Source organism: Streptomyces sp. NPDC008086, assembly GCF_042957325.1.
GTDB lineage: Bacteria > Actinomycetota > Actinomycetes > Streptomycetales > Streptomycetaceae > Streptomyces.
Genome location: NZ_JBIBIA010000003.1, coordinates 744,473 through 857,103, shown reverse-complemented (window position 1 = coordinate 857,103; position 112,631 = coordinate 744,473). Strand labels below are relative to the sequence as shown.

Here is a 112,631-nt window from a genome sequence, read left to right as displayed (position 1 = left end):
GTCGCTCCCGATCAGGTACTCCCCACCCCACAAGGAGGCACCCGCTCGTGAACCCCACCAGACGCACCGTCCTCATCGCCGGCGCCACGGCCGCTCTTCTGCCGTCGCTGCCCGCGCAGGCCGCCCCCAAGGCCGCCGCCCTCCAGCCGTACGCCTCCTACTGGTACCCGGACTCCCTGCCCTCCGGCACCCCGGGCCCCGGCATCACCTGGCGCGGCCTGAAGTCCTGGCGCCCCGCCGACGACCCGGACCTCGCCTTCAACGCGTCGAGCGTGCCGCTGGCCCCGCGCTTCACCCCGCACCCGGCCAACACCACGGCCCGCGCGGGTCAGGCCCGTATCCAGTCCCTGGTGTCCTTCGGGCCCACCGCGAGCAACCCTTCCCAGGGCTCGGCCACCGCCGACTACTACGCCCTGACCCACTGGGCGTACATCGACGAGCTGGTCTTCTGGGGCGGCTCGTCGGGGGAGGGGCTGATTCTCGCGCCGAACGCGCCGATCGTCGACGCCGCCCACCGGCACGGGGTGCCCGTCCTCGGGAACGTCTTCCTGCCGCCCGTCGCCTACGGCGGGCAGTTGCGGTGGACGCGGGACCTGGTGCAGAAGGACGCCGCCGGTCGGTATCCGCTGGCCGAGCGGCTGGTGGCGGTCGCGGCGGCGTACGGGTTCGACGGGTGGTTCGTGAACGCCGAGACCGGGGGCGGGGACGCCGCTCTGGGTGCCGACATGCTCGGCTTCCTGCGGGAGCTGAAGTCGCTCGCCCAGGCCCAGGTGCAGCGGGTGACCTGGTACGACTCGATGACCGTGAACGGGACCGTGAGCTGGCAGGGGGCGCTCGACGCGCAGAACGAGGCGTTCTTCCAGGCCGCCGACGACATGTTCGTCGACTTCCGGTGGACGGCGAGCAGTCTGTCCTCGTCGGGGCGGCGGGCCGAGCAACTCGGCCGGAGCCGGTACGAGTTGTGGGCGGGCGTCGACGTCGAGGCGAACGGGTGGAACTCCTCCGTGCGGTGGGACGCGATCGTGCCGACGGACAAGGCGCATGTCACGTCGGTCGGTCTCTACCGGCCCGAGTGGACGCGCAACCACCTGCCGGCGGACGGTCGGGCGCCCGGTGACTTCCACGCCGCCGACGACCGGTTCTGGACCGGACGCTCACTCGATCCGTCCGCGCCGGACGGCACGGACAGCTGGCGGGCGCCGTCCGTGTCCGTCGCCGACCGCTCGACGGTGACGTCGGTGCCGTTCGCGAGCGTGTTCAACACCGGGCACGGGCTGCGCTGGTACGAGGCGGGGGAGGTGACCTCGGACGCGCCCTGGAACCACCTCGGGCTGCAGGACCGGCTGCCGTCCCGGCGATGGGTCGTGCACACCGAGGGGCGACATCCGGCGGTGAACTTCGACTTCGCCGACGCGTGGTGTGGCGGGAGCAGTGTGCTCGTCGACGGTGAACTCGACGAACCCGTGGTGGTGGATGTGTATGCGACACGGCTGCCGTTGGGTGTTGACACGGTTGTCGAGCTGACGCACCGCGTCGACGCGGGCCGTGTGAACGTCGAGCTGGGCGTCGCCACCGCCGAACCGAGCACGCCGGGCGCGACACCGCCGTACACCTTCTTCCCTGTGGACTCGGTCAACACCTGGCAGACGTCGACCGTACGGCTCACGGGCCTCGGCGCAACCGTGCGCGCGCTCGGGGTCCGGCTCACCGCGACCGACGGCCCGGTGAGCTGGCGGCTCGGCGGGATCGCCGTACGGAACGAACCCGTCACCCCCGCCGCCCCCTCCGGTCTGCGGATCACCGCCGCCACGGGCGGCGATCTGCGCCTGGCCTGGAACGCCTCCCCGGGCGCCGTACGGCACTACACCCTGCACCGCGTCCTGCCCGACGGCACCCGGCGCTTCCTCGGCGGAACCTGCCAGCGTGCCTACTTCGTCGCCGGGCTGCGGCCCGAACAGGGCGAGACGGCCGCGCGGTTGGAACTGCGTGCCGTAGGGGAGCTGTACACAGCGTCGGCCCCCGTCACCGTGACCCACCCCTGGTAACCGTCCCCCCAGCCTTGGAGCACCCCGTATGCATGACGACCGCAGCCTGGTCGAAGCCCGCCTCAAGCGCGTCCTCGACGAGCGCGTCCGCCCCGCCGTGTACCCCGAGACCGTGCCGCTGGACGTGGCGGTGTGGCACGCGCCGGGCGAACCGGTGCCGGTCGCCGAGGGAATCGCGGCCGAACCCGAGGCCATCGAGGTGGGGGCGCGTTGGGGTGCTCCCTGGGGCACCAGCTGGTTCCGGGTCACCGGGACCGTCCCCGAGGCGTGGGCCGGGAGGACGGTGGAGGCACTCCTCGACCTCGGGTTCGACGAGAACATGCCCGGCTTCCAGTGCGAGGGCCTCGTCCACCGGCCCGACGGCAGCCCCGTGAAGGGCCTCAACCCGCGCAACCAGTGGGTGCGGATCGGCTCGCCCGTCGCGGGCGGGGAGGAGGTGCGTCTGCACATCGAGGCCGCCTCCAACCCCGTCATCCTCGACTACCACCCCTTCCTGCCCACGCAGTTGGGCGACAGGGAGACCGCGGGCAGCGAACCGCAGTACACGCTCACCCGCATGGACCTCGCCGTCTTCGACGAGACGGTGTGGCAGCTCGTCATCGACCTGGAGGTGCTCAGCGAGCTGATGGCCGAGCTGCCGGTGGAGTCGGCGCGCCGCTGGGAGATCCTGCGGGCCGTGGAGAAGGCGCTCGACGCGATCGACCTCCAGGACGTCGGCGGCACGGCGGCCCGCGCCCGTTCCCGGCTCACCGACGTCCTCGCCGCCCCCGCCGTCCCCTCCGCCCACCGCATCAGCGCCGTCGGACACGCCCACATCGACTCGGCGTGGCTGTGGCCGCTGCGGGAGACGGTGCGCAAGGTGGCCCGTACGACGTCCAACATGACCGCGCTGATCGAGGACGAGCCCGACTTCGTCTTCGCCATGTCGCAGGCCCAGCAGTGGGCGTGGGTGAAGGAACACCGGCCCGAGGTGTGGGCGCGGGTGAAGAAGGCGGTCGCGGACGGGCGGTTCGTGCCGGCCGGCGGAATGTGGGTGGAGTCGGACACCAACATGCCGGGCTCGGAGGCGATGGCCCGGCAGTTCGTGCACGGCAAGCGGTTCTTCCTCGACGAGTTCGGCATCGAGAACGACGAGGCCTGGCTGCCCGACACCTTCGGCTTCGCCGCCGGACTGCCCCAGATCATCAAGGCCGCCGGCTCCAAGTGGCTGCTGACACAGAAGATCTCCTGGTCGCAGACGAACAAGTTCCCGCACCACACCTTCCAGTGGGAGGGCATCGACGGCACCCGGATCTTCACCCACTTCCCGCCCGTCGACACCTACAACTGCTCCATGAAGGGCAGCGAGATCGCCCACGCCGCCCGCAACTTCAAGGACAAGGGCCGCGCCCGGCACTCCCTCGCCCCCACCGGCTGGGGCGACGGAGGCGGCGGCACCACCCGCGAGATGATCGCCAAGGCGGCCCGGCTGCGTGACCTGGAGGGCTCCGCCACCGTCGTCTGGGAGACCCCGGACGCCTTCTTCCGCAAGGCCGAGGCCGAATACCCCGACCCGCCCGTCTGGGTCGGCGAGCTCTACCTCGAACTCCACCGAGCCACCCTCACCAGCCAGGCGAAGACCAAGCAGGGCAACCGCCGCAGCGAACACCTGCTGCGCGAGGCCGAACTGTGGGCGGCGACGGCGGCCGTACGGGCCGGATTCCCTTACCCGTACGAGGAGTTGGACCGCGTCTGGAAGACGGTGCTGCTGCACCAGTTCCACGACATCCTGCCCGGGTCGTCGATCGCCTGGGTGCACCGGGAGGCGCGCAGGACGTACGAGCAGGTCGCCGAGGAGCTGACGGGGATCATCCGCGCCGCACAGCGGGCGCTGGTGGGGGACGGGGAGCGGATCGTGCTGTTCAACTCCGCCCCGCACGCCCGCGCCGGTGTTGCGGCGGGCGGCGTCGGAACCCCCGAGGCCCAGGGGCGGACGCGGGTGACGCCACGGCCGGGGGGCGGTCACGTCCTGGACAACGGCCTGCTGCGGGTCGAGATCGACGGGCGGGGCCTGGTGGTGTCCGTGTACGACATCGACGCCGACCGCGAGACGATCGCGCCGGGCGGTGCCGCGAATCTCCTCCAACTCCACTGCGACTTCCCGAACATGTGGGACGCCTGGGACGTCGACGAGTTCTACCGCAACACGGTCACCGACCTGACCGACGTGAAGATCGTCGACGAGAGCGGGGACGGCGTCCGGGTCGTACGGGCCTTCGGCTCGTCCCGGGTCACGCAGCGGCTCAGCCTCGCGCCGGGCGACAAGCGCCTGCTCGTCGACACGGTGGTGGACTGGCACGAGACGGAGAAGTTCCTGAAGCTCGCCTTCCCGCTGGACGTCCACGCGGAGCGGTACGCCTCGGAGACCCAGTTCGGGCACTTCCACCGGCCCACGCACACCAACACCAGCTGGGAGGCGGCCAAGTTCGAGGCCTGCAACCACCGCTTCGTGCACCTGGAGGAGCCGGGCTGGGGCGTCGCCATCGTCAACGACTCCACGTACGGCCACGACGTGACCCGCACGGTCCGCACCGACGGCGACCGCGGTACGACCACCACCGTCCGCGTCTCCCTCCTGCGCGCCCCGCGCTTCCCCGACCCCGAGACCGACCAGGGCGTCCACCGCTTCCGGCACGCCCTGGTGCCGGGCGCGGGCATCGGGGACGCGGTGCGCGAGGGCTGGCGGATCAACCTGCCCGAGCGACGGGTGAGCGGCGGCGTCGACGAGGTCGCACCGCTGGTCACCGTCGACCAGGACGCGGTCGTCGTCACCGCCGTCAAGCTGGCCGACGACGGCAGCGGAGACGTGGTGGTACGCCTCCACGAGGCGCACGGCGGTCGCGTACGGGCCACCCTGACGGCGGGATTCGAGGTCACCGACGTTGTGGCCACGGATCTGCTGGAGCGTGCGCTGCCCGAGGCGCCGGCGTACGACGGGCGTCGCCGTGTGGCGCTGCGGTTGCGGCCCTTCGAGCTGGTCACGCTGCGCCTGCGCCGGGCGGCTTAGGCCGGACGGGGACGGCGGCGCGCCGCAGCAGCGCCGGTGCGGCTTCACCGGCGCGGACGCCGACGGCATCCCCGGTCAGGTGTCCCTGGACCGGCTCGGCGACGCCCACGACTTCGACGTACGGCCGTAGGACCCGGCGCCGGAAGAACCCCGCACCGGAAGGACGCGGGTCACTCGCCGAGCTGCGCCCGCAGCCACTGCTCGACCTCGCCCACATGAGCGGCCGCCGCCGCCCGGGCCGCCTCCGGGTCGTGGGCGACCAGGGCACGGTGGATCGCGGCGTGTTCGCGCCGGGTGCGGGCGAAGGCGCCCTCCTCCTGGTAGCCCCGCCAGACGCGGGCGCGGAACGTGCGGGAGGACAGGCCCTCCAGGATCGCGGCCATCGTCTCGTTGCCGGCGGCGGCCGCGATCTCGCGGTGGAAGGCCAGGTCGTGAGCGAGGATCTCCTCGGGGTCGTCGGTGGCGTTCATCGCCGTCAGGTGCTTCTCGACCTCCGCGAGCTGGTCCGGCGTGATGCGCGCCGCCGCGAGTGCCGTCGCCGTCGACTCAAGGATGCGGCGCACCTCCAGCAGCTCCACCAGCCGCGGTCCCCGGGACAGGTCGGCGACCACCCCGAACGTCTCCAGCAGGTCGCCGGCCTCCAGCTGGGTGACGTAGATGCCCGAACCGTGCCGCGCCTCCAGCACCCCCAGCACGGTCAGCGCGCGGATCGCCTCCCGCATCGAGCTGCGGGACATGCCGAGCTGCGCCGCCAGATCGCGCTCGGTCGGCAGCCGCTGGCCGGGCTCCAGCCGCCCCTCCGCGATCATCGCCTTGATCCGCTCGATGGCGCGCTGCGTCACGGTGCCCTTCTGCGGGGCCGTCTCGTCCACGTTCACGCCGTTCCTCCTGTCACCGGTCCGCCGCAGTCTAACCAGCGAGGTGGTCCGACCAATACGGTCGCGATGAAGGAAAATCTGCCGCCGGAGGGTGTTCTCGCCTGGAAGTGGTCTGATAAATATGCGGGCAACTGCTCGAACCAGGTGCTCGAACACGCTCAACGAGGAGCCGCCAGATGCACGGCACAACAACGCGGAAGCAGGACAGGACTCGCAGAGGTGCGGCGCTGGCCGCGGTCGTCGGCGCCTCGCTCGCACTCGCCGCCTGCGGCAGCACCAAGGACACCGGCGCCGCGAGCGCGCAGGGCGGCGGGAGCGGCAAGGTCGGGGTGATCCTGCCCCTGCTCACCTCGCCGTTCTGGCAGTCGTACAACGACTACGTGCCGAAGATGGCCGACTCCGAGGGCGTCGACACGCTCAAGACGGTCAACTCCAACAGCGACCCCTCCCAGCAGATCACCGACATCAACAACCAGCTCAACCAGGGGGTGAAGGGCCTCGTCGTCGCCCCCCTGGACAGCGCCGCCATCGAGGCCGGTCTCGACCAGGCGGAGCGCAAGGGCGTGCCGGTCGTCGCCGTCGACGTGGCGCCCGACAAGGGCAAGGTCGCGATGGTGGTGCGAGCGAACAACGTGGCGTACGGCGAGAAGGCCTGCCAGTACCTCGGCGAGCAGATCCCCTCCGGCAAGGTCGTGCAGATCATGGGCGACCTGGCCTCGGTCAACGGCCGTGACCGCTCCGAGGCGTTCCGCGCCTGCGTGAAGAAGAACTTCCCGAAGCTCAAGGTCCTGGAGATACCCGCCAAGTGGGAGTCCGACGCCGCGGCCTCCAAGCTGGACACCCTCCTCAACGCCAACCCCGACATCAAGGGCATCTACCTGCAGGCCGGCGGCGTCTACCTCGCGCCGACCCTCCAGACCCTGAAGTCCAAGGGCATGCTGAAGAAGGCCGGGCAGGACGGGCACATCACGATCGTCTCCAACGACGGCATCCCCCAGGAGTTCGACGCCATCCGCAAGGGCGAGATCGACGCGACCGTCTCCCAGCCCGCCGACCTGTACGCCAAGTACGGCATGTACTACATCAAGGCGGCGATGGAGGGGAAGACCTTCCAGCCGGGCCCGACGGACCACGACTCGACCATCGTGAAGCTGCCCAGCGGCATCCTGGAGGACCAGTTGCCCGCCCCGCTGGTGACCAAGGACAACGTCGACGACCCCAAGCTCTGGGGCAACACGGTCAAATGAGTACGGCTGTGATCACACCCCTCGCCGAGGCACGGGACATCGTCAAGCGGTACGGCCCCACCACCGCCCTCGCCGACGGCCGGCTCACCGTCCTGCCCGGCGAGTCCCACGCCCTCGTCGGCCGCAACGGCGCCGGCAAGTCGACCCTGGTCAGGATCCTCACCGGCCTCCAGGCGCCCGACGAGGGCGCCGTCCGCTTCGACGGCGAACCCGCGCCCCCACTGGCCGACCGCGACGCCTGGCGCCGCAAGGTCGCCTGCGTCTACCAACACCCCACCCTCGTCCCGGAAATGACGGTTGCCGAGAATCTCTTCATCTCTGAAATACACGCTGCTGGGTCAACTCGCCTGAAGCGCAAGGTCGGCCGGGGGTCCGGGGGTTGTCCCCCGGATGGACACAGCATCAACCGGCAGCCGCTCCAGCGCGGCTTCATCAGCTGGCGCCGACTGCGTACCGAGGCCGCCGACCTCCTCGCCACCTGGGACGTGCACGTCGACCCCGAGGCCCGCACCGCAGACCTCAAGGTCGAGGACCGCCAAATGGTGGAGATCGCCCGGGCGTTGAGCTTCGGCGCCCGCTTCATCATCCTCGACGAGCCCACCGCCCAGCTCGACAACCGCGAGATCGAGCGGCTGTTCACACGGATGCGGGCGCTCCAGGCCTCCGGCGTCACCTTCCTGTTCATCTCGCACCACCTCCAGGAGGTGTACGAGGTCTGCCAGACCGTCACGGTCCTGCGCGACGCCCGCTGGATCACCACCGCCCCCGTCGCCGAACTCCCGCGCCGGGCCCTGGTGGAGGCCATGGCGGGGGAGTCCCTGGAGGCCCTCGCCGAGCAGGCCGTCGACCCCGGGGACGTCGACCACGACGCCCCCGTCCTGCTCGAAGCCCGTGGGCTCACCTCACCGGCGTACGAGAACATCGACCTCACCGTCCGCCGCGGCGAGGTCGTCGGGCTCGCCGGGATCAGTGGCAGCGGCAAGGTCGAGCTCGCCGAGTCCTTCGCGGGACTGCACACCCCGACGGGCGGAACCGCTCGACTCGGCGGCGAGCGGCTGCCGTTCGGGGACGTGCGGGCCGCGCTGAAGGCCGGCGTCGCCTGTGTGCCCCGGGACCGGCACGACCAGGGGCTCGTCGCCGGCATGACCATCGGCGACAACGCCACGATGAGCGTCCTCGACCGGCTGGGCCGCTTCGGCTTCGTCGGCACCGACCGCAGGCGCGGCTTCGCGAACGCCCTCATCGAACGCCTCGACATCCACGCCGAGGGACCCGACCAGCCCGTCTCCGACCTGTCCGGCGGCAACGCGCAGAAGGTCGTCATGGCCCGCGCCCTCGCCTCCGACCCCCGGCTGCTCGTGCTGATCAACCCCACCGCGGGCGTCGACGTGAAGTCCAAGGAGTCCCTGCTCTCGCGCATGGACAGCGCCCGCGAGGACGGCACTGCCGTACTCGTCGTCTCCGACGAACTCGACGACCTGCGCCGCTGTGACCGCGTCCTCGTCCTGTTCCACGGCCGTGTCGTCGCCGAGCACCCGGCGGGCTGGCACGACCACGAGCTGATCGCCGCCATCGAAGGAGTGGACAACCATGGCTGACACCAAGGCTCCGCCGGTGAAGCCGGTGAGCGTGCCGGACGCCCGGTCGGCGAAAGCCGTGCTGTTGCGCCGCTCCCGCGAACTCGCCCTGGTTCCGGCTCTGTTGCTGTTGCTCGTCCTCGGTTCCGTCCTGAACGACTCCTTCTTCACCGAGGCCACGCTGATCTCCATTCTGGCCTCGTCGGCGTCGCTGGCGATGGTGGTGCTGGCCGAGTCGCTGGTGCTCATCACCGGCAAGTTCGACCTGTCGCTGGAGTCGGTGGTCGGGATCGCGCCGGCGGTGGCGGCGCTGCTGGTGCTGCCGGCCGCACAGGCCGGCTGGGGCACAGAGCTCTCCGCCGGGCTCGCGCTGCTGGCCATCCCGCTGGTGGGAGCGGCCATCGGTGCCTTCAACGGCATCCTTGTGGTGAAGGTGAAGCTCAACGCGTTCATCGTCACGCTCGCCATGCTGATCGTCCTGCGCGGGCTCCTCGTCGGTGCCACGAAGGGCAAGACGCTGTTCGGTATGCCCGACGCGTTCTTCTCGCTGGCCACCACCACGTTTCTGCGCATCCCGATCTCCGTATGGGTGGCCGCCGCGGCCTTCGCCGTCGCCGGGCTGGTGCTCAAGTACCACCGTGTGGGCCGATCGTTGTACGCGATCGGGGGCAACCTGGAGGCGGCCCGCGCCGCCGGCATCCGGGTCGACCGGGTCCGGCTCGGGGTCTACGTCGTCGCCGGTGTCCTCGCCTCGATCGGGGGTCTGATGTACACCGGTTACGTCGGCGCGATCGGCGCCAACCAGGGCCAGAACATGATCTTCACCGTGTTCGCCGCCGCGGTGATCGGCGGGATCAGCCTCGACGGCGGCCGGGGCACCATGTTCGGCGCCCTGACCGGCGTACTCCTGCTGGGTGTCGTCAAGACGATGCTCACCATGGCCCAGGTGCCGTCGTTCTGGATCGACGCCATCTACGGCGGAATCATCCTGCTCGCGCTGATCCTCGCCCGCCTCACCACCGGCCGCGCCCAGGACTGACCGTCCCCTGCTCCCCACCGAAAGGTACTCCGTGTCCCCGACCCCCGCCCGCGTCACCGCGGTCGACACCTATGACATCCGTTTCCCCACCTCGCGCGAGCTCGACGGCTCCGACGCGATGAACCCGGACCCGGACTACTCGGCCGCGTACGTCGTCCTGCGCACCGATGCCGGGGACGGGCTGGAGGGTCACGGGTTCACCTTCACCATCGGGCGGGGCAACGAGGTCCAGGTCGCCGCGATCGAGGCGCTGCGCTCACATGTCGTCGGCCGGTCCGTCGACGAGCTGTGCGGCGACCCGGGGACCCTGAACCGCGACCTGATCGGCGACAGCCAGCTGCGCTGGCTCGGCCCCGAGAAGGGCGTGATGCACATGGCGATCGGCGCCGTCATGAACGCCGTGTGGGACCTGGCCGCCAAACGCGCCGACAAGCCCCTGTGGCGCCTGCTCGCCGACGCCGACCCCGAGTGGATCGTCCGTCAGATCGACTTCCGCTACCTCACCGACGCACTCACACCCGAGGAGGCACTGACGATCCTGCGCCGGGGGCGCGAAGGCGCGCGGGAGCGCATCGCCCGGCTCCTTGAGCGCGGCTACCCGGCCTACACCACCTCCGCCGGCTGGCTCGGCTACGACGACGAGAAGCTCACCCGGCTCGCCGCCGAGGCCGTCGCCGACGGCTTCCGGCAGATCAAGCTGAAGGTCGGCGCCGACCTGGAGGACGACCTACGGCGCTGCCGTGTCGCCCGCTCGGTCGTCGGCCCGGACATCCGCATGGCCATCGACGCCAACCAGCGCTGGGACGTGGCCGAGGCGATCCGCTGGACCAAGGCGCTCGCCGAGTTCGACCCGTACTGGATCGAGGAGCCCACCAGCCCCGACGACGTCCTCGGCCACGCCGCGATCCGGGAGGCCGTCGCCCCGGTGAAGGTGGCCACCGGCGAACACGTGCAGAACCGGGTCGTCTTCAAGCAGCTCCTCCAGGCCGGTGCCCTCGACGTCCTCCAGATCGACGCGGCACGCGTCGGCGGCGTCAACGAGAACCTCGCCATCCTGCTGCTCGCCGCCAAGTTCGGCGTCCCGGTCTGTCCGCACGCGGGCGGCGTCGGCCTGTGCGAACTCGTCCAGCACCTGTCGATGTACGACTACGTCGCCGTCACCGGCACCACCGACGACCGGGTCATCGAGTACGTCGACCATCTGCACGACCACTTCCTCGACCCGGTCGTGATCAGGGAAGGTCACTACACGGCACCCACCGCGCCCGGCTTCTCGGCCGCCATGCGACCCCAGTCGATCGCGCGGTACACGTTCCCGGACGGCGCCTTCTGGGCCGCCGACCTCAAGGTCACCGACGAGAAGGGGCACGCGGCATGAGCGACTTCGACGGTCTCAAGGCGCTGGTGACAGGAGGCGCCTCCGGCATCGGCCGGGCCACGGCCGAACTCCTCGCCCAGCGCGGCGCCCAGGTCGCCGTACTCGACCTGGACCCGTCGTCGGTGGAGAAGCCGCTGCTCGCCTACAGCGCCGACGTGAGCGACGACGCCTCAGTGCGCACGGCCGTGGCCGCCGCCGTCGCCGACCTCGGCGGACTCGACGTGCTGGTCAACAACGCCGGCGTCGGCGCGCAGGGCACCGTCGAGGACAACGACGACGCCGAGTGGCACCGGGTCATGGACGTCAACGTCGTCGGCATGGTCCGCGTAGCCCGCGCCGCCCTCCCGCACCTGCGGCGGTCGGCCCGCGCGGCGATCGTCAACACCTGCTCCATCGCGGCCACGGCGGGGCTCCCGCAGCGGGCGCTGTACAGCGCGACCAAGGGCGCCGTGTACTCGCTCACCCTCGCCATGGCCGCCGACCACGTCCGCGAGGGCATCCGCGTCAACTGCGTCAACCCCGGCACGGTGGACACCCCCTGGGTCGGACGACTGCTGTCCAAGGCTCCCGACCCGGCCGCCGAACGCGCCGCCCTGGAGGCCCGCCAGCCCACCGGCCGCCTCGTCCGCGCCGCCGAGGTCGCGGGCGCCGTCGCCTACCTCGCGAGCCCGCTCTCCGGCGCCACGACCGGCACCGCCCTCGCCGTCGACGGCGGCATGCAGGGACTGCGCCTGAGGCCGGTGGGCTCGTGAACCGGCTCGGCCGCACCGACGTCGAGGTCAGCCCGCTGTCCTTCGGCGGCGCCGCCCTCGGCAACCTCTACACCGAGGTCGGCGAGCAGCAGGCGTACGAGGCGGTGGACGCCGCCTGGGACGCGGGCGTCCGCTACTTCGACACGGCCCCGCACTACGGCCTCGGCCTGTCCGAACGCCGCCTGGGCGCGGCCCTGCGCGCACGCCCCCGCGACCAGTACGTGATCTCCACGAAGGTCGGCCGCCGCCTGGAGCCGGTGCCGGACCCGGCGGGCGACGACCTGGCCAACGGGTTCGCCGTCCCCGCCGACCACCGCCGCGTCTGGGACTTCAGCGCGGACGGCGTACGACGCTGCCTGGAGGGGAGTCTGGAGCGGCTCGGCCTCGACCGCGTCGACGTCGTCTATCTGCACGACCCCGACGACCACGCCGAACAAGCCTTCCGCGAGGGCTATCCGGCGCTGGAGAAGCTGCGCTCCGAGGGCCTGGTCGGCGCGATCGGCGCCGGGATGAACCAGGCCGAGATGCTCACCCGCTTCGTCACCGACACCGACGTCGACGTGGTGCTCTGCGCCGGCCGCTACACGCTGCTCGACCAGAGCGCGCTCGACGACCTGCTGCCCGTGGCCGTCGAGTGCCACACCTCCGTCGTCGTCGGCGGCGCCTTCAACTCCGGCCTCCTCGCGGACCCCAGGCCGGACGCGACGTACGACTACAGCCGTGCGCCGCGCGAGTTGCTGGACCGCGCCCTGCGCATGAAGTCCCTCGCCGAACGCCACGGCATCACCCTGCGGGCCGCCGCCCTCGCCTTCTGCGCCGCGCACCCGGCCGTCGCGAGCGTCCTCGTGGGCGCCCGCTCGGCCGACGAGGTCCGGGACTGCGCCGAGCAGTTCGCCACGGAGGTGCCGATGGCGTTCTGGCAGGAGCTGCTGGAGTCCGGCCTGCTGTCCGACAAGGAACCGTCATGAGAGTCGCCCTGCACACCAAGGTCCGCGCGGACCGCGTCACCGAGTACGAGGGCGCCCACCAGGAGGTGCCGGTCGAACTCACGGACGCCATCCGGGCCGCCGGTGCCACCTCCTGGACGATCTGGCGCAGCGGCACCGACCTCTTCCACGTCCTGGAGTGCGCGGACTACGGCCGCCTCCTCGCCGAGCTGGAGAAGCTGCCGGTCAACGTGGCCTGGCAGGCCCGCATGGCCGAACTGCTGGACGTGGTGCACGACTACTCCGGCGAGGGCGCGGACGCCGGCCTGCCCGTCGTATGGGAGCTGCCGTGACGGTCGTCGACGCCCACCACCACGTCTGGGACCTCTCGGTCCGGGACCAGGACTGGATCACCGGCCCCGAACTGGCCCCACTGCGCCGGAACTTCACGGTCGCCGACCTCGCCCACGAGGCGCGGGCCGCCGGAGTCGACCGCACGGTCCTCGTCCAGACGGTCACGGTCGCCGAGGAGACCCCGGAGTTCCTGGCCCTCGCCGCCGAGCACGACCTCGTCGCGGGCGTCGTCGGCTGGACCGACCTCACCCGCCCCGACGTCGCCGACGAACTGGCCCGGCTGCGGGAGCTGCCCGGAGGCCGGTATCTGAAGGGCATCCGCCACCAGGTCCAGGGCGAGCCCGACCCGCGGTGGCTGCTGCGGGCGGACGTACGGCGCGGGCTGGCCGCCGTGGCGGAGGCGGGGCTGGTCTACGACCTGGTCGTCCTCCCGCACCAGCTGCCGGCCTGCGTCGAGGCCGCCGCGGACCACCCCGGTCTCACCTTCGTCCTGGACCACCTGGGCAAACCTCCCATCGCCTCCGGCGAGCGGGAACCCTGGGAGACGGCGGTCCGCTCCCTGGCCGCCCTGTCCAACACCGTCTGCAAGGTCTCCGGCATGGTCACCGAGGCCGACCTCGCCTCCTGGACGGTCGCCGACCTGCGCCCGTACGCCGACGTCGTCCTGGACGCCTTCGGCCCGGAGCGGCTGATGTTCGGTTCCGACTGGCCGGTGTGCACGCTGGCGGCGTCGTACGGCCAAGTGATCGACACGGCACGTGAGCTGACGGAGAAGTCCGACCTCCGGCAGATCTTCGAGACCACCGCCGCCCGGGTCTACGACCTCTGAGCCACCCCGGCCAGCCTGGTCGGCGGCAGGTACTCCCGCACATAGGTCCGCTCCCAGCACGCCCCCGTCTCCCGCAGCTCACGCCATGTCGTGTAGCGGTACCGGAAGAGACGGGCGCGGATGTAGCGCGGCGGTGCGTCGGGCGGGAACGGGGAGCGGCGCAGCAGCTTCAGCGTGGCGCGGTCGTTCTCCAGGAGCCGCTCCACCAGCGTGCCGAACCACGACCCGGCGTACGCGGGCGACAGTGCGGCGAACCACATCAGCCAGTCCAGCCGCAGATGGTAGGGCGCGAACTGCCGCGGCCAGCGCCGGGGATCACCCGGCTTGCCCTTGAACTCGTACTCCCGCCAGTCCGAGTCCTCCCGCGGCACGTCGTCGTCGGTGCCCTCGATCACCACCTCGTACCGGATCCGGCTGACGCTGCCGAAGGCGCCGTAGGTGTTGACCAGATGGAGCGGGTCGAAGGAGCGGTTCATGATCTGGCGGCGGGAGACCATGTTGGCGACCGGATGGTAGCTCAGGAGGACGAGGAGCGCGGCGACCGCGAGGACCACGACCTCGTACCACCGTGGTGCGCCCGGTGCGGACGGCGGATCGCCCGGGAACTCGATCGCCGACAGGGCCAGCACGATGGTGATCCAGTTCAGCCAGGAGAAGTTGCCCGACAGGACCAGCCACAGCTGGGTGACGACCATCAGGGCGGCGGCGGCCGTCGCGATCGGCTGGGGAGTGAAGAGGAGGACGGGGACGACGAGTTGCGTGACGTGGTTCGCGGCCACCTCGACCCGGTGCAGCGGCCTCGGCAGATGGTGGAAGAACCAGCTCAGCGGGCCCGGCATCGGCTGGGTCTCGTGGTGGTGGTCCAGGCAGGTGAGCCTGCGCCAGCACTCGTCTCCCCGCATCTTGATCAGACCCGCGCCGAACTCGACGCGGAACAGGATCCAGCGGAGCAGGAACAGCACCACGATCGGCGGCGCCACCTCGTCGTTGCCGAGGAAGACCGCGAGGAAGCCGACCTCCAGCAGCAGCGACTCCCAGCCGAACGAGTACCAGGTCTGGCCGACGTTCACGATCGACAGGTACAGCGCCCACGGGACCAGCCACAGCAGCATGGCGGCCCACAGCGGCACGGCGTTGTCCAGCCCGGCCAGCAGCGCCCCCGACACCGCGGCGCCCGACCAGGCGCACCCGGCGAAGAAGCGGTCCGAGTAGTGGAGTTGGAACAGGCTCGGCGCGGCCCTGAAGCGCACCTGTGCGACGAAGCGCGGCACGGGCAGCATGCCGCGCTCACCCATCAGCGCCCGGAACTGGAGGGCCGCCGTCAGGAACGCGACGAGATACACGCCGGCCAGAGCCCGCTGGAAGACCAGCCGGCTCGTCCAGTAGTCCGGTGCGATGAACCACTCCACGGCCCGTCCCCTCCTCTCCTCATTGTCGCGCCACCCGACTCAGGTGACTCTCCGTATGCCACTTCTCCGCTTGCGTAACCCGAGTGAGTGAAGCAGACAATAGGGGCGAAATGCCCGAGAACCGGCGGGAGGACGTGGTGCGGACACCCACCCGAACCCTCGTCACGGCCTGCGCGCTCTCGGCGGCGCTCGTCGTCGCCGGATGCGGTGACAGCGACGAGAGGGACGTACGAGCGGACGGCGACGTCCTCCTCCAGCCCGCCGCCGACCAGGGCCCGGACCCCTTCACCGAGTCCACGGCGACCACGGCCGTCGCCCCGCCCCCGGTCACCCGGACGCCCGGGCCTGCGCGGTCGGGCCGAACCGGGCTCCGGTCCCTGTCCGGCGAGACCCCAGGCCTGTACGGCGGCACCCGGGGCACCGGCAGCTGCGACGTCCGGCGGCAGATCGACCGGCTCACCGCGGACCGGGCCAAGGGGCGCGCCTTCGCCCGGGCCGCGGGCATCTCCCGGGCGTCGATCCCCGGCTATCTGCGCGGACTCACCTCGGTGGTCCTGCGCGCCGACACCCGGGTCACCGACCACGGGTTCCGCGACGGCACGGTGACCGGCTACCAGTCCGTCCTCCAGGCCGGCACCGCCGTCCTCGTCGACCGTCACGGCGTGCCGCGCGTCCGCTGCGCCTGCGGCAACCCGCTCGCCCCGCCCGCCGACCGGCACGGCAGGGGCGGCACCAGCGGGCGGGCCTGGTCCGGATACCGGCCGGACCAGGTGATCGTGGTGGCCCCGACCGTCCAGGTGATCACCGACATCACGATCATCGACATCGCCCACCACTCCTGGATCGAACGCCCCGTAGGCCATCGCGGCCACGACCACGACCATCTCGTACGGCCCCCGAAGCCGGCACCCCCGACCCGGACCCCGGTCCCGCATCCGCACGACCCCGGCTCCGGCACCCCCAGCGCCTCGCCCGGCGAGCCGACCTCCCCGCCCGAGCCACCGACCGACTGCGCGACCTCGACGGCCGCTGCCAACCCCGCCGCCCCGGTCGACTCACCGGCCAAGACCCCGGTGAATGCGCCCGGCGACTGCCCCACCCCTACCCCCACGGCCACCGCCTCGGCGTCGTCGCTGAAGCCACCCGACGAGCCCGGCCCCGCCACCTCCCGCCCGGAACCGGAGGCCTCGCCGGTCACCCCCGACTCCCCGAACGGCTCGGACACCCGGGAGGAGACCGGCCCCGAGACCGTCCCGGACACCCCTGACACGCTCGACGGCGGCGGGCTCGTCCCCGACGCCCCGGACGACCCCGACACCCCCTCCGCCACCGACAGCATCTTCGGCAGCCCCACCGACGTCTTCGACGGCTGACCGGAGCCCGTGGAGCGGTCGTGGAACCGAGCGAAGGCAGTTCCGTCACCCCGGTCGAAGAATCCGGCAAACCCTGGCAAGGTGGCCCCATGGTTGATCGGGGAGCGAGCGCCCTGTCACTCCCGGACGACTGGCCCGCCCACCCGGATCCGATCCTGGCGCTCAACCGCATGGGCAGCTTCGACTGGGACCTGGACTCCGGCCAGTTCCACATGGACGCCCAGGCCCACGAGGTCTTCGACCTGCGCCCCGACGAATACGACGGCAACCCCGCGACCCTGGCGATCCGGGTCCCGCCGCCGGAGGCCTACCGGCTGGACGGCCTGGTCTCCAAGGCGATGAAGGACGGCAGCGAGAACTACGGCGTCTACTTCCGCATCCGCTGCCGCGACGGCACCCTGCGCTGGACCCACACGCAGGGCTACATCCGCCGCGACGAGACCGGCCGCCCGCGCCGCATCATCGGCATCGTCCGGGACGCCACCGACGAACTCGCCGAGAGCGAGGAGCGGCGCGAGCAGGCGGCCGAGGACGAGGCACGCCGCCAGCAGACCAGCGTCGTCCAGCTCACCACCGCCGCCCTCGCTCACGCCCGCACCGTCCAGGACGTCATCGACGTCCTCAAGGACACCCACGGCATCACCCACCTCGGCGCCACCAGCCTGGTCATGGGCCTGGTCGAGGCCGGCCGCATCCGGCTGGTCGCCGAGGGCCCCGCGGGCAGCTTCGTGCCCGGGACCATGGTCACCCGGATCGACGAGCAGTACCCGATGAGCGAGGTCGTACGGACTCTCGGCCCGCGCTTCATCGAGTCGCCGGAGGAGTTCGCCGAGCGCTACCCGGTCCTCTGGCCGCACATCACCGACCTGCACATCACGTCCGCCGCCTACATGCCGCTGATCGCCCAGGCCAGGCCGATCGGCGCCATCGGCCTGCTCTACAGCGACCGGCGCGGCTTCTCCGCCGAGGACCGCAATGTGCTCGTCGCCCTCGGCAGCAGCATCGCGCAGAGCCTGCAGCGGGCCATGTTCTACGAGCAGGAGAAGGACCTCGCCACCGGCCTCCAGCAGGCCATGCTGCCGCGCACCATCCCCAGCGTGCCCGGCGCCGACGTCGCCGTCCGCTACCGTTCCGGCTCCCTCGGCCGGGACATCGGCGGCGACTGGTACGACCTGATCCCGCTGCCGGGCGGCCGGGTCGGCGCGGTCATCGGCGACGTCCAGGGCCACGACACGCACGCCGCCGCCGTCATGGGCCAGCTGCGCATCGTCCTGCGCGCCTACGCCGCCGAGGGGCACACCCCGGCCACCGTGATGGCCCGCGCCTCCGTGTTCCTGCACGAGCTGGACACCGACCGCTTCGCGACCTGCCTCTACGCGGAGGCCGACCTGTCCACCGGAGTCGTCCAGGTGGTCCGGGCCGGCCACATCGACCCGCTGCTGCGGGAACCCGGCGGCGCCTGCCGACGCGTGCCCGTCGAGGGCGGGCTGCCGCTCGGCCTGTCCGCCGAGTTCGGGCGGCTCGAATACCCGGTCGGCACCATCGAACTGGACTCCGACCACACCCTGCTGCTGTGCACCGACGGCCTGGTCGAACAGCCCGGCGCCGACCTGGACGACGGCATGCAGACCCTCACCGCGCTCATCGCCACCGGCCCGAACGACGTACGGGACCTCGCGGACCGACTCATCGACGTCGCCGAGGAACGCGGCGGTGACGACGACGTGGCCCTGCTCCTGCTGCGCCGCCGCGTCCTGGACGCCCCGCAGGCCGGCGGCCGCCTCCAGCAGCACGTCGCCCCCGGCGACCCCGAAGCCCTGACCGGCGCCCGGCACATGATCCGCGCCGCCGTGCGCGCCTGGAGCGCCGGCGACCGGGCCGACGAGATCGAACTGGTCGCCGACGAGCTGATCACCAACGCCCTCATGCACACCGAGGGCTCCGCCGTGGTGACCCTGCGGGTCCTCACCGGCTCCGACCGCCGGCTGCGCGTCGAGGTCGAGGACTCCTCCAGCGCCCTGCCCCGGCGCCGTGAGGCGGGCGAGTCGGGTGTCTCCGGCCGCGGCCTGCTCCTGGTCGACCTGCTCACCGACGTGTGGGGCGTGGAGGCCCGGGGCGGCGGCAAGGCGGTGTGGTGCGAGTTCGTCGTGCCGGAGCGGAGCTGAGGCTGTCGGTGCCGGGTGGCACTCTGGACGTATGCCGGAACTCCCCGAGGTCGAAGCGCTCAAGGACTTCCTGACCGAGAACCTGGTCGGCCACGAGATCGTGCGGGTGCTGCCCGTCGCCATCAGCGTCCTCAAGACGTACGACCCGCCCGTCAGCGCCCTGGAGGGCCACGAGGTCACCGCGGTGCACCGCTACGGCAAGTTCCTCGACCTGGAGACGGCCGACGGCCCCCGTCTGGTGACCCACCTGGCGCGCGCGGGCTGGCTGCACTGGAAGGACGAACTCCCGAGCGGCATGCCCCGCCCCGGCAAGGGCCCGCTCGCGCTGCGCGTGGCTCTGGAGACCGGCGCCGGCTTCGACCTGACCGAGGCGGGCACCCAGAAGCGCCTCGCGGTGTACGTCGTCCAGGACCCGCTGCAGGTCCCCGGCATCGCCCGCCTCGGCCCGGACCCCCTCGCCGACGACTTCGACGAGGCGCGTCTGGCGGCCCTGTTGAAGGACGAGCGCCGCCAGATCAAGGGCGCCCTGCGCGACCAGAGCCTCATCGCCGGGGTCGGGAACGCCTACAGCGACGAGATCCTGCACGCGGCGAAGATGTCCCCGTTCAAGCTGGCGGCGTCCCTGACACCCGAGGAGACGGCCAGGCTGTACGAGGCCCTGCGCACGACCCTCACCGAGGCGGTCGGGCGCTCGCGCGGGGTGGCGGCCGGACGCCTCAAGGCCGAGAAGAAGAGCGGCCTGCGTGTCCACGGCCGCACCGGCGAACCCTGCCCGGTCTGCGGAGACACCGTCCGCGAGGTCTCCTTCAGCGACTCCTCGCTCCAGTACTGCCCGACCTGCCAGACGGGCGGGAAGCCGCTGGCGGACCGGAGGCTGTCGCGGTTGCTGAAGTAGCCGCACCGAGGCGTGAGCGGCCGCACCGGGGGCTCGAGCGGCCTACCGGGGCGTGAGCGTCACCAGGTGCTCCCCGCCCGCCGTGCGGACCTCGTAGCGGACGATGTCGTCGGTGTGCATCGCCGAGGCGCCCGTCATGGTGTTCTCGCCGGAGCCGTGGTCGGAGGCGTGCCAACTGGTCACGGTCTCCTCCGAGCCGTCCCGGCCGATGGCGATCAGATGACAGGGACGCTGACCCGCACCGTCCTTCACCTTCAGCTCCACCTGGCTGCCGTAGGCCTCGTTCTCGGTGGTGACCTGAGCCCACACCCCCGAGCGCGCGTCGGTCGCCTGGAGCACCTGGGCGCTCCCGTCGTCGCCGCTCGCCATCATCGCGACCCCGGGCCCGGCGAGGGCGATCACCAGCGAGGCGGCCACGGCGTACAGCGTGCGCCGGCGCCGGGCGCGATGGCGGGCCGCCACCGCGTCGAGCAGCCGGTTCAGCAGCTGCGGGCCCGGCCTGGTCATGGGGTGCACGAACTGGGGCGTCGACCGCCGGTACAGCATCAACTGGCGGGTGATGGGCCCGAACTCGGTCACGTGTGCCGCGCAGCGGGGGCACTCCATGAGGTGGTCCTCGAAGCGGAACGCCTCCGCCTCGTTCAGCACGCCGAGCGCGTACGCGGCGACGTCGCGATGCCTCTCCAGGGACCTCATGCCGAATCCTCGTGCCGTTGGGTGTGGGGTGTGTTACTCCTTGCGCCCACTGGTACGCACCAGGCAGTCGAATCACTCAAGGCCGACACCGAATCGCAACCAAGGGATTCGGAGCCGTCGGCGGCGAGGATTGGTCCGTGGCGAAAAGAACTCAGAAAAGGTGGATGGCGAGGTGCCCGAGCGGCAGCCCCAGCTGCCACGCCGGTGTCCACACCTTGGGTCCCTCGTCCTCCCCGACCAGCGCCCCGCCGCCCGGCACCGCGTTCAGGTCGGGCGCGAGCAGCTCGGTCTCCTGGAGCCAGCGCCAGGCCGCCTCGGCCAGTTCCAGGTCGGGCGCGGGCCCGCCGGACCGGACCGCCTCGGCGGCCAGACCCGCCATGCGCTCGCGCACCCAGTCCTGCCACGGCTGGTCGTAGGCCGTCAGCGACAGCCACGTCTCCAGCTGGGTGACGACGCGGATGCCGGACAGCTCGCCGTCGGTGTCGGACAGGAAGATGGTCAGCGCCAGGGCGTCGCGCCCGGCGCGGAACTCGAAGGACGTCGGCGGCATGAGATCGCCGGTCCGCAGCAGCTCGTCGGCGATGTACTCGGCGTACAACCACGCCATGGGGACGGTGAGTTCACCGCCGCCGGTGCCGTCCGTGCTCTCTTGACCTCTGTGCAGCATCCCTTCCTGCCTTCCTCCGGTGAGTGCGTCGCCCTACCCCGGGGCCTTGGGCCCTGGCCCAATCCGGAACACGGATGAGGACAGCCGATTACTCAACCGGGGTGTTCAGCAAGGCGCTTTACGGAGGTTTGACTCTCCCATTGGTTTCACCGCAGGTCGGCCGCGTATCCCGGAAGCACCCGGCGCAGGGCCCGCAGCGCGTAGTACGCGCGGGACTTCACCGTACCGGGCGGAATACCCAGGGTTTGAGCGGCTTCCGCAACACTCGCCCCTTGGAAGTACACGAGCACCAGGACTTCACGGTGCTCCGGAGTGAGTGTCTTCACAGCCTCGCGCACATCGAGCATCTCCGCGGCCCGCTCGGCGTGATCGGAGATCACCCGCGCGTTCTCCAGGACCGCGTCCCCGACCTCCGGCGGCCGCGCCTGCCGGGCCCGCCGCGCGTCGATGGCGAGCCGCCGCCCGACGGTCATCAGCCAGGGCCGTACGGAGTCGAAGTCGTCGGCGCGCAGGGCCTCGGGATGCTGCCAGGCGCGCACCAGCGTCTCCTGGACGAGGTCCTCGGCGCGCTGCCGGTCCCCGTCGCAGAGCCGGAGCAGCAGCGCGAAGAGGGGCCGGCCGTGCTCCCGCTGCAGTGCGGCGAGCTCGTGCTCGGCGGTCGTCGTCCCGTTGGTGAGGGTGGTTCCGGCCGTCATGGCCGTATGGCATCGCAGGCCGCGGTTCCGGGACAGGGCGCGCACACGGATCTGCGGCGGACGGTCGATCGCGTCGGCGAACGGTTCGACGAACGGTCCCTTCCGCATGGGCCGGTCCCAAGGGGTGCGCGCCGGACGGGCTAACGAAAGTGGCCGGATTGTTTGCGGGCGGGTAGGGCTTCGTACCTATTGATCCGTATATACGACCACAAGGGGTGAGCCGATGATCCCACGCAGTCGACTTGTGGCCCTCGCCGCGACGGCCGTTCTCGCGGCAGGCGCCGCATGCCAGGCCCACAGCCGGGAGGTTCCGGGGCAAGCGGGTCCGTCCGGCAAGGGGGCTGGTGGCTTCACGCTCGTCGCCTCCGGCGACGTCCTGCCGCACGCCTCGATCATCGAACGGGCGCGCTTCGACGCGGGCGGCACCGGATACGACTTCCGCCCCATGCTCGCCGGAGCCAGGCAGGTGGTGTCCCGCGCGGATCTGGCGCTGTGTCATATGGAGACCGTCTACGGCGAGAAGGGCCACTACACCGGCTACCCGCTCTTCAAGTCCCCGCCGGAGGTGGCCCGAGGGCTCGCCGCCACCGGCTACGACGGCTGCTCCACCGCTTCCGACCACAGCCTCGACGACGGGGCCGCCGGCATCCTGCGCACGCTGAACGCCCTCGACCGGGCGAAGGTGCGGCACGCGGGGACGGCGCGCACGGCCGACGAGGCGCGCACGGTCACCGTGCTGCGCGCCGGCCAGGCCAAGGTCGCGCACCTGGCGTACACGTACGGGGTCAGCGGCTTCCCGCTTCCGCCGGGGCAGCCCTGGGCGGTCAACATGATCGACGAGAGCAGGATCCTGGCGGACGCCCGGGCCGCCCGGAAGTCGGGCGCCGACGTGGTCGTCGTCTCGCTGCACTGGGGCACCGAATGGCAGGACAGGCCCGACGACGAACAGGTGACCCTGGCCCGCGACCTCACGGCCGCCCGCACCGACGGCCGCCCCGACATCGACCTGATCCTCGGCACCCACGCCCATGTCCCGCAGGCGTACGAGAAGGTCAACGGCACCTGGGTGGTCTACGGCATGGGCGACCAGATCGCCGGGGCGATGTACAACGACCGGGGCGTGCAGGACCCGCGCGGCAACCAGTCCACGCTGGCCCGCTTCACCTTCGCCGCGCCGGACCGCAAGGGCGGCCGCTGGGAGGTGGCGAAGGCCGAGTTCGTCCCGCAGCTGTTCGACATCGACGCCGGCCGGGTGGTCGACCTCAACCGGGCGCTCGCCAAGGGGGCCGACGTGCGCGGTGTCCGGGACCGGATCCGGGACGTCGTGCTGAGCCGGGGGGCCGGGAAGGACGGGCTCACCATGGGGGAGTAGGTCAGTCCGGGTCGACGTCGTCGAAGGTCTTCATCATCTGCTTCAGCACCCGCACGCACGCCCGGAGTTCGGCCTCGGTCAGATCGCCGCCGACCTGCCGGTTCAGGGCGTGCTCGCGGGCGAGGATCGCGGTGATGACGGCCTCGCCGTCGGCCGTGATCCGGATCAGCGAGGACCGCTGGTGCGCGGGGTTGGGGGTGGCCTCGGCCCAGCCCCTGGCCGTCGCGTCGTTGACCATGCGCTGCACGAACTGCCGGGTCAGCGTCATGACGCGGGCCATCTGGGGCACCGTCATCGGCCCGTACCGGTGGAGCAGGGTCAGGACGGAGCGCACACCGACGGACACCCCCTCGATCTCCTGGCCCTGTTCGAGCTTGCGCAGGCCGCGCCGGTAGAGCGCGCCGATCAGGTCGAACACCTCGCTCACGCGGTGGCCGAGATCGTCGGGTGGCAGCGGTGCGTCGATGTCGTTCACCCGGCCATCATGACACCTTGGTTGCCAAACTCGGCAGTAGATGACACCTTGGTTGTCATGACAGTTGCTTCGGAACTGACCCGCTTCACGTCCGCCGACGGCGATCTCGCCTACCTCGACACCGGCACCGGCGACCCCGTGGTCCTGCTCCACTCCGGGTACGTCGACCACCGGGTCTGGCGCGAACAGATACCGGTCCTCGCGGCCGACCACCGTGTGATCGCCCTGGACGTCCGCGGTCACGGGGCCTCAGCCAACGCCTCCATGCCCTTCCGCTGGGCCGACGACGTGGCCGCCCTCCTGCGCCATCTCGACGCCGGACCCGCGGTCCTCGTCGGCCTGTCCATGGGCGGGCTGATCGCCACCAACACGGTCCTGGAGTATCCGGAGCTGGTCCGCGCGGTCGTCACCTGCGGCGCCGCGACCGGGGAGTTCCAGTACACCGATCCCTGGACCCAGGTGCTCCAGGCCGAGATGGCGCGCACCCTCGCCGCGGGGGACATCGAAGGCTGGCTCGCCGCCTTCGTGCAGGTCGTACCAGGCGAACACCGGTCCCTCGACGACGTCGACCAGGACATCCTGCGCCTGGTACAGGACATGGCCCGTGGCACGCTCGCCAAGCACACACCCGGCGAGAAGGACTGGTTCGTACCCGTGACCGACACCTTCGCCCGGGCGGCGGAGATCACCGTCCCCCTGCTCACCCTCAACGGCGGCCTGGAACCCGCCGACATGCTCGCCGCCGCCGAGCGCCTCGCCACCACCGCCCGGAACGGCCGCTCCGAGATCATCAGCGGCGTCGGCCACTACCCGAACCTGGAGAAGCCGGAGATCTACAACCGGATCCTGGCCGAGTTCCTGCACACCCTCTGACGCGGGCCGGCGCGGTTCAGCCGGGTCGTCCCGGACACGGTGCAAGGGCCGGGTCCATGGCCCGGTCAGGAGCCAGAGACGTCCACGCCGAAGGCGGTCACAGCGTCATCCTCGCTAGGGAACCACCGTCACCGGCCACCGCCCCGCCTTCACCAACCGCACCGCGACCGAGCCCACGATCCGGTGGCCGGCCTGTTCCGACGCGCCCACCACCACCGCGTCGGCCTTCAGGTCGTCCGCCGCCTTCACCAGGCCGTTGTAGGGGTCGCCCTGGAAGGTGTGGAACTCCCAGCGGACGTCGAATATCCCCTTGAGCCGCTCGGTGGCGTCCCGGATCTGGGCGATCAGGCTCTCGGCGATCTCGTTGGTCGTCTCCGCGACCGGCGCCCCGAGCGCCGCGCCCGCCGTCATCACCGGCTGCACGTACACGACGGCGAGCAGCGCGCGCTGCCGTCGCGCGAGACCACCGGCGTACGCCGCCGCGCGGAGCGAGGAGTCGGAGCCGTCCACGCCGACCACGATGACCTTGGGCCCGTCCGTGCCCCGCTCGAACTGGTGCGAGTGCTGTTCCGTCACGGCACGGAGGCTATCGGAAGCCCCAGGTCCGCCTGGCGGGCAGGACGCTCGACGGGCGAGGAGGCCGCGCTCTTCCTAGAGTCGGAACATGAGTGCCACCGTGGAGGCCACCCGGGAGAAGAGCACCAAGGGCCCGATACGGTCGCCCCGGCACGGCGCCCTGAGGAGGGTGCCGGAGGGTTTCGCGACCTTCTTCGGCGCCCTCGGACTGCTCTGCGTCCTGCTGGCCCTCATCCCACCGCTGCGCACCGCGCTCCGCCCCGTCGTGCGCTTCCTCGACCAGCTCATCGTCCCGGTCAGCGCCAACCTCGCCTACGCCGTCTTCCTCTTCCTGCTCGCCGCCGCGACGGCCGCCCGCAAGAAGATCGCCTGGTGGTTGGTCGTCGTCTACCTCGGGCTGCTGATCCTGAGCGACCTGCTCGGCACGGTGTTCGGCGACTACGCGGACTCCGTCCCGTCCCTGATCGTGTGCGCCCTCGCCCTGGCCCTCCTCATCCTCGCCCGCGGGGAGTTCTACGCCGTCTCCCGTCGCGCCGCCGTCCGCCGGGCCCTCGGCGTCCTCGTCGTCGGGCTCGTCATCGGCATCCTGGTCGGCTGGGGACTCGTCGAGCTGTTCCCCGGCACCCTGCCACGGGGCCAGCGGCTGGCCTGGGCCGCCGACCGGGTCTGCGGCGGCCTCGTCTCCGGCACCACCTACGACGGACGCCCGCCCCGCCCCCTCTACTTCCTGCTCGGCCTGTTCGGCGCGCTCGCGCTCCTCAACGCCGCCACGACGCTCTTCCGCTCCCAGCGCATGGAGGCCGCCCTGCACGACGACGAGGAGGCCCGCATCCGCGCCCTCCTCAGGGCCTACGGCGGCCAGGACTCCCTCGGCTACTTCGCCACCCGCCGCGACAAGGCCGTCGTCTTCTCGCCCAGCGCAAAGGCCGCCGTCACCTACCGCGTCGAGGCCGGCGTCTGCCTCGCCAGCGGAGACCCCGTCGGCGACCGCGAGGCCTGGCCGCACGCCATCGCCGTCTGGCTGGACGCCGCCCGCCGGCACGCCTGGGTGCCCGCCGCGATGGGCGCCTCCGAGGACGGCGCCACCGCCTACGCCCGCGCCGGCCTCGGCGCCCTCCAACTCGGCGACGAGGCCATCCTCAACGTGCCGGACTTCGACCTCGACGGCCGCGACATGCGCGTGACCCGGCAGGCCGTCCACCGCGTCCGCCGCACCGGCGCCCACTGCCGTATCCGCCGCCACTCCACCCTCACCGAGACCGAGATGGAGGAAGTGATCGGCAAGGCCGACCACTGGCGCGACACCGAGACCGAACGCGGTTTCTCCATGGCCCTTGACCGCCTCGGCGACCCCGCCGACGGCGACTGCCTCCTCGTGGAGGCCCTCGGCGAGGACGGTGAACTGCTCGCCCTGCTCTCCTTCGTGCCCTGGGGCAAGGACGGCGTCTCCCTGGACCTGATGCGCCGTGACCGCTCCGCCCCCAACGGCGTCATGGAGTTCATGGTCGCCGAGCTGTGCGCGGTGGCCCCGAAGCTGGGCATCCGCCGGATCTCGCTGAACTTCGCCGTCTTCCGCTCGGTCTTCGAGGAGGGCGCCCGCATCGGCGCCGGACCCGTACTGCGGCTGTGGCGGCGGCTGCTGCTGTTCTTCTCCAAGTGGTGGCAGCTGGAGGCCCTCTACCGCTCCAACGCCAAGTACAACCCGCAGTGGTTCCCGCGCTTCATCTGCTACGGCGAGGCCGCCTCCCTCGCCCGGATCAGCCTCGCGTCGGGCATCGCCGAGGGGTTCGTCGCCGTTCCGTCGCTGCACAAGCTCCGCAGAAAGGGGCACCCGCGAGGCGGGCCACGTCCTGCCACCACCGAAGGACTGCCCTCGCTGGCGGCGCTCGGCCTCGACGGAGGGGACGAGGCCGGGGCCGCCGGGCCGGATGCGGGCCTGCCCGAGCAGGTCCGCATCCGGCACCACACCCTCGACCGGCTGCGCGCCGACGGCGTCGACCCCTACCCGGTCGGCATCCCCGCCCGCACCCACGCCCTCGCCGACGTCCGCGCGGGTGAGCGGGTCACCGTCGCCGGCCGGATCATGCTGGTCCGCGACTTCGGCGGCATCGTCTTCGCCGTCCTGCGCGACTGGTCCGGCGACCACCAGCTCGCCCTCACCCGGGCGGAGTCCGGCGCCGCCCTCGACCGCTTCACCGCCGACACCGACATCGGTGACCTCATCAGCGCCACCGGCCTGGCCGGCGTCAGCGACAAGGGCGAACCCACCGTCTTCGTCACCTCCTGGCAGCTCATCGGCAAGTGCCTGCGCCCCCTGCCCGACAAACGCCGCGGCCTCGCCGACCCCGAGGCCAAGGTCCGCATGCGCTATCTCGACCTGGTCTCCAGCCCCGCCGCCCGCGACGTGGTCCGCGCCCGCTCCACCGCCGTCCAGGCCGTACGCCAGGGCCTGCTCCAGCGCGGCTTCCTCGAGGTCGAGACACCGGTGCTCCAGCAGATCCACGGCGGCGCCAACGCCCGCCCCTTCACCACCCACATCAACGCCTACGACCTCGACCTCTATCTGCGCATCGCCCCCGAGCTGTACCTCAAGCGGCTCTGCGTCGGCGGTGTCGAGAAGGTCTTCGAGATGGGCCGCACCTTCCGCAACGAGGGCGTCGACTACAAGCACAACCCCGAGTTCACCATCCTGGAGGCCTACCAGGCGTACGCCGACTACGACGTGATGCTCCACCTCGTCCGCGAACTGATCCAGGGCGCCGCCACCGCCGCCTACGGCGCACCCGTCGCCCACCAGGACGGCAAGGAGTACGACATCTCCGGGCAGTGGCAGGTCAAGACGGTGTACGGCGCCATCTCCGAGGTCCTCGGGGAGGAGATCGACCCCGACACCGAACTGCTCCGCCTGCACCGGCACTGCGACCGCCTGGGCGTGCCGTACGTCGCCGACGACGGCCACGGCGACGTGGTCCTGGAGATGTACGAGCGCCTGGTCGAGGAGAAGACCCTCCTGCCCACCTTCTACAAGGACTTCCCCACCGACGTCTCCCCGCTCACCCGCCAGCACCGCACCGACCCCCGCCTCGCCGAACGCTGGGACCTCGTCGCCTTCGGCACCGAACTCGGCACCGCCTACTCCGAACTCACCGACCCCGTCGAACAGCGCCGCCGTCTCACCGCTCAGTCCCTGCTCGCCGCCGGCGGCGACCCCGAGGCCATGGAACTCGACGAGGACTTCCTCGACGCCCTCGAATACGCCATGCCCCCCACCGGAGGCCTCGGCATCGGCGTCGACCGCCTGGTCATGTTCCTCACCGGCCTGACCATCCGCGAGACCCTGCCGTTCCCCTTGGTACGCCGCCGCTGAAGGGGTGTCAGGGGCCTCACGGCTCGGCCGCGCGGGTGTATTCGTACCTCCGTACCGGTGTCGTACTGGTGCGTCGGTCGCTCGCCGGGCGACTGATGAGTCATGACGAAGGATCAGCTGCCCACCAGTCCGCTCACGCGACGCCGTGCGCTGCTCGCCGGCGTCGCCGCCGTCGGAGCGGCCGGCAGCGCCGGGCTGCTGGCGACGGTCACGGGCAACGGTGACGAGCCGGTCCGGGCCGCCCCTGCCGCGGGCCCGCAGGCACGTCCCGCGCTCAAGCCCTCCTCATACCGCCTCCAGCCCCTGACGGGCTACGCCCCGCCCCGGGCCGCGCCCCGCCCCACCCTCGTACGGCGCGAACCCCTGCTGCGGGTGCCCGGCCGCGGCCGCACCATGGTGCTCACCTTCGACGACGGACCCGACCCGCGCTACACGCCGTACATCCTGGACACCCTGCGCGAGTACGACGTCCGCGCGATGTTCTTCGTGTGCGGCGAGATGGTCGTCGACAACAAGGACCTGCTGGCCCGGATGGCCGAGGAGGGCCACGTCGTCGGTAACCACACCTGGTCCCATCCGCTGCTCACCCGTCTCGGCCACGCCCGGATCCGCAAGGAGATGGAACGCACCAGCGACGTCATCGAGGCAAGCTACGGCGAACGCCCCGTCTGGTTCCGCGCCCCCTACGGCGCCTGGAACCGAGCCACCTTCCGGATCGGCGCCGAACTCGGCATGGAGCCGCTCGCCTGGACCGTCGACACCCTCGACTGGACCGCCCCCGGCACCCGCACCATCGTCGACCGGGTGGAGAACGGCGCCGCCCCCGGCGTCGTGATCCTCTCGCACGACGCCGGGGGCGACCGCTCGCAGAGCGTCCGGGCCCTGCGCACCTATCTGCCGCAACTGCTGGACGCCGGATATCACGTCACGGTCCCCGCACGGCGTTACCGGTGACGGCTCCCGCCCGCCCGGCCGAGCACCCTCAGCGGACCTCGACCAGGCTGGCGAAAGCGACGACGTTCCCGTCATAACCACCCTGTTTGGTGAAACCGCCCCCGCAGGTGATGACCCGCAGTTCCGCGCTTCCCTTCGAGGCGTACACCCGGTCACCGGGGAAGTTGTTCTTCTCGAACACCTCGATGCCGTAGATCTCGAAAACGGCCGTCTTTCCGTCCTTGCGGGCGATCTCGACGCGATTTCCCTTCTGCAGGCCGCCGAGCCCGTAGAACACGGCGGGGCCCTGGGTGTTGTCGACATGGCCGACCACCACCGCCGTGCCCTTCTCGCCCGGAGAGACGGAACCCGTGAACCAGCCCGCCAGATTGGGGTCCTCCGGCGGCGGCGCCCCGACCCAGCCGTCCACGTCCAGGCCGACCGGGATGACCGGGGCGTCCACCTGGATCCCGGGAATCCTGACCCGCTCCGGCAGCGCGTACGACAGCGGCTGCACGGCACCGGCGAAGAGCCCGCCGGACACCCTGCGGTCCGGGGCGGCCGCCGAGGCGGGCTGCGGCGGCCCCTCGTCGAATTCGCCCGAGCCATTGCGGACGAGCGCGAGACCGGTCAGCAGGACCAGCGCTATCACACCCCAAGGCGCACGCTTCTTCCGGCGCTCCTCCTCTTCGGCCAGCTCGGCCAGCTCAGCCTCGGACGCAGACATATCGCGCATACGTGAACGCTAAGTCCCACGCGCGCAACCGGCGACGGCACAGATACGAACGGGTGGCCCGCCCCCTTTCGGTGCGCCATCCGAGTTGCCACCGGCAGGAAAATTCTGACGGTCCGTGACCTGCGGCAATTCCGATTGTGGGGTGATCGGTCGGCGTGTCCTCTCACCAGGACGGACCATTGCCGAAATGCGACCTCGGGCAGGGCATCTGAGGGTCTTTCTGGGAGGCGCTTTCTCGCCGATCGACCGGGGACGGTTCCCGGGGCGTCTTCCGCGGAGGATCACATGCGTACTACACGTGCCATGGCGGCCGCTGCCACCGCGGTAGCCGCTCTCAGCCTCGCCGCCCCCGCGGCCGTCGCCCGCGACGGCATGCCCGTCGGCCCGAGCAACATCGTCGCCATGCCCAGCGCCATCGCCCGCGGCGGCCAGCTCACCATCACCGTCGACAACTGCCCGCGGGGCGGCACCGCCACCTCGGACGCCTTCCGGCCCACCCGCCTGAACCCCGTCCACGGCAGCAACACCGCGCGGGGCACCGCGACGGTCAACAGGAACGCGCGGCCGGGCCCGCACAGCATCACGGTCGTCTGCGACTCCAGGAGCCTGACCAACCCGGCCGCCTTCAGCGTCATCGGCGGCGTCCAGGGCGGTCTCGGCGGCAGCAGCTCCACCGGGGCGACGCCGACCGACATGGCCATCGGAGGCGGGCTCATCGCCGTCGCCATCGTCGGTGGCGGCGTGTTCTGGATGCGCCGCCGCGCGGAGAAGCGGGCCTGACGCGGCGCCCGTCGCCGGCGGATCCGCCGCGGACAGCCCCCCCGCACAGCCCTCTCGCACGAACTCGGGCCTTCGCCCCGGCCCCCTCCTGGGGATCCGGGGCGAAGACCTGAGCGAAGGCGGGAGCGGTGGGACGGGCGGCGGTGTCAGGCGCCGTCCTCGTCGGTGCGGCGCCGGGAGAGGTGGTACGCCGTCCCCAGGGCGCCCGTGACGAGCGCGGCGCCCAGACCGAGTTCCTTGAGGTTCAGCCCGGCGAAGCTGCCGCCCCCGCCGGCGTGCACGCCCTTGTGCGGATGATCGGGACGCACCGGGGCGGGCCGGCCGCCGGCGATCGTGAGGTCGACGCTCTGCCAGAACGTGCCGCAGTAGAACGACACCTCGTACACGGCACCAGACCTCGCGTCCCGGTCGACCGTGGTCCTGGCCGTCGTCCGCCCCCGGGGAATGGTGACCGTGTCGAAGACCGCCGACGCCACGGTCACGCTCTGCTCGCAGCCGCTCGCGTGCAGCGTGACCCGCCCGCCGGGCGCGACGGTGGCGGGCAGAACTCTGGCCCAGAAACCCGAGTCGTCCTCGTACGCCCGGGCGGCCGGGGCGGTCAGTGCGGTCAGGGCGAGGGCGGTGGCACCCAGCAGTGCCGCCGAAGTGACGCGTATCGCGCGCATGGTGGTTCCTCCGGGTTCCCCGAGGAGCAGCCGCGGACCTCTTCCGCTTGCGACGGAAATGCACCTCGATGGACGAAACGCTAGGAAGGTGCGTCCACCTGCGCGATTGCTGTCGTACGAATGGGTCAACCGTGTGGGCCGCTCAGGGGACGGTGTCTCCCGGGGGCCCACACGGTTGACGGGCGGTCAGCCCTTGATGTGCGGGAAGAGTTCCAGGAACGGTTCGGCCGATGCCGTCACGCCCCGGCTGTAGGGCGCGTCGAAGTCCCAGATCAGGAAGAGCAGGAAGGCGATCAGCGCGGAGAACAGCCCGGCCAGGACCAGCTCACGGGGTGTGCGCCGGATCTGGAGGGCGAAGATCATCCCGATGGTGACGACGCCGCCCGCGATGAGCCCGAACCACACCACGCCCGGCATGGTCTCCCCGGTCGAGTTCGCCCTGGCGTTGCGCGCCTGGTCGGCGGCGGTCACCTGGTCCAGCAGCGGCTGGTAGGCCTGTGCCTCGAAGTCCGTCCCGGGCTCGTAGTCGGTGACGTCCTCCCGGATGCGCTGGAAAAGTTGGGAGCCGCGCTCGGTCATCCGGCCGTCGTCCGCCATCGCCTTCCACTCGGTGTTGACGACGTGTCCGACATAGGCGTTGACATCCTCCCGAATGCGGTCGCGGATGTCGGCGGGATAGACCCGGACCCGCTCCGAGACCTCGTGCAGCGCGACGGCCTCGGCCTGGACGTGGTCCTGGGCGGCGCTGCGGCCCTCCCAGACGCCGGCGATGGCCAGACCCAGGACGATGGCGTAGACCACGCCGATCCACATCGTCATGTACTCGATGACGTCCGGGGTCTCGGAGGGATCCTCGTCCTCGGGAGCCGTGCGGTGCCGCAGGAGGGTGATGATGACCACCACGGCACAGGCGGCCAGCATCGCGAGGGTGAGAACAAGCCATTCCGGCAAGAGAAGCCTCCAGGGTCAGCGGGGTCAGCGCGGCCGCAGCGCGGCCACGGCGGCGATGGCGGGCGCCGCGATGAGCAGGACGAAGGTGAGGGGCGACGGGGCGTCACGGGCCGGCCGCCGGTGCTGACCGGCGCGGTAGGGCGGGTAGTGCACCGGCGTCACGGACGGACTCGGGGTGGGCCTGACCGACGGCTTCGGAGTGGGTGTCGGAGGTACCGGCCGCGGACGGGGCGGCGCGGGGCGCGGGGCCGGGGGCGCCTGGGTCGTCGGCGGTGGGGGCGGCGGGGGTGGCGGTGGCTCGGGTTCCGGGGTGGGCGTGGGCTTCGGAGGGGGCGTCGGGGTGGGATCCGGCGAGGGCGACGGCGTGGGCGTGGGGGTGGGGGTCGGCGTGGGCGTCGGGGTCGGTGTGGGGGTCGGTGTCGGGCAGTGCGGGGGAGTCGGCCAGGTGAGGCTCCCGACGACCGCGACCGCCCTCGCGCCGTCCGGTCCGGTGTCGGCGTACGCGCAGACCGTGGCCTCCGCCACGGAGGCCGGTGCCGACACCAGGAGCCAGGTCAGCGTCAGCACCGTCAATACCCTTGAGGTCAGGGTGGATTGGGTCGGTTCGAGTCCATGCACGACGAAGATCCTGAGCCAGTGCGCGCTTTCACACGCCGGAGAGTGAGGGGATTGCCCCGAACGGGCGACGTATGCCCCACGAAAGGTTTGATCAGGGGCGGACGCGTAACCGCTGAGGCGCACGGATGTGTGACACGGCGCGACAGCCGGGGCGGGTGAGGCGCCGGGGTTCACAGGTGCGATGCGGGCGGTGTCACAGGTTCCGGAAAGAAATTCGTGCGCCGGTTGAACACCGGCATGGCTCTCGTGCGTACCTCTTGTCGTGCGGCGGCGCAGCAGGGCGCTGCAACACCCTTGTGAGTATGGGGAGTTGACGATGAAGACCTCGTGGCGGAGCGCCTCGCTCGTGGTGAGCGCCGTGGCGGTGGCGGCGCTGACGACGGCATGCGGCTCGGAGACCGCCCCGCCGGCGAGCAGCCAGAACGTGGGTGCCACGGCCGCGGCCGGGGACTACGGAACCGCCGGCACCGGCCTGGGCAACGGATCCGGTTACGACGCCGGCGCGGCGGGCCAGGAGGCCGCCACGCAGTCGAGCTCGGCCGGTGAGCTCGCCGTCTCCACCAACCAGGAACTCGGCAAGGTGCTGACCGACAGTGCCGGTCTGACGCTCTACCGCTTCGACAAGGACACCGTGGAGCCGCCGAAGTCGAACTGCGACGGCGACTGCGCCAAGAAGTGGCCGCCGGTCCCCGCGGACGACGCCACGGCCGGGGCCGGCATCGACAAGGCGCTGCTCGGCTCGGTCACCCGCTCCGACGGCACCAAGCAGCTGACCGTCGACGGCTGGCCGGCGTACCGCTATGCGAAGGACGTCAACGCGGGCGACGTCAACGGCCAGGGTGTCGGCGGCACTTGGTACGCGCTCGCCCCCGACGGCAAGAAGGCGCAGGGCGGCGCGGAGGGCGGAGCCGAGGCGGGCGACCTGCCCGGTCTGTCCACCCGCAAGGACGCCAAGCTCGGCGAGATCGTCATCGACAAGAACGGCCACACGGTCTACCGCTTCATGAAGGACTCGCCCTGGCCGATGAAGACGGCGTGCACCGGCGAGTGCCTGGAGAAGTGGCCGGTCATCGCGCCGGTCGACGCCAAGGACACCGAGGACATCGACCTGAAGGGCTCCGGCCCCAGGGGTCAGGGCTACGTGGTCTTCGACCGGCCCGACGGGATCAAGCAGCAGACCATCGACTGCGTGCCGATCTACACCTTCGCCGGTGACAAGAAGCCCGGCGACACCAACGGTCAGGGCGTCGGCGGCACTTGGTTCGCCATCCGCCCCGACGGCAAGCCGGTCGGCGCGTCGGAACAGTAGAGATCACACCTCCCCAGGGTTGATCGCCTCACCAGTCGAACACGCACGGACCGCGGAGGGAGGGACGAGGACAGCGAGAGTGCCGGACGAACGGCCGGCGCGCCGACCCACCGGTCCGCCCCCGCGGCTCCACGCGCGGGGGCGGACCGGTCTGCCGTGATTCACCGTGGTTCTCCGCCCTCTTTCACCATGGTTCGCAACTCTGTGGAATGCTTCGCATGCTTTCGTGAAGAGTGCGTGGGGCGTCCGTGCGGCACGTGCCACAGGCAGTGACCGGGAACGGATGGTCAATTTCCGTTTCCGCTCGCTCCTTTGGCAGGCGATCAGTAGCCTCAGCTCGAACACCGGATCGCCTACGCCATGGAGAGACAGATGGAGCGTCCCGCCTGGGCCCCTCGGAGCATCGACATCTCGGTGCCCAGCGTCTCGCGGATCTACGACTACTACCTGGGCGGTTCGCACAACTTCGAGGTCGACCGGGAAGCCGGCCGCAAGGCCATGGAGTTCATGCCGGGACTCCCCAAGATCATGCAGGCGAACCGGGCGTTCATGCGCCGCGCGGTGCGCTTCGCGCTCGACGAGGGCATCACCCAGTTCCTGGACATCGGCTCCGGCATCCCGACCTTCGGCAACGTCCACGAGGTGGCCCAGGCGGCCAGCCCCGACGCCCGAGTGGTGTACGTCGACCACGACCCGGTCGCGGTCGCGCACAGCCAGGCGGTCCTCGCCGGCAACGAGAGCGCGGACATCGTCGCCGCGGACCTGCGCAAGCCCCGGGAGATCCTGACCAGTCCCCAGGTCGAGCGCCTCATCGACCTGAACCGGCCGGTGGCGTTGCTGCTCGTTGCGATACTGCACTTCGTGGAGGACGAGGACGACCCGTACGACGTGGTGGCCCAGCTGCGCGACGAACTCGCGCCCGGCAGCCTGCTGGTGCTCACGCATGCCTCGTACGAGGGAATCCCGCTGCCCGAGGAGCGGGCCAAGGGCACGGTCGACGTGTACAAGGACATCCGCAACCCGCTGATCATGCGCTCGCGCGACACCATCGCGCGGTTCTTCGAGGGGTACGACATGGTGGAACCCGGACTGGTGCCGATGCCGCTCTGGCGGCCGGACACCGCACCGGAGGACGACGATCCGTGGGCCTTCTCCGGGTTCGCCGGCGTGGGGCGTACGGCGTGAGCGCGGGGCCGGACGGGCCGGAGGACAGACTGCGCCGGTTCGCGACGATCTGGAGCCGGGCGGTCTTCCCGGTCACCTCGACGTCGTCGACCCGGCCGGAGTTCGAGGAGCAACTGCTCCCGCTGGCCCGGCGGTTGAGCGAGGCACTCAGGTCCAGGACCTTCGACGCGGACGAGGGCAAGGCGGTCGGCGCCGCCCTCGTCACCGCGCACTGCACCGACCCCGAGGCGCTCAGCCGCTCACTGGACTGCGTGGACGCCTACCTCGTGCTGTACTGCGGCACCGACGGCGACCAGGAGGACCAGCGGGCCCGCTCCGCCCGCCTCCAGCACGCCATGGCCGCCGGGTTCGCCCAGGCGCTGCGCGAACGGACGCTGGCCGAGCAGGAGGCGATCTCCGCGGCCGCCCTCAAGGCCCAGGGCGTGGTGGCCCAGGCCCTGCACGCCACCGAGGCCCGCTTCCGCGCGGTCTTCGAGGGCGCGGCCATAGGCATCGGAATCGCCGACCTGGAGGGCAACGTCCTGCAGGTCAACGGCGCCTTGCTCAGGATGTTCGGCGTCTCCGAGCAGACCATGCACGGTCGCAACGTCATGCAGTGGACCCATCCCGAGGACGCGCCGCAGACCTGGAAGCTCTACGAGGAACTCGTACGCGGCGAGCGCGAGCACTACCACGTCGAGAAGGCGTTCTCCCGCCCGGACGGCACGGTCCTGTGGACCAACCTCACGGTCTCCCTGCTGCGTGACCCCGACGGCAACCCGCAGTACCAGCTGGCCCTCATGGAGGACACCACCGAGCGCCGCCTGCTCAATCTGCGGCTGCGCTACGAGGCCACCCACGACGCGCTCACCGGCCTGCCCAACCGCACCTTCTTCTTCGAGCGCCTGGAGAAGGCACTGGGCGCCGGGGAAGGCCAGCGGTTCGGCCTGTGCTACCTCGACCTGGACGGCTTCAAGACCGTCAACGACAGCCTCGGCCACGCGGCCGGCGACCGGCTGCTCGTCGAGGTCGCCGACCGCCTCCAGTCTTGCGCCACCGCGCCCGGCGAGATGGTCGCGCGGCTCGGCGGCGACGAGTTCGTGGCGCTGACCACCGGCCCCGACACCGAGCGCGAGGTCGACGAGCTCGCCGCCCGCATCATGAACGCCCTGATCGCCCCGATCAGCGTCGACGGCCGGGAGCTGACCGTGCGCGGCAGCATCGGCATCGTCGAGGGCCCGGCCGGGGAGCGCAGCCCGGCGGAGGTGCTGCGCAGCGCCGACATCACCATGTACCGGGCCAAGTCCGCGGGCGGCAACCGCTTCGAGCTCGCCGACCCGGAGGCCGACGCCCGCGCCATCACCCGGCACGGACTGACCACGGCGCTGCCGATGGCCCTGGAGCGGGGCGAGTTCTTCATCGAGTACCAGCCGCTGGTCCACCTCGGAGACGGCAGCGTGCGCGGCGCGGAGGCCCTGGTGCGCTGGCTGCATCCGCAGCACGGCATCCTCGGCCCGGACCGGTTCATCCCGCTCGCCGAGCACACCGGACTCATCGTGCCGCTCGGCCGCTGGGTCCTGGAGCAGTCGGTGCGTCAGGCCCGCGAGTGGCGCGAACGCCTGGACGACGCCGGGCCGCTGCGCATCAACGTCAACCTGTCGCCCTGCCAGCTCACCCACCCCGGGCTGGTCCAGGACACGGTGGACATCCTGGAGCGCGCGGGCGTGGCACCCGACGCCCTCTGCCTGGAGGTCACCGAGTCGGCGTTGATCGGCGCCGACGACGATCTGCTCAAGCCCCTGCGGCGGCTCGCCGAGATGGGCGTCGACATCGCCCTGGACGACTTCGGCACCGGCTACTCCAACCTCGCCAACCTGCGCCGGCTGCCGGTGAGCATCCTCAAGCTGGACCGCTCCTTCACCCAGAGCATGCAGCAGTTCCCCGCCGACCCCGTCGACCTCAAGATCGTCGAGGGGATCGTCTCCCTCGCCCACGGTCTGGACCTCACGGTCACGGTGGAGGGCGTGGAGACCGGAGCCCAGGCCGAGCAGCTGCGGATCCTGGGCTGCGACACGGCCCAGGGCTGGTACTACGCCCGCCCGGGCCCGCCGGACCGGCTGCACCAGCTGGCGCTGGTGGACGCGACGGGCTGAACCGGGGCCGCACGGGACGGGGCCGCTCCCGCGGCCCCGCGCAGGACCGGGGCGGGCCACCGTCCGTCCCCCGTGCGGCCCGCGTACGGTCGGGGAACACTGAGGGCCCGAAGACTCGAAGGCACCGGACACCCCGGAGCCCCGCCTCACCCCCTGGAGCCCGTGATGCGTGCTGCCGTCGCCACCGGCGCGAACCTTCCGCTCGCCCTGGACACGCTCGACGTCCCCCAGCCGGCCGCCGGCGAGGTGCTGGTCAAGGTGACCGCGTGCGGCGTCTGCTTCTCCGACCTGAACCTCCTGCGCGGCCACTACCCGTTCGCCCGCTACCCCGTCGTCCCCGGCCATGAGATCACCGGCGTGGTGACCGCCGTCGGCGACGGCGTAACCTGGCCCGAGGTCGGCACCGTGGTGGGCGCCCAGTTCCTGTACGACTCCTGCGGGCACTGCGACTACTGCGTGCGCGGCGACCAGATCCTGTGCCCGCGCAAGCGCGTCACCGGCATCGTCGCCGACGGCGGATACGCCGAGTACGTGCTGCTCAAGGCCGACTTCGTCACCCCGTTGCCGGAGGGCCTCGACCCCGTGGCCGCGGCTCCGTTGATGTGCGCCGGCCTCACCGCCTTCAACGGCCTGCGGCAGGGCGGCGCCGAGGCAGGTTCCCGGGTCGCCGTCGTCGGCCTGGGCGGAGTGGGCGCGCTGGCGGTGCGCTACGCCGTCGCGATGGGCGCCCGCGTTGCCGTCGTGGGCCGCTCCCGGCGCGGCGAGGACCAGGCCAAGGCGATGGGCGCCGAACTGTTCGTCGCCACCGACGAGTCCGACCCGGCCGACGTGCTCAGGGCCTGGGACGGCGGCGCCGACCTGGTGCTGAACGCCGCCCCCTCCACCGCCGCGGCCACCGCCACCCTGGGCGGCATCGCCCCCGACGGCACGCTCCTGCTGCTCGGCTACGGCTCCGAGCCGCTCACGCTGCCCACCCAGCCCATGATCCTCAACCGTCTGCACGTGGCCGCGTCCCCGTCCGGCTCCCCGCACGACCTGCGCGACACCCTCGCCTTCTCGGCGGCCCACGGAATCCTGCCCGAGGTCACGCCGATCACCCTCGACCAGGCCCCGGCGGTCCTCGACGCGATGGCCGACGGCTCCGCACGCGGCCGCAGCGTGATCACCTTCGCCTGACGTGCCGTGCCGGGCCGGCCTGTGCGGGGGCTCATGAGCGTCTCACCGCTCCAGCAGCATCCGCTGCAACTCCCGTGCGGCCCGGGGCGGCGCCACGTCGCTGCGGTGGGCCAGCGCGATCGTACGGTGCAGGCCGGGCCGGGCCAGCGGGGTGACCCGTAGCCCCCGCCCCGACCGGGCCGCCACCATGCGCGGGACGACGGCCACCCCGAGCCCCGCCCGCACGAACCCCAGCACCGCGTCCATCTCGCCGCCCTCGACCGCGAAGTCCGGTTCGAAGCCCTCGGCGCGGCAGGCGGCCACGGTCAGCTCGCGCAGGTCGTAGCCGTGCCGGAACATCACCAGGCGTTCGCCCTCCAGGTCGGCGATGCGCACGGTGCGCCGGCCGCCGCCCGGGCGGGGCGCCTCCGGCGAGGAGACGACCACCAGGTCCTCGCGGAGCAGTTCCACGGTGGTCAGCGCGGGGGAGGGGGTCGGCAGGGGCAGGACGACCAGGGCCAGGTCGAGGGCGCCGCGGGCGAGCTCCCGCACCAGGTCGTGCGAGCCGCCCTCCTCGATCAACAGCTGGATACCGGGATAGCGGTCGTGGAAGGCCCGCAGCACGTCCGGGAGCAGGCCCGTGCACACGCTCGGGGTCGCGCCCAGCCGGACCCGGCCCCGGCGCAGCTGCACCAGTTCCTGCACCTCGTGCCGTGCGGTGTCCGCGTCGGCCAGGATGCGCCGGGCAAGCGGCAGCAGGGCCTCCCCGGCGTCCGTCAGCGTGATGTTGCCGCGCGCCCGCAGGAACAGGTCCGCGCCCAACTCCCGCTCCAGCGCCTTGATCTGCTGCGACAGCGAGGGCTGCGCGACATGCACCAGGTCGGCCGCCCGGGTGAAGTGCCGGGTCTCGGCGACCGCCACGAAGTACTGGAGCTGCTGGAACTGCATACGGCCAGCATAGGACCTGCATAGGGACAGCCTATGGAAACGAGCTGGACCATGTCTTGGACCGATGAGGCCGGGCGGCCGTAGCGTCCTGTTCCATGGCTCTGGCAACGCGGACGGACCGACGGACGTCCATGGCACGCACGGTGTGGGACTCCACCGTCGGCAAGAAGACCGTGATGGCGGTCAGCGGGCTGATCATGCTGCTGTACCTGGTCGTCCACATGATCGGAAACCTGAAGATCTTCTTCGGGGCGGGCGAGTTCAACCACTACGCGCACTGGCTGCGCACCGTCGGCGAGCCGTTCATGCACTACGAGTGGACGCTCTGGCTCGTGCGGATCGTGCTGGTCGTCGCGGTCGTCGCGCACGCCACCTCCGCGTACCAGCTCAGTCGCCGCGACATCCGGGCGCGCCCCAGCAAGTACGTGCACAAGAAGCCGCGGGCCTCCTACGCCACGCGCACCATGCGCTGGGGCGGCATCATCCTCGGCCTGTTCATCGTCTGGCACGTCCTGGACCTGACGACCGGCACCGTGCACCCCGGCGGCTTCCAGGAGGGCCGGCCCTACCAGAACGTCGTGGACACCTTCTCCACCTGGTACGGCAACACCATCTACATCGTCGCGATGCTCGCGCTCGGCCTGCACATCCGGCACGGCTTCTGGAGCGCCGCCCAGACCCTCGGCGCCGGCAACCGCACCCGCGACCGCGCCCTGAAGACCACGGCCGACGTCCTCGCGCTGCTGCTCACGGTCGGTTTCATCGCCGTACCCGTGGGCGTCATGACCGGATTGGTGAGCTGACATGTCTACCTACGCCGAGTACACGACCGGCGAACCGGTCGCCGACGCCAAAGCCCCCGCCGGCCCGGTCAACGAGCGCTGGGACAAGCGCCGTTTCGAGGCCAAGCTGGTCAACCCCGCCAACCGGCGCAAGCACACGGTGATCGTGGTGGGGACCGGGCTGGCCGGCGGCTCCGCGGGTGCCACCCTCGCCGAACAGGGCTACCACGTCGTCCAGTTCTGCTACCAGGACTCCCCCCGCCGTGCCCACTCCATCGCCGCGCAGGGCGGCATCAACGCGGCGAAGAACTACCGCAACGACGGCGACTCCGTGCACCGCCTGTTCTACGACACCGTCAAGGGCGGCGACTTCCGCGCCCGGGAGTCCAACGTCCACCGGCTCGCGCAGATCTCCGTCGAGATCATCGACCAGTGCGTGGCGCAGGGCGTGCCCTTCGCCCGCGAGTACGGCGGACTGCTCGACACCCGGTCCTTCGGCGGCGTCCAGGTCTCCCGGACGTTCTACGCCCGCGGCCAGACGGGACAGCAGCTGCTGCTCGGCGCCTACCAGGCGCTCAGCAGGCAGATCGCCGCCGGGAACATCGAGATGCACCCGCGTACCGAGATGCTCGACCTGATCGTCGTCGACGGGCGGGCGCGCGGGATCGTGGCCCGGGACCTCGTTACCGGCAGGATCGACACGTACTTCGCGGACGCGGTGGTGCTGGCCTCCGGCGGCTACGGCAACGTCTTCTACCTGTCGACGAACGCCATGAACTCCAACGCCACGGCCGTCTGGCGGGCCCACCGCCGCGGCGCCTACTTCGCCAACCCCTGCTTCACCCAGATCCACCCCACCTGCATCCCGCGCACCGGCGACCACCAGTCCAAGCTGACGCTGATGAGCGAGTCGCTGCGCAACGACGGCCGGATCTGGGTGCCGAAGGCCCGGGGCGACGACCGGCCCGCCAACAAGATCCCCGAGGACGAGCGCGACTACTACCTGGAGCGCATCTACCCCTCCTTCGGCAACCTGGTCCCGCGCGACATCGCCTCCCGCGCCGCGAAGAACGTCTGCGACGAGGGCAGGGGAGTGGGCCCCGGCGGACAGGGCGTCTACCTCGACTTCGCCGACGCCATCAAGCGCATGGGCCGGGGGGCCGTCGAGGCCAAGTACGGCAACCTCTTCGACATGTACCAGCGGATCACCGACGAGGATCCGTACGAGGTGCCGATGCGGATCTACCCGGCCGTGCACTACACCATGGGCGGACTGTGGGTCGACTACGACCTGCAGACCACCATCCCGGGCCTGTTCGCGATCGGCGAGGCCAACTTCTCCGACCACGGGGCGAACCGGCTGGGCGCGTCGGCCCTGATGCAGGGCCTGGCCGACGGCTACTTCGTGCTGCCGGCCACCATCAACGACTACCTCGCCCGCAACCCGCACCACGAGCGGGTCACCGCCGAACACCCCGTCGTACAGGAGGTGCTGGCGGAGACCGAGGACCGGCTCAACCTGCTGCTGTCCGTCGACGGCGACCGCACCCCGGACTCCTTCCACCGCGAGGTCGGCGAACTGATGTGGGAGTTCTGCGGCATGGCCCGCACGGACTCCGGTCTGCGCAAGGCGCTGGAGCGCATCCCGCAGATCCGCGAGGAGTTCTGGCGGCGCATCAAGGTCCCCGGTGTCGGCGAGGAGTTCAACCAGTCACTGGAGAAGGCCAACCGCGTCGTCGACTACCTGGAGCTCGCCGAGCTCATGTGTCTGGACGCCCTGCACCGCGCGGAGTCCTGCGGCGGCCACTTCCGTGAGGAGTCGCAGACACCGGACGGCGAGGCGGCCCGCAAGGACGACGAGTTCGCCTACGCGGCGGCCTGGGAGTTCACCGACACCGGGGCCGCTCCGGTCCTGCACAAGGAAGACCTCGTCTTCGAGTACGTCCACCCCACCCAGCGGAGCTACGCATGAAGCTCACCCTGCGCGTCTGGCGGCAGAAGAACGCCGACGCCGAAGGCGCCATGTCCACGTACGAGGTGGACGGCATCTCCTCCGACATGTCGTTCCTGGAGATGCTCGACACCCTCAACGAGGAGCTCATCCTCCGCGGTGAGGACCCCGTCGCGTTCGACCACGACTGCCGTGAGGGCATCTGTGGTGCGTGCTCGCTCGTGATCAACGGCGATGCGCACGGGCCGGAGCGGACGACCACCTGTCAGCTGCACATGCGGTCGTTCGCCGACGGCGACACGATTGATGTCGAGCCGTGGAGGGCGTCGGCGTTCCCGGTGATCAAGGATCTGGTCGTCGATCGTTCGGCGTTCGACCGGATCATCCAGGCCGGGGGGTACATCACCGCGCCCACGGGTGCGGCACCCGAGGCGCATGCCACGCCGGTGCCCAAGCCGGACGCCGACTTCGCCTTCGAGCACGCGGAGTGCATCGGGTGCGGGGCGTGTGTGGCGGCGTGTCCCAACGGGGCGGCGATGTTGTTCACGTCCGCCAAGATCAATCACTTGAATGTGCTGCCGCAGGGGGCGCCCGAGCGGGAGACGCGGGTGCTGGACATGGTGGCGCAGATGGACGAGGAGGGGTTCGGGGGGTGCACGCTCGCGGGGGAGTGTGCCACGGCCTGCCCCAAGGGCATTCCGTTGATGTCCATCACCGGGATGAACAAGGAGTGGCTGCGGGCTGCTCGGAAGGTGAAGCGGTAGCGCCGTAGGGGCCACGGTTCTGGGGCGGCTGCGGGTGCGTCGTGGCTGGTCGCACGCGGCGGAGCCGCTTATCGATACAGCCCCGCGCCCCTGAGGGTTGCAGTGGACGTTCGCCGGAAGGTGCGGACGGGCGGGGTCGGGAGGTGCTCCCCGGCCCCGTCTCGCCTTTTGGCGCGGGTCTGGCGAAGCGTTCAACCTCCGCACATCAACTCTCCTGGCACAGGTCACGCGGACGCCAACCGGCATCGGAAGAACAGGGGCGGCACCTCACACCGCTCGCCACCGCCTCCGCTCGCCGTCCCCGGCCCGTGACCAGGAGTAAGCCATGACCGGCGTACTGACCGTCGACCGTCCCCCGCAGCCCACGGCACCCACCCGCTACACCGTCGGCCTCGCCCGCGACGAGGAGGACGTACGCGCGGCCCAGCGGCTGCGGCACGATGTCTTCGCCCGTGAGATGGGGGCCCTGCTGTCCACCCCGCAGCCGGGGCACGACGTCGACGCCTTCGACGCGTACTGCGACCACCTGCTCGTCCGCGAGGAGGTGTCCGGGCAGGTCGTCGGCACCTACCGGCTGCTGCCGCCGGAGCGCGCCGCGGTCGCCGGGCGGCTGTACTCCGAGGGCGAGTTCGACCTCACCCGGATCGACGCCCTGCGCCCGAACCTGGTCGAGGTGGGCCGCTCCTGCGTGCACCCCGACCACCGCGACGGCGCCGTCATCAGCCTGATCTGGGCCGGCATCGCCCGCTACATGGTGGACCGCGGCCACGAGTGGCTGGCCGGCTGCTGCTCGATCCCGCTGGCCGACGGCGGCGCGCTCGCGGCCGGGACCTGGGACCGGGTCCAGGCCAAGCATCTGGCCCCGGAGGAGTACCGGGTACGACCGCTGCGGCCCTGGCAGCCGACCGCCCCGGCCCCCGCCACCCACACCGAACTCCCGGCCCTGCTGCGCGGCTACCTCCGCCTCGGCGCCTTCGTCTGCGGCGAGCCCGCGCACGACCCGGAGTTCGGGGTCGCCGACCTGTATGTGCTGCTGTCGATGCGCCGGGTCAACTCGCGCTATCTGCGGCACTTCCTCTCCCTCGTCCCGGCGTGACGGACGTGGCCGCCATGAGCACCCACTCCCTCGGCGCCGTACGCGTCCCTCCGGCGACCGGTCCCCAGGCCGCCCACCCCGCCGAGGCGGCGAACCTCTGGCGGCCCCACGCGCCCTGCACCCCGCAGGTGTGTGTGGCGGCCGCAGGAAGCGGCAGAGCCGTACCGCTGGCCGTCCTGCGGCTCACGGCGGTCCTGCTCCTGCTGGTCGTCGGCTTCGTGGCCATCCCCTTGAGCGGGCGGATTCCCGCTGGGCTGATCCGGCGCTGGTGCGGCTGGGTCGGGCGGGCCGCGGGCGTCCGGGTACGGATCGACGGCGGCGCGGCGCCCGACGGCGGACTGCTGCTCGTCGCCAACCACGTCTCCTGGCTGGACATCCCGCTGCTCGCCGCCGTCCGCCCGGCCCGGATGCTCGCCAAGTCGGAGATCCGGGACTGGCCTGTCGCGGGGTGGCTGACCGCCCGCAGCGGCGCCCTGTTCATCGACCGGGACCGGATCCGCGCCCTGCCCGGGACGGTGGCCCGGATCGCCGGGGCGCTGCGGGCCGGGGAGGCGGTCGCCGTGTTCCCCGAGGGCAGCACCTGGTGCGGGCGCGCCCAGGGCCGCTTCCGCCGGGCGGCCTTCCAGGCGGCCCTCGACGCGGACGTACCCGTCCAGCCGGTCCGCCTGCGCTACCGGCTGACCCGGGGCACGCCCAGCACGGCGGCCGCCTTCGTCGGCGAGGACGCGCTGCTCACCTCGGTGTGGCGGGTGGTGCGGGCACGTGGGCTGGTCGCCGAGGTCGAGGTGCGGGAGCCCATCGTGCCGGGCCGGTGCACCGACCGCCGTGAGCTGGCCCGAGCCGCCGAACGCTCCGTGCTACCGGGGCCGCATGAGCGGGAGATCCTCGCCCCAGGCGTCCAGCACCGTCCCGTGCCCCGCCCCGCGGGCCGCGGCCTCCACCCGGGCGAACAGCCGCCGCTGGACGGCCACGTCGCCGCTCGCGCAGACGCGGTCCACGTCCCGCAGCAGGGCGGCGCCGTCCCAGCCCGGCAGCGGATGGCGGGCGAGCTCCCAGCGTAGGTACCTGTTGTACGGGCGGGGCCGCCGGTCCAGGGCGAAGAGCAGCTCCAGCAGGTGGCCCACGCTGTCGGCGGCGTCGAGCCGGGCGGCGAGCGGCTCGCCGTCCCGGTCGTTCTTGACCGAGCGGTAGACGGAGTTGGCGTACGCGTCGAGCCATCCCTCGGCCGCCCGGGACGCCTCGTCGGCGCCGAGCCGTGCCTTGGCGGCGAGGATCCGCGCGATCCCGCCGTCCAGCCGGTCGAGCACGACCCGTGCCCGGGCGAGGGCCTAACGCTCGAAGCCCGGCATTCCGGCCGCCCGAACTCGGCCAGAGAGACGATCACCAGATCCAGCAGAGCCGTGCGGTGGCCGGCGAGGCGGCGCAGGTCCGTCGCCGCGCCGTCCGCGAGGACGACGTACAGATCGTGGTCGGAGTGCTCGGTGGCCATGCCGTCATGGGCCCGCGAGCCCTTGAGGACGAGGCCGACGACGGCGGGGTCGGACGTGGCGAGGGCGACGAACGCGTCGTAGGTGAGGGACTGCGGTGCGGTCATGCGTGATCTCCGTGGGAGCGGTGACGGGTATGCCTGCCGGGGCGGCCATGGAACATCCGGGCGCCCGCACGGTCCGCGACGGCACACGCCGCCGCGCGCAGGATCAACGCACGCCGCGATTCCACGAGTCACGACTGCCCGTCGCCCAAGGGGATTTCAGGGCGTCACGCCCGTCGGATCAGGGCAGCACACGCGCCAGGTACGGCGCCGTGGCGCTTCCCTCGGAGCGCGCCACCTCCGCCGGCCGGCCCGCCGCCACGATCCGTCCGCCCGCGTCACCGCCGCCGGGCCCCAGGTCGATCACCCAGTCGGCGCCCGCCACGACGGACATGTCGTGCTCGACCACGACCACGGTGTGCCCGGCGTCGACGAGCCCGTGCAGCCGGCGCATCAGCACCTCGACGTCGGCCGGGTGGAGGCCGGTCGTCGGCTCGTCGAGGAGGTACAGGGTGTGGCCGCGCCGGGCGCGCTGCAACTCGCTCGCCAGCTTGATCCGCTGGGCCTCGCCGCCGGACAGCTCGGTCGCCGGCTGCCCGAGCCGCAGATAGCCGAGGCCGACGTCCAGCAGGGTGGCGAGGCTGCGGGCCACGGCCGCCGTGTCCACGAAGAAGTCCGCGGCCCCTTCCACCGTGAGGTCGAGCACCTGCGAGATGTTCCGTCCCCGGTACGCCACGGCCAGCGTCTCGGGGTTGTAGCGTGCCCCGCCGCAGTCCGGGCAGGGCGCGTACGTGCTCGGCAGGAACAGCAGCTCCACGCTGACGAACCCCTCGCCCTGACAGGTCTCGCAGCGTCCGCCCGCCACGTTGAAGGAGAAGCGTCCGACGCCGTAACCGCGCTGCCGTGCCTCGTCGGTGGCCGCGAACACCTTGCGTACGACGTCGAAGAGGCCGGTATAGGTGGCGAGGTTGGAGCGCGGGGTGCGGCCGATGGGCTTCTGGTCGACCGAGACCAGGCGCCCGACGCCCGCCAGGTCCTCGGTGATCTCGCCGATGAGGGTGGACTTGCCCGAGCCGGACACCCCGGTGACGGCCGTGAACGCGCCGAGCGGGAACTCGGCGGTCACCCCGCGCAGGTTGTGCCGGGTGACCGGGCCGACCTTCAACTGACCGTGCGGGGCGCGTACTTGGCGTACGGCGGCGGGGGAGGCGTCGAACAGGAAGCGCGCGGTGGCCGACTCCGCGACCGTCGCCAGCTCGGCCACCGGCCCGCTGTGCAGCACCTCCCCGCCGTGCTCACCCGCACGCGGACCCACGTCGACGAGCCAGTCGGCGCCCCGCATGACGTCGAGGTGGTGCTCCACCACGAACACCGTGTTCCCGGCCGCCTTCAGCCGCGCCAGCACCGTCAGCAGCGCCTCCGTGTCCGCCGGGTGCAGTCCCGCGGACGGCTCGTCCAGGACGTACACGACACCGAAGAGCCCGGACCGCAGCTGGGTCGCGAGCCGCAGGCGTTGCAGCTCGCCCGCCGAGAGCGTGGGCGTGGCGCGGTCGAGGCTGAGATAGCCCAGGCCGAGCTCGACGACGGGGGCGATCCGCGACCGCAGGTCCTCGGTGAGGACACGGGCCGTCTCCGACGCGGCCTCGCCGTCGAGGGCGGCCGCCAGCCCGGTGAGCGGCAACGCGGCCAGCTCCGCGATCGTCCGGCCGGCGAACGTCACCGCCAGCGCCTCGGGCCGCAGCCGGCTGCCGCCGCACGCCGGGCAGGGCGCGGCGGCCAGGAACCGCTCCGCCCTGGCCCTGAGGGTCGGGCTCCTGGAGTCGGAGAACGTCTTCATGACGTACCGGTGGGCACTCATGTACGTGCCCTGGTACGGCCGTTGGATACGGTCGGCGTCGCGTACCGGGTGGACGGTGACGACCGGCTGCTCGTCGGTGAAGAGGATCCACGCGCGCTCCCCGGCGGGCAGTTCCCGCCAGGGCCGGTCGACGTCGTGGCCGAGCGCGTCGAGGATGTCCCGCAGGTTCTTGCCCTGCCACGCCCCCGGCCACGCGGCGATCGCGCCCTCCCGGATCGACAGCGACGGATCGGGGACCAGCAGTTCCTCGGACGTACGGTGCACCTGGCCGAGCCCGTGGCACGCAGGGCACGCCCCGGCCGCCGTGTTCGGCGAGAAGGCGTCCGAGTCGAGCCGCTCGGCGCCCGGCGGGTAGGCGCCCGCGCGGGAGAACAGCATCCGCAGGGAGTTGGAGAGGTTGGTGACCGTGCCGACGGAGGAGCGGGATGTCGGCGCCGAGCGGCGCTGCTGCAGGGACACGGCGGGCGGAAGCCCGCTGATCTCGCCGACCTTCGGAGCGCCGACCTGGTGGATCAGCCTGCGCGCGTACGGCGCGACCGACTCGAAGTACCGGCGTTGGGCCTCCGCGTAGATCGTGCCGAACGCCAGCGACGACTTTCCGGACCCGGACACGCCTGTGAACACGGTCAACACGTCCCGCGGAATGTCGACGTCCACGCCCTTGAGATTGTGCTCACGGGCGCCACGGACACGGACGTACGGATCGTGCGGCGAGTGCATGGGCAAAAGCTCCGGGACGGGCGGCTCGGTGGGCGCGGGGCAAACCCCGCGATCCTATGCGAAGGGATCAGGCCGTGACGATCCGGGCGAGCCCGCGATAGGACTCCACGAGGGCCGCACGGTCGTACGTGCTCGTCGTGACCAGCACCTCCTGCGCGCCCGTCTCCTTCAGCACCGTCTCCAGCTCGTGCGCGACCTGGTCCTCCGTGCCGGCGATGTGCCCGGCGAGGCCGCCCTCGTAGAAGCCGCGCTCCTTGTCGCTCATCGTGAGCGCCTCGATGCGCTCGGCGGGCGGCAGCGGCGGGAAGGTGCCGTGCGTGCGCGAGTGGGCCATCGACCAGGCCTCGGGCACGAGCAGCCGCCGGGCCTCCTCGGGCGTGGCGGCCACCGCGACGGTGCCCGAGATCACGACGTACGGCTCGCTCGCCCAGAAGGAGGGCCGGAAGCTCGCGCGGTAGTGGTCGATGCCGCGCTGCATCTTCTCCCTGTTCCGCAGGTCACCGATGACCATGGGCAGTCCCGCGCGGGCCGCGATGCCCGCTCCCTCGCCCATGGCCAGCACGAACGGCGGCACCGTCAGCCCTTCGGCGGGACGCGCGTGCACCCCTGTGGGCGAGGTGCCCCGGAACCAGCCGAGCAGCTCCTGGATCTGCGCCGCGAAGTCCTCCGCGTCCCCCTTGTCCCGCCCGAGCGCCCTGCGCACCCCGTCGGTGAAGCCCACCGAACGCCCCAGCCCCATGTCGACACGCCCCGGGAAGAGGGACTCCAGCACCCCGAACTGCTCGGCCACGACCAGCGGTTGATGGTTGGGCAGCATCACGCCGCCGGTGCCGACCCGGATGGTGCGGGTCGCGGACGCCACGGCGGCGGCCAGCACGGTCGGCGCGGAACCCGCGACACCGGGGACGCCGTGGTGCTCCGAGACCCAGACCCGGTGGTAGCCCAGCTCCTCCAGCTCCCGCGCCAGCTCCACCGTGTCGCGCAGCGCCTCGGCGTTGGTACGGCCCTCCCGGGTGCGGGAGCGGTCGAGGACGGAGAAGCGGGTCTGCGCGATCACGGAGCTCATGCAGGGTTCAACACCGCGGCGCCCCCGGGATTCCCGGCCGGCTTCCTCACGGGGCGATGTTGTGGTTCAGACGGAACACGTTGCCCGGGTCGTAGCGCCGCTTCAGGTCCCGGAGACGGGCGTAGTTCGTGCGGTAGTTGGCGCGTACGCGGTCCTGGTCGTCGCCGTCCATGAAGTTCACGTAGCCGCCTCCCATGGAGTGCGGTTCCAGCGCCCGGTGGAAGGCGCGCACCCAGTCCTTGCCGGCCTCGCAGCCCTCCCGGGTGGTCAGGGTCGGGCTGAGCGCGATCGAGTAGTCGGCGTCCCGGTAGGAGAAGGCGGTCTCCTGCGGTCCGACGCGGTGGCAGGCCCCGTCGACGGGGAAGACGATCGTCACGCTCTGGATCGAGGGCGTCGTGGGGCCGTACTCGACGAAGGTGTCGACGACCCCGTCCGGCAGTCCCTGGGTGAAGGCGCCCTTCCAGTAGTGGAACAGGCCGGGCGGCACCAGGTCGTCGAAGAGGGTGTTGATCACGGGGTAGGGCATGCGCTCCAGATGCCGGCCGAGCACCGGCCCGAGGGCGGCGACCCGGTCCCGGACCCGGTCGTCCTCGTCCCGCGGTCCGGTCCAGCAGGCGACGACGCCGCACACCGGACGACCGTGCCAGCGCTCGGGCAGGAACGGCACCGGTGGTCCGAGCCCCACGACGAAGACGGCTCCGAGCCGTTCGTCCGCCTCGGCGACCAGCTCCCGGTAGCGGCGGATCACGTCGGCGTCGAGCGGGAAGAAGGTCGGCCCGCCGAGGATGTCGGCAACCGGGTGCAGCCGGTACGCGAACGACGTCACGACCCCGAAGTTGCCGCCCCCTCCGCGCACCGCCCACATCAGGTCGCTGTTCTGGTCGTCGGTGCAGGTCAGGAAGGTGCCGTCGGCCGTCACCAGGTCCGCCGAGACGAGGTTGTCGCAGGCCAGACCGCACTGCCGGGCCAGATAGCCCATGCCGCCGCCGGTCGTCAGGCCGCCCACGCCGGTGGTGGAGACGACCCCGCCGGTGGTGGCAAGACCGAACGCGTGCGTGGCGTGGTTGACGTCCGCCCAGGTGCAGCCGCCCTCGACCCACGCCGTGCGGGTGCCAGGATCGACGCGGCTCCCGCGCATCCGCCCGAGGTCGAGGACGACCCCACCGTCACAGGTGCCGTAGCCGGGGACGCTGTGGCTGCCGCCGCGCACCGCGAGCGGCAGGCCCTGCTCGCGGGCGAAGTCCACCGTGGCCATGACGTCGCCCGTGTCGACGGCCCGCACGACGATCGCCGGCCGTCGGTCGTGCATGGCGTTGTAGACCCTGCGTGCCTCGTCGTAGTCCGGGTCGCCGGGCTCGACGAGGTCGCCGCGCACGGCTCCGCGCAGACGGTCCAGCAGCTGATGGTCGAGGGTCGGTGTGTAGGTCGCCATGGCAACCACCCGCTCTCCGTGCCTGCGTCTGTGCCTGTACGTGTACTTGTGCCTGTACCTGTGCCGGGAAGCGGCACACCACCGGTGTACGCCCGTGACGGCGGCGCTCTCATCGCCGGAACCGCCCATCGTGGCGGATCGGGCATGGGCAGAACGGCCCATGCGCGGCCCGGACGCGGCGCCCACACCTCACGCGAGGCCGTGCTGGAACGCGTACGCCGTCGCCGCCGCCCGTGAGGACACGTCGAGCTTGGCGAAGATGTTGTTGAGGTGCCGGGCGACCGTGTGTTCGCTGATGACCAGCTCCGCCGCGACGGCCCGGTTGGTGCGGCCCGCCGCGACGAGCCGCAGCACCTGGATCTCGCGCTCGGTGAGCCCTCCCGGCCGGCGCCGGCGTACCTCGGCGAGGAGGGCCGCGGCCCGGCGCGCGTCCGGCACGGCGCCGAGCTGCCGGAACGTGTGCTCCGCGGCCCGCAGCTCCATCCGGGCGCCCTCGTCGTCCCCGGCGACCCGGTCGGCCGCGGCCAGCGTCATCCGCACCCCGGCCGCCTCGTACGGCACCCGCAGCTCCAGCCAGAGCGTCAGCGCCCGGCGCAGCTCGGGCAGCGCCCGGTCGAGGTCACGGGCCGCGAAGGCCACCGCGCCGCAGGCCCACGCGGCACTCGCGTGCAGCAGGGTCGTCCCGGAGCCGCACCGCCGCTGCCAGTCCAGGGCCAGCGACCGCAACTCCTCGGCCGCCTCCCGTGCCTCGGCCGTACGGCCCAGCGCCAGGGAGATCTCCACCTGCGCCGCGAGCAGCCGGCACCGTTCGAGACCGACGGCCTCGACCGCGCCCGAGAGCGCGAGCCGCAGCGCCGTGGCCGCGGCGTCGGCCTTCCCCTGGGCCAGCCGCAGCAGGGAGAGTCCGGGCTGCGGGGCACGGCCGAGCTCATGGGTGCGGTCGTACGCCTGCTCGGCCGCCGTGAGCTCGCCGCGCCGCCGCTGGATCTGGCCGACCAGATAGACGGCCTGCGCGGCCATCCGGCGCTCGTACGGCAGCAGTTCCTCGCAGGTCCGCTCCGCCTCGGACAGGGCCTCGGGCCAGCTGCCGCGCAGCTCCAGCACCTCGACCCGGTGTACCCGGCACAGTCCGCGGAAGTTGTTCTCGGCCGGCATCGCCGCGCACCACCGCATGGCCGCGTCGGTCCACTCGGCGGCCCGTCCGAGATCGACACAGGCCATGGACTGCTGGAGGCCCAGGCAGTACACCCACCCGGTGAAGAAGGAGCTGAGCTCACCGGCCATCGCCGAGCACATCGCGTCGTCCAGCAGGTCGAGCCCGTCCCCGACGAGCCCCTGGGCCACCAGGACGCCCGCCTGCGCCTGGATGCCCATGGCGAGCAGGTCCCGGCTGCCGCGGCGCCGTGCGATGCCGGTCATGCGCCGGGCCGCGGCCATCGCCTCGTCGAACGCGCCGCGCGCCTGCGCGTCCTGCGCGTCGACCCAGGCGAGATAGCACTGCTCGACGCACTCCGGCCTGTCGTGCAGATGCCGCCGGGACCTGCGCAGCCAGCCCATGGCCAGGGAGGTGTGTCCCGCCAGCTGGTGCTCGTAGAAGAGGAGCCAGGCCATGTGCCCCGCCTGCCGGGCCGCTCCCGCGGCGACATACCCGGAGTAGGCCCGCGTCCGCTGGACGATCGACTCCTCGACCCGGCTCGTCCACCAGGCGGCGTCCGCGAAAGCGGCACAGTCGTCGGGGGTGAGGCAGCCGGGGTCCAGGCCGCTCAGCAGCCGGTACGCCTCGGCCCACGCCTCACGGGCGGCGGCGTCCCTGGCCTGCCGCAAGGTGTCCGCGGCCGCCCTGTCGATCGTCCGCTCGGTCACCACGGCTCCCTTCTCGCGCGCTGCGAGCAGGACCGGCCCACCACCAGAATAGGCAGGCCGGGCCCAAGGGGAACTCAGCGGGCGGACTCCGGGAGCGCGGCCGCCAGCTCGTGGTCGCAGGCGTCGTCGACGCCGTACGTGTCCCAGGCCGGGAAGGGGTCGGCGGCCGGGACGCCCTCGCCGTGCGCCATCAGGCACTGTGCGAGGGCGGCGTGGAGCGCCGGCGCCCGCAGGTGCGTGCCGATGAAGACCAGCTCCTGGGCGTACGGCGCCTCGGCGTCCCGTGCGGCGCTGGGCTCGAAGCGGGCCACGGAACCGGCCTGCGACCACAGCCCCGTCACCCGGGGGCGGCTGGCCAGGGTGAAGAACCCCTTGGAGCGCAGCACCTTCCCGTACGTCCCGCTGTCGAGGTCCTCCGTGACGAAGGTCCACAGCCGCCCGGGGTGGAAGGGCGCCTCGGAGCGGAACACCGTGGACGAGATGCCGTACTCCTCGGTCTCCGGCACGTGGTCGCCGTTCAGTTCCCGCACCCAGCCCGGCGCCTGCTGGGCCCGCTCCAGGTCGAACAGCCGGGTGCCGAGCACCTCCTGGAGCGCCACCTGCCCGTGCACGGCGTCGACGATCCGCGCCGCCGGGTTCAGGCGGGCGAGCGCGGCCCGCAGCCCGTCCGCCGTCTCGGCGTCCACCAGGTCGAGCTTGTTGAGCACGAGGACGTCCGCGAACTCGACCTGGTCGACGAGGAGATCGCTGACGGTGCGCTCGTCGTCCTCGTACTGGTCGAGGCCGCGCTCGACGAGTTCGTCGCCGCTGTCCAGCTCGGTGAGGAAGCCCGCGGCGTCGACGACCGTGACCATGGTGTCCAGGCGGGCGAGGTCGCCGAGGGTGGCTCCGTCGTCGCGGGCGAAGGCGAAGGTGGCCGCGACCGGCATGGGTTCGGAGATGCCGGACGACTCGATGAGCAGATGGTCGAAGCGGCCCTCGCGGGCCAGCCGGTCGACTTCCTCCAGCAGGTCGTCGCGCAGGGTGCAGCAGATGCAGCCGTTGGTCATCTCGACCAGGCGCTCCTCGGTCCGCGACAGCGCGGCCTCGCCGCCGCGCACCAGGGCGGCGTCGATGTTGACCTCGCTCATGTCGTTGACGATCACCGCCACGCGCAGTCCCTCGCGGTTGCCGAGGACATGGTTGAGCAGGGTCGTCTTGCCGGCCCCGAGGAAGCCGGACAGGACGGTGACGGGCAGACGGCGGTCGTACGGCATCGCCGGTCAGCCCTCGGGGCGCAGCAGCCCGCGCTCGTACGCCTTCACCAGGTGCTGCGGCACGAGATGGCTGACGCCTTCGATGGTGACGGGTACGAGCTGCGGGGTGCTCGCCTTCCACTGGGCGCGGCGGTGGCGGGTGTTGCTGCGGGACATCTTCCGCTTGGGGACAGCCATGACGGACCTCCTCGGTGGGTGAACACCGAGGACGCTACATGAAAATGGATCCCATTAACAATTACCGGTGGTATCGCCGTATCGCCGTATCGCCGTACTCCGGCGCGGAGTCAGCGGCGCGAGCGCACCCGGGCGTCCCGAGGCGGCTGGATGAACTGGAGCTCGAGGGTGACGGGCGGCCGGGCGAGGCCCGGTCCGCCCGCGGCGGCCCATTGCACGATCTCCTCCGTGCAGTCGTCGTCCATCGCGAAGCCCACCCAGGTGGCCCGTCCGCCGGCCCGGCGCCCGGCGGCCGACGGCTGGACGACGATCACGTTGGCCTGGTCGCAGGGGCCCAGGCAGTCGGTCGTACGGACCTGGAAGCCGTGCTCGGACCCGGCGGCGCGCAGGCGCTCCAACTGCCAGGCGTGGTCGGTGCCGGGATGCTTGCGGGGGTCACCGCAGCAGCAGCCCCGGCAGACGACGAGGGTGCACGGGCGCTCGCGGGCGGCGCCGATCAGGAACGTACGAGTAGACATGACGAAAGCATGTCCTACTCCTTGGCGCCGACCAGCATCCGGACCTCGAACTCCGCGTAGGCGACATCCCCCTTGGCGCCCCGCCGCTCGCTCAGCACCGTGCCGAGCCAGCCGAGGAGGAAGCCCGCCGGGATGGAGACGATGCCGGGGTTCTGCAGCGGGAACCAGGCGAAGTCGGCGTCCGGGTAGAACGAGCCCGGCATGGAGGAGACCACGGGGGAGAACAGCACCAGCAGGACCGAGCAGACCAGGCCGCCCCAGAGGCTGAGCAGCGCCCCCTCGCCGGTGAAGCGGCGCCAGAACAGGGTGTACACGATCGTCGGCAGGATCGCGGACGCCGCGATGGCGAAGGCGAGGAAGGCGAGCGTCGCGGTGTTGGCGCCCCAGGAGATCAGGGCGAGCATCATGGCGAGGACGCCGATGACGGCGGCGGACAGCCGGGCCACCATCAGTTCCTCGGTCTCGCTCGCGCGGCCCTTGCGGATCACCTCGCCGTACAGGTCGTGGGCGAGGGACGAGGCGGCGGCGAGGGTGAGGCCTGCCGCGACGGCGAGCAGGGTGACGAAGGCGAGGCAGGACAGCAGGGCCGTGAGGATGCCGCCGCCCAGGGCGTTGGCGAGGAGCAGGACCGCGGAGTCGCCCTTGTGGTCGGTCTCCGCGATGGTCTCCCGGCCGACGACCGCCGTGGCGCCGAGGCCGAGGATGCCGGCCGCGAGGCAGACCAGGCCGACCAGGCCGACCGCCCACACCAGGGAGGAGCGCAGCACGTCGACCTTGCGCGGGGCGAGCAGGCGCATCAGGACGTGGGGGAGTGCTGCGAGGCCCAGGACGATCGCGAGTTCCAGACTGAAGAAGTCGAGCTTGCTGGTGGTGCTGACGCCGTAGCGCAGTCCGGGTTCGAGGAACTGGGTGCCGGTGCCGCTGTGGTTCGCGGCGGCGGAGAGCAGGGCGTCGGGGTTCCAGTCGTAGTGGTGCAGCACCATGACGGCGGTGACCGTCACGCCCGCGATGAGCATCACGGCCTTGATGATCTGGATGACGGTGGCGCCCGGCGCCCCGCCGATGGCGGCGTACACGATGACGATGGTGCCGATCACGATCACGCACAGGGTGCGGGTCGCGGCGCTGGGCTCGCCGGTGAACTGGGTCAGCAGGGCCATGCTGCCGACGAGTTGGGCCACCAGGTACAGGGTGGTGATGGCGAGGGTGCACACGGCGAGGGCGAGCCTGGCCGGCCGCTGCAGCCGGGTCAGGCGCAGGGCGAGGGTGTCGCCGAGGGTGTACTTGCCCGCGCGGCGCAGGGGTTCGGCGACGAGGAGCAGCACCATCATCCAGGCGACGACCGTGCCGCCGAGGTACAGCAGCCCGTCGTATCCCGTCAGGGCGACCAGTCCGGTGCTGCCCAGCAGGGTCGCCGCCGAGACGTAGTCGCCGCACATGGCGAGGCCGTTGCGCAGCGGGGACATGGTGCGGTTGCCGAGGTAGAACTCGCTGATCTCGTCGCGCTGAGGGGCCGTCAGCAGCGCCATGAACAGGGTGACCACGACCACCGACAGGAAGAGCACGAACGTCAGGTTCAGGCTGAACCTGTCGACTATGCCCTCGGACACGGTCACCACGTGCGGAACCCCCTGGCGCTGCCCGGCCGGAACGCCTGACCGGCCTCGCCGTTCGGTGCGGCGGTGCGGTGCGAGCCGGTCTCGTGCTGCTCGAGTCGTGAAGCCAGGCCGCGGGCGAGTGGGTCGACCCGGGTGCGCATGTACCGGACGTAGCACCAGGCGGTCACGCCCATCACGGCGAACTGCCCGAGCCCCAGGGTGAGGCCGAGCGTGAGGTTCCCGAGCAGGCGCTGGTTCATCAGGTCGGGGAACGAGTGCGACAGCAGGACGTACAGGAGGAATCCACCTACCGAGAGGAGCGTCGCGCGGACCCCGAAGCGGCGCTGGGCGCGGCGCAAGGAGTGAAATTCGGGGTCTTCGGATATGCGCCGCGACGGCGCGGGTTCGCTATTCGGTGGACTGTATGTGAGCGAATTGTCGTGCCATGGTGAAAAATCGGGCACAGGCGCACCTTCTTTGCTGCGGCATGCCGAACGCACACTGGTGGGTGCGGGCTGGTGAGGGGACGGATGAGGTGACGGCGAAAGTCGGAAGCCGGAGTATGTCAGCGGCCTCTTTGAACAATCAACCGCAGAGGTGAATTTCCGCGCTCCGGTGGCGTGTTCACGCCCCTCGTGATAAGTCCGCGATCTGGCGCGGCCTGCGGGAAAGGGGGATCCGGGAAATAGTACGGACCATTCCTTTCGGCCGGGCTGTCTCAAAGGTGACGCACAGGGACGGCCCGGCCGGGCCGTTCAGAACCGCGCGCCGACGGCTGCGCCGTTGCGGGGTACGAGGAAGGCCGGGGCCTTCGGCAGCGAGCCGTCGGCGGAGCGCGGGCCCGTCAGGGCGCCCGGGTCGGTGCTGAGTACCGAGGCGGCGTTCCAAGTGCCGCCCAGGTTCCATGAGTTGCCGCTCGCCGTCGTCCCCGAGCCGACGGCGGCCGCCCGGCCGTCGGCGACGGACAGGTTGGCGGTGAGGGTGGCGGTGCCGCCCGAGACGTCGGCGTCGAAACCGGTACCGGCGTTGGCCCAGGTCGTGTTGCGGGTCAGGGTCTGCGCGCCGGGATTGCCGTTGTCCGTGACGCCGTGCGCGGCGTTCTTGTACGCGATCGAGTTGCGCAGGGTGTGCCCCACCGCCGGGGCCGGGGTGCCGCCGCCCATCTTGAAGCCGTTGCCGTCGCCCGCGAAGTCCGGGAAGTTCCAGCGGTTGAAACCGTTGCCGTACGCGACCGTGTTCTCGATCAGAATCGGTGAGGCGAACTTCCACGCGTCGAACCCGTCGTCCACGTTGTTCCACAATCGGGCGCCCCGCACCACATTGCCGGTACCGCTGCCCTCCTTGACGGCCAGCCCGTCGGCGCTCTCACCGTTCTTGCGCGGGTCGCGGTTGCCGTAACTGTCCAGATTCAGGATCTGGTTGTCACTGGAGGACCCCTGGAGCTGGAAACCGGATTCGTAGTTGTCGTGTGTGGAAAGCCTGGAGAAGATGTTGCTGTCGCAGCCGTCGCAGTAGATCCCGTACGGGCCGTTCACGATCTCGAGGCCAAAGATCCGCCAGTGCGAGGCCTCCATGTGGATCGCCCCGCGCTCGGCCCGGGGAATGCTGCCGCCGACAGGCGTGTGACTGGCGGGCAGCCGCTCGCCGTCCACCACCACGCGCTCGCCCTGGTAGGCGCCCAGGCTGATGGGCTGGGAAGCGGTGCCCGACGTGGCGATGGTGATGTTGTCGGTCAGGGCGTACGTGCCGCCGCGTACGGCGATGACGTCGCCGGGCCGGGCCAGGTCCACGGCCCGCTGGATGGTCCGCAGCGGCTGGGCCAGGGTGCCCGGCGCCGAGTCGTTCCCGTCGCTCGCCACCACCAGGGTCGTCGCGGCGGACGCCTCACCCGTCGGCGCGAGCGCGGTCACCAGCACCGCTCCCACCACCGCCACCGCCGTCCGGATCGCCGTACGCCGCATACCGCTCGCCATGCCGCCCATCGGGGCCTCCCGCCTGTCGTCCGCGTGCGCTGTCGCACAGCAGTGGCCGCCCGGCGTGCGGAGGTTGCCGGGGTGCGGGGCCGGACGGCGCCCAGGGTGTCCGCACCCCCCTTCGCCACGCCGCCGCCCGGCCGCCGAGAGCTCCCTCCGCCGCCCTCGAACCGCGCCGCGCACAGCTCGGTCGGGAGACGCCCCTCGATGCCGCAGCGCCCGCCTTCCGGGCGGACGGCGGGCCTGAGCGGCACCCCCTAGGGTGAGTGTGTGACCGACAACAGCGCACGCCCGCTCGCCGTGTTCGACCTGGACAACACCCTCGCCGACACGGCGCACCGGCAGCACTTCCTGGAGGGCAGGCCGCGCGACTGGAACGGGTTCTTCGCGGCCGCGCCGCAGGACCCGCCCCTCGCGGAGGGCATCGCGCTGGTGCTGGAGAGCGCGAAGGAGTGCGAGGTCCGCTATCTGACCGGGCGGCCCGAGCGCTGCCGACGGGACACGCTGGAGTGGCTCGCCGCGCAGGGGCTGCCGGAGGGGCGCGTGTACATGCGGCGCAACGACGACCGGCGGCCCGCCCGGCGCACCAAGCTGGAGATCCTCGCCCGCCTCGCCCGCACCCGGGAGATCCGGGTCCTGGTCGACGACGACGAACTGGTCTGCGAGGACGCCGAGCGGGCCGGTTTCACGGTCGTACGGGCGCGCTGGACCGCCCCCTCCGCCGCGCTGAAGGAGGCGCAGGAGCGGGAGGGGCGGACCTGAGAACCGGACCCGGCGGGCTGCCGGGATCCTCCCCGGCGCGCTGGGCCCCTGTCGTCAAATTCCCGCCTGCCGCGCGGCGCCATGCACGCTCCCCCACTGCCTCAAGGGCGTGGGAGGTGCCCCCACTCGCCGCACCGGGCGCAGACCCACGTACAACCAGTACGAGGGTCTGCGCCCGGCACGCCGAGAGCACGCACCTGGCTCCGCGCGGCCCGCCCTTCGGGCGGACGACGCGGATTTGACGACAGGGCCTAGCCGGCGTCGTCCAAACGGAAGCCGACCTTCATGGTCACCTGCCAGTGCGCGATCTGCCCCTCCTCGAGCTGGCCGCGCACCTCGGTCACCTCGAACCAGTCCAGGTTGCGCAAGGTCTGCGAGGCGCGCTCGATCCCGTTGCGGATGGCCTGGTCCACGCCGTCCGGCGAGGTGCCGACGATATCGGTGACCCGGTAGGTGTGGTTCGACATGTGGGTGCTCCTCTCACACGCGTCACTCCACGGTGCCCCAAGGCGGGGCGACGCGCGAGCCGTCCGTCAGCGCGCCACGCTCAGTGACAGCGCGAACCGGCCCGCACGGTCCGTCCACCAGTGCGCCAGCTCCAGCCCGGCCGCCGCCAGTTCCGCGCGGACACCGTCCCGGCGGAACTTCGCCGACACCTCGGTGCGCATCTCCTCGCCCACCGCGAAGTCCACGGCGAGACCGAGCGCCGGCACCTTCACCGTCTGCGCCGTACCGGAGCGCAGCCGCATCTCGATCCACTCGTGGTCCGCGTCCCAGAGCGCCACGTGCTCGAACGAGCCCGGATCGAAGTCGGCGCCCAACTCGCGGTTGATCACGGTCAGTACGTTCTTGTTGAACGCGGCCGTCACCCCGGCCGCGTCGTCGTACGCCTCGACCAGCACCCGTTCGTCCTTCACCAGGTCCGTGCCGAGCAGCAGCGCGTCACCGGGGGAGAGCAGGGCACGGACGGAGGCGAGGAACGCGGCGCGCTCGGCCGGCAGCAGGTTGCCGATGGTGCCGCCGAGGAACGCCACCAGCCTGGGGCCTGGCGTGTCCGGCAGGGCAAGCCCGCCGGTGAAGTCGGCGATCAGGGCGTGCACGGCCAGCCCCGGACGCTCCCCGACCAGCGCCTGCCCGGCCTGGGTGAGCGCGCTCTCGCTGACGTCGACCGGGACGTACGTGTGCAGCCCGGTCAGCGCGTCGATGACGTACCGCGTCTTCTCCGAGGAGCCGGAGCCCAGCTCGACGAGGGTGCGGGCGCCCGTGGCCGCGGCGATCTCGCCGGCCCGGTCGACGAGGATCTCGCGCTCGGCGCGCGTCGGGTAGTACTCGGGCAACTCGGTGATCTTCTCGAAGAGTTCGCTGCCCTGCGCGTCGTAGAACCACTTCGGCGGCAGCGTCTTCGGCGTGCTCGTCAGACCCTCGAGGACGTCGGCGCGCAGCGCGGCGTCGGTGGCGTCCTCCGGAAGGGTGCGGGTGACCAGGAACGGACTCACGTGCGGGGCTCCTTCGGTCGTGCGGGTGCCAGGGCGTCGCCCGGATCCTTCAGCGGGGTGAGCAGCACATCGGTGCGGCTCGCCGCGAGGAGGGTGCGGTCGGGGACCTCCTGCCAGTGCGGATCGTCGTCGTAGGGCTCGGAGGCCACGACGGTGCCGCCGCCGGGCCGGATCAGGTACCACAGGGTGTCGCCCCAGGCGGTCGCGGTGATCGTCTCGCCGTTGGTGAGCAGCAGGTTCAGCCGGGAGCCGGGGGCGGCCTCGGCGACCTCCAGCACCGTGTCGGCCAGCGCCTGCCCCTCGTCTTGAATTGCCGTACGCCTCCGGGGCGCCTCAGCCTGCGGCTCACTTGTGTCGCCGCCGCGCAGCCGCGCGAGGACCAGCGCCCACACGAGCGCCGAGTCGTTGCGGGCCTCCATCGACAGCAGGTCCACCGCGGGCAGGGTCGGCACGAGCGGCGCCAGGGAGTCCGGCCAGCCCTTCACGGCGCCGTTGTGGCTGAACAGCCAGGGACCCGCGGCGAACGGCGCCGCCGCGGCCTCGGCGTCGGCGCCCGACAGGGTCGCGTCCCGTACGGCGGCGAGCAGCGCGGTGGAGCGCACCACCCGGGCCAGATCGGCGAAGGACAGGTCCGCCCAGATGGGCCCGGCCCGGCGGTACCGCGCCGGCACCGGATCGCCCTCGGCGTACCAACCGACCCCGAAACCGTCGGCGTTGACCGTCCCGTGCCGCTGCCGCCGAGGCGCCCACGACTGGCGGTACAGGGCGTGCGGGGGCTCCGCGAGAAGCTTGCCGAGCGGCTCCTCGGGGCCCACATAGGCCACATGACGGCACATCAGGCGTCCCCCGCGGTGCGGGCCGTGCGGAACCCGGAGAAGATCTGCCGGCGTATCGGGTAGTCCCAGTTGCGGAAGGTGCCCCGGCAGGCCACCGCGTCCACGGCGAACGAACCGCCGCGCAGCACCTTGTACTCGGGGCCGAAGAACACCTCCGAGTACTCCTTGTACGGGAACGCCTGGAACCCCGGGTACGGCAGGAAGTCGCTCGCCGTCCACTCCCACACGTCACCGATCAACTGCCGTACGCCGAGCGGCGATTCGCCCTCCGGGTAGCTGCCCGCCGGGGCCGGCCGCAGATGCCGCTGACCGAGGTTGGCGTGCTCGGGGGCGGGGTCGGCGTCGCCCCACGGGTAGCGCATCGAGCGGTCGCCGGCCGGGTCGTGGCGGGCGGCCTTCTCCCACTCGGCCTCCGTGGGCAGCCGGCGCCCGGCCCAGCGGGCGTAGGCGTCGGCCTCGTACCAGCACACGTGCAGCACGGGCTCGTCGGGCGGCACCACTTCGGTGACACCGAAGCGGCGCCTGAGCCACTGCCTGCCGTCCCGGCGCCAGAACAGCGGGGCGTGGATCGAGTGCTGCCGGATGTGCGCCCAGCCCTCCGGCGTCCACCAGCGGTCGTCGTCGTAACCGCCGTCGTCGATGAACGCCTGGTACGCGGCGTTCGTCACCGGGGCGGTGTCGATGTGGAACGCGGGCACCTCGCGCCGGTGCGCCGGACGTTCGTTGTCCAGCGCCCACGGCTCGGTCGAGGTGCCCATGGTGAACGGACCGCCGGGGACCAGCACTTCCGACGGCCCCGTGAGCAGGGGCGCCGGCTCCGGGTCCGGGGCGTGCAGGGCCTGCGGGCCCTTGCGGAGCTGATGGGTGATCAGCATCGTCTCGTCGTGCTGCTGCTCGTGCTGGGCGATCATCCCGAAGGCGAAGCCCGCCTCGGTCAGCCGCGTCCCGTGGAACGCGGTGCTCTCCAGCAGGTCCAGGACCCGGCCGCGCACCTCGGACGCGTAGTGCCGGGCCTCGGTCGGCGGCAGCAGCGGCAGCGAGGGGCGCTCGGCACGCGGATGCTCGAAGGCGTCGTAGATGCCGTCGATCTCCGGCCGCATCGCGTCCCGTCCGGCGACCGTCCTCAGCAACCACTGCTCCTCCTGGTTGCCGATGTGCGCGAGGTCCCACACCAGCGGGGACATCAGCGGGGAGTGCTGGGCGGTCAGGTCGGGGTCCTCGACGCAACTGGTCAGCAAGGTGGTGCGGGCACGGGCGGTGGTCAGCGTGGTCAGAGCCCGCTCGCGGAGCGTCTCGGCGTCGTGGGCGGGGTCGGTCATGTCCGGTCGTCCTTCCCGTGCAGGGTGCGTTCCGTGCCGTAGAGCTCGTCCAGCAGGTCGTCGGCCGGGCAGCGGCCCCGGCTGACATAGCGGTCCCGGTACGCCGCCACCGCGTCGATGACCTCGGTCGTCGCTCCGAGCCGGGGCAGCGCCCCAAGGGCCGCCGCGAAGCAGATGTCCGCCACCTCCCGCAGCTCGGCGTCGGCGAGCCCCGAGCGGGCCGCGTCGATCCACAGCGGGTTGTGCGGCGCGGGCAGCGACAGCGCGCGCTCGGCCAACGGCTTCACCGCGCGGTACGCGGTCTCGGCGGCCTCCGGATCGTCGAACAGCGCGGCCGTCACGGCCAGCGGCACGATCCAGCCGTCCTCGCCCGGCTGCGCGTCGATCATGCGCAGCTCCAGATGGCCACGGGGTCTGACCGGCGGGAACAACGTCGTGAGGTGGTAGTCGAGATCCTCCTGCGTCGGCGGCCTCGGCGCCCCCGACCGGGTCCACTCCCGGAACGTCAGCCCGTCCGGGACGTCCCACGGGCCGGCGTCGCGCCGTACGCACATCACCGGCGCGTCCAGCACGTGCCGCGCCCAGGTGGCCCGCGGATCGCCGTCCAGCGGGGGTGCGCCCGCGCGGCCCGCGCCGATCTCCATCCACAGCAGCTGCCGGGTGGAGAGCCAGCCCGTGGGCTCACGCCCGGCCAGCGGCGAGTTCGCGAAGGCGGCGACCAGGACCGCGCCCAACTGGTGCGCCAGCCACCAGCGCCGTCCGTGCCCGAGCGGGCCCGGCTCCTCGTACCCGGAGTCCAGGCACACCTGCACGGAGGCCGAGGTGCACATCATGGCGCGGCCGGCCGGACCCGCCCGGTCCAGGCAGGCCTCCATCGCGTCGTAGCGCGGCTGGCGCAGGAACCGGCGGGGCGGGTGCCAGGGGTCGTTGCCGAGGCCGACCAGCCCGAGACCGTGCTCGCGCAGTACCGCGCGGGCGGCGTCCAGGTCGGCGGAGACGGTACCGATGCACTCCATCAGGGAGGCGGCGGGCGGCGAGCTCAGTTCCAGCTGGCCACCGGGCTCAACGGTGAGCGCCGACCTCAGGGGCACGGTCCGTAGTGCGGCGTAGGCCGCTTCGAGTCGTTCGGGTGTCACGGGGAGCCGCGGGCCGCGCAGCTCATGGACGAGCCATTCCACTTCGACCCCGAGGGTGCGGGGCGGCCCGGTCTTGAAGCAGATGCCCCTGACCAGGGCCTCCACCTCGGCTTCGGCGACTGGGATACGGGGCTGCTCCGTACAGTCGCTCACCGAATCTGACATGTCGGGATCCTCCTGAGAGTCCGCGATGCCTCCCGGCCCGGATCTTGTGGGCGGGCCGGCACACTCGTCCCACCCAAGACCCTCGCGTCGCTTCGCACAAGGGTGCGTACCGGCACGTTCCGGGTCGGTAACCTCCGCTCTCCGGCCGTTGGCAGGGGATTTCCCGGCCGTTCGCGTCTACCGCGGGACCGGGAAACTCCGTTGCACCGCATCACCAGCATCACCCAGGATCGATGCATGAGCACGACGGGGGAGATCGCGCGGAGCGCGTTCATGGCGCGCACGGGGGTGGCGCCATGAGCGCGCGTCTTCGCGGTGTCGCACAGCAGACGGAGCAGATCGTCGCGGCGGGGGCATACCGCGCGTCCGACGGGCGCGAGGTGTCGATCGCGGCCGCCGTCGCCGCCGCCCGGGAAGGCACCCGGATGTACGGGCCGGACCCGGTGCCGGTCCGGCGGACCTCCGACGCCGAGACGTTCTTCGAGGTCACCGGCGAGAGCAGCCTGGAGGCGGCTCGCCGACTCGGCGACGGCACGGCCGTACTGAACTTCGCCTCGGCCCGCAATCCGGGCGGCGGTTTCCTGAACGGCGCCCAGGCCCAGGAGGAGGCCCTGTGCCGCGCCTCGGCGCTGTACACCTGCCTGCTGGAGGCCCGCGCGTTCTACGACCACCACCGCGCCCACCGCGACCCGTTCTACACGGACCGCGTCATCCACTCACCCGGCGTGCCCGTCTTCCGCGACGACCGAGGCCGGCTGCTGGACGAGCCGTACCCGGTCGGCTTCCTGACCTCGGCCGCGCCCAACGCGGGTGTCGTACGGCGTACGGCCCCGCAGCGCACGGCCGAGCTGCCGCACGCGCTGGCCGTACGGGCCGAGCGGGTACTGGAGACGGCCGTGGCGCACGGGTACCGGCGACTGGTGCTGGGCGCCTGGGGCTGCGGAGTGTTCCAGAACGACCCGGCGCAGGTCGCGGGCGCCTTCCGGGCGCTTCTCGCGCCCGGCGGACGGTTCGCCGGGGCCTTCGATCACGTGGTGTTCGGCATCCTGGACCGCACGCCGGACAGTCCCGTGCGCACCGCGTTCGTACAGGCGTTCCCTCAGGGTCGGCCCCAGCCGCGGCGTCAGGTCCAGCCGTAGCGTTCGTGCAGCCGGTGCCGGACCAGGTTGAACCGCCCGCGGTCCAGGGCGCAGGCCTCCCGGCGCATGCCCTGCTCGTGCAGGCGCAGGATGCGGTCCACGTCCACCCAGGAGTCGCGGCCCGTCCGGTCCCACGGCCCGCTGCCGATGGCCACCCACTCACGGTCCCCGTCATGACGCTTGCTGGACAGCTGCACGGCGAGGAAGGTGCCGCCGGGCTCGCGGGCGACGACGAGCACCGGGCGGTCCTTGCCCCTGCCGTCGTTCTCTTCGAAGGGAACCCACGTCCAGACGATCTCCCCCGGGTCGGGGTCGCCGTCGTGCGCGGGCGAGTACTCGGTGCGGACCTTGCCGACGGCACGGGGGTCGGCCTCGGTGGTGGCGGTGGGGCCGTGGCGGCCCGGGACGTTCTCGTCGGTAAGCGTGCTCACGGGGGCACCCTAGGGGCTGCCCCCGTGAGCTGTGCGTGAAGGGTCACCGAAGAGGCGTGGAGCCTCACTTCTCGTCCACGGACACCTTCTGCGCGAGCCCGTTCAGCGGGGACTCCTTCGGCGCCTGTCCGTTCTGCTGCATCGACGCCAGGAGCTGACGCGCGAGGCCGAGACCCGTGCCGCCCATGGTGAGCGCCTTGGCGAACATGTCCGCCATGCCGTCGGCGCCGTTGAGCAGCACCATGTTGTCGACATTGCCGAAGGCGGACGCGCCGGCCCGGACGATCTCCGGCCAGTTCTCGGCGAGTTGCTGGGCGACGACGGCCTCCTGGTTCTCCGCGAGGGCGGCGGCCCGGGCCTTGATGGCCTCAGCCTCGGCGAGGCCCCTGGCCCGGGTCGCCTCGGCCTGCGCGAGGCCCTTGGCCTGAGCGGCCGCGGCTTCCGCCTCACCGGTGGCCCGGGTCGCCGCGGCCGTCGCCGTGCCGCGCGTCTTCGTCGCCTCCGCCTCGGCGCCCGCGGCCGCCTTGACCCGGGTCGCCTCGGCGGCGGCCGCCAGTTCCGTCTCCTTCGCCTTGGCCTGCGCCGCCGAGATCCGCGCGTCGCGCTCGGCCTCGGCCAGGGTGCGCTTCTCGTAGGCCTTGGCGTCCGCGGGCTTGCGGACATCGGCCTGAAGCTGCTGCTCGCGCCGGTGCGCCTCCAGTTCGGCGACCCGGGTCTCCTGGACGACGACCTCCTGCCGGGCGGCCGCGTCGGCGAGCGGACCGGCCTGCCGGGCCTTGGCACCCGCCTTGTCCCGCTCGGCCTGATAGCCCGCCTGGAGGGCCTGTCCGTCGCGCCGTCGGCCGTGCCGGCTCAGACGACGGGGGTCGGCACCGTCTCGCCCTGCTGCGGCGGCCACAGTTCGTGCCAGCGCAGGTCCGCCTCCAACTGCGCGGCCAGCGAGATCAGCAGCGGCTCGCTGTTCGCCGGGCCGAGCAGCTGGGCGCCGACGGGCAGCCCGTCCACGAACCCGGCGGGGACGTTGACGCCGGGCCAGCCCAGCACGTTCCATGGCCAGGCGTAGGGGCAGGCGGCGATCATCGCGCGGTCGGTGGCGAATCCGCCGAGTTCGAGCATCGCGCCGATGCGGGGCGGGGGAGCGGCCGTGGTGGGCGCGAGGACCACGTCGTACGACTCGTAGAACGCGCCGATACGACGGTGCAGCACCGCCTCCGCGCGTCGGGCCGCCCGCAGCGGGGCCCCGCGCAGGAGCCGGCCCAGCCGGGCGGAGCCGCGGGTGCGCCGGTCGAGCAGGTCGGGGAAGGGTGCGTCGTTCGCCCACTCGGCGATACCGACCGTCGCACGCGGCACGAAGGTCAGCCCGATCTGGCCGTACGGCGGATCGGCCTCCTCGACCAAGTGCCCCAACGCGCCCAGTTTCTCGGCGAGTCGGACCACCCTGGCCCGCACCTCCGGCTGGAGCCGGGCGGGCACGGCGGTGAAGGGCGGCTTGAGGGAGAGCGCGACGCGCAGTCGGCCGGGGTCGCGGCCCACGGCCTCGGAGGCGGTGACCGCCGGCGGGCGGTGCGGGTCGAATTCGTGGTTGCCGGCCGCCGCGTCCAGCAGGAGGGCGGCGTCGGCCACCGTACGGGCGAGGGTGCCGTTGACGGTGATGCCCTGGAAGGATTCGCCGCGCGGCCAGGTGGAGATGCGGCCGCGCTGCGGCTTGATGCCGATCAGATGCGTCCAGGAGGCCGGGATCCGTACCGAACCGGCGCCGTCGGAGCCGAGCGCGGCGGGCACCAGACCGGCGGCGACGGCCGCCGCCGAACCGCCGGACGAGCCGCCCGGAGTGTGGTCCGGGTGCCAGGGATTGCGGGTCGCGCCGAAGGCGGGGCCCTCGGTGAACGGCCACTGCCCCAGCTCACACGTGTTGGTCTTGCCGATGATCACCGCGCCGGCCGCGCGCAGCCGTCGTACCGCCTCGCCGTCCTCGGCGACGGGCGGGAACTCACCGCGACAGCCGAACGCGGTCGGCTCACCCGCCACGTCCATGTCGTCCTTCACCGCGACCGGCACGCCCAGCAGCGGCTTACGGACCCCGGCGGCCAGCTCCACGTCGGCGGCCTTCGCCTCGGCGAGGGCGGCCTCGGCGCGGACCACCCGGAAGGCGTTGAGGGACTCCTGGGTCGCCTCGATCCGCGCCAGTGCCTCCGCGACGAGCCCCCGCGACGTCACCTCCCCGGAAGCCAGCGCTCGGGCGGACTCGGCGAGGCCTGCGGCACGGTCGGATGTCATACGGAGCACCTCCGGGACGACACTGTCTACCGAACGGTAACCTCCAGGGGGCGGCTGCGGAACGGTTTCGCCCGGTGCGGCTCCCAGGTTCACCACAGGTTTCCCCCAGGTCCCACTTCGCGCTGCGCAAACCATTGACGGCCCCGGTCCTCACCCCTACTTTCTGATCGAATTTCCGAACTGCGTTCGACATTCCGAACAAGTCTATGGGTATGTCGAGCGAATGCCGAGGGAGAGCCGCCCGTGACCAGACACCCCCACATCCCGTCCCGCCGCACTCTGCTGCGTGCGATGGCCGTCCTGCCCGCCTCGGCCCTGGTCCTGGGCGAGGCCCCCGGCCTGCTCGGCACGGCGCTGGCGGCCGCACCGCCGAGCGGCTCGGCCACGCGCTACACCATCGTGCCGTTCCTGAACAGCGACGACGGCACCGTGAACGTCTACCAGTCGGACGACGCCACCGACTTCCGGCTGGCCAGGGCCTCCGCGTACACGCCGCCGAGCAACCGGATCCGCGACGCGAGCATCTTCAAGCACAGCAACGGCTTCTACTACATCACCTACACGACCCACACCTGGCAGGACACCAGCACCACCATCGGCTTCGCCCGCAGCACCGACCGGGTCAACTGGACGTTCCTGTACGACTACACGGTCCCCATCGCGAACCTCTCCCGGGCCTGGGCGCCGGAGTGGTTCGTCGACAGCGACGGCAGCGTCAACGTCATCGTGTCCTGCTCGACCACCAACGACGAGTGGATCTTCACGCCGTATCTGCTGAGGGCGACGAACTCGGCGCTGACGGCGTGGAGTTCACCGGTGGCGCTGTCCGGCATCGGCGCCAACCACATCGACACCTTCCTCGTGAAGATCGGCTCGACCTACCACGCCTTCACGAAGAACGAGACGACGAAGTACATCGAGTACGCGACGGCGTCCAACCTCACCGGCCCCTACACGATCTCCCGCACCGGAAACTGGGCGGGCTGGGGCAGCTACCGCGAGGGTCCCGCGCTGGTCCAGCTCGACAACGGCGCCTGGCGGCTCTTCTTCGACGGCTACGGCGACGGCAACTACTACTACAGCGACAGCTACGACACCTTCGCCACCTGGTCGGCCCCGGCCGCCCTGCCCGCGGTCTCCGGCACGGCCCGCCACTTCACCGTCATCAAGGAGACCGTCTCGGGCGGCCCCGCCCTGGCCAGGAACGTCACCCGGTCCTTCCAGTCGGCCAACTACACCACCCGCCACTGGCAGGTGCAGTCCTCCCTGCTCAACCTGCCCGTGGTCACCGGTTCCAGCACGACCGCCGAGAAGCAGGCCGCCACGTTCACGGTCGTCGCCGGCCTCGCCGACGCGAACGGCTACTCCTTCCGTGACTCCTCCGGCAGGTATCTGCGCCACTGGGACTTCCGGGCCCGCTTCGACACCAACGACGGCACGTCGACCTTCGCCAAGGACGCCACGTTCGTCGCCCGCACCGGCACGACGAGCGGCTCGGTCCGCTTCGAGTCGTACAACTACCCCGGGTACTACCTGCGGCACTACAACTACGAGCTGCGGGTGGAACGGTCGAACGGGACGGATCTCTTCCGGCAGGACAGTTCTTTCGTGCCGGTGACCGCCTGGGCCTGAGCCTCCGGGCAAGTACGCGACATCCAGCAGATACCGTCGTTCGTCGAGCGGTTCCGCGATCGGCGCCGCGTCGTCAGCGCCAGCCATACCGCACCCTCTCTCCCGCAAGGGAGACCGGACAGGCGCCGCCACGGCGACGCGGCCCACGTCGGCCCGGCCACGCACCGGCCACGCGGACCACGGGGTCGCCTACGGCATCCCAAGGGCGCGGTCGCCCGCATCCCGGCGCGATGTTGGTTCGGGCCGCCTTTCAGGCCGCCGACCCACGAAGCGGAGGAGCCGGTCGTGAACACGTATCTGGTCGAAGCCGTGCGGGATCCGGACCCGGCGGGCACGGGTGCCGCCTCCGCGGCCATGGGCGCGGCCGACGAGGCGACGGCGGTGTTCGTCCAGGCCAGACCCGGACTGCTCAGGATCGCCCACCGGATCGTCCAAGACGCCGGCGAGGCGGAGGACGTGCTCCAGGAGACCTGGCTCCGATGGCAGCGTACGGACCGCACGGTCGTCCTGAACCCGTCGGCTCTGCTCAGGACGACCACCGTCCGGCTGGCCCTCAACCTCGTCCAGTGCGCCTGGAAACGCCGCGAATCCTGTGCGAGCCCCTGGCTCCCCGAACCGCTGGACGTCGACGCCACCCCGGAAGCGGTCGCCGAGCGGCACGACGCCGTGGAGCGGTCGGTTCGCCTGCTGATGGAGACGCTGACGCCGACCCAACGGGCCGCGTACGTGCTGCGGGAGGGGTTCGGCTACCCGTACGACCGCATCGCCGAGCTCCTGGGCATCGGCGTGGCCAACGCCAGGCAGCAGGTCTCCCGCGCCCAGGACCGCCTCACCGCGCACCGGGTCCGCCGGCCGGTGGACGCGGTCGCGCACCGACGGCTGGTGCAGGCCTTCCTCGCAGCCGCCCGGTCCGGTGACCTCGCGCCCCTGGAAGCGGTGCTGTCACCTGGTCGCTGAGTCGCTGAGTCGCTGACATCCGTCGCGGCCCCTGCCCGTCCCACACGGGCAGGGGCCGCGACGCCCGTCTACCCCTGCTGCGCGAGCCAGTCCGACAGCTTGGTCTTCGCGATCTGCGCGTCCGGCCCCGGCAGGAGCGTGGTCTCCTGCAGCACGGCTCCGGAGTACGGGGCCCGCGGGTCCGTGACGACCGTGCGCGGGTCGTCGTGGTCGGCGAGCGTCTTGCGGATGAGCTCGTCGAGCTGGAACACGTCGGGACCCGCGACCTCCACCACGCCGTTGACCGGCGAGCCGACCGCGGTGCGGCCTACGGCCGCGGCCACGTCGTCGGAGTACATGGGCTGGAACTTCGCCGGGGCCAGCCGCACGGTGTCGCCGTCGGTCGAGATGTCCGCGATCCCCTTGATGAACTCGAAGAACTGGGTGGCGTGGACGATGGAGTAGGGCATGCCGGACTCCTTGATCAGGTCCTCCTGGGCCTGCTTGGCCCGGAAGTACCCGCTCTCCTGGAGACGGTCGGTGCCGACCACGGACAGCGCCACATGATGGGCCACCCCGGCGTCGGCCTCCGCCTTGAGGAGGTTCGCCGTGGAGGTCCGGAAGAAGTTCATCACGGCGTCGTCCTCCCACGAGGGAGAGTTGGACACGTCGACCACGACCGACGCGCCCTCCAGGACCTCGGCGAGCCCCTCGCCCGTCAGGGTGTTGACGCCGGTGTTGGGCGCGGCCGCGACGGCCTCGTGCCCGTGCTCGTCGAGCTTGCCGACCAGTTTCGAGCCGATGAGCCCGGTTCCACCGATCACTACGACCTTCATGACGGATTCCTCTCGGAGAAAGATTCGGTCTGCACTAGAGAGACAGGACAGGGGCCCCGCCTGTGACAGGTGCCGCGCGGAGACTCGAAGAGGTCGTTCGACGAGCTTCCCCTCGGTCGAGACGTCCGCCATCAGCGCGGGGATCTCGTCCGGAACATCCGGGATGCTCTCGCGGGTGACAGCGACGACCCGGGGTGGGCTCAGTCGGTCAGCGACGCCACGTACGGTGCGAGCTTGTCCGGGTTCATGACCCACATGACGCGTTCGATGCCCCGGGCCGAGACGTCGACGCTGAGCAGGGCCACCGGGTCGCCCCCGGCCGTGACGAGGACGGCCGGCCTGCCGTTGGCCTCGACCCAGCGGACCTGCGTCGGCGGCCAGAACCGTGGCGCGAACGCGGCGAGGTACTTGGACACCCGCGGCCGCCCGACCACCGGGATCCTGGACGCCCCGCGCATCCCGTTGCCGTCGGTGTAGCTGACCACGTCGTCCGCGAGGACGCCCTCCAGCACCGCCAGGCTGCCGGTCCGGGCCGCGTCGAGGAACACCTTCAGCAGACGCCGGTGGACGCCGTCGCCGACCGGCTGCCTTCGCTCGGCCGCCAGGTGCTTGCGGGCACGGGTCACCAGCTGGCGCGTATGGGCCTCGTTCGTCTCCAGGATGTCCGCGATCCGCTTGTACGGGTAGTCGAAGGCCTCCCGCAGCACATAGGCGGCCCGTTCCACGGGGTTGAGCTTCTCGAGGAGCAGCAGCACCGCCAGGTCCAGCGCCTCGGCCCGTTCGGCGCCCAGCTGCGGATCCGCACGGGTGTCGACCGGCTCCGGCAGCCAGGGACCGGTGTACGACTCACGCCGCATCCTGGCCGACTGGGCGAGATTGATCGCCAGACGCGAGGTGACCGTCGCCAGGAACGCGGCCGGCTCCCTGATTCCCGCGCGGTCGGTGTTCTGCCACCGCACCCACGCCTCCTGGACGACGTCCTCGGCCTCCACGACACTGCCGAGGATCCGGTACGCGATACCGAACAGCTGGGGGCGCGCCGCCATGAAACGCTCCGCCGCCCGGTCGAGGGAGCCCTTGTCGTCCTCGGCGCGCATGAATGTCCTCCAGCCCTGAACGACCAGGCTACAAGCGGGCACGGCGGGGTCGTCGCCCCAGGTCCCCCAGGACCGCACCACCCCGAGGAGCCCCGCCGCAGGCGTTGGTAGCGTCGACCCTGCGCCGCGCCCGCCGGTCCGGTGCGCCTTTCGACCGAGAGAGATCTGATGTCCCCGACCATTCGCAGGGCCGTGATTCCCGCTGCCGGGCTCGGCTCCAGGCTGCTGCCGCTGACGAAGGCGACGCCGAAGGAGATGCTCCCGGTCGGTGACAAGCCGGTCATCGAGCACACCGTGCGGGAGCTGGTGGACTCCGGCATCACCGACATCACCATCGTGGTCTCCGGCGGCAAGAGCCTCATCCAGGACCACTTCCGGCCCAACCCCGCCCTCGTCGACCAGCTGCGCGCCGACGGCAAGACCGCCTACGCGGACGCTGTGGAGGAGGTCGCGGAACTGGCCCGCCAGGGCCACATCACCTACCTCGACCAGTACGGCCCCTACGGCAACGGCACCCCGGTGCTGAACGCCGCCCGCTCCTTCGGCGACGAGCCGGTCCTGGTGCTGTGGCCCGACGACGTCTTCGTCGCCGAGGTCCCGCGCGCCCAGCAGCTGATCCGCGCCTACGAGCTGACCGGCTGCCCGGTGCTGGCCCTGCTGCCGATGGACCCCACCGAGTCCCAGCGCTACGGCGTGCCCATCGTCAAGGAGGATCTCGGCGACGGCCAGCTGCGCATCACCGGTCTGGTCGAGAAGCCCGAGCCCGCCGCCGCCCCGTCGGCGTACGCGGCCATCGGCGGCTATGTCGTCACCCCCGGCATCATCGACGAACTGCGCGAGCAGACCCGTCGCTGGTACGAGCACCGGACCGGCGAGGTCTATCTGACCGACGCCATCAACGCCTACGCCGCCACCCGCGCCGTGTACGGGCAGGTCATCAAGGGCCGCTGGTACGACACCGGCAACCCGGCCGACTACCTGGTCGCCCAGATGGCGTCCGCCCTCGCCCACCCGGAGTACGGCCCGCTGCTGCGGGGCCTGGTCGCCGGCCTCGACGACGACCAGGCCGCGACCTCGTAGCGCCGCCATCTCATGGCACGCCGCCATCCCGTAGCGCGCCGCCATCTCGTGGCACGCCGAGCCCTCAGGGCGCCGGGCGGTCGGTGGCCGGGGCGGTCGTGGCCGCCTCGTCCTGCCGGGCCCGGATCAGCGTGATCACGGTGGCGGTCGTGCGGTCGAGGTGGCTGCGGCCGTCGGGCAGCCGTTCCTCCGGGCTGATGTAGCTGTGCGGGCCGAGATGGGTGGCCGGGTCCAGCCGGTGCACGGTGATCTTCCCGGCGCGGCGGGCCCGGTTCCACCCACTGCCGCGCAGCAGCCGCCACCGCCGCGGGAAGATCCAGGTGCCGACCCGCTCGATCCGGTCGTACGCGCTGGTGAGCTGGTGCACCCGCTCGGCATGGGTGAGGTCGTTGGCGCCGTTGTGGAACCCGCCGAGCGTGATCACCACCATCGGGCAGCGCAGCCGGGTGTGCAGCTCGTCCACCGCTCCCGTGGCGACCTGGGCGCCGCCGCTGTAGCTGAGCAGCACCACGGGGATGCCGCTGTCGGGCCGGTAGCCGGCCAGCTCCAGCTGGGTGGCGATCTGGGAGCCGACGGCCCGGTTGTACAGCGGGCGGTAGCGGTGGTCGGCGGCCACGAAGACCTGCATGACGTTGTGCAGGAACAGCAGCAGCCCGATGTGCCGGCGCAGCCATGCCCACACCGGCCGGTCCGCGAGCGGGTCGGCCAGCGGGGAGTAGGGCTGCACCTGCCCCAGTACCCGCAGCTCCGGCGCCCCGGCGAGCACGGCCCTCACCAGCTGGCCGCCGTCCCGGGTGTCCCGGACCCGGCGTTTGCCGATGCCGTCGAGATACACCAGGTAGGCGCCCGGGGGACGGTCGGCGGCGGCGCCCCGGGCGTAGGGCACGCCCTCGGGGAGCGCGGTCGTGGGGGAACGGAAGCCGGCGCTGTAGGCCAGCACCTCGTAGCGGGCCAGCAGGCCTTCGGCGAGCAGGACCGGCCCGAGCACACAGGCCCAGAACAGGAAGTCGTTCATGCGGTCGGCTCCGCTGTCCGGGGCGCGCTGATCCTCACGACCAGCCGCCGAACGGCTCCTACGGTGACCCCGAGCCCGACCCCGGCCACGGCCACGCAGCCGGCGGCGCCCCACCAGCCGAGTTCGGTCGCGTCCGCCAGCGGCCCGGCCAGGCCCGCCCCGACCCCGACGAAGAGCAGCAGATGCAGCAGCGGCCCGAGCAGCGGGAACGCGAGGACCGCGGCCAGCACGAGCGGCGCGACCAGGCCCGGCGTCCACTCCAGCCCGTCACCCTGCGGTGCGGGGGACACCAGGAGCTCGGCCAGGGTCCACGCGGTCAGCGGCCACAGGGCCAGTACGGCGGCCTCGACCAGGCCGGCGGCCAGCAGCAGCCCGGGCACGAGCCGCCGTGACATGCCGGGCCGGCGGGCCAGGAGTGGCAGGATTCGCCCGGCGGCCTCGGACAGTCCGGCGAACAGCAGCAGCACGACGACGAATGACATCGCTCAGCCCCGCTGCGACGGATCGACGGCGACCACCGCCGGACGGTCCGGGCCGCCGCCCCGTATGTACTGTTCGAGCTCGTCGGCGGCCCGCCGGTACCCGCCCGCTTCGCGCTGGGCGGCCTTCAGGGTGGCGGCGGCCGTCCGGAAGCCGGGCTCGTGCAGCAGACGCCGGGCGAGGGCGCGTACGGAGCCCTTCGCGACGTCCTCGGTAACGAGGGACAGACCGGCGCCGAGTTCGACGACGCGGGCGGCGGTCATCGGCTGGTCGGCGCCCTGCGGGACCACCAGCATCGGCACCCCCGCGTACATCGCCTCGTTCACGCTGTTCATCCCGCCGTGGGTGACGAACAGCGCCGCGCGGTCCAGGACTTCGAGCTGCGGCACGAACCGCAGGGGCAGCACGTTCGCCGGCAGCGGCCCCAGCGCGTCCGGGTCGGTCTGCCCGGTCGAGACGATCACGGTCCCGCCCAGCGGGGCGAGCGCGCTCGCGAACGTCCGCAGCAGTTTCGGGTCGGCGCCGAACACCGTGCCCAGCGAGGCGTACAGCACCGGGTCGTGGAGCCGGTCGGCCTGGAACGACGGGTCGGCCGGGCGGGCGCCGATGCTCGGGCCGACGAAACGGTAGGACGCGTCGAAGTCCTCGACGGCCGGCTGGAACGCCCGTGAGGTGTAGACCAGGTTGAGCGGCTGGCGGATGTTCAGCAGGTCGACCAGGGGCAGGCCGCGTGCGTCGAAGCGGCGCCGCAGCTCGCGGCGGGAGCGGACGTATCCCCGTACGCTGCGGGGCTGGCCCCACGCCCCGGCCAGCAGGTCCCAGGAGGCGCCGGTGGGGCTGGGGACGTGCCGGCCGAAGGCGAACGTGGTGAACGACGAGGCCGCCGGCACACCGAGTTCACGGGCGGCCACCGCGCCCCACGGACAGGAACTGTCGTGGACGATCAGGTCGGGCCGGTCCCGGCGCAGGTCGTCGAGCACGGTCGGCAGGAGCCGGACGGTGGTGCTCGCGAGCGACTCCAGCAGGGTGACGGGCGTCGGCGGATCGGGGAGCGGCTGCTCGCCCCCGGGGTAGAGCCGCACGGTCGCGCCGGTGGCCTCGATCTCCGCCCGGAACGCGGGCGAGGTGTGGTACGTGACCGTGTGGCCGCGCCGGACGAGCTCGGCCACCACCGGCAGGGTGGGGTTGACGTGCCCGTGCATGCCGATGTTGAGGAACGCGATGGTACTCACAGGCCGGCCTCCAGTGGGGAAGGGGAAGTCGACGTACCGCCCGGGCCCGCGGGCGTCGCCGAAGGGTCGTCGACCCGGTACAGGCCCGGCCCGCCGACGCGCGGCCCGTCCAGGAAGCGCCCGGCCGTCCGTGACGCGGTGCTGATCAGCCGCTGGGAGTGGCCGAAGTCCCACGGGGCGGGCCAGGCGTCGATGCCGGTGGGGAGCACCACCGTCGGGATGTGCCGGGCCACCTCGTGCAGGTCACGCTCGATCTGGTGGCGCAGCAACAGCATCCCGGCCCGCGCGGCGATCGCCCCGGCACTGCGGCGCTGCCCATGAGGCCGGGGCGGCGAGCTCTCCGGCCCGCTCGACACCACCACCACGCTCGCCGCACCGGCCCGCAGCGCGGCCAGCACCGGTACGTACGCGATCACTCCGCCGTCGACGAGCGTGCGGTCCGCGCGGTCCACCGGGGGCAGCATCCCGGGAATGGCCGCGCTGGCCGGCAGCGCCGACTCGAGGTCGCCGTGGTCGAGATGGGCCGCGGCGCCGGTGTCCAGGTCCATCGCCACCGCCGTGAACGGCACCGCCAACTCCTCGATCCGCGACGGCAGTTCGGCCCGTGCGATCAGTCGGCGCAGTCCGCGGTCGGTGAAGACGCTGCCCCGTGAGGTCACATGGCCGAGCGGGTACACCTCGCGACGGCGCAGCTGGGTCCACACATGGTCCAGCCACGGCTCGGCCCGGTCGGGGTGCGCGGCCGCGATGGCGCCGTCGAGGGCGCCCACCGAGGTCCCGATGATCATGTCCGGTCTGAATCCGCGCTCCTCCAGCGCGTATCCGACCCCCACGTGCGCCGCTCCGACCACCCCGCCGGCGCCCACCACGACGGCGACGGGACGGGGGAGGGAGGGCAACCCTGTCGCCATGACCCACCTGCCCGTTCAGCCGAACTGGCCGGGCTGGTAGTCCCCGGCGGGCTGCTGGTTGACGACGTTGACGCGGTTGTAGGCGTTGATGACGGCGAGCAGGGAGATCAGCGCCACGAGCTGGTCCTCGTCGAAGTGCTTGGCGGCGTCGCGCCAGGCCTCGTCGGTGACACCGCCCGCGGCGTCGGCGATCCGGGTGCCCTGTTCGGCCACCTCAAGCGCGGCGAGCTCGGCCTCCGTGAAGACCGTGGCCTCCCGCCAGGTCGCGACGAGGTGCAGACGCTGAGCGGTCTCCCCGGCGTGGGTCGCGTCCTTGGTGTGCATGTCGGTGCAGAAGCCGCAGCCGTTGATCTGGCTGGCGCGGATCTTCACCAGTTCCTGGACGGTTTCCGGCAGCGTGGAGTCCGAGACCAGCTTGCCGGCGGTGTTGAGGTGCCGGAGCACCTTGCCGGCGAGGGGGTGGCCGAAGTAGTCGAGACGCGGTTCCACGGTGATCTCCTTGCTGTGAGCGGGTTGCACCCAACTGACCGGGCGGACCCGCGATCTGTGACAGCGGGGCGTGTGTGAGTGGGTCTCAGGAGTGGTGCCCCCGCACCGCGACACCGGTCGTCGTCCAACGTGCCACCGGGGCAAGGGAGTTGATCAGGACGCCGGCCGCACGACGGCCAGGGAGGCGAGGAATGTTGAAGAAGGGACGTATGTCGCCTTCTGGTAAAAGATGCGGCTTTTGTGGCGATATGGTGGTCTGGGTTGTGGAGGCTATGGCTGACCCCAGAGGAGATGGTGATATGCCTTCCGTTGACAAGGCGATCGAAGAGATCACCCACGTCCGGACCGACCTAGAAGCGGCACTTGACCCCGCCGAGCCCGACGGTGTCTACCGCGACAGCCGGGAGTGCGCCGCCCTGGCGCTGCTCTCCGCGGACACCAAGCTGCTGCTGTCCCCGCCGACCCCTCGCCCCAAGAAGGGCTGAGCGGACCCCCGAACGGGAGCAGTGAATGGAGCAGTCAGGCACTTCGGCCCTCTTGCAGGGCGCTGTGCAGGACCTTGCGACCGACGTGGTCTCCGCCCTCCGGGGCGGAGACCACGTGCGCATGTCCGACACAGCCCGGGCGGACGACCCGGAGGGCAGCTTCGCCCTCGCGGCGGTACGCGTGCTGGGAGCAGACCTTCTGCTGCCGCACGTCCTCTTCCCGACTCCGCCCGGCCCAGGAGCACTTACCGCGTTCCGGAACACGGTGGAGGCCTTTCCACCGCGTGCCGACGCGGCACCCACCGTCAGATGGAGCCACTGGGCCATGAGGCGCACCCTGCTGCGGTTCGACTCGGCCCCGGCCGGCCCATCCGGAACGGACGACCTCACGGAACCCGACGCCGCCTGGCTCGACGCGGCGACCTGGCAGGTTCTGACCCACCAACTCGCCGTCCTGGCCCCCCTCGCCGTGCCCGGCGACGACTGCGCGGTCGCCCGCGCCGCCCGGCGCCGGCCGGTCGACGTGGCCCGCGGCTTCGTACGGGCGGTGCGCCGCAGGGACTGGCAGCAGGCGGCCGGCGCGGGACGCTGGCTGACCCTCATCGAAGAGGTCCCGGACACCCTCGGCCTGGAAGCGGGCCTGGACTTCGTGGAACTGATGGGCGGCAACGACCCCCGGGTCGCCCTCCAGGTACAGGCGGCGCGGGTCGTGCGGGCGGCCGGAGCCCTCGTATGACGGCCCTCGACATCGGCGGGATCCGGGACGTCGGGACCGCCGCGTTCGCCTGGCTGTCCGCACACCGCGAGGACTTCGCGCTCGGCGAGGACGCGCTCACCGCGGACGGCCAGGTGGACGCCACCTGGAAACCCCTCGGGGAACTCGCCCAGACCTGTGCGAGCGTCCGCGCGCACAGCCCGCCCTGGGACCCGCTGCACGCGTGCGCCGCGGACCTGCTGCGGTTCGCCTGGCAGCAGACGGGCCGGGGCGAACTGTTCCGCCACCTCCAGCGGTTGGAGCCGTTCGCGACGTACCCGCTGGAGGTCTACTCCGTCTTCGCGTCGGCCGGACTGCGGCACCCCGGATACGAGGCCGCCGCCGCGACGACGGCCCGCACCCGGGGCTGGCGGCTCACCGAGCAGGACCCGACCCGCCGGCTGGGGGTGCTGAAGGCCGAGCGGCGCAGCGGCATCCACCGTCCGGAGCAGGACGAACCGACACTGCGCCGCACCTGGCTGGGCGGCCTGCCGGAACCCTGGACGTTCGAGCGCTCCTCGGGATACGCGCTCACCCACGTCGTCTTCCACCTCACCGACTGGGGCCGCGACCCCGAGGGCGTCCCCACCGACCTGGCCGCCTACCTGGCGCACTGGCTGCCGGCCTGGCTCGACACCTGCCTGGACGCCGGTATGTGGGACCTCGGCTGTGAACTGCTGGTCGTGGCCGCGAGCCTGCCTGCCCCGCCCGACCCCGCGACCCTCCAGGACTCCTGGACCCGGATCGCGCGGGCGCAGCTCGACTCCGGCGCGCTCCCGCAGCAGGCGGCCTTCCAGCAGGAGGCCGGAGCGGACACCGAGCCGGGCTTCCTGCACTGCTACCACTCCACGCTCATGGCCGCCTTCGCCGCGGCACAGACCGTCACCTGCCTGAGCCGCGAGGCCGAAGGAGTGCCCGGATGACCGACACCCGTCTGATGCACACCGTCGGCGTGCGCGCCCTGGAGTGGCTGTGGGCCCATCGCGACGGATTCCGTCTGGAACCCGACGTCGACCCGGAAGTCGGCTTCCTGGAGCGCTTCAAACCGGTCGGCGAACTGGCCCTCATCTGCCGGGTGCTCTTCCGTGAGGGCGTGGCCGGCTCCCGGCAGGCCGACCTGGCGCGCAAGCTCCTCGACCACACCTGGCGGCACACCCTGGACGGCGGCCGCATGCTGGTGCGCGGCCAGCGCATCGAACCGCTCTCGCCGATCCCCTTCGAGGTCTACCTGCCCTACAAGGAACTGGGGTACAACGAACCCGAGGTGGAGCGCGCCACCGTCCTCTACCACCGGACGCGCAGCTGGGCCGCCCTCGAACTGGACCCGACCCGGCGCCTCGGGCTCTCCGCGTTCCAGCGCCGCTTCGGCCTCACGCCCTCCACGCCCGAGGCGGACATCGTCGGCTCCACCTGGCTCGGCCGCACTCCCGAGCCCTGGACGGTCAGCGGGCACATCGCCTACGACGTCACCCACACGGTGTTCCACCTCACCGACTGGGGCGAGCACCCGGGCGGCCTGCCGCCGGACATCGCCGACTACCTCGCCATGTGGCTGCCGGTCTGGATCGACGACTGGCTGGACCTGAGGCGCTGGGACCTGCTCGGCGAACTCCTCGTCGTGGACGCCTGTCTGTCCCGCCCCACCCTCGACGAACGGGCCTGGGAGGGCTTCGCCGCCGCACAGCAGGCCGACGGCGCCATGCCCGCCGTACGCGAGATGCCGCAGGGCGAGCCGGACGAGCTGTTCGACATGATCTACCACCCGACGCTGGTCGCGGCCTTCGCCTCCGTGCTGGCGACCTCCCGCGCCCTGACCGAACTGACCCAGGTCGCCTCGTGAGCGGCCCGCCCCTGCCCTGGCCGGGCATCGCCGACGACACCGAGCAGGCCCGGCCGGGCGGCCCGCCAGCCGCCGACGCCACCCTCAGGGAGCGTCTGGAGCGCGCCGTCGACGCCGTCGACGCACCCGACGCCGTCTTCGCGGTCTCCCGGCACGGCCGACGCACACTGCACTGCGGCGGCACCGCCGCGCCCCCGCCGGTCGCCCGGGAGGACCTGCGCTACGAGATCGGCTCGGCCACGAAGACGTTCACCGGACTGCTGCTGGCCCACCTCGTCCAGCGCGGCCCGCTGACCGGCGGCGAGTCGGCCGCCGCCTGCCTGGCACCGGGCCGGCGCACCGACACGGCGCCCGTGACGCTGGCCCACCTCATCACCCACACGGCCGGACTGCCCGGCCTGCCTCCCGACTTCTACGTACGGGCGCTGCCCGCCTGGCGCACCAACCCCTACGGCCGCTATCCGGCCGAACGGGTGACCGAGGCCTTCCTGCGGCACCGCCCGCGGCACCGGCCCGGCACCCGGTGGCACTACTCCAACTTCGGCGTCGCCGTACTCGGCCACGCCCTCGCGGCGGCGACCGGCACGGACTGGGAGGAACTCCTCGCCGCACAGCTGCTGCGCCCGCTCGGCCTCAGCGGTACGGCCCTGCGCGCGGAGGACCCGAAGACCGACGCCGTCGGGCACGGCAAGGACGGGCAGAGCACCGCCCTCCCCTTCGACGCGGGCGGCTTCGCGGCGGCCGGTGCCGTCCGCGCCACCCCGCACGACCTGCTCACGTTCCTCGAAGCCCACCTCGACCCGGCCGGCACCCCGTGCGCCGACGCGCTGCGGGCGGTGCGCACACCGGTCCTGCGGCGCGGCCTCGGCCACCGGCACGTGCACACGACGGCCTGGTTCCGGCACCCCACGGACGGCGGGCCGATGTACTTCCACAGTGGTGCCACCCTCGGCCAGCAGGCCTTCCTGGGCTTCAGGCCCGACACGGGCACGGCCCTGGTCGCGCTGTGCACCCGCCGCTTCCGCGCCCACGACCCGTTCGTCGCCACCGCGTACGCGTTCCTGGCGGAGGCGTAGCGACGGGGAGTGCAGGGGCGGGTCGAGTGGGGGGGGGGGGGGGGGGGGGGGGGGGGGGGGCCCCCCCCCCCCCCCCCACGCCGTACGACTTCCTCGACCCGCTTACACCTTCTGCCACAGCGCCGGAGTGGCGAGCGGCGACCATCTGCCCTGCGCCTGGTGCGTCAGGAGGCACTGGTAGCGGACGCCCGCGTGGGTCACCGTGGCGCCGGCCTCGTAGACCCGGTCCGCGGTCCAGGTGTCGGCGGCCCCGTTGTCCTGCGGAGCGGGAGCGCCCTTCTGGGCCGCCGCGGTCTTCAGGACCAGGCCGAAGTCGCTGAGGATCGGATTGATCGGCTGGTAGAAGGTGGTGCCGCCGTCCGTGCAGTCACCCGAGCCGCCCGAGGTCACGCCCTGGGCCTGGGACCCCGAGAGGTACGGGCCGCCGGAGTCACCGGGCTCGGCGCACACCGTCGTCTCGGTGACGCCGTCCACGGTGCCCTGGGAGTAACTGACACTCGTGTCGTGCTGCTCGATGGTGCCGCAGTGCCATCCGGTGGTGGAGCCGGAGCGGCAGATCGACGCCCCGACGAGCGCCTGGACCGAGCCGGTGACCTGGGTGCGCTCGCCGTCCTCGCCGTCCACGTCGGCCGTGGCGGTCCAGTCGCCGTTGACGCCGACCCAGGACATGTCCTTGCCGGGGAAGGTGGAGGCCTGGAACGTGCCCTGCTCGGCCATGTTGGAGCCGGTGGTCGAGTCGCCCCGGTCGCCGCAGTGGCCCGCCGAGGCGAAGCCCTGCTGGTCGCCCTTGGTGACGGAGAACCCGATGGAGCAGCGTGCGGTGCCCTCGATGTAGTAGGCCTCGCCGCCGACCAGGTCCGCCAGCAGCCGGGGCCGCTGCGCCGACACCCGGATCCCGACGCCCTCGTCCGCGACGCCGGCGGCCTTGATGAAGGCGGTGGCCGCCGACTGCTTGGTCGCCTGGACGACGACCCGGTTCGTCGGCACGTCGACGTACCAGACCGGTGTCTCACGCGTCTTGACCCGGGTGGCCGCCTTGTCCAGCTTCTCCTTGACGGCCCGCAGCTCGCCCAGCGTCCGCTTGACGACCGCGGCCTTCGCGCCCTGGGCCTGGATGACGGACACGTCGGAGGCCCGCGTGGTCGCGACGGTGAGCTCAGCGGCGGTCGTCCCCCGCAGCCAGGCCCCCGCGAAGCGCTCGCCCAGCGAGTTGCGCAGGCGACCGGCGCGTACGCCCGCCTCCGCCTCGTTGACCAGCCGGTCGGCCGCCTGTCCCGGCTTCAGCTTGAGGTCTCGCTCCAGTGCCCGCAGCACCGCCTTGGACGGCCGGTCGGCACCGAGGGTCTGCGCGGCGGTGGACGCGGGCACCGGCGCGGGGGGCGGCCCGGCCGCCGCGGCCGAGGTGACGCCGCTGAGGACGAGGGCGCCGAAGACGGTCAGGGCGGTGCGGCGGCCAGCCGCGGTATGTCTGCCGAGCATGCGATGTACCTCCATCGAGTACAGGGGATTGCGACCACTCCAGGCCTTGACAGAAAGGGATGACTCGATGTCGGAAAAGATGATTTTTCGCGCTTTGGGAGGTGCAGGCAGGGGCAAGTGCGTCGACGGAAGGGGACCGTGGGGCCGCCAAAGCTTCATCGTTCGTTTTCTTGAATCATTCGTGTTTAGCAAGGTAGGTTGTCCGTCATGACCGCATCCCAGACTCCGACCCCCGCCGAGGAGCTCCGCGGTGCCGGCCTGCGGGTGACGGCTGCGCGAGTCGCGCTGCTGGAATCCGTCCGGGCCGGTGACCACCTCGGCGTCGAGGCCATCGCCTCGGGGGTGCGTGATCGCGTAGGTCATGTCTCCCTGCAAGCGGTGTACGAGGGCCTCCACGCACTCACCGCGGCGGGACTCATCAGGCGTATCGAGCCGGCCGGCAGCCCGGCCCGCTTCGAGGGGCGGATCGGCGACAACCACCACCACATCGTGTGCCGGTCGTGCGGTGTCGTCGCCGACGTCGACTGCGAGGTCGGCGAGGCGCCCTGTCTGACCGCGTCCGACGACCACGGCTTCGCCATCGACGAGGCCGAGGTCATCTACTGGGGCCTGTGCCCCGACTGTTCCACCGCCAACAGTGCGCCCCCAGCACTGTGATCCACCTAGTCCGGAAGGTTTCCCATGGCTGAGAACCCCGATGCGATCGTCACCGACGCGAAGGCGGAGGGCACCGGCGGCTGCCCCGTCGCGCACGATCGCGCCCCCCACCCGACGCAGGGCGGCGGCAACCGTCAGTGGTGGCCGGAGCGGCTCAATCTGAAGATTCTCGCCAAGGACCCCGTCGTGGCGAACCCGCTCGGCGCGGAGTTCGACTACGCCGAGGCGTTCCAGGCCCTCGACCTGGCGGCCGTCAAACGGGACATCGCCGAGGTGCTGACCACCTCGCAGGACTGGTGGCCGGCCGACTTCGGCAACTACGGCCCGCTGATGGTCCGCATGGCCTGGCACAGCGCCGGCACCTACCGCATCAGCGACGGCCGCGGCGGTGGCGGCCGTGGCCAGCAGCGCTTCGCGCCGCTGAACAGCTGGCCGGACAACGGCAACCTGGACAAGGCCCGCCGTCTGCTGTGGCCGGTCAAGAAGAAGTACGGCCAGTCCATCTCCTGGGCCGACCTCATGATTCTCACCGGTAACGTCGCCCTGGAGACCATGGGCTTCGAGACCTTCGGCTTCGGCGGCGGCCGTGCCGACGTCTGGGAGGCCGACGAGGACGTCTACTGGGGTCCCGAGACCACCTGGCTCGACGACCAGCGCTACACCGGCGACCGCGAGCTGGAGAACCCGCTCGGCGCCGTCCAGATGGGCCTGATCTACGTCAACCCCGAGGGCCCGAACGGCAACCCGGACCCGATCGCCGCGGCCCGCGACATCCGCGAGACGTTCCGCCGGATGGCGATGAACGACGAGGAGACCGTCGCCCTCATCGCCGGTGGCCACACCTTCGGCAAGACCCACGGCGCCGGCCCGGCCGACCACGTGGGCAACGACCCCGAGGCCGCCTCCATGGAGGAGCAGGGCCTGGGCTGGAAGTCCACCTACGGCTCCGGCAAGGCCGGTGACGCCATCACCTCCGGCCTCGAGGTGACCTGGACCACCAAGCCCACCCAGTGGAGCAACGACTTCTTCGACATCCTCTTCGGCTACGAGTGGGAGCTGACCCAGAGCCCCGCCGGCGCCAACCAGTGGGTGGCCAAGGACGCCGAGGCGATCATCCCCGACGCCCACAGCGACTCCAAGAAGCTGCCGACGATGCTCACCACCGACCTCTCGCTGCGCTTCGACCCGATCTACGGGCCGATCTCCAAGCGCTTCCACGAGAACCCGGCCGAGTTCGCGGACGCCTTCGCCCGCGCCTGGTACAAGCTGACCCACCGTGACCTGGGCCCGAAGTCCCTGTACCTCGGCCCGGAGGTCCCGGCGGAGACGCTGCTGTGGCAGGACCCGCTGCCGCAGGCCGAGGGGGAGGCCATCGACGTCGCCGACGTGACGGCGCTCAAGGCCAAGCTGCTCGCCTCGGGCCTAACGGTCTCGCAGCTCGTGTCCACCGCCTGGGCGTCGGCCTCGACGTTCCGCGGCAGCGACAAGCGCGGCGGTGCCAACGGCGCCCGTATCCGCCTGGAGCCGCAGCGCGGCTGGGAGGTCAACGACCCGGACGAGCTCGCCCAGGTCCTGCGCGTCCTCGAGGGCGTCCAGGCCGAGTTCAACTCCGGCGCCAAGAAGGTCTCCCTGGCCGACCTGATCGTCCTCGGCGGTGCCGCCGCGGTCGAGAAGGCTGCCAAGGACGCCGGGTTCGACGTGACGGTCCCCGTCACCACGGGCCGCGTGGACGCCACCGAGGAGCACACCGACCCCGAGTCCTTCGCCGCGCTGGAGCCGACCGCGGACGGCTTCCGCAACTACCTCGGCAAGGGCAACCGCCTGCCGGCCGAGTACCTGCTGCTCGACCGCGCCAACCTGCTCACCCTGAGCGCCCCCGAGCTGACCGTCCTCGTCGGCGGCCTGCGCGTCCTCGGCGCCAACCAGGGCGGCTCGCAGCACGGTGTCTTCACCGAGACCCCGGGCAAGCTGACCAACGACTTCTTCGTCAACCTGCTCGACCTGGGCACGACCTGGAAGTCCACGTCCGCCGACCAGACCACGTTCGAGGGCCGTGACGCCTCCGGTGAGGTCAAGTGGACCGGCACCCGTGCCGACCTGGTCTTCGGCTCCAACTCCGAGCTGCGCGCCCTCGCCGAGGTCTACGCGAGCGACGACGCGAAGGCGAAGTTCGTGAACGACTTCGTCGCGGCGTGGACCAAGGTCATGGACCTGGACCGGTTCGACCTCGTCTGATCCGCGTCTGATCCACCCCGCACCGAACGTCCAGGCCGGCCCCCACGGGCCGGCCTGGACGTCTTTCGCCGTGCCCCGGCACCGCACGGCGCGCACCCTTCACACAACGCACACCGAGCCCCATCAATTCTTTATGTTTCAAGCGCTAGGCTCGCCGAAAGGGGAGTGGCCAGAGGTGGCCGAGTGGCCGGATGCGGCCCGCCCGCCGCGCCACTCGCCCCTCCTTCCCCCCACCTGCACAGGAGACCCGGCGTGCTCGACGGCGACGTAGTGGTGATCGGCGGCGGCTACGCCGGCGTCCGTCTCGCGAAGCGACTGGACACCACGGCACGGGTCACGCTGGTGGACCGCAAGGATGTCTTCTTCCACCGCATCGCCTCCCTGCGCGCCGGCGTGCGCCGTGAGTGGTCGCACGCCGCGTTCATCCCGTACGACCGCCTGCTGCGCAACGGCCGAGTGGCCGTCGGCAAGGCCGTCCGCATCGACACCACCGAGCGTCAGGTCGTCCTCGCGACCGGCGAGCGGCTCCCGTACGACGTCCTGGTGATCGCGACCGGCGCCGACTACCCCGAACCGGCCCGCTTCGCCGGCACCACCGCCGAGGAGGCCGCGAAGGCCTTCGCCACGCACCAGCAGCACATCGCCACCGCCGAACACGTCCTGATCGTCGGCGGCGGCCCCTCCGGGGTCGAACTCAGCGCCGAGATCCGCCTCGCCCGTCCGGACGCCCGGGTCACCCTCGCCCACTCCGGGCCCGAACTGCTGCACGCCACGGGCAGCGTGCGGGCCGGCCGCAAGGCGCGCGGCTGGCTGGAGGCGCACGACGTCGACGTGTGGCTGGACGCCTTCATGTCCCCCGGCAACGACTTCGGCACCTACCGCGACGCCCGCGGCAACGTCATCGAGGCCGACCGCTCCTTCTGGGCGACCGGCACCACGCCCAACACGCTCTGGCTGCGGCTGGCCGGGCACGGCGACTGGCTGAACGCGTCCGGCCATGTGAAGGTCGACCAGGCCCTGCGGGTCCAGGGATGGCTGGACGTGTTCGCGGTCGGCGACGTCAACGACGCCACCGAGGTCAAGATCACCCCGGCCGCGCTCGCCCAGGCCGACCTGGCCGCCCACAACATCCGCGCCTACCTGAACAGCGCCGGGAAGCACCGCAAGGAGCCCCGCTTCTACCGGCCGGTCCACCGCACCCCGCTCATCGTCCCGTTCGGCCCCGCCGACGGCGTGACGATGCTGCCGGTGCCGGGCGGCGAGACCGCGGTCCTCGGCGGCCGCACCACCACCCTTGCCAAGGCGAAGCACCTCATGACGCCCTACATGAGGCGCCAGCTCGGCTACACGGCGGCGTAGGCGCTCCGCCGGCGGGGTCGTGGTCGCCCTGGGGCGCGTCGTTCGACCGCGGCGCCGTCGGGGGCCGGTCGCGCAGTTCCCCGCGCTCCTTCGGGGCGCGGGGTCGAAACCGTGCCAGGCGGGTACTCGGGGCCTTCACCGAGCCCCGGCCGGACCGGGTGGGGAACGGAGGCGTGATGACGAGGAACCGGGAGGACACGGCGCCCGCTCGGCAGCCCGGATTTCCCGAGCTGCGCCCGGTCGGGAACGGCCCCGTCGAGCCGACCGCGCGGGAACCGCGCCCGCTGAACAGCCAGGAACTGCCCCGGGACCGCAGCCAGGCGATCCTGGAGGCCGCCAAGCAGATCGGCGCGCTGCTGAAACGCGGCGGGCACACCTTCGCCCTGGGCGGCAGCGTGGCCGTGTACGCCCACGGCGGCAGCGGGCACCTCCAGCACGACGCCGACTTCTGCGTGCGCCGCTCCGACGCCGAAGCGGTGGCCGGCACACTGGCCGAAGCCGGCCTCACGGTCCGTGTGCCGCCGGAGGACTGGCTGATGAAGACCACGTGCCTCGGCCAGGAGGTCGACCTCCTGTTCGAGATGGCCCACCGCCCCGTCACCACCGACCTCCTGGCCCGGGCACAGGAGATCCCCGTCGACTCGGTGCTCATGCCCGTACTGGCGCCCACCGATCTCATGCGCGGGCTGATCCAGGCGTTCTCCGAGCACTACTGCGACTTCGGGCCGGTGCTCGCCGCGGCCCGGGCGCTGCGCGAGAAGGTCGACTGGGAGGACGTACGACGCTCCTGCGGGGACGAGCCGATGCCCGCCGCGTTCTTCTTCCTCCTGGAGCGGCTGAACGTGATCTCCGCACGGGAGGAGCAGCGATGAGCGGCCCCGGCACCCGGCCCGCCCAGGGCACGGGCGGCGCGCGGAACCTGGACTACCTCGTGGCCCATCTCACCGACCACCTGGCCGCCGGGCCCCTCGGTGAGCTGGGCGTGCGCATCGAGATCCGCGGTGAGGCGATCCTGCTGACCGGCACCGTGCCCTCCGCCCAGTGCCGCGACGACGTCCTGCGCAGCGCCCGCGCGGAGCTGCCGGGACACCCCGTCCACTGCGACCTCGTGGTCGCGGACAACGCGGCGCCCGACCATGCCGAGGAGGTCGAATGATCCGCATCGCGGCCGTCGGGGACATCCACATGGGCCCGGAGAGCCAGGGCGCGCTCCGTCCCTCGTTCGAGACCCTGCACGAGAGCGCCGACGTCCTGCTGCTCGCCGGGGACCTCACCCGGCACGGCACCGTCGAGGAGGCCCAGGTCGTCGCACGGGAGATCAAGGACCTCGCGGTCCCTGTGGTCGCGGTCCTCGGCAACCACGACCACCACGCCGACTGCCCCGAGGAGGTCACCGCCGTCCTCCAGGACGCGGGCGCCCGGGTCCTCGAAGGCCAGGCCACCGTCGTGGACAACGGCGGCGCGCGCATCGGCGTGGCCGGCACCAAGGGCTTCGGCGGCGGGTTCGTGGGCCGCTGCGCCGGCGAGTTCGGCGAGCCGATCATGCGGGAGTTCGTCCGGTACTCACGCCACCGCGCGGACACCCTGCGGGCCTCCCTGGAGGAGCTGCGGGACCAGGACTGCGACGTACGCGTCGCCCTCACCCACTTCTCCCCGGTGCCGGACACCCTGGCCGGCGAACCCCCCGAGATCTACCCGTTCCTCGGCAGCTACCTGCTGGCCGAGGCCATCGACACGGCGGGCGCCGACCTCGCCGTCCACGGCCACGCCCATCTCGGCACCGAGCACGGCATGACCAGCGGCGGAGTGAAGGTCCGCAACGTCGCCCAGCCGGTGATCGGCCGGGCGTTCCACGTCTACCACCTGGCGGGCTGAACCCGCCCCGCCGACGTGGGGCGGGCGCGCGCGAGGTGTGAGCGGGGGTGGGCGGGGTGTGGGCGAAGCCACGTCGTCCGCGACCCCTGAGGCATGTCGGCCGGACGGGGTGCCGGGCTACCGTTTGAGGGATTCCGTGCCCGCCAGTACCTCGGACGGCCCCGCAGTGCTCGCAGACCTCTCCCCGCTCATCGCGGCGACCACCCAGTGGCTGACGCGTTCCTACCCGGCGTGCGGCGGCGCGCTCGCCGCCGCGCTGGGCGAGGTGCAGGCCCGCCAGGCCGTCACGGTCGCGGCGTGGCTGCGCTACCCCACGCCGACGGACGCCGCCCTGGTCGGGATGGCCGGGCCCGGCGGCTCGGCCGCGCTGGACTGGCTCACCGGCGCGGACGCGACCGCGCACGACGAGACGGACGACTTCGCCTGGCGCACCTGGGTGGACGAGGTCGTCGCCAGCTGGGCGGCCTGTCTGCTCACCGACGACGCACTGGCCCGGCTGGCGGTCGCCGCGATCGCCGACGGCGGTCACGCGACCGGCGTGCCGGTCCAGTTCCGCCGTCTGGTGTCGCCCGACGCCCGGGACCGCCAGGCCGCGGCCCTCCTGCGCCACCCGGACCTCCTCGCCCCCGTGGCCGGCCTGCACCGCCCCGCACTGCACGAACGCCTCGACCCGGGCCGGGCGCTCATCGCCTGAGCCCTGCCCGGCTCCGGGTCCCGGGGGCGTACGCCGAGGGGTCAGTCCTCCTTGCCGCGCCCCGTCAGCGCGTCCCGCAGCCGGTCGACGAGGCCGGCGCCCGGCGCCAGCAGCTTGTTGGCAGGCGGCTTGTCCGGGGCGGACGGGTGCGGGCGGGTCGGCGCCATCTTCTTCGCCTGACGCACCTTGTCACCCAGGGCGTCGAGCGCCTCCGGGGGGCAGGCGGCGCGCAGGTTGGGGAAGAGGTTCTGCTCCTCGTCGGCGATGTGCGAGCGGACCTCCGTCATCAGCATCCCGATCAGCCGGTCGAACTCGGCGTCGTCGGCGTCGCACCCCTCCAGGTCCTTCATGATCTGCTCGGCCTTGGAGTGGTCCTCGATCTCCCGGTCGGCGATGGCGTCGCCGCCCGTCACGTGCTCCCGCACGGCCGGGTACAGGTACATCTCCTCGGCCACCGAGTGCCGCACCAGCTCCATCGTGACCTGGTCGGCGACCAGCTTGCGGTCCTTGTCGCCGTACGGAAGCGCCTCGATCCGGCCGAACATCTCCTCCACCTCGCGGTGATCGGTCACCAGCTCGTCGATGACGTTTCCACCATGACCCATGGTCTCCACCTCCAGAACGGGGCGGCGGCCCGGACGGACCCGCCGCGGCCCCCGAGTGCCCGCACACGACGGGCTCACACGAGGGGCGGCGGAAAGAGCGGGCGGTGCGCAGGTGCCCATACCGGTCCGAGCCGAGTTCTCTGCCGAACGCCCGGAACCCGGTGCGTTCGGCCCCCGGCGCCCGTCCCGTCGGAGCGGCGGGGGCGCTTGCTCGGCTGGTCGGTCTTCGGCCACGAGGCCGGCCGCACGCGCGCTCACCTGCCGGAGGCGGACGAGGACCGGTGAGCCGGACCCCTACGCCGCGGCAGGTCCTGGGGCCCACACCGGTGTGAGAGGGCGTTCCCCCGGCGACAGCGCCCCGCACTAGGGTGCGGGTATGACGTCGCAGGGATATCTCTCCGAACTGTTCTCGCTGGAAGGCCGGGTGGCCGTCGTGACCGGGGGCAGCTCCGGGATCGGCCGGGCCATTACCGAGGCCCTCGCTCGCGCGGGTGCGAGTGTGGTGGTCGTGGCCCGCAGGGAGGCGGAACTGGCCGCCACGGTCGGGGAGTTGGAGGCCGAGGGCGGCCGGGCGGCCTGGGTGAGTGCCGACCTCGGTACGCGTGACGGGGTGCGGGCGGCGGCCGAGGGGGCTGTGAAGGCGTTCGGTGAGCCCGACATCCTCGTCAACTGCGCCGGGATCAACCTGCGGCCGCCGATCGGCGAGCTGGGCGAGGACGTCTGGGACACCACGATGGCCGTGAACCTGGAGGCTCCCCATCTGCTGGGGCAGCGGTTCGGACCCGGCATGGCCGAGCGGGGCTTCGGACGGATCATCCACATCACCTCCCAGCAGGCGCACCGGGCGTTCGTCCAGAGCGGCGCCTACGGCGTGTCCAAGGGCGCGCTGGAGTCGCTGGCCCGCTCCCAGGCCGAGGCCTGGTCGCCGTACGGCGTCACCTGCAACACGCTCGTGCCGGGCTTCGTCATGACGCCCCTCAACACGCGTCTGTCGTCCGACCCCGAGAAGGTGGCGGCGCTCGCCGCCCGCACGATGGTCGGGCGCAACGGCCTGGCCGAGGACTTCGCCGGCGCGGCGGTGTTCCTCGCGAGCCGGGCCTCCGCCTACGTCACCGGGCAGTCGATCTTCGTGGACGGCGGCTTCTCGGTGCACTGAGCAGGCAGGCGGCCCCGCACCCTGCGCCCGATCCGTCAGCGCAGATCGAGCCGCATCAGGATCCGGGGGTGACCGGCCAGCACGGAGGTGGTGTCGGCGGCGTGGACGAAGCCGGCCCGTTCGAAGTTCTTGCGGATCCCGGCGTAGGCCATCGTCAGGTCGACCCGGGCGTCCCCGTTGTCCAAGGGGTACGCCTCGACCGCCGGCGCACCGCGATCGCGGGCGAAGTCGACCGCGCCGGCGATGAGGGCGTGCGTGATGCCCTGCTTGCGGTGGCCCGGGCGGACGCGGACGCACCACAGCGACCACACCGGCAGGTCGTCGACGTGCGGGATCTTGCGGTTGCGCGCGAAGGACGTGGCCGAACGCGGCGCCACCGCGGCCCAGCCGACCGGTTCGTCACCGTCGTAGGCGATCACTCCCGGAGGCGGATCGGCACGGCACAGTTCGGCCACGTACGCGCCGCGGGCCGGCCCCTGGAGCTCCTTGTTCAGCTTCGACGGGATGCGGTGGCCCAGACACCAACACACGCTGGCCGTGGGCGACTTCGGGCCGACCACCGCACGGACGTCCTCGAAGACCGAAGCCGGACGAACTTCTATGACCATGGCCCCACCCTGGCACGGGAATCGAGGCATCAGGCCGTGGCGTGGAACGCCTGGAGCGTCTCGGCGGCCCGGGCCTCGGGGATCCGGCCGAAGTCCTCGTACCACTCACCGACCGCGTGGAGGGACGGGGGCTGTTCGAGGCAGACCAGGTCGTCGCACTCGGGGCGGAGCGCCGCCGTCGTGCGGGGGCTGCCGACGGGGACGGCGAGGATGAGGCGGGCCGGTCCGTGGCGGCGCAGGAAGCGGAGCGCCGCCGTGGCGGTGAGGCCGGTGGTCAGGCCGTCGTCGACCAGGACGACCGTGCGGGCCGTGATGGACGGGAGCGGGCGGTGGCCGCGGTAGGCGCACTCACGGCGGTGCAGCTCGCCCCGCTCGCGGGCGACGACGTCGCCGAGCCGGTCCTCGGACAGATGCATCATCGCCAGGCTCTGCCGGTCGTACAGCGGCGGATCGTCCGCGACGATCGCCCCGATCGTCGTCTCCGGCCGGATCGGCGTGGCGATCTCGCTCGCGACCAGCACGTCCAGCGGGGCACGCAGCGCACGGGCCACCTCGGCGGCGACGGGCACCCCGCCGGGCGGCAGGGCCAGCACGAGCAGATTGACCAGGTCACCGGCGTCGGCCCACTCCACCAGCCGCAGGGCGAGCTCCTGCCCGGCGTGAGTACGGTCGCGGAATGCCACGGCGCCCTCCTCCCTCGAAGGTCGGCGCAGGCGCCGAGTTCCCGGCGGGCGGACGACGAAACGGGGCCCGGCGGCGACCGCGAAGGGCGCGCCCGGGCCGGTCCGGCGTCGCGTGTGGCCCGCGTCCGGGTGGGTACTGCGGCGCGCATGACCGACATCGAACTCAAGAGCTCCGCGTTCCACGACCACGAGATGATCCCGCGCAGGCACGCCTGGGAGGGCGAGAACCTCTCCCCGCCCCTGGCCTGGTCCGGAGTGCCCGACGAGGCGGTGGAGCTGGCCCTGCTGTGCGAGGACCCGGACGCGCCGTCGGGGACGTTCGTGCACTGGCTGGTCACCGGCATCGACCCGCACGCGGACGGACTGCCCGCCGGCCGGACCACCCCGGGCAGTCACCCGCACACCAACGGCTTCGGGGAATCCGGCTGGGCCGGCCCGCTGCCCCCGGTGGGCGACGACGCGCACCGGTACTTCTTCCGCCTGTACGCCCTCGGCGGCCCCGTCTCCCTCCCGGAGGCCCCCACCGCCGTCGAAGCCCACAGGGTGCTCGACGAGCAGCAACTGGCCAGCGGAACCCTCGTCGGTCTCTACCAGCGCTGAGCACCGATCCGGGCCTGTTCGCCCGGTGCGCCGGGCTGCGTTCCGGCCGCGCAGAGCGCATGGTGGTGTCATGAGCACGCGTCCCCCCGTGGTGGTGCTGCCGCCGGCGTCGGACGGCGGGCGTCAGGTGACGATCCGCGGCGAGCCGACCGGCACCGCGTACAACCTGTTCGACGTCATGGACCTGGTGCACCGCGCGGGCCTGCCCGGCAAGGACCGGGCCGTCGACGACCCCGAACTGATCGAGTGGCGCGGCGGCGGACCCTACGACTGGAACGCCCCGGAGCCGCCCGATACTCCGAACGGGTGAACGCGCACGACGCCACCCGAACGGCAGCACCACCTCACGGCGGACACACCGGCAGGGCCGTTCAGTAGGACCGCGGAGCCGCCGCCCGGTCCGGGTCCGGGTTGAACTCCGCGTGGTAGCTCTCCGGTGGCGCGAGATAGCTGACCGGCAGCCCGCCGGTGTCGATGACGATCTGGTCCACCGCGATGCCCGGGTCGACCATGAAGATCCGCAGGACATGCTCACCGGGCTCGTCCACCGTCACCCTGGCGGTCAGCTTCTCGACACCGTCCTCCACGTTGCGGGCCCAGGCGTCGCCCCTGTTGCCGGTGGCGACGGACTGGCCGGCGAGGACGGTGGCGGGCTGTTCGTCGAGGGCGACGGCCAGCCGGCGGTGGCCGCGCTCGTCGAGGGACGGCAGCCGGAAGACGGTGACCGGGAAGGAGCCCGCGCCGTCGAAGCGCACCCGGTACCGCAACTCCGGCGCCCTGGTGGCGAAGTCGGCGGTCACCGGAGCCACTGTCGTCGGCACCGCCTCCAGCGCGCCCGTACGGCGGCCCAGCCCGCGCACCTCACGCCAGCCCGCCCCGCCGCGCGCCACCCGGCGCTCGGTGTGCACCGCGTCGATCGAGACGTACCCGTGGGCCGCCACGAACCCGCGCGCCCGCCGCCGCGCCCGCTCACCGTCATTGACCACCCACAACGGCACCTCGATCCGCTGCCCGGCCCCGCTGACGGCGACGGTGGCGTCGTCGTACGTCCCCTCGGGCATCCGCGCCCAGTCGATCTCCACCCACACCCGCGTCTGCTCGGTGAGAGAGCCTTGCGCCGCGCTCAGCAGCACCCACGGGTGGCTCGCCTCGGCCGTCCAGTCGAGTGGCAGGAAACCGGTGTTGAAGACGTCGAGGAAGCGTCGGTCGCGGGTGTAGGAGGAGAAGGACAGCGGCCGGCCCGCCCCGGTCTCGTTGCCCTCGGCCGCCACGCCCAGCCCCGAGGCCTCCTGCCGGGCGATCCGCGTGACGGCCGGGCGGCCCGGCGCCTTGGGGATCTGGGACGGGTACGGGTTGACGATCCCGTCCCACTTCCCGCCCGCCACCTGGGTGTTGTACCGCCTGGTGAGCGCCGCCTCCTCGGCGTGGGCCGCCTCCGCCAGGTCGGCGAAGCGGTTCGTCCCGGCCCCGCGTCCCTGCCGCACCGCGAGCGCGTTGCGGTCCGCCCAGTAGTACTTCAGGTTCATCAGGTACGCCCCGTGCACCGGGTACTCGACCAGCTCGAAGAAGGCGTCCCGGTACTGCTCGGGCACCTCGGCCCCCACTGCCCGAACCTGCGCGAGCAGTCGCTCGTACGCGACCAGGCGGCGGCCCGCCTCGTCGCCGTGGTGGATCACGGAGAACACCCCGGGGTCGATGAACTCCGGGCGCCGCTCGGCCGCGAGCCGGTAGTACTCGGTGCGGATCGCGGCGATCTCCCGGCCGTACCGCCGACCGAACTGCCGCCCCGACCACTCGGCCAGGAAGTCGCCCACGTCCTCGGCGCCCCACCGGTCCACGTCCCAGGCCATGTCCATGCTGAACGACAGACCGGTCTCGATCGACTTGACGTCACCGACGTTGAAGATCCACATCCGGTCGACGCCGTGCTCGTACACCCGCCGCAACTCCTGCCAGACCTTGGCGAGTTGGGTGGTGTCCAGCCACAGATAGCTCTTCGGACGGCCCCAGTAGGACAGGTGGTAGTAGATGCCGTTGCCGCCGGCCCGGGCCCGCTCGGCGTCGTTCGGAAGCTGGCGCATGTTGCCGTGGTTGTCGTCCGGCCAGATCAGCGTGATGTCGTCGGGGACCCGGACGCCCGCGTTGTACAGCTCCAGGACCTCCTTGTACGGGATGAAGATCTGCGGCTCGGCCGCCGCCCCGACCTCCTCGGCGAGGATGCGGCGCTGGTCGGCGATGATGTCGTTCATCACCGCGACCTTCTCCGGGATCGTCGTGGCGTACTTCGTCTCCAGCGCGCTGTCGTGCAGCCCGCGCATCCCGATCGTCCAGCTGCTCTCGTACGACGCGTTCTGTCTGGCCCGGGCTCTCCAGTAGTCGGAGATGACGGCCGGGTTCACCGTGTAGTCGTACACCGGCGGGGTGCCGTCCGCGCCGGGATGCTCCTTCGCCCACGGCTCCCACTCGTGGACGCCGTTGCGCAGCAGGGCCTCGGGGTGGCTGGAGCCGACGACGATGCCGTAGCGGTCGGCGAGTTCGGGGTTCTCGCGGTGCTTGTTGAAGAAGTCGGAGTACGGATGCATCGCCGGCCACAGGTAGTTGGCCTTGAGTCGGAGCAGCAGCTCGAAGACGCGTTTGTAGGTCTCGGGGCCGATGTTCTTGTCCGGCTCCTGGGTGCGGTGCGACCAAGTGGTCAGGTTCTGCTCGTCGTTGATGAAGACGCCCCGGTAGCGGACCGAGGGCTCGTACCGCTTGAGCGGGCCCGCGGGCACGGTCACGGTCTCCCGTCGGGGGACGGGGACGTCGGCCCACCAGTACCAGGGGGAGACCCCGATGCGCTCCGAGGTGTCGTAGACGCCGTAGACCGTGCCGCGCCGGTCGCTGCCCGCGATCACCAGGGCCCGCTCGACGCCGGGCAGCGGCCGCTCCACGACCTGCGTCACGGACGCCTCCCAGCGTCCCTTCACCCGGGAGACGTCCAGCCGCCCCTGGGTGACGAGCCGGTCGACCACCGGACTGGCGCCCAGGGTGCCCACGAGCACGAGGCCCGCCGCTGCCGTCTGCGGCACTGTGTGTCGCAGCACCGGCCGGACCCCGCTGACCCGCTCGAGGTCCGCCTGGAGGTCACCGGCCGCGCGGATCACGGCGGGGTCGTCCGCCGCGTCGACGTACAGCTCGACGGCGGTGCCGCCCCGGACCAGCGGGAAGTCGGGCCGGTCCGACGCGGCCCGGGCGGCCGTGGGGAGGACGCCGGGGAGCAGCGGGGCGGCTCCGGCCGCGGCCATCCCGCGCAGGAAGGACTTGCGGGTCCAGGGCCGGGAGGGGAGGGAGAAGGGGTGGGGCGTGTCGTGATGCGGCACGTGACGCTTCCTTTCCGCGCATGACTGGGGGCGTGGTGCGAGGGAACGACGTGAGCGTGCGTGCGTTCTGGCAGGCGTGTGCGGTTGGCATGTCCGGGCTAGAAAGCGCTTGCCGTACCGCCGTCCGGAACCCTAGGCCAGTCCCGTCCGAGCGGTCCAGACCCCTGTGGCCTCCGCCGCCGCACGAGCCCCGTGGTGTGTCCGGTACCGGTGGGTTGGGTACGCGGCGACGGACGGAAGGGGAGACCCATGCAGTTCCGTGACCGCGAGGAGGCCGGCCGGGAGCTGGCGGAGCAGCTGCGCGTCCGGCAGGAGAAGGGCACCCTCCCGCATCCCGTGGTCCTCGCCCTGCCCCGGGGCGGCGTCGCCGTGGCCCGGGAGATCGCGCGGGTGCTGGAGGCCCCGCTGGACGTACTCGTCGTACGCAAGATCGGGGCGCCGTTCCACGAGGAGTTCGGCGTGGGGGCGCTCGCGGGCGACGGCCCGCCGCTGTTCGACGAGCAGACGCTGTACCGGCTGGGGCTGAGCGAGGCCGACCTGGCGCCGGTGGTGGAGCGGGAGCGCAAGGAGCTGCGGCGGCGCGAGGAGCGCTACCGGCAGGGTCGGCCGGCTCCGCGACTGCGCGACCGTACGGCCGTGGTCGTGGACGACGGCGTCGCCACCGGCTCGACCGCACGCGTCGCCCTGCGCGCCGTACGTGACCAGGGGCCCGGGCGTCTGGTCCTGGCCGTGCCGGTGTGCGCACCGGAGGCGGCCGAGGAACTGCGGCGCCTGGTCGACGATCTCGTCTGTCTGCACCAGCCGCGGCTGTTCAGCGCGGTGGGGGAGTGGTACGAGGACTTCGGCCAGCTGACGGATGCCGATGTGCTGGAGGCGTTGCGGGGCGCGGAAGGTGGGGAAGAGGCGCACTGAGCCTGCTTCAAGGGGCGGCGCGGGCGGCGGGCCTGTGCAGGGCGAGCGTGCCGTCCGCGTCCAGGGTGAGATGGGCGCCGTGGCTCACGCGGTCGAGGGTCGTGCGCAGCCAGGCGCGGTCCTCGGGCGGGGCGTGCTCCAGTCGCATACGGCGGGCGAGCAGGGGGACCATGCGCAGTTCGGTGAGTTCGCCGGTGTCGGCCGCCAGCGTCACGAAGTAGGCGACGCGGAGGTCGTCGCGGTACCGCTCGTAGCCGGGGATGCCCTCGTAGTCGTCGATGAAGTCGCCGCAGCCGTGCAGGATCAGCCGGTCCCGGTGGACCTCGACGGGGCGCGGGTGGTGCGAGGAGTGGCCGTGGATCACGTCGGCGCCGCCGTCCACCAGGGCGTGTGCGAAGCGGCGCTGGTCACGGGGGACGAGGTAGCCCCAGTTCGAGCCCCAGTGCACGGACACGACCACGAGGTCGCCGGGCCGCTTCACCCGCCGTATGTGCCGGACCACGGCGGCGGCCGTGGCGGGCGTCGGCTCGGGCAGGTAGGCGACACCGGGCTGTTCCGCGGTCGCCGCCCAGCTCGCGGGGACGCCGCTGGTTCCGGAGCCGAGGGCGAACACGAGCACGCGGCCGCCGTGGCGGAGCGGCAGCGCCACGGGGGTGTACGCCTCCTGCGCGTCGCGTCCCGCGCCCGCCGTCCGCAGACCCGCTCCCTGCAGCACGTCGAGCGTCTCCACCAGGCCAGCGACCCCGAAGTCCCGCACATGGTTGTTGGCCAGAACGCAGACATCGGGCCGGGCCACCGCCAGGGCGGGCAGATTGGCCGGATGCATGCGGTAGTGGACCGCCTTGCCGGGCTCGAACGCGTCGGCGCGCGTGACGGACGTCTCCAGATTGACGATCCGCATGTCCGGCCCGACCGACTCCAGCAACGGCAGCGCCTCGCCCCACGGCCAGGAGGGGTCGACGGGCGCCGGGATCGGTCCGCTGACCGCCTCCGCCATGCTCACGTAGGACCGGGCGTCCCTGACGTACCCCTCCCGCAGCTCCGGCTCCCCGGGCCGGGCCAGGATCTGGTCGACACCGCGTCCGAGCATCACGTCACCGCAGACGAACAGCGTGACCGTGCCGCCGCCGCTCATGTCTCCACCGTACGGCCGGGCCGGACACGGGGGTACGCCCGGGACCCCGCACGTCCTTGTCGTCGGCCCGGCCCTCCGGCTCCGTCCGGCGCGGTACGACGCGCCCCGCGCGGGTACCCCGCACCTGCGACGCCGGCCTGATCCGAACGACAGGCCCTGGGTGCGGGAGGCCGTCATGGAACTGGTCCAGGAAGCTTCCCACCGCTTCCGTATCGACCCGCACGGTCCGATGCGGGTGCCGGGCGTGGTGTTCGCGTCGAGGAGACTGTTGCGGGACGCCGAGAAGTCGCTGGAGCAGGTGGCCAACGTGGCCACGCTGCCGGGCATCGTCGGCGCCTCGTACGCCATGCCCGACATCCACTGGGGCTACGGCTTCCCCATCGGCGGCGTCGCCGCGACCGACGTGGCCGACGGCGGGGTCGTCTCGCCCGGCGGCGTCGGCTTCGACATCTCCTGCGGCGTGCGCCTGCTCAGCGCCGACATCGACCACGACGGGCTCGCGTCGGCGCTGTCCGCCGTGATGGACGGCCTGGACCGGGCGATCCCGCGCGGCGCCGGCCCCGGAGGGGTGTGGCACCTGACCGGCCCCGGACAGCTGGAGCGGATCCTGCGGGGCGGCTCGCGGTACGCGGTCGGGGAGGGGCACGGCGAGGAGCGCGACCTGACGCGCTGCGAGGACGGCGGGGCGGTCGCCGACGCCGACGTGGAGCAGGTGAGCGCGAGGGCGCGGGAGCGCGGGCTCGGCCAGGTCGGAAGCCTCGGCTCGGCCAACCACTTCCTGGAGGTGCAGCGCGTCGACGAGGTGTACGACGAGTCGGCCGCCGAGGCCTTCGGGATCGCCGTCGGCCAGGTGTGCGTGATGATCCACTGCGGCTCCCGCGGCCTCGGCCACCAGATCTGCACCGACCACGTCCGGCTGATGGACCGCGCGATGACCCGCTACGGCATCAGGGTCCCCGACCGCCAACTGGCCTGCACACCGGTCGACTCACCCGAGGGGCAGCGGTACCTGGGCGCGATGGCGGCCGCCGCCAACTACGGCCGGGCCAACCGCCAGCTGCTCTCCGACGCGGCCCGCATCGTCTTCCGGCGCGCCGCGGGAGCCCGGCTGTCCCTGGTGTACGACGTCTCCCACAACCTCGCCAAGATCGAGCCCCACCAGGTCGCCGGAGCACGCCGCGCACTCTGCGTCCACCGCAAGGGCGCCACCCGCGCCTTCCCGCCCGGCCATCCGGACCTGCCCGACGATCTGCGCGACATCGGCCAGCCGGTGCTGATCCCGGGCACGATGGGCACCGCCTCGTACGTCCTGGTCGGCGTGGCGGGCGGGGACGCCTTCCACTCCACCTGCCACGGCGCGGGCCGTGTCCTCAGCCGTCACCGGGCCGCCCGTGCGGTCGGCGGCCGGGAAGTGCGGGCCCGGCTGGAGTCGGCGGGCATCGCGGTCCGCCCGCGGTCGCTGCGCGGGCTGGCGGAGGAGACACCCGAGGCGTACAAGGACGTGAGCGAGGTCGTGGCCGCGAGCGAGGGGGCGGGGCTGTGCCGGACGGTGGCCCGGCTGGTGCCGCTGGGGGTCGTGAAGGGCTGAGCGGCCGGGAGGATCACCTCGCACGAGGGTCGCTTCACACGTCCACGGTCACCGCGCACGACCACCCGTACGAGTCCGGCCCGATGTGCAGCCCGTGCCACGAGACGCCCTTCGGGGTGGCGCCGGTGACCTCCACGGCCCCCAGTTCCGCGAGCGCCAGCCGTACGTCGAGGTCGCCGTCGGTGGTGTCGGCCTCCAGGTCGACGGGCACGCGGCCGTCCACGTCGAGACGGAAGACGACCTCGTCGAGGAGGGCGGTCAGCAGTTCCTCGTCGCTGTTCTCGGCGAGCCGTACCCGCTCCATCGAGGTGGGCCGGACCGCCGTGACGTCGGCGAAGCACTCCACCATGCCGAGCGCGGCCTCCACCAGGCAGCGCTCCCGGCTCGCGCCCCAGGCCTCGATCCGCACGTCGGCCGTGTGCGGCACCGCCCGGTGGCCGCTGCCGCCGTTGCGCCGTGTCTGGATGTCGTCGTCCGGGTCGCCGACCATCGGCATCACCTGATCCGCTCGTCTCTCCAGGAGCGTGCTCCACGCCCACGGGCCTACGGGTACCCGCGAGCGGGCCTCGCGTATCGACGGAATCCGACGGTGCAGACCCATTGACCTTGACCGTCCATGAACATAATCTCCGTCCTCATATGTAGACGCCGTCTTCATGTGAGGACCTCGTTCATCGGGGTGAACGTAGGCGGCCGCCGTTCAAAGGAGAACCGACATATGCCGCTCGTGGTGGTCGGGATCAGTGTCGTGGTCCTGCTCGTCCTGATGACCAGGCTCAAACTCAACGGCTTCGCCGCCCTGCTGCTGGTGGCGGTGGGCGTCGGCCTGGTGCAGGGGATCGGCCTGGAGAAGATCCCGGACGTACTGGCCGAGGGCATCGGCGACCAGATCGGCGACACCATGCTCACCATCGGGCTCGGCGCCATGGTCGGCCGGGTGATGGGGGACTCCGGCGCCGCCCAGCGGATAGCAGGGAAGCTCCTGGAGGTCTGCGGCCCCCGCTGGGTCCAGGTCGCCATGGTGCTGACGGCCATGCTCATCGGCGTGACGATGTTCTACGAGGTGGCCTTCGTCATCATCGTGCCGATCGCCTTCACCCTCGTCCGGGTCACCCGGGCGAACCTGCTGTGGGTGGGCCTGCCCATGTCGATCGCCCTGTCCACCATGCACAGCTTCCTGCCGCCGCACCCCGGCCCCACCGCGGTGGCCGCCACCTTCCACGCCTCCGTCGGACTCACCCTGTTCTACGGCCTGTTCATCGCCGTGCCGGTCGGCGCGTTCATCGCCCTGCTGTGGCCGCGCCTGCCCTTCGTCCGGGCGATGGACCCCGCCATCCCCAAAGGCCTGGTGAGCGAGCGGGTCTTCGAGGACGACGAGATGCCCGGCCTCGGCTGGTCGCTGTCCGTCGCGCTGCTGCCCGTCGTCCTGATCGCCGGCGCCGCGGTGACGGATCTGGCCGCTTCCGGCGACAGCGGCCCGCTCCACTTCATCGCGTTCATCGGCTCAGCGCCGATCGCCCTGCTGCTCACCCTGCTCGTGGCGATCTGGGCGTTCGGCCCGCGCATCGGCCGCGGCCTCGCCGAGGTCAGCGCCTCCTGCAAGGAAGCGGCCCAGGCGATGGCGATGATCCTGCTCGTCATCGGCGCGGGCGGCGCCTTCAAGAACGTCCTCGTCGAGGGCGGCATATCCGACTACATCAAGGACGTCACCGACGGCTGGTCGATCTCCCCGATCGTCCTGGCCTGGCTGATCGCGGCCATCCTCCGCGTCGCCCTCGGCTCGGCCACCGTCGCCGTCGTCACCGCCTCCGGCGTCGCACTGCCCCTGCTCGCGGGCAGCGGCGTCCACCCCGAGGTGATGGTGCTCGCCGTCTCCTGCGGCTCCATCGCCTTCTCCCACGTCAACGACCCGGGCTTCTGGATGTTCAAGGAGTACTTCAACCTGTCCGTCCTCGACGCCATCAAGGCACGCACCACGTACACGACGGTGCTCGCGATCCTCGGCCTCGGTGGCGTACTGGTCCTGGAACAGGTCCTCGACGCCCTCGGCATCTGACGCCCCCTCACGAGAACGGCCCCCGCCTGCCATGAGCCAACCCGTCGTCACCCGCTTCGCCGTGTACCCGGTCGCCGGCCGCGACTCCATGCTCCTCAACCTCTCCGGGGCCCACGCCCCGTACTTCACCCGCAACGTCGTCGTCCTGGAGGACTCCGAGGGCCGTACGGGCCTCGGCGAGGTCCCCGGCGGGGAGAAGATCACGCAGACCCTGCGCGACGCCGAGTCACTGGTCGTCGGCGCGCGCGTGGGCGACTACAAGCGCGTCCTGCGCGCCGTCGAGGCGAACTTCGCCGACCGGGACTCCGGCGGTCGCGGCGCCCAGACCTTCGACCTGCGGACGACGGTCCACGCCGTCACCGCCGTCGAGTCGGCGCTCCTCGACCTGCTCGGCCAGCACCTCGAAGTCCCGGTCGCCGCCCTCCTCGGCGACGGCAAGCAGCGCGACTCCGTACGGGTCCTCGGCTACCTCTTCTACGTCGGCGACCCGGACCGCACCGACCTGGACTACGTCCGCGACGCCGGCGCCGCCGTCGACTGGTACCGCGTCCGGCACGAGGAGGCCCTGACCCCCGAGGCCATCGTCCGCCAGGCCGAGGCCACCTACGACCACTACGGCTTCCGCGACTTCAAGCTCAAGGGCGGGGTCCTGCCGGGCGCCGAGGAGGTCGAGGCCGTACGGGCGCTCAAGGAACGCTTCCCCGAGGCGCGCATCACCCTCGACCCCAACGGCGCCTGGTCCCTGCGCGAGGCCGTCGAACTGTGCCGGCCCCTCGTCGGCACCCTCGCCTACGCCGAGGACCCCTGCGGGGCGGAGGGCGGCTACTCGGGCCGGGAGATCCTCGCGGAGTTCCGCCGGGCCACCGGACTGCCCACGGCCACGAACATGATCGCCACCGACTGGCGCCAGCTGACCCACGCGCTCGCCCTGCAGTCCGTGTCCATCCCGCTGGCCGACCCGCACTTCTGGACCATGCAGGGCTCGGTACGCGTCGCCCAGCTGTGCCACGCCATGGGACTGACCTGGGGCTGCCACTCCAACAACCACTTCGACATCTCCCTGGCGATGATGGCCCACTGCGGCGCGGCCGCGCCCGGCGAGTACAACGCCCTGGACACGCACTGGATCTGGCAGGAGGGACGCGAACGGCTCACCGTCGAACCCCCGAGGATCAGCGGCGGCGAGGTCGCCGTACCGGACACGCCCGGACTCGGAGTCCGCCTGGACCGCGACCGGATCCTCGCCGCGCACGAGCTCTACCGGGAGAAGGCACTCTCGGGCCGCGACGACGCCGTCGGCATGCGGTACCTGATCGACGACTGGACCTTCGACGCGAAGCGGCCGTGCCTCGTGCGCTGATGTCAGGGCTCCGGGCGGGAACGCGGGCAGTGGTGCTTCCAGCGGTACGTCGAGCACCGGCGCCTCATGCGGCAGGCCCGGCCTTCGAACGGATGCTGGTGGACGACGCCGAACTCGGACGCTAACCGCGCGGCAGCACCGTGACGCGACGAAAGTTGCACTCGTCCCCTGCCGTGCGCCCGGCAGGGGAGGGGCGGTTCTGATGGGCCTTGAGGGCGGCGCTGACCAGGCTCATCAGCAGATCGACGTCCGTGTCGCAGTCGAGGTGCACGGTCACCCAGCCCGAACCGGGGACCAGCCGGATCGCCGTCGACTCCTGGAGATCGTCGTGGAAGCGCCCTATGGCCCCCGCCGTCAGATGCAGGTCCACGTCACGGTCCGAGTGGAAGTGCACGATCTCGCTGTGGACGGAGCGCAGTGCCCGCCCTGCGCCGCAACTGGCCGAGCCCGAACTGAGGTCGGGCCAGACTTCCAGTTGTTCCATGGCGCGCTGGGCCAGTGTCATGTTCCCATGGTCACCCGATCATCGCTTCGCAACCAGAGGTTGAGCGATTCGTAACCAGGGCGTGAGGTGCCTCTCGGCCACCGCACCGCCCCCACGACCTAGTCCGGCGGCGTCGGCGTGTCGTGCGTGCGGTACATCGCCTGCACGTCCAGCTCCAGCTGGACCGTCGGCCCGACCACCGCGATCCCGCGCGCCAGCATGCTGCGCCAGTTCAGGGTGAAGTCCTCCCGGTGCAGCTCCGCCTTGGCCAGCGCCGCGCACCGCAGCTCCTCGCCGTAGCCGCCGTTGACCGAGCCCAGGTACGTGGTGTCCAGCTCGACCGAGCGGCTCACACCGTGCATGGTGAGCGAGCCGTGCAGCGTCCACTTCGCCCCGCCCCGGTAGGCGAACCGCGTGCTGGCGAAGTCGATGTACGGGTAGCGCTCGACGTCCAGGAAGTCGGCCGAACGCAGATGGCTGTCCCGGGTGTTGTTGCCCGTGGTGATGCTGGCCGCCTCGATGCGCACCGACACCTGGGACGCGGACATGTCCTGCGCCACCCGGATGCCGCCCGTGAACCGCTCGAAGCGGCCGTGCACATGGGCCATGCCCACGTGCTTGGCGATGAACCGGATCGCCGTGTGCGGCGGGTCGAACAACCAGGTGCCCGGCGACGGCAGTTCCAGCTGCCGGGCCGACGCCAGCTGGACCCGGGCGGCGGCTTGCGGGGGACCGGCGACGACGTCCACGGGCTCGCGGTGCGGGGTCAGTCCCTCGGCCGTGATCATGAGGCTGTAGCGGCCCGGCGGCAGCGCAGCGAAGAACAGGCCGTACGGGTCCGTCGTACCGGACGCCACCACCTCGTGCGAGTCCAGCGCGGTCACGGTCACGTCGGCGCCGCGCATCGGCAGCCCCACCGGATCCACGACCTCGCGGCCCACCACCCCCGCACCGGCCGGCACGGGCATCGAGGCGCCCGGCGCTCCTCGGGAGCGACGCCTCCTGAGCAGACCGAGGGGCATGCTGATCACCTTTCTTCCAGACGTGGGGATGCAGGGACGTGGGGGGACGTTCGAGTGGAGTGGGTCGAAGACGGGCGGGGCGTCAGCGCCCGGGCGACGTCGGCGGTACGCCCTCGTACGCGGCCCGCAGCAGGGCGAGCACCCCCTCGGCCGTGACCGGGCGCGGGTTGGCGTACGCCTGGCCCGCGGTCTGCGCGGCCGCCGTCGCCAAGTCGGCTTCGGCCAGGCCCAGTTCGGCGAGCGAGCGGGGCGCGCCGAGGCGTCCCGCCAGGTCCCACAGGGCCGTCGGCGCGTCGTCGGCGTCCAGGGCACGGGCCACGGCGGCGACGGCGTCCGCGGCGGCGGGCGCGTTGTGGGCCAGGGCGTACGGCAGCACCACGGTGTGCGTCTCGGCGTGCGGCAGCCCGAAGGCGCCGCCCAGGACGTGGCACAGCTTGTGGTGCAGGCCCATCGTGGTGGCGCCCAGACAGGACCCGCACAGCCAGGCCCCGTACAGCGCCCGACCGCGCGCCTCGAGCGACCCCGGCTCCCCGGCCACCGCGGGGAGCGCCCGCGCCATCGCCCGTACGCCCTCCTCGGCCATCAGCGCCACCAGCGGCGAGGTGTCCGGGGCGTACAGGGCCTCCACGGCGTGCGCGAGCGCGTTGACGCCGCTGGTCACCGAGAGCGGCACGGGCAGGGAGAGGGTGAGCCCGGGGTCGTAGACGACACTGCGGGGGAGCACCCGGGGGTCGCGGCCGGTGCGCTTGGCGCCGTGCTCGGTCAGACCCCAGACGGGCGTCATCTCCGACCCGGAGTAGGTGGACGGCACCGCGATCAGCGGCAGCCCGGTGCGCAGGGCGACGGCCTTGCCGAGCCCGATCGACGAGCCGCCGCCGACCGCCACACAGCCGTCGGCGCCGGCCGCGCGGGCCGCCTGGACGGCCACGTCGGCGACCTTGACGGGGACGTGCATCCGGGCCCGGTCGTGCACGCCGACGCAGGCCGGGCCGAGCGCGTCCGCGACCGCCCGCGCGGTGTCCGCGCCCCGCTCCCCGCACACCACCAGCACCCGCCGCAGCCCCAGCCGCTCCACCTCGTCCGGCGTCGCCGACACCGCGGCGCCGGCCCGGAACACCACGCGCACGGGCCGGGTCTCGTAGGAGAAGTCGAGGGCGTCCGTCATGACGGCTCCAGCACGAGGTCGAAACGGGCGTGCCGAAACGGGTTCGGCACGCCGAACTCCCCGGCCGCCGAGGGGTCGTCGACCGGGGCGAAGTCCGTGACGAGGCCCGGCTTCACCGCGAACACCGCGTCCGAGTCCAGGTAGTCACTGCCCGCGACGAAGATGTGCGTGGTCACCGGGGTGTGCCCCTCGGCCGAGCCGATGAAGTGGATGTGCGCGGGCCGGTAGGGGTGCCGTCCGGTGGCTGCCAGCAGCCCGCCGACCGGCCCGTCCGTCGGGATCGGATACGGGCTCGGCACACAGGTACGGAACCAGAACCGCCCCTCGTCGTCCGCGGTGAACAGGCCGCGCCCGTTGCCCGCGGGCTGGACGTCCGGCCGCTGCACGTCGTAGAAGCCGTTGCCGTCGGCCTGCCACACGTCCACGACCGCGCCCGGCAGCGGCGTGCCGTCCCGGGACAGCACCCGCCCGCTCACCACGCACGGCTCGCCGCCGCCCACCAGGTCGATGTCCGCGCCGAGCTCGCGCACCGGCGACTCGGTCAGGTGGAAGGGGCCCAGGACCGTGGACTCGGTGGCGCCCGGGCCGTGCCGGTCGTTGATCGTCTCGACGAGCATCGACAGACCGAGCACGTCCGACAGCAGGATGAACTCCTGCCGGGTGTCCGTGCACATCTGCCCGGTCGCCGTCAGGAACCCGATGGCCCGCTCCCACTCCTCCCGCGTCAGCCGCGACTCCCGCGCGAAGGCGTGCAGATGCCGGACCAGCCCGGTCAGCAGCTCCCGCAGCCGCGGGTCCGCCGTACCCCGCAGACTCGCGACGACCTCGTCGGTGACCGTGTCTGGCGTGTCGCCGGTCATGTCGGCTCCTTCCCCGGCTGATGGTCCTGAGCACCCATCTCAACCGTGCCCGAGAATCCGCCGCAGCGCGTCCGTGAGCAACCGTTCGGCGTCCTCGGCCGTGCCGGCGTGCCGGAACGCCACATATCCGTCGGGGCGTACGAGCAGGGCGCCGGCGTCGGAGATCTCGCTGAGCCGCGCCCAGTCGCCGTAGGGGTCCTCGTACTCCTGGCCGGGTCCGACGACGACCGTGGCGATGTCGAGGGGCTGGGCCGCGGCGGCCCGCACCCACGCCTCGCCGCCGATGCCGGTGAGCAGTGCGAAGCGGCCCTTGCCGACGGTGTCGAGGGTGGACAGGGTCCGGGTCCCCGCGGTGAGCCAGGCGTGCGGCAGTTTGGCGCCGGGGCGGGAGGTGGGCTGGTGGTGCAGTTCGGGGTCGCGGGGGAAACCGGGGTCGGGCGTGCCGTCGGGGACGACGGCGGTGGAGGTGTAGCGCTGGTTGAGGTCCACGCCGTGCGCGTTGAACTCGTACACCTTGAAGGCGATCGCCTCGCGCAGCGCGGCCCGCTGCCCGGCGGCGGCCTCGGTGGCGTCCTTGCGGGCGGCGATGTTGGCCCACAGCCGCTCGGGCGTCTGCGGCGAGAGCCCGTCGAGCGCCTCGAAGATCGGGGCGGTCTCGGCGATGGACTGGTTGGCCCGCGTCACGACCTGCCGACCGACCGGCGCGCGCTCCACGGTGTACGTGTCGAGCAGCGACGGCGAGGCGACGTCGTCGAGGACGAGCTTCAGCTTCCAGGCCAGGTTGTAGGAGTCCTGGACGGAGGTGTTGGAGCCGAGCCCGTTGGACGGCGGATGACGGTGCACGGCGTCGCCGGCGCAGAAGACACGGCCGTTCGCGTACGTCCGCGCGTACATCTCGTTGACCGTCCACGCCGACGACGACCTGATCGTCACCGGTATCTCGTCGTCACCGACCAACTGCCGTACGACGGACAGCGCGTACTCCTCGGTGAGGTCGGGCGCGCCCGCGCCCACGTCGTAGCCCCACACGATCAGCCACTCGTTCCAGGGCCGTACGCAGCGCACCAGGCCCGCGCCGATGCCGCCGACCGTGGCGCCGGGCGCGAGGACCCAGTAGAGGGTGGAGGGGCGGTGCGCGGTGTACTTGCTCAGATCCGCGTCGAAGACGATGTTGATGCTGCCCGCGACACCCATCTGACCGCCCATCGGCAGTCCCGCGTCCTCGGCGACCTGGGAGCGTCCGCCGTCGGCGCCGATCAGGTACTTGGCCCGGACGGTGTACTCGTCGCCGCGCAGCCGGTCCTCGACGGTGACGGTGACGCCCGCGTCGTCCTGCACGAAGGACTTGTAGACCGTGCTGAACCGGAAGTCGGTGCCACGGGCGATCGCCGCGTTCACCAGCACCGGCTCCATCAGGTGCTGCGGCATGTCGCACATGCGGGTCGGGCTGGCGAGTTCGTGCGCGGCCTGGACCAGCGGGTCGTTGCCCCAGGACCGCACCCGGCCGAGCTCTTCACCGGCCAGGCTGGTGCAGAAGGTCGTGTCGCCCATCAGCTGCTGCGGTGTCGCCTTGGCGACGACCTCGTCCTCGACGCCGAGATCGCGCAGCACCTCCATCGTCCGCTGGTTGGTGATGTGCGCGCGGGGCGTGTCGGCGAGGCTCGCGTACCGGGTGACGACCATGTTGCGCACGCCGTAGGTGCTCAGGGCGAGCGCGGCCGACGCGCCCGCCGGGCCGCTGCCCACGATCAGGACGTCGGTCTCGACAACGGTGTGCACGACAGAACGCTCCAGGAGATGAGACACGGGACGAGGCGGGGGACGGTTGCAGCCCCCGGCCTTTCAAGATCATGGAGCGGTTCGGTCGGTCATGGGTGTCTCAATACGAGACAGCCCGCCCACGCCCCCCGACCGACGCCCCCGATACGGTGAGGAGCGCCATGAGCACCGCCGAACATCCTCCTGCCCTCGCCCCGCTCCGCCATGCCCGCGAACGGTTTCTGACGGGGCGCCCGCTCCCGGACGGCGTACCGGACGACGTCGTCGCCGCCTGGCGGCGTGCCCGCTTCTTCGGCGTACGGCCCGATCTCGACGGCCCGCTGCGGGAGTTGACGCACCCGGTCGACTCGCCCCTGCTGGAGGCGGCGCGTCCCGCGCTCACCCGGATCGGCTCGGCTCTCGACACCGGCAGGTCGGCCCTCGTGCTCACCGACGAACGGCTGAGGGTGCTGTGGTCGGCCGGTAGCGCGCCCGGCGACGACGCCTGCCGTGACCTGTCCGAGCGGGCGGTCGGCCACAACAGCGCCGCGCTCGCCCTGCGCACCCGGCGCCGGGCCGAGGTGCACGGCCCCGAGCACTTCCTCGACGTGTGGCAGGACGTCTCCGCGGTCAGCGTGCCCCTGCTCTCCCCGGAAACGGGCCGGCCGCTCGGCACGGTCACGATCGCCTCCGGCCTGTGCCCCGGCTGCCGCCCACACCCCGGCGCCGCCCTCGCCGAAGCCGCCGCGACGGCCGTCGAGGCCGAACTGCGGGCACGCGCGCGTACCGCCGAACGAGCTCTGCACGACGCCTACGAACGGGCCGCGCGGGGCCGCGACCGAGCCGTCGTCGCGCTGGACGGCCGCAACCGCCTGATCAGCGAGGCCGCGACCGGCCTCGCCTCCCCGCAGGTCCTGGAGGCGCTGGAGCGGAGCGCGAGGGCCTGGGGGAGGGGCGGCACCGGAGACGGGAGCGGTGAGTCGTACGACATCGCGCTTCCCGAAGACGCCGGATGCACCGGCGAGATCACCCCGGTACGGCATGAGGGGCGCGCCGTGGGCCTGGTCGCCGTGCTCGCACCGCGGCCCGAGGAGCCGGTGCGGACGGCGCCGCGACCGGGGAGCGCGCTGGTGGGCGCCTCGGTGCCGTGGCGGCACGCGGTCGCGCAGGCGACGGCGCTGGCCCGCACTTCGGGACCCCTGCTCCTCGTGGGTGAGCGGGGCACGGGCAAGACCACACTCGCCCTCGAACTGCTCGACGGCACCGCCCCGCTGGTCGTGGACGCCGCCGAATCACCCGGACTCCCCGGGACGGAGGAGGACGCCGCGTCTTGGCTGGGCGACTGGGCGAGGGCAGGCGACCGCCCTCTGCTGCTGCGCCACGCCGAACGGCTGGCCCAGCCGGGCGTCGCCGCCCTCAACTCCCTCCTGGACGAACGCCCCGACGTCCACCTGATCGCCACCTACACACCCGGCACCTCCCCGGGCCCCTGCCTCCAGCGCCTTCTCGACACCCTCGGCGCCCGCTCGGTGACCCTGCCCGCGCTACGGGAACGCCCCGAGGACATCAGGGAGTTGCTGCCCGCCCTCGCGCCCGGCCCGGCCCCCGGCAGCCCGCCGCTGACCTGGACGCTGGACGCCCTGCGCGCACTGGAGCGACACCCTTGGCTCGGAAACGTCACCGAACTCGCGCACCTGGTAAGGGCGTTGGCGAGCCGACGCCGGGTCCGCGGGCCGGTGCGGCGCGGCGAACTGCCGGATCCCGTCCGCGAAGGGCCGGCGGGACGCAACCTCAGTCCGATGGAGCTCGCCGAACGGGCCGCCATCCTGGAGGCGCTGCGCCGCCATGGCGGCAACAAGGCGCGCGCCGCGGCGGCGTTGGGGATCGCCCGGGCGACCCTCTACCGCAAGCTGCGGGAGTATCAGGGGCGGGACGCGCTGATCACCCCGAAGCCCTGATCGCTTCGGTTCCTCTCCGGCCCGGCCCTCAGCGTGCCCCGGTCCAGTTGTGCGCCACGTCGACCACGACCCGGTCGGCCGCCACCCACACCCGGAACGGCAGCCGTGCCCGGACGCCGAGCCCGATCTGCGTGTCCCCCTCGAAGCTGCCGACGAACCGGGCGTCCCGGAACGTGCGGTATCCGGTGAGGTCCACGCCCTTCAGCCGCTGACCGGCCCGCACGGGATAGGTGGGCTTCCCGGTGTCGACGTCGTAGGCGGGCGCGGCCACGCGCACCTCGAGGACGGCTCCGCCGCCGACGGTGACGCGGTTGCCCGAACCGTCCTGGTAGAGACGGCTGACGTACCTCACGGAATAGCCGAGGCCGCTGGTGCCCGCGCCGGGGACGTCGACGACCATGCGGTCGAAGCAGGCGTGCCGGCCGGTCCTGACGTCGGTCAGCGACTTCGTCGTGGCGGCGGAGCGGGTCTTGGCCACGCTGCCCCAGCCGGTGGGGCAGGCGGTCGCCTGGGTGGTGGTGGTCGTGGTGGCCTCGGCCGGGACCGCCGCCACGCCCAGCGTGGCGGCCATGAGCGCGGCTGCCGTCGCCCATGCGGTTGTGTTTCGTCCCATTTCATCCCCTAGAAGGGTGTGTGTCTGATATTAGGCAAGACATTCGGGTCGGCGGAATGGTTGCACCGTTCCGGAGTTCCTCGGTCCGGGATGTACAACGACCGGCGGCCCGGTGGGGAACCCGCACGGAGCCCGGGACGTTCCATGAAGGACGGCCGCCGCTCACGGGGGCTGCACACATGTCGGGGGGCGATGTGACGCGGTTGATCGTCATGGGCGGCGGGATCGCCGGCGCCGGAGCGGCCCTCGCGCTGCACAAGGCCGGCTTCGCCGTCACCGTGTACGAGGCGCACCCCGACTCCGCCGAGGACATCGGCGCGTTCCTCACCCTCGCGAGCAACGGCATGCGCGCCCT

The 112,631-nt window shown here is 72.2% G+C and carries 104 protein-coding genes and 1 pseudogene (2 of these 105 running past the window's edge); 55 read left to right on the top strand and 50 right to left on the bottom strand.

Going from position 1 to position 112,631, the window contains the following annotated elements; genetic code table 11:
• The 3 genes in view from ACFZBP_RS14050 to ACFZBP_RS14040 are tightly spaced (at most 28 nt apart) and all read left to right on the top strand, a layout consistent with a single transcriptional unit that may run on beyond the window.
• Positions 1-51: the end of a glycosyl hydrolase gene (locus tag ACFZBP_RS14050; RefSeq protein ID WP_391412928.1), read on the top strand. Its footprint begins 1,206 nt before the window's first position; 51 of the gene's 1,257 nt are visible here — the last part of the coding sequence; the start codon falls outside the window, past its left edge; the stop codon is at positions 49-51.
• Positions 48-2,045, top strand: coding sequence for an endo-beta-N-acetylglucosaminidase (locus ACFZBP_RS14045; protein WP_391412926.1), 1,998 nt, complete (start codon positions 48-50; stop codon positions 2,043-2,045). The genes ACFZBP_RS14050 and ACFZBP_RS14045 overlap by 4 nt, the downstream gene beginning before the upstream one ends.
• A 28-nt stretch (positions 2,046-2,073) precedes the next feature.
• Complete coding sequence (locus tag ACFZBP_RS14040) at positions 2,074-5,091, top strand: glycoside hydrolase family 38 C-terminal domain-containing protein (protein ID WP_391412924.1); 3,018 nt, start codon at positions 2,074-2,076, stop codon at positions 5,089-5,091.
• A gap of 170 nt (positions 5,092-5,261) precedes the next feature.
• Here the strand turns inward: ACFZBP_RS14040 and ACFZBP_RS14035 are convergent, their stop codons facing one another.
• On the bottom strand, positions 5,262-5,963 hold the full coding sequence (locus tag ACFZBP_RS14035; RefSeq protein WP_383443995.1) for a FadR/GntR family transcriptional regulator: 702 nt from the start codon (positions 5,961-5,963) through the stop codon (positions 5,262-5,264).
• A 182-nt stretch (positions 5,964-6,145) separates the two neighbouring features.
• Here ACFZBP_RS14035 and ACFZBP_RS14030 point away from each other — a divergent pair, with 182 nt between their 5' ends.
• From ACFZBP_RS14030 to ACFZBP_RS13995, 8 genes are read left to right on the top strand one after another with little or no spacing between them, the layout of a single operon-like run.
• Entirely contained in the window at positions 6,146-7,216 is a 1,071-nt protein-coding gene (locus tag ACFZBP_RS14030; RefSeq protein ID WP_391412922.1) for a substrate-binding domain-containing protein, read from the top strand.
• A complete protein-coding gene (locus tag ACFZBP_RS14025) occupies positions 7,213-8,814 on the top strand; it encodes a sugar ABC transporter ATP-binding protein (RefSeq protein ID WP_383442145.1) in 1,602 nt (533 codons plus the stop codon). Before ACFZBP_RS14030 ends, ACFZBP_RS14025 begins: the two co-directional genes overlap by 4 nt.
• On the top strand, positions 8,807-9,832 hold the full coding sequence (locus tag ACFZBP_RS14020) for an ABC transporter permease (protein ID WP_391412919.1): 1,026 nt from the start codon (positions 8,807-8,809) through the stop codon (positions 9,830-9,832). The genes ACFZBP_RS14025 and ACFZBP_RS14020 overlap by 8 nt, the downstream gene beginning before the upstream one ends.
• Positions 9,833-9,863: 31 nt before the next feature.
• A complete protein-coding gene (locus ACFZBP_RS14015; RefSeq protein ID WP_391412917.1) occupies positions 9,864-11,210 on the top strand; it encodes an enolase C-terminal domain-like protein in 1,347 nt (448 codons plus the stop codon).
• Positions 11,207-11,962 carry an SDR family oxidoreductase gene (locus ACFZBP_RS14010; RefSeq protein WP_391412915.1) on the top strand — a complete coding sequence of 252 codons (756 nt, stop codon included), beginning with the start codon at positions 11,207-11,209 and terminating at the stop codon, positions 11,960-11,962. Before ACFZBP_RS14015 ends, ACFZBP_RS14010 begins: the two co-directional genes overlap by 4 nt.
• Positions 11,959-12,930, top strand: a complete 972-nt coding sequence (locus tag ACFZBP_RS14005; RefSeq protein WP_383442157.1) for an aldo/keto reductase — start codon at positions 11,959-11,961, stop codon at positions 12,928-12,930. The genes ACFZBP_RS14010 and ACFZBP_RS14005 overlap by 4 nt, the downstream gene beginning before the upstream one ends.
• Complete coding sequence (locus ACFZBP_RS14000; protein ID WP_391412912.1) at positions 12,927-13,241, top strand: L-rhamnose mutarotase; 315 nt, start codon at positions 12,927-12,929, stop codon at positions 13,239-13,241. Before ACFZBP_RS14005 ends, ACFZBP_RS14000 begins: the two co-directional genes overlap by 4 nt.
• A complete protein-coding gene (locus ACFZBP_RS13995; RefSeq protein ID WP_391412910.1) occupies positions 13,226-14,071 on the top strand; it encodes an amidohydrolase family protein in 846 nt (281 codons plus the stop codon). The genes ACFZBP_RS14000 and ACFZBP_RS13995 overlap by 16 nt, the downstream gene beginning before the upstream one ends.
• Here ACFZBP_RS13995 and ACFZBP_RS13990 read toward each other — a convergent pair.
• Positions 14,059-15,480: a lipase maturation factor family protein gene (locus tag ACFZBP_RS13990; protein WP_391412908.1), complete on the bottom strand. Its 1,422-nt coding sequence runs from the start codon at positions 15,478-15,480 to the stop codon at positions 14,059-14,061. The genes ACFZBP_RS13995 and ACFZBP_RS13990 overlap by 13 nt on opposite strands.
• A 110-nt stretch (positions 15,481-15,590) precedes the next feature.
• On the opposite strand from ACFZBP_RS13990, the gene ACFZBP_RS13985 reads away from it, so the two are divergent.
• From ACFZBP_RS13985 to ACFZBP_RS13975, 3 genes are all read left to right on the top strand, one after another.
• On the top strand, positions 15,591-16,853 hold the full coding sequence (locus ACFZBP_RS13985) for a DUF6777 domain-containing protein (protein ID WP_391412906.1): 1,263 nt from the start codon (positions 15,591-15,593) through the stop codon (positions 16,851-16,853).
• A gap of 89 nt (positions 16,854-16,942) precedes the next feature.
• The gene (locus tag ACFZBP_RS13980; protein ID WP_383442171.1) at positions 16,943-19,018 is read left to right on the top strand and encodes a SpoIIE family protein phosphatase; all 2,076 of its coding nucleotides are present in this window, start codon (positions 16,943-16,945) and stop codon (positions 19,016-19,018) included.
• A 31-nt stretch (positions 19,019-19,049) separates the two neighbouring features.
• On the top strand, positions 19,050-19,913 hold the full coding sequence (locus ACFZBP_RS13975; RefSeq protein WP_391412903.1) for a DNA-formamidopyrimidine glycosylase family protein: 864 nt from the start codon (positions 19,050-19,052) through the stop codon (positions 19,911-19,913).
• 42 nt (positions 19,914-19,955) lie between these two features.
• Here the strand turns inward: ACFZBP_RS13975 and ACFZBP_RS13970 are convergent, their stop codons facing one another.
• The 3 genes from ACFZBP_RS13970 to ACFZBP_RS13960 all read right to left on the bottom strand — a co-directional run bounded on the left by ACFZBP_RS13970 (position 19,956) and on the right by ACFZBP_RS13960 (position 21,971).
• Complete coding sequence (locus ACFZBP_RS13970) at positions 19,956-20,609, bottom strand: zf-HC2 domain-containing protein (RefSeq protein ID WP_383442177.1); 654 nt, start codon at positions 20,607-20,609, stop codon at positions 19,956-19,958.
• Positions 20,610-20,760: 151 nt separating this feature from the next.
• Positions 20,761-21,276, bottom strand: a complete 516-nt coding sequence (locus tag ACFZBP_RS13965; RefSeq protein ID WP_383442180.1) for a hypothetical protein — start codon at positions 21,274-21,276, stop codon at positions 20,761-20,763.
• A 146-nt stretch (positions 21,277-21,422) separates the two neighbouring features.
• Positions 21,423-21,971, bottom strand: coding sequence for a sigma-70 family RNA polymerase sigma factor (locus tag ACFZBP_RS13960; RefSeq protein ID WP_383443998.1), 549 nt, complete (start codon positions 21,969-21,971; stop codon positions 21,423-21,425).
• Between the two features lie 223 nt (positions 21,972-22,194).
• Here ACFZBP_RS13960 and ACFZBP_RS13955 point away from each other — a divergent pair, with 223 nt between their 5' ends.
• Positions 22,195-23,343, top strand: a complete 1,149-nt coding sequence (locus tag ACFZBP_RS13955; protein ID WP_391412900.1) for a CapA family protein — start codon at positions 22,195-22,197, stop codon at positions 23,341-23,343.
• Between the two features lies 1 nt (position 23,344).
• On the opposite strand, the gene ACFZBP_RS13950 is transcribed toward ACFZBP_RS13955, so the two are convergent.
• On the bottom strand, positions 23,345-23,818 hold the full coding sequence (locus ACFZBP_RS13950) for a MarR family winged helix-turn-helix transcriptional regulator (protein WP_383442186.1): 474 nt from the start codon (positions 23,816-23,818) through the stop codon (positions 23,345-23,347).
• A gap of 57 nt (positions 23,819-23,875) precedes the next feature.
• Here ACFZBP_RS13950 and ACFZBP_RS13945 point away from each other — a divergent pair, with 57 nt between their 5' ends.
• Positions 23,876-24,691, top strand: a complete 816-nt coding sequence (locus ACFZBP_RS13945) for an alpha/beta fold hydrolase (RefSeq protein WP_391412897.1) — start codon at positions 23,876-23,878, stop codon at positions 24,689-24,691.
• A gap of 114 nt (positions 24,692-24,805) precedes the next feature.
• Here ACFZBP_RS13945 and ACFZBP_RS13940 read toward each other — a convergent pair whose 3' ends face one another.
• Complete coding sequence (locus ACFZBP_RS13940; RefSeq protein WP_062716040.1) at positions 24,806-25,267, bottom strand: universal stress protein; 462 nt, start codon at positions 25,265-25,267, stop codon at positions 24,806-24,808.
• A gap of 88 nt (positions 25,268-25,355) precedes the next feature.
• On the opposite strand from ACFZBP_RS13940, the gene lysX reads away from it, so the two are divergent.
• Together lysX and ACFZBP_RS13930 are read left to right on the top strand one after the other, a co-directional pair.
• Complete coding sequence (gene lysX / locus ACFZBP_RS13935; protein ID WP_391412895.1) at positions 25,356-28,634, top strand: bifunctional lysylphosphatidylglycerol synthetase/lysine--tRNA ligase LysX; 3,279 nt, start codon at positions 25,356-25,358, stop codon at positions 28,632-28,634.
• Between the two features lie 102 nt (positions 28,635-28,736).
• Entirely contained in the window at positions 28,737-29,588 is an 852-nt protein-coding gene (locus ACFZBP_RS13930; protein ID WP_391412893.1) for a polysaccharide deacetylase family protein, read from the top strand.
• Between the two features lie 28 nt (positions 29,589-29,616).
• On the opposite strand, the gene ACFZBP_RS13925 is transcribed toward ACFZBP_RS13930, so the two are convergent.
• Entirely contained in the window at positions 29,617-30,294 is a 678-nt protein-coding gene (locus tag ACFZBP_RS13925; protein WP_391413047.1) for a class F sortase, read from the bottom strand.
• A 294-nt stretch (positions 30,295-30,588) separates the two neighbouring features.
• On the opposite strand from ACFZBP_RS13925, the gene ACFZBP_RS13920 reads away from it, so the two are divergent.
• Positions 30,589-31,083, top strand: a complete 495-nt coding sequence (locus tag ACFZBP_RS13920; protein WP_383442199.1) for a hypothetical protein — start codon at positions 30,589-30,591, stop codon at positions 31,081-31,083.
• A gap of 146 nt (positions 31,084-31,229) precedes the next feature.
• Here ACFZBP_RS13920 and ACFZBP_RS13915 read toward each other — a convergent pair whose 3' ends face one another.
• The 3 genes from ACFZBP_RS13915 to ACFZBP_RS13905 form a co-directional block, all read right to left on the bottom strand.
• The gene (locus ACFZBP_RS13915; RefSeq protein ID WP_391412890.1) at positions 31,230-31,748 is read right to left on the bottom strand and encodes a hypothetical protein; all 519 of its coding nucleotides are present in this window, start codon (positions 31,746-31,748) and stop codon (positions 31,230-31,232) included.
• A 186-nt stretch (positions 31,749-31,934) separates the two neighbouring features.
• A complete protein-coding gene (locus ACFZBP_RS13910; protein ID WP_391412887.1) occupies positions 31,935-32,699 on the bottom strand; it encodes a hypothetical protein in 765 nt (254 codons plus the stop codon).
• 24 nt (positions 32,700-32,723) lie between these two features.
• Positions 32,724-33,266 carry a hypothetical protein gene (locus ACFZBP_RS13905; protein ID WP_391412885.1) on the bottom strand — a complete coding sequence of 181 codons (543 nt, stop codon included), beginning with the start codon at positions 33,264-33,266 and terminating at the stop codon, positions 32,724-32,726.
• Positions 33,267-33,633: 367 nt separating this feature from the next.
• On the opposite strand from ACFZBP_RS13905, the gene ACFZBP_RS13900 reads away from it, so the two are divergent.
• From ACFZBP_RS13900 to ACFZBP_RS13885, 4 genes are all read left to right on the top strand, one after another.
• Entirely contained in the window at positions 33,634-34,626 is a 993-nt protein-coding gene (locus tag ACFZBP_RS13900; protein ID WP_383442211.1) for an SCO0930 family lipoprotein, read from the top strand.
• Between the two features lie 372 nt (positions 34,627-34,998).
• Positions 34,999-35,811 carry an SAM-dependent methyltransferase gene (locus ACFZBP_RS13895; RefSeq protein ID WP_383442214.1) on the top strand — a complete coding sequence of 271 codons (813 nt, stop codon included), beginning with the start codon at positions 34,999-35,001 and terminating at the stop codon, positions 35,809-35,811.
• On the top strand, positions 35,808-37,943 hold the full coding sequence (locus tag ACFZBP_RS13890) for an EAL domain-containing protein (protein WP_391412882.1): 2,136 nt from the start codon (positions 35,808-35,810) through the stop codon (positions 37,941-37,943). Before ACFZBP_RS13895 ends, ACFZBP_RS13890 begins: the two co-directional genes overlap by 4 nt.
• A gap of 165 nt (positions 37,944-38,108) precedes the next feature.
• Positions 38,109-39,119: an alcohol dehydrogenase catalytic domain-containing protein gene (locus ACFZBP_RS13885; RefSeq protein ID WP_391412880.1), complete on the top strand. Its 1,011-nt coding sequence runs from the start codon at positions 38,109-38,111 to the stop codon at positions 39,117-39,119.
• Positions 39,120-39,161: 42 nt separating this feature from the next.
• Here the strand turns inward: ACFZBP_RS13885 and ACFZBP_RS13880 are convergent, their stop codons facing one another.
• A complete protein-coding gene (locus ACFZBP_RS13880) occupies positions 39,162-40,046 on the bottom strand; it encodes a LysR substrate-binding domain-containing protein (protein WP_391412878.1) in 885 nt (294 codons plus the stop codon).
• A 131-nt stretch (positions 40,047-40,177) separates the two neighbouring features.
• On the opposite strand from ACFZBP_RS13880, the gene ACFZBP_RS13875 reads away from it, so the two are divergent.
• From ACFZBP_RS13875 to ACFZBP_RS13850, 6 genes are all read left to right on the top strand, one after another.
• Positions 40,178-40,849 (top strand): succinate dehydrogenase, encoded by a 672-nt coding sequence (locus ACFZBP_RS13875; protein WP_391413045.1) that lies wholly within the window; start codon positions 40,178-40,180, stop codon positions 40,847-40,849.
• A gap of 1 nt (position 40,850) precedes the next feature.
• On the top strand, positions 40,851-42,800 hold the full coding sequence (locus ACFZBP_RS13870) for a fumarate reductase/succinate dehydrogenase flavoprotein subunit (protein ID WP_383442227.1): 1,950 nt from the start codon (positions 40,851-40,853) through the stop codon (positions 42,798-42,800).
• A complete protein-coding gene (locus ACFZBP_RS13865) occupies positions 42,797-43,543 on the top strand; it encodes a succinate dehydrogenase/fumarate reductase iron-sulfur subunit (RefSeq protein ID WP_391412876.1) in 747 nt (248 codons plus the stop codon). Before ACFZBP_RS13870 ends, ACFZBP_RS13865 begins: the two co-directional genes overlap by 4 nt.
• 325 nt (positions 43,544-43,868) lie before the next feature.
• Positions 43,869-44,639 (top strand): GNAT family N-acyltransferase, encoded by a 771-nt coding sequence (locus ACFZBP_RS13860; RefSeq protein WP_391412874.1) that lies wholly within the window; start codon positions 43,869-43,871, stop codon positions 44,637-44,639.
• A gap of 14 nt (positions 44,640-44,653) precedes the next feature.
• Complete coding sequence (locus ACFZBP_RS13855) at positions 44,654-45,700, top strand: 1-acyl-sn-glycerol-3-phosphate acyltransferase (RefSeq protein WP_391412871.1); 1,047 nt, start codon at positions 44,654-44,656, stop codon at positions 45,698-45,700.
• A 344-nt stretch (positions 45,701-46,044) separates the two neighbouring features.
• Positions 46,045-46,239 carry a hypothetical protein gene (locus tag ACFZBP_RS13850; protein WP_391412868.1) on the top strand — a complete coding sequence of 65 codons (195 nt, stop codon included), beginning with the start codon at positions 46,045-46,047 and terminating at the stop codon, positions 46,237-46,239.
• A 172-nt stretch (positions 46,240-46,411) separates the two neighbouring features.
• Here ACFZBP_RS13850 and ACFZBP_RS13845 read toward each other — a convergent pair whose 3' ends face one another.
• The 10 genes from ACFZBP_RS13845 to ACFZBP_RS13800 form a co-directional block, all read right to left on the bottom strand.
• Positions 46,412-48,748: an ATP-binding cassette domain-containing protein gene (locus tag ACFZBP_RS13845; protein WP_391412866.1), complete on the bottom strand. Its 2,337-nt coding sequence runs from the start codon at positions 48,746-48,748 to the stop codon at positions 46,412-46,414.
• A gap of 67 nt (positions 48,749-48,815) precedes the next feature.
• Positions 48,816-49,814, bottom strand: a complete 999-nt coding sequence (locus ACFZBP_RS13840) for an MsnO8 family LLM class oxidoreductase (protein ID WP_391412864.1) — start codon at positions 49,812-49,814, stop codon at positions 48,816-48,818.
• Between the two features lie 46 nt (positions 49,815-49,860).
• The gene (locus ACFZBP_RS13835) at positions 49,861-51,246 is read right to left on the bottom strand and encodes an FAD-binding oxidoreductase (protein WP_383442245.1); all 1,386 of its coding nucleotides are present in this window, start codon (positions 51,244-51,246) and stop codon (positions 49,861-49,863) included.
• Positions 51,247-51,435: 189 nt separating this feature from the next.
• Complete coding sequence (locus ACFZBP_RS13830; RefSeq protein WP_391412861.1) at positions 51,436-53,109, bottom strand: LuxR C-terminal-related transcriptional regulator; 1,674 nt, start codon at positions 53,107-53,109, stop codon at positions 51,436-51,438.
• 74 nt (positions 53,110-53,183) lie between these two features.
• Positions 53,184-54,365 (bottom strand): GTP-binding protein, encoded by a 1,182-nt coding sequence (locus ACFZBP_RS13825; protein WP_391412859.1) that lies wholly within the window; start codon positions 54,363-54,365, stop codon positions 53,184-53,186.
• A 6-nt stretch (positions 54,366-54,371) separates the two neighbouring features.
• Entirely contained in the window at positions 54,372-54,542 is a 171-nt protein-coding gene (gene rpmF, locus ACFZBP_RS13820) for a 50S ribosomal protein L32 (protein ID WP_030052879.1), read from the bottom strand.
• A 110-nt stretch (positions 54,543-54,652) separates the two neighbouring features.
• Positions 54,653-55,060 carry a hypothetical protein gene (locus ACFZBP_RS13815; protein ID WP_062715998.1) on the bottom strand — a complete coding sequence of 136 codons (408 nt, stop codon included), beginning with the start codon at positions 55,058-55,060 and terminating at the stop codon, positions 54,653-54,655.
• Positions 55,061-55,074: 14 nt separating this feature from the next.
• Positions 55,075-56,679, bottom strand: coding sequence for a cation acetate symporter (locus ACFZBP_RS13810; RefSeq protein WP_391412857.1), 1,605 nt, complete (start codon positions 56,677-56,679; stop codon positions 55,075-55,077).
• Positions 56,673-57,122: a DUF485 domain-containing protein gene (locus tag ACFZBP_RS13805; RefSeq protein ID WP_391412855.1), complete on the bottom strand. Its 450-nt coding sequence runs from the start codon at positions 57,120-57,122 to the stop codon at positions 56,673-56,675. The genes ACFZBP_RS13810 and ACFZBP_RS13805 overlap by 7 nt, the downstream gene beginning before the upstream one ends.
• 291 nt (positions 57,123-57,413) lie before the next feature.
• Positions 57,414-58,640 (bottom strand): right-handed parallel beta-helix repeat-containing protein, encoded by a 1,227-nt coding sequence (locus ACFZBP_RS13800; RefSeq protein ID WP_391412853.1) that lies wholly within the window; start codon positions 58,638-58,640, stop codon positions 57,414-57,416.
• A 261-nt stretch (positions 58,641-58,901) separates the two neighbouring features.
• On the opposite strand from ACFZBP_RS13800, the gene ACFZBP_RS13795 reads away from it, so the two are divergent.
• Positions 58,902-59,393 carry a hypothetical protein gene (locus ACFZBP_RS13795; RefSeq protein ID WP_062715993.1) on the top strand — a complete coding sequence of 164 codons (492 nt, stop codon included), beginning with the start codon at positions 58,902-58,904 and terminating at the stop codon, positions 59,391-59,393.
• Positions 59,394-59,644: 251 nt separating this feature from the next.
• On the opposite strand, the gene ACFZBP_RS13790 is transcribed toward ACFZBP_RS13795, so the two are convergent.
• The 5 genes from ACFZBP_RS13790 to egtA form a co-directional block, all read right to left on the bottom strand.
• On the bottom strand, positions 59,645-59,860 hold the full coding sequence (locus tag ACFZBP_RS13790) for a dodecin (RefSeq protein WP_383442271.1): 216 nt from the start codon (positions 59,858-59,860) through the stop codon (positions 59,645-59,647).
• A gap of 66 nt (positions 59,861-59,926) precedes the next feature.
• Complete coding sequence (gene egtD / locus ACFZBP_RS13785) at positions 59,927-60,889, bottom strand: L-histidine N(alpha)-methyltransferase (protein ID WP_391412850.1); 963 nt, start codon at positions 60,887-60,889, stop codon at positions 59,927-59,929.
• Positions 60,886-61,725: an ergothioneine biosynthesis protein EgtC gene (gene egtC, locus ACFZBP_RS13780; protein WP_391412848.1), complete on the bottom strand. Its 840-nt coding sequence runs from the start codon at positions 61,723-61,725 to the stop codon at positions 60,886-60,888. The genes egtD and egtC overlap by 4 nt, the downstream gene beginning before the upstream one ends.
• Positions 61,725-63,044: an ergothioneine biosynthesis protein EgtB gene (gene egtB / locus ACFZBP_RS13775; protein ID WP_391412846.1), complete on the bottom strand. Its 1,320-nt coding sequence runs from the start codon at positions 63,042-63,044 to the stop codon at positions 61,725-61,727. Before egtB ends, egtC begins: the two co-directional genes overlap by 1 nt.
• A complete protein-coding gene (egtA, locus tag ACFZBP_RS13770) occupies positions 63,041-64,345 on the bottom strand; it encodes an ergothioneine biosynthesis glutamate--cysteine ligase EgtA (RefSeq protein ID WP_391412844.1) in 1,305 nt (434 codons plus the stop codon). The genes egtB and egtA overlap by 4 nt, the downstream gene beginning before the upstream one ends.
• Positions 64,346-64,641: 296 nt before the next feature.
• Here egtA and ACFZBP_RS13765 point away from each other — a divergent pair, with 296 nt between their 5' ends.
• Entirely contained in the window at positions 64,642-65,484 is an 843-nt protein-coding gene (locus ACFZBP_RS13765) for a TIGR02452 family protein (RefSeq protein WP_383442287.1), read from the top strand.
• Here ACFZBP_RS13765 and ACFZBP_RS13760 read toward each other — a convergent pair.
• From ACFZBP_RS13760 to ACFZBP_RS13750, 3 genes and pseudogenes are all read right to left on the bottom strand, one after another.
• Entirely contained in the window at positions 65,469-65,915 is a 447-nt protein-coding gene (locus ACFZBP_RS13760) for a type II toxin-antitoxin system PemK/MazF family toxin (protein WP_062715981.1), read from the bottom strand. The two genes, ACFZBP_RS13765 and ACFZBP_RS13760, sit on opposite strands and share 16 nt — an antisense overlap.
• A 64-nt stretch (positions 65,916-65,979) precedes the next feature.
• Positions 65,980-66,750: pseudogene (locus ACFZBP_RS13755) on the bottom strand (flotillin domain-containing protein); the annotation flags it as partial.
• A 17-nt stretch (positions 66,751-66,767) separates the two neighbouring features.
• A complete protein-coding gene (locus tag ACFZBP_RS13750; protein ID WP_391412841.1) occupies positions 66,768-68,192 on the bottom strand; it encodes an amidase in 1,425 nt (474 codons plus the stop codon).
• Between the two features lie 291 nt (positions 68,193-68,483).
• Between ACFZBP_RS13750 and ACFZBP_RS13745 the strand changes: the two genes are divergently transcribed.
• Together ACFZBP_RS13745 and ACFZBP_RS13740 are read left to right on the top strand one after the other, a co-directional pair.
• Positions 68,484-69,824, top strand: a complete 1,341-nt coding sequence (locus ACFZBP_RS13745) for an AbfB domain-containing protein (protein WP_391413043.1) — start codon at positions 68,484-68,486, stop codon at positions 69,822-69,824.
• A 285-nt stretch (positions 69,825-70,109) separates the two neighbouring features.
• Entirely contained in the window at positions 70,110-70,781 is a 672-nt protein-coding gene (locus ACFZBP_RS13740; protein WP_391412838.1) for a sigma-70 family RNA polymerase sigma factor, read from the top strand.
• 68 nt (positions 70,782-70,849) lie between these two features.
• On the opposite strand, the gene ACFZBP_RS13735 is transcribed toward ACFZBP_RS13740, so the two are convergent.
• On the bottom strand, positions 70,850-71,596 hold the full coding sequence (locus ACFZBP_RS13735; protein ID WP_383442300.1) for an SDR family oxidoreductase: 747 nt from the start codon (positions 71,594-71,596) through the stop codon (positions 70,850-70,852).
• A 200-nt stretch (positions 71,597-71,796) separates the two neighbouring features.
• Positions 71,797-72,693 carry an RNA polymerase sigma-70 factor gene (locus tag ACFZBP_RS13730; RefSeq protein ID WP_391412835.1) on the bottom strand — a complete coding sequence of 299 codons (897 nt, stop codon included), beginning with the start codon at positions 72,691-72,693 and terminating at the stop codon, positions 71,797-71,799.
• A gap of 168 nt (positions 72,694-72,861) precedes the next feature.
• On the opposite strand from ACFZBP_RS13730, the gene ACFZBP_RS13725 reads away from it, so the two are divergent.
• On the top strand, positions 72,862-73,773 hold the full coding sequence (locus ACFZBP_RS13725) for a UTP--glucose-1-phosphate uridylyltransferase (RefSeq protein ID WP_383442306.1): 912 nt from the start codon (positions 72,862-72,864) through the stop codon (positions 73,771-73,773).
• A gap of 64 nt (positions 73,774-73,837) precedes the next feature.
• On the opposite strand, the gene ACFZBP_RS13720 is transcribed toward ACFZBP_RS13725, so the two are convergent.
• The 5 genes from ACFZBP_RS13720 to ACFZBP_RS13700 are packed head-to-tail and all read right to left on the bottom strand — an operon-like array spanning position 73,838 to position 77,900.
• Positions 73,838-74,788 carry a hypothetical protein gene (locus tag ACFZBP_RS13720; RefSeq protein ID WP_391412833.1) on the bottom strand — a complete coding sequence of 317 codons (951 nt, stop codon included), beginning with the start codon at positions 74,786-74,788 and terminating at the stop codon, positions 73,838-73,840.
• Positions 74,785-75,270 (bottom strand): hypothetical protein, encoded by a 486-nt coding sequence (locus ACFZBP_RS13715; protein ID WP_391412830.1) that lies wholly within the window; start codon positions 75,268-75,270, stop codon positions 74,785-74,787. Before ACFZBP_RS13715 ends, ACFZBP_RS13720 begins: the two co-directional genes overlap by 4 nt.
• Before the next feature lie 3 nt (positions 75,271-75,273).
• Positions 75,274-76,500 (bottom strand): macrolide family glycosyltransferase, encoded by a 1,227-nt coding sequence (locus tag ACFZBP_RS13710; RefSeq protein WP_391412828.1) that lies wholly within the window; start codon positions 76,498-76,500, stop codon positions 75,274-75,276.
• Positions 76,497-77,411, bottom strand: a complete 915-nt coding sequence (locus ACFZBP_RS13705; protein ID WP_391412826.1) for a patatin-like phospholipase family protein — start codon at positions 77,409-77,411, stop codon at positions 76,497-76,499. Before ACFZBP_RS13705 ends, ACFZBP_RS13710 begins: the two co-directional genes overlap by 4 nt.
• A gap of 15 nt (positions 77,412-77,426) precedes the next feature.
• A complete protein-coding gene (locus tag ACFZBP_RS13700) occupies positions 77,427-77,900 on the bottom strand; it encodes a carboxymuconolactone decarboxylase family protein (RefSeq protein WP_391412824.1) in 474 nt (157 codons plus the stop codon).
• A gap of 299 nt (positions 77,901-78,199) precedes the next feature.
• Between ACFZBP_RS13700 and ACFZBP_RS13695 the strand changes: the two genes are divergently transcribed.
• The 5 genes from ACFZBP_RS13695 to ACFZBP_RS13675 are packed head-to-tail and all read left to right on the top strand — an operon-like array spanning position 78,200 to position 82,055.
• Complete coding sequence (locus tag ACFZBP_RS13695; RefSeq protein WP_062715965.1) at positions 78,200-78,385, top strand: hypothetical protein; 186 nt, start codon at positions 78,200-78,202, stop codon at positions 78,383-78,385.
• Between the two features lie 25 nt (positions 78,386-78,410).
• Positions 78,411-79,121 carry a hypothetical protein gene (locus tag ACFZBP_RS13690; RefSeq protein ID WP_391412822.1) on the top strand — a complete coding sequence of 237 codons (711 nt, stop codon included), beginning with the start codon at positions 78,411-78,413 and terminating at the stop codon, positions 79,119-79,121.
• Positions 79,118-80,062: a DUF6895 family protein gene (locus tag ACFZBP_RS13685; RefSeq protein WP_391412820.1), complete on the top strand. Its 945-nt coding sequence runs from the start codon at positions 79,118-79,120 to the stop codon at positions 80,060-80,062. Before ACFZBP_RS13690 ends, ACFZBP_RS13685 begins: the two co-directional genes overlap by 4 nt.
• Positions 80,059-80,979 carry a DUF6895 family protein gene (locus ACFZBP_RS13680; protein WP_391412818.1) on the top strand — a complete coding sequence of 307 codons (921 nt, stop codon included), beginning with the start codon at positions 80,059-80,061 and terminating at the stop codon, positions 80,977-80,979. Before ACFZBP_RS13685 ends, ACFZBP_RS13680 begins: the two co-directional genes overlap by 4 nt.
• Positions 80,976-82,055, top strand: a complete 1,080-nt coding sequence (locus ACFZBP_RS13675; protein WP_391412816.1) for a serine hydrolase — start codon at positions 80,976-80,978, stop codon at positions 82,053-82,055. Before ACFZBP_RS13680 ends, ACFZBP_RS13675 begins: the two co-directional genes overlap by 4 nt.
• Positions 82,056-82,157: 102 nt before the next feature.
• Here the strand turns inward: ACFZBP_RS13675 and ACFZBP_RS13670 are convergent, their stop codons facing one another.
• Positions 82,158-83,534: an alpha-lytic protease prodomain-containing protein gene (locus ACFZBP_RS13670; RefSeq protein ID WP_391412813.1), complete on the bottom strand. Its 1,377-nt coding sequence runs from the start codon at positions 83,532-83,534 to the stop codon at positions 82,158-82,160.
• Positions 83,535-83,741: 207 nt separating this feature from the next.
• Between ACFZBP_RS13670 and ACFZBP_RS13665 the strand changes: the two genes are divergently transcribed.
• The 7 genes from ACFZBP_RS13665 (at position 83,742) to ACFZBP_RS13635 (ending at position 90,354) form a co-directional block, all read left to right on the top strand.
• The gene (locus tag ACFZBP_RS13665; protein WP_383442342.1) at positions 83,742-84,191 is read left to right on the top strand and encodes a Fur family transcriptional regulator; all 450 of its coding nucleotides are present in this window, start codon (positions 83,742-83,744) and stop codon (positions 84,189-84,191) included.
• A gap of 24 nt (positions 84,192-84,215) precedes the next feature.
• Entirely contained in the window at positions 84,216-86,426 is a 2,211-nt protein-coding gene (gene katG, locus ACFZBP_RS13660; protein WP_391412810.1) for a catalase/peroxidase HPI, read from the top strand.
• Positions 86,427-86,678: 252 nt separating this feature from the next.
• Positions 86,679-87,785 (top strand): FAD-dependent oxidoreductase, encoded by a 1,107-nt coding sequence (locus tag ACFZBP_RS13655; RefSeq protein WP_391412807.1) that lies wholly within the window; start codon positions 86,679-86,681, stop codon positions 87,783-87,785.
• A 176-nt stretch (positions 87,786-87,961) separates the two neighbouring features.
• The gene (locus ACFZBP_RS13650; RefSeq protein ID WP_383442353.1) at positions 87,962-88,657 is read left to right on the top strand and encodes a hypothetical protein; all 696 of its coding nucleotides are present in this window, start codon (positions 87,962-87,964) and stop codon (positions 88,655-88,657) included.
• Positions 88,654-88,941 carry a BON domain-containing protein gene (locus ACFZBP_RS13645; RefSeq protein ID WP_391412805.1) on the top strand — a complete coding sequence of 96 codons (288 nt, stop codon included), beginning with the start codon at positions 88,654-88,656 and terminating at the stop codon, positions 88,939-88,941. Before ACFZBP_RS13650 ends, ACFZBP_RS13645 begins: the two co-directional genes overlap by 4 nt.
• Positions 88,938-89,660: a metallophosphoesterase gene (locus ACFZBP_RS13640; protein WP_383442359.1), complete on the top strand. Its 723-nt coding sequence runs from the start codon at positions 88,938-88,940 to the stop codon at positions 89,658-89,660. The genes ACFZBP_RS13645 and ACFZBP_RS13640 overlap by 4 nt, the downstream gene beginning before the upstream one ends.
• Positions 89,661-89,826: 166 nt before the next feature.
• Positions 89,827-90,354 (top strand): hypothetical protein, encoded by a 528-nt coding sequence (locus ACFZBP_RS13635; RefSeq protein WP_391413041.1) that lies wholly within the window; start codon positions 89,827-89,829, stop codon positions 90,352-90,354.
• Between the two features lie 41 nt (positions 90,355-90,395).
• On the opposite strand, the gene ACFZBP_RS13630 is transcribed toward ACFZBP_RS13635, so the two are convergent.
• Positions 90,396-90,959, bottom strand: a complete 564-nt coding sequence (locus tag ACFZBP_RS13630) for a hemerythrin domain-containing protein (protein WP_391412802.1) — start codon at positions 90,957-90,959, stop codon at positions 90,396-90,398.
• Positions 90,960-91,335: 376 nt separating this feature from the next.
• Between ACFZBP_RS13630 and ACFZBP_RS13625 the strand changes: the two genes are divergently transcribed.
• A complete protein-coding gene (locus tag ACFZBP_RS13625) occupies positions 91,336-92,115 on the top strand; it encodes an SDR family NAD(P)-dependent oxidoreductase (protein WP_383442365.1) in 780 nt (259 codons plus the stop codon).
• Between the two features lie 35 nt (positions 92,116-92,150).
• Here ACFZBP_RS13625 and ACFZBP_RS13620 read toward each other — a convergent pair whose 3' ends face one another.
• Both ACFZBP_RS13620 and ACFZBP_RS13615 read right to left on the bottom strand, forming a co-directional pair.
• On the bottom strand, positions 92,151-92,723 hold the full coding sequence (locus ACFZBP_RS13620) for a GNAT family N-acetyltransferase (protein WP_391412798.1): 573 nt from the start codon (positions 92,721-92,723) through the stop codon (positions 92,151-92,153).
• Between the two features lie 29 nt (positions 92,724-92,752).
• Positions 92,753-93,406: a phosphoribosyltransferase family protein gene (locus ACFZBP_RS13615; protein ID WP_391412796.1), complete on the bottom strand. Its 654-nt coding sequence runs from the start codon at positions 93,404-93,406 to the stop codon at positions 92,753-92,755.
• 147 nt (positions 93,407-93,553) lie between these two features.
• Here ACFZBP_RS13615 and ACFZBP_RS13610 point away from each other — a divergent pair, with 147 nt between their 5' ends.
• Both ACFZBP_RS13610 and ACFZBP_RS13605 read left to right on the top strand, forming a co-directional pair.
• Positions 93,554-94,006, top strand: coding sequence for a YbhB/YbcL family Raf kinase inhibitor-like protein (locus ACFZBP_RS13610; protein ID WP_383442373.1), 453 nt, complete (start codon positions 93,554-93,556; stop codon positions 94,004-94,006).
• 70 nt (positions 94,007-94,076) lie between these two features.
• A complete protein-coding gene (locus ACFZBP_RS13605) occupies positions 94,077-94,316 on the top strand; it encodes a hypothetical protein (RefSeq protein WP_383442376.1) in 240 nt (79 codons plus the stop codon).
• A 61-nt stretch (positions 94,317-94,377) separates the two neighbouring features.
• On the opposite strand, the gene ACFZBP_RS13600 is transcribed toward ACFZBP_RS13605, so the two are convergent.
• Positions 94,378-97,365, bottom strand: coding sequence for a glycosyl hydrolase 115 family protein (locus tag ACFZBP_RS13600; protein WP_391412793.1), 2,988 nt, complete (start codon positions 97,363-97,365; stop codon positions 94,378-94,380).
• Positions 97,366-97,614: 249 nt separating this feature from the next.
• Here ACFZBP_RS13600 and ACFZBP_RS13595 point away from each other — a divergent pair, with 249 nt between their 5' ends.
• Positions 97,615-98,277: a phosphoribosyltransferase family protein gene (locus ACFZBP_RS13595; RefSeq protein ID WP_391412791.1), complete on the top strand. Its 663-nt coding sequence runs from the start codon at positions 97,615-97,617 to the stop codon at positions 98,275-98,277.
• 7 nt (positions 98,278-98,284) lie between these two features.
• On the opposite strand, the gene ACFZBP_RS13590 is transcribed toward ACFZBP_RS13595, so the two are convergent.
• Entirely contained in the window at positions 98,285-99,412 is a 1,128-nt protein-coding gene (locus ACFZBP_RS13590; protein ID WP_391412789.1) for a CapA family protein, read from the bottom strand.
• 175 nt (positions 99,413-99,587) lie between these two features.
• Between ACFZBP_RS13590 and ACFZBP_RS13585 the strand changes: the two genes are divergently transcribed.
• Positions 99,588-101,000 (top strand): RtcB family protein, encoded by a 1,413-nt coding sequence (locus tag ACFZBP_RS13585; RefSeq protein ID WP_391412786.1) that lies wholly within the window; start codon positions 99,588-99,590, stop codon positions 100,998-101,000.
• A 34-nt stretch (positions 101,001-101,034) separates the two neighbouring features.
• On the opposite strand, the gene ACFZBP_RS13580 is transcribed toward ACFZBP_RS13585, so the two are convergent.
• Positions 101,035-101,490, bottom strand: a complete 456-nt coding sequence (locus ACFZBP_RS13580; RefSeq protein ID WP_383442391.1) for an archease — start codon at positions 101,488-101,490, stop codon at positions 101,035-101,037.
• A 228-nt stretch (positions 101,491-101,718) separates the two neighbouring features.
• On the opposite strand from ACFZBP_RS13580, the gene ACFZBP_RS13575 reads away from it, so the two are divergent.
• Both ACFZBP_RS13575 and ACFZBP_RS13570 read left to right on the top strand, forming a co-directional pair.
• Positions 101,719-103,056, top strand: coding sequence for a gluconate:H+ symporter (locus tag ACFZBP_RS13575; protein WP_391412784.1), 1,338 nt, complete (start codon positions 101,719-101,721; stop codon positions 103,054-103,056).
• Positions 103,057-103,087: 31 nt separating this feature from the next.
• A complete protein-coding gene (locus ACFZBP_RS13570; protein WP_391412782.1) occupies positions 103,088-104,416 on the top strand; it encodes an enolase C-terminal domain-like protein in 1,329 nt (442 codons plus the stop codon).
• Positions 104,417-104,537: 121 nt separating this feature from the next.
• Here the strand turns inward: ACFZBP_RS13570 and ACFZBP_RS13565 are convergent, their stop codons facing one another.
• From ACFZBP_RS13565 to ACFZBP_RS13545, 5 genes are all read right to left on the bottom strand, one after another.
• Positions 104,538-104,921: a luciferase family protein gene (locus tag ACFZBP_RS13565; RefSeq protein WP_383442399.1), complete on the bottom strand. Its 384-nt coding sequence runs from the start codon at positions 104,919-104,921 to the stop codon at positions 104,538-104,540.
• Positions 104,922-105,019: 98 nt separating this feature from the next.
• Positions 105,020-105,922 (bottom strand): YceI family protein, encoded by a 903-nt coding sequence (locus ACFZBP_RS13560; protein WP_391412780.1) that lies wholly within the window; start codon positions 105,920-105,922, stop codon positions 105,020-105,022.
• Between the two features lie 82 nt (positions 105,923-106,004).
• Complete coding sequence (locus ACFZBP_RS13555; RefSeq protein ID WP_391412777.1) at positions 106,005-107,087, bottom strand: iron-containing alcohol dehydrogenase; 1,083 nt, start codon at positions 107,085-107,087, stop codon at positions 106,005-106,007.
• Positions 107,084-107,947 (bottom strand): dioxygenase, encoded by an 864-nt coding sequence (locus tag ACFZBP_RS13550; RefSeq protein WP_391412775.1) that lies wholly within the window; start codon positions 107,945-107,947, stop codon positions 107,084-107,086. The genes ACFZBP_RS13555 and ACFZBP_RS13550 overlap by 4 nt, the downstream gene beginning before the upstream one ends.
• Before the next feature lie 39 nt (positions 107,948-107,986).
• A complete protein-coding gene (locus ACFZBP_RS13545; RefSeq protein ID WP_391412773.1) occupies positions 107,987-109,726 on the bottom strand; it encodes an FAD-dependent monooxygenase in 1,740 nt (579 codons plus the stop codon).
• 161 nt (positions 109,727-109,887) lie between these two features.
• Here ACFZBP_RS13545 and ACFZBP_RS13540 point away from each other — a divergent pair, with 161 nt between their 5' ends.
• Complete coding sequence (locus ACFZBP_RS13540; RefSeq protein WP_391412771.1) at positions 109,888-111,663, top strand: helix-turn-helix domain-containing protein; 1,776 nt, start codon at positions 109,888-109,890, stop codon at positions 111,661-111,663.
• 28 nt (positions 111,664-111,691) lie between these two features.
• On the opposite strand, the gene ACFZBP_RS13535 is transcribed toward ACFZBP_RS13540, so the two are convergent.
• Positions 111,692-112,276, bottom strand: coding sequence for a hypothetical protein (locus tag ACFZBP_RS13535; protein WP_383442421.1), 585 nt, complete (start codon positions 112,274-112,276; stop codon positions 111,692-111,694).
• 212 nt (positions 112,277-112,488) lie between these two features.
• On the opposite strand from ACFZBP_RS13535, the gene ACFZBP_RS13530 reads away from it, so the two are divergent.
• A protein-coding gene (locus ACFZBP_RS13530; RefSeq protein ID WP_391413039.1) for an FAD-dependent monooxygenase crosses the window boundary here: on the top strand, positions 112,489-112,631 show its 5' portion. The gene runs 1,021 nt beyond the window's last position; the window shows 143 of its 1,164 coding nt (coding positions 1-143); its start codon is at positions 112,489-112,491; its stop codon lies off the right edge, out of view.

Excerpts from the sequence above, each read along its gene's own strand:
- ACFZBP_RS14030 (WP_391412922.1), top strand. The coding sequence starts at position 6,146 with ATGCACGGCACAACAACGCGGAAGCAGGACAGGACTCGCAGAGGTGCG.
- ACFZBP_RS13955 (WP_391412900.1), top strand. The coding sequence starts at position 22,195 with ATGATCCCACGCAGTCGACTTGTGGCCCTCGCCGCGACGGCCGTTCTC.
- egtB (WP_391412846.1), bottom strand. The coding sequence starts at position 63,044 with ATGACCGACCCCGCCCACGACGCCGAGACGCTCCGCGAGCGGGCTCTG.
- ACFZBP_RS13900 (WP_383442211.1), top strand. The coding sequence starts at position 33,634 with ATGAAGACCTCGTGGCGGAGCGCCTCGCTCGTGGTGAGCGCCGTGGCG.
- ACFZBP_RS14010 (WP_391412915.1), top strand. The coding sequence starts at position 11,207 with ATGAGCGACTTCGACGGTCTCAAGGCGCTGGTGACAGGAGGCGCCTCC.
- ACFZBP_RS13965 (WP_383442180.1), bottom strand. The coding sequence starts at position 21,276 with ATGCTGCACAGAGGTCAAGAGAGCACGGACGGCACCGGCGGCGGTGAA.
- ACFZBP_RS13720 (WP_391412833.1), bottom strand. The coding sequence starts at position 74,788 with ATGAACGACTTCCTGTTCTGGGCCTGTGTGCTCGGGCCGGTCCTGCTC.
- ACFZBP_RS14025 (WP_383442145.1), top strand. The coding sequence starts at position 7,213 with ATGAGTACGGCTGTGATCACACCCCTCGCCGAGGCACGGGACATCGTC.
- ACFZBP_RS13595 (WP_391412791.1), top strand. The coding sequence starts at position 97,615 with ATGCAGTTCCGTGACCGCGAGGAGGCCGGCCGGGAGCTGGCGGAGCAG.
- ACFZBP_RS13985 (WP_391412906.1), top strand. The coding sequence starts at position 15,591 with ATGCCCGAGAACCGGCGGGAGGACGTGGTGCGGACACCCACCCGAACC.
- ACFZBP_RS13555 (WP_391412777.1), bottom strand. The coding sequence starts at position 107,087 with ATGACGGACGCCCTCGACTTCTCCTACGAGACCCGGCCCGTGCGCGTG.
- ACFZBP_RS13865 (WP_391412876.1), top strand. The coding sequence starts at position 42,797 with ATGAAGCTCACCCTGCGCGTCTGGCGGCAGAAGAACGCCGACGCCGAA.
- ACFZBP_RS14020 (WP_391412919.1), top strand. The coding sequence starts at position 8,807 with ATGGCTGACACCAAGGCTCCGCCGGTGAAGCCGGTGAGCGTGCCGGAC.
- ACFZBP_RS13885 (WP_391412880.1), top strand. The coding sequence starts at position 38,109 with ATGCGTGCTGCCGTCGCCACCGGCGCGAACCTTCCGCTCGCCCTGGAC.
- ACFZBP_RS13970 (WP_383442177.1), bottom strand. The coding sequence starts at position 20,609 with ATGAGGTCCCTGGAGAGGCATCGCGACGTCGCCGCGTACGCGCTCGGC.
- ACFZBP_RS13585 (WP_391412786.1), top strand. The coding sequence starts at position 99,588 with ATGGAACTGGTCCAGGAAGCTTCCCACCGCTTCCGTATCGACCCGCAC.
- ACFZBP_RS13835 (WP_383442245.1), bottom strand. The coding sequence starts at position 51,246 with ATGGCGACCTACACACCGACCCTCGACCATCAGCTGCTGGACCGTCTG.
- lysX (WP_391412895.1), top strand. The coding sequence starts at position 25,356 with ATGAGTGCCACCGTGGAGGCCACCCGGGAGAAGAGCACCAAGGGCCCG.
- ACFZBP_RS13575 (WP_391412784.1), top strand. The coding sequence starts at position 101,719 with ATGCCGCTCGTGGTGGTCGGGATCAGTGTCGTGGTCCTGCTCGTCCTG.
- rpmF (WP_030052879.1), bottom strand. The coding sequence starts at position 54,542 with ATGGCTGTCCCCAAGCGGAAGATGTCCCGCAGCAACACCCGCCACCGC.
- ACFZBP_RS13765 (WP_383442287.1), top strand. The coding sequence starts at position 64,642 with ATGAGCGCGCGTCTTCGCGGTGTCGCACAGCAGACGGAGCAGATCGTC.
- ACFZBP_RS13930 (WP_391412893.1), top strand. The coding sequence starts at position 28,737 with ATGACGAAGGATCAGCTGCCCACCAGTCCGCTCACGCGACGCCGTGCG.
- ACFZBP_RS13945 (WP_391412897.1), top strand. The coding sequence starts at position 23,876 with ATGACAGTTGCTTCGGAACTGACCCGCTTCACGTCCGCCGACGGCGAT.
- ACFZBP_RS13750 (WP_391412841.1), bottom strand. The coding sequence starts at position 68,192 with ATGACATCCGACCGTGCCGCAGGCCTCGCCGAGTCCGCCCGAGCGCTG.
- ACFZBP_RS13705 (WP_391412826.1), bottom strand. The coding sequence starts at position 77,411 with ATGGCGACAGGGTTGCCCTCCCTCCCCCGTCCCGTCGCCGTCGTGGTG.
- ACFZBP_RS13580 (WP_383442391.1), bottom strand. The coding sequence starts at position 101,490 with ATGGTCGGCGACCCGGACGACGACATCCAGACACGGCGCAACGGCGGC.
- ACFZBP_RS13640 (WP_383442359.1), top strand. The coding sequence starts at position 88,938 with ATGATCCGCATCGCGGCCGTCGGGGACATCCACATGGGCCCGGAGAGC.
- ACFZBP_RS13680 (WP_391412818.1), top strand. The coding sequence starts at position 80,059 with ATGACCGACACCCGTCTGATGCACACCGTCGGCGTGCGCGCCCTGGAG.
- ACFZBP_RS13925 (WP_391413047.1), bottom strand. The coding sequence starts at position 30,294 with ATGTCTGCGTCCGAGGCTGAGCTGGCCGAGCTGGCCGAAGAGGAGGAG.
- ACFZBP_RS13630 (WP_391412802.1), bottom strand. The coding sequence starts at position 90,959 with ATGGGTCATGGTGGAAACGTCATCGACGAGCTGGTGACCGATCACCGC.
- ACFZBP_RS13565 (WP_383442399.1), bottom strand. The coding sequence starts at position 104,921 with ATGACACTGGCCCAGCGCGCCATGGAACAACTGGAAGTCTGGCCCGAC.
- ACFZBP_RS14000 (WP_391412912.1), top strand. The coding sequence starts at position 12,927 with ATGAGAGTCGCCCTGCACACCAAGGTCCGCGCGGACCGCGTCACCGAG.
- ACFZBP_RS13800 (WP_391412853.1), bottom strand. The coding sequence starts at position 58,640 with ATGGGCGGCATGGCGAGCGGTATGCGGCGTACGGCGATCCGGACGGCG.
- ACFZBP_RS13980 (WP_383442171.1), top strand. The coding sequence starts at position 16,943 with ATGGTTGATCGGGGAGCGAGCGCCCTGTCACTCCCGGACGACTGGCCC.
- ACFZBP_RS13540 (WP_391412771.1), top strand. The coding sequence starts at position 109,888 with ATGAGCACCGCCGAACATCCTCCTGCCCTCGCCCCGCTCCGCCATGCC.
- egtA (WP_391412844.1), bottom strand. The coding sequence starts at position 64,345 with ATGTCAGATTCGGTGAGCGACTGTACGGAGCAGCCCCGTATCCCAGTC.
- ACFZBP_RS13895 (WP_383442214.1), top strand. The coding sequence starts at position 34,999 with ATGGAGCGTCCCGCCTGGGCCCCTCGGAGCATCGACATCTCGGTGCCC.
- ACFZBP_RS13975 (WP_391412903.1), top strand. The coding sequence starts at position 19,050 with ATGCCGGAACTCCCCGAGGTCGAAGCGCTCAAGGACTTCCTGACCGAG.
- ACFZBP_RS13860 (WP_391412874.1), top strand. The coding sequence starts at position 43,869 with ATGACCGGCGTACTGACCGTCGACCGTCCCCCGCAGCCCACGGCACCC.
- ACFZBP_RS13735 (WP_383442300.1), bottom strand. The coding sequence starts at position 71,596 with ATGAAGGTCGTAGTGATCGGTGGAACCGGGCTCATCGGCTCGAAACTG.
- ACFZBP_RS13650 (WP_383442353.1), top strand. The coding sequence starts at position 87,962 with ATGACGAGGAACCGGGAGGACACGGCGCCCGCTCGGCAGCCCGGATTT.
- ACFZBP_RS13840 (WP_391412864.1), bottom strand. The coding sequence starts at position 49,814 with ATGAGCTCCGTGATCGCGCAGACCCGCTTCTCCGTCCTCGACCGCTCC.
- ACFZBP_RS13790 (WP_383442271.1), bottom strand. The coding sequence starts at position 59,860 with ATGTCGAACCACACCTACCGGGTCACCGATATCGTCGGCACCTCGCCG.
- ACFZBP_RS13745 (WP_391413043.1), top strand. The coding sequence starts at position 68,484 with ATGGCCGTCCTGCCCGCCTCGGCCCTGGTCCTGGGCGAGGCCCCCGGC.
- ACFZBP_RS13605 (WP_383442376.1), top strand. The coding sequence starts at position 94,077 with ATGAGCACGCGTCCCCCCGTGGTGGTGCTGCCGCCGGCGTCGGACGGC.
- egtC (WP_391412848.1), bottom strand. The coding sequence starts at position 61,725 with ATGTGCCGTCATGTGGCCTATGTGGGCCCCGAGGAGCCGCTCGGCAAG.
- ACFZBP_RS13920 (WP_383442199.1), top strand. The coding sequence starts at position 30,589 with ATGCGTACTACACGTGCCATGGCGGCCGCTGCCACCGCGGTAGCCGCT.
- ACFZBP_RS13535 (WP_383442421.1), bottom strand. The coding sequence starts at position 112,276 with ATGGGACGAAACACAACCGCATGGGCGACGGCAGCCGCGCTCATGGCC.
- ACFZBP_RS13725 (WP_383442306.1), top strand. The coding sequence starts at position 72,862 with ATGTCCCCGACCATTCGCAGGGCCGTGATTCCCGCTGCCGGGCTCGGC.
- ACFZBP_RS13665 (WP_383442342.1), top strand. The coding sequence starts at position 83,742 with ATGACCGCATCCCAGACTCCGACCCCCGCCGAGGAGCTCCGCGGTGCC.
- ACFZBP_RS13610 (WP_383442373.1), top strand. The coding sequence starts at position 93,554 with ATGACCGACATCGAACTCAAGAGCTCCGCGTTCCACGACCACGAGATG.
- ACFZBP_RS13690 (WP_391412822.1), top strand. The coding sequence starts at position 78,411 with ATGGAGCAGTCAGGCACTTCGGCCCTCTTGCAGGGCGCTGTGCAGGAC.
- ACFZBP_RS13875 (WP_391413045.1), top strand. The coding sequence starts at position 40,178 with ATGGCACGCACGGTGTGGGACTCCACCGTCGGCAAGAAGACCGTGATG.
- ACFZBP_RS13550 (WP_391412775.1), bottom strand. The coding sequence starts at position 107,947 with ATGACCGGCGACACGCCAGACACGGTCACCGACGAGGTCGTCGCGAGT.
- ACFZBP_RS13670 (WP_391412813.1), bottom strand. The coding sequence starts at position 83,534 with ATGCTCGGCAGACATACCGCGGCTGGCCGCCGCACCGCCCTGACCGTC.
- ACFZBP_RS13590 (WP_391412789.1), bottom strand. The coding sequence starts at position 99,412 with ATGAGCGGCGGCGGCACGGTCACGCTGTTCGTCTGCGGTGACGTGATG.
- ACFZBP_RS13625 (WP_383442365.1), top strand. The coding sequence starts at position 91,336 with ATGACGTCGCAGGGATATCTCTCCGAACTGTTCTCGCTGGAAGGCCGG.
- ACFZBP_RS13880 (WP_391412878.1), bottom strand. The coding sequence starts at position 40,046 with ATGCAGTTCCAGCAGCTCCAGTACTTCGTGGCGGTCGCCGAGACCCGG.
- ACFZBP_RS13815 (WP_062715998.1), bottom strand. The coding sequence starts at position 55,060 with ATGTCTACTCGTACGTTCCTGATCGGCGCCGCCCGCGAGCGCCCGTGC.
- katG (WP_391412810.1), top strand. The coding sequence starts at position 84,216 with ATGGCTGAGAACCCCGATGCGATCGTCACCGACGCGAAGGCGGAGGGC.
- ACFZBP_RS13825 (WP_391412859.1), bottom strand. The coding sequence starts at position 54,365 with ATGCCGTACGACCGCCGTCTGCCCGTCACCGTCCTGTCCGGCTTCCTC.
- ACFZBP_RS13855 (WP_391412871.1), top strand. The coding sequence starts at position 44,654 with ATGAGCACCCACTCCCTCGGCGCCGTACGCGTCCCTCCGGCGACCGGT.
- ACFZBP_RS13645 (WP_391412805.1), top strand. The coding sequence starts at position 88,654 with ATGAGCGGCCCCGGCACCCGGCCCGCCCAGGGCACGGGCGGCGCGCGG.
- ACFZBP_RS14040 (WP_391412924.1), top strand. The coding sequence starts at position 2,074 with ATGCATGACGACCGCAGCCTGGTCGAAGCCCGCCTCAAGCGCGTCCTC.
- ACFZBP_RS13620 (WP_391412798.1), bottom strand. The coding sequence starts at position 92,723 with ATGGTCATAGAAGTTCGTCCGGCTTCGGTCTTCGAGGACGTCCGTGCG.
- ACFZBP_RS13715 (WP_391412830.1), bottom strand. The coding sequence starts at position 75,270 with ATGTCATTCGTCGTCGTGCTGCTGCTGTTCGCCGGACTGTCCGAGGCC.
- ACFZBP_RS13845 (WP_391412866.1), bottom strand. The coding sequence starts at position 48,748 with ATGCACTCGCCGCACGATCCGTACGTCCGTGTCCGTGGCGCCCGTGAG.
- ACFZBP_RS13560 (WP_391412780.1), bottom strand. The coding sequence starts at position 105,922 with ATGCCCCTCGGTCTGCTCAGGAGGCGTCGCTCCCGAGGAGCGCCGGGC.
- ACFZBP_RS13870 (WP_383442227.1), top strand. The coding sequence starts at position 40,851 with ATGTCTACCTACGCCGAGTACACGACCGGCGAACCGGTCGCCGACGCC.
- ACFZBP_RS13570 (WP_391412782.1), top strand. The coding sequence starts at position 103,088 with ATGAGCCAACCCGTCGTCACCCGCTTCGCCGTGTACCCGGTCGCCGGC.
- ACFZBP_RS13915 (WP_391412890.1), bottom strand. The coding sequence starts at position 31,748 with ATGCGCGCGATACGCGTCACTTCGGCGGCACTGCTGGGTGCCACCGCC.
- ACFZBP_RS13685 (WP_391412820.1), top strand. The coding sequence starts at position 79,118 with ATGACGGCCCTCGACATCGGCGGGATCCGGGACGTCGGGACCGCCGCG.
- ACFZBP_RS13960 (WP_383443998.1), bottom strand. The coding sequence starts at position 21,971 with ATGACGGCCGGAACCACCCTCACCAACGGGACGACGACCGCCGAGCAC.
- ACFZBP_RS13995 (WP_391412910.1), top strand. The coding sequence starts at position 13,226 with ATGGGAGCTGCCGTGACGGTCGTCGACGCCCACCACCACGTCTGGGAC.
- ACFZBP_RS13730 (WP_391412835.1), bottom strand. The coding sequence starts at position 72,693 with ATGCGCGCCGAGGACGACAAGGGCTCCCTCGACCGGGCGGCGGAGCGT.
- ACFZBP_RS13695 (WP_062715965.1), top strand. The coding sequence starts at position 78,200 with ATGCCTTCCGTTGACAAGGCGATCGAAGAGATCACCCACGTCCGGACC.